General features: G+C 58.0%; 79 protein-coding genes, 1 tRNA gene and 1 pseudogene. 30 read left to right on the top strand and 51 right to left on the bottom strand.

Translation table 11 applies throughout. The features are described 5' to 3' along the window. Positions 1–140 precede the first annotated feature (140 nt). Entirely contained in the window at positions 141–992 is an 852-nt protein-coding gene (locus B5F98_RS05970) for a GDSL-type esterase/lipase family protein (RefSeq protein ID WP_158099800.1), read from the top strand. 66 nt (positions 993–1,058) lie between these two features. Here the strand turns inward: B5F98_RS05970 and gltA are convergent, their stop codons facing one another. The 21 genes from gltA to B5F98_RS05865 all read right to left on the bottom strand — a co-directional run bounded on the left by gltA (position 1,059) and on the right by B5F98_RS05865 (position 26,657). Next, the gene (gene gltA, locus B5F98_RS05965) at positions 1,059–2,459 is read right to left on the bottom strand and encodes an NADPH-dependent glutamate synthase (protein WP_087370337.1); all 1,401 of its coding nucleotides are present in this window, start codon (positions 2,457–2,459) and stop codon (positions 1,059–1,061) included. Between the two features lie 2 nt (positions 2,460–2,461). Next, complete coding sequence (locus tag B5F98_RS05960) at positions 2,462–3,304, bottom strand: sulfide/dihydroorotate dehydrogenase-like FAD/NAD-binding protein (protein ID WP_087370335.1); 843 nt, start codon at positions 3,302–3,304, stop codon at positions 2,462–2,464. Between the two features lie 83 nt (positions 3,305–3,387). Then, positions 3,388–4,596, bottom strand: a complete 1,209-nt coding sequence (locus B5F98_RS05955) for an iron-containing alcohol dehydrogenase (protein ID WP_087370333.1) — start codon at positions 4,594–4,596, stop codon at positions 3,388–3,390. A gap of 221 nt (positions 4,597–4,817) precedes the next feature. After that, entirely contained in the window at positions 4,818–5,582 is a 765-nt protein-coding gene (locus B5F98_RS05950) for an ABC transporter ATP-binding protein (protein WP_087370331.1), read from the bottom strand. After that, on the bottom strand, positions 5,579–6,544 hold the full coding sequence (locus tag B5F98_RS05945; RefSeq protein ID WP_087370330.1) for a glycosyltransferase family 2 protein: 966 nt from the start codon (positions 6,542–6,544) through the stop codon (positions 5,579–5,581). The genes B5F98_RS05950 and B5F98_RS05945 overlap by 4 nt, the downstream gene beginning before the upstream one ends. After that, positions 6,541–8,223: a glycosyltransferase family 39 protein gene (locus B5F98_RS05940; RefSeq protein WP_087370328.1), complete on the bottom strand. Its 1,683-nt coding sequence runs from the start codon at positions 8,221–8,223 to the stop codon at positions 6,541–6,543. The genes B5F98_RS05945 and B5F98_RS05940 overlap by 4 nt, the downstream gene beginning before the upstream one ends. A 31-nt stretch (positions 8,224–8,254) precedes the next feature. Further along, entirely contained in the window at positions 8,255–9,022 is a 768-nt protein-coding gene (locus B5F98_RS05935; RefSeq protein WP_087231965.1) for an ABC transporter permease, read from the bottom strand. A gap of 14 nt (positions 9,023–9,036) precedes the next feature. After that, entirely contained in the window at positions 9,037–10,269 is a 1,233-nt protein-coding gene (locus B5F98_RS05930) for a nucleotide sugar dehydrogenase (RefSeq protein ID WP_087370326.1), read from the bottom strand. Between the two features lie 5 nt (positions 10,270–10,274). Further along, positions 10,275–13,397, bottom strand: coding sequence for a glycosyltransferase (locus tag B5F98_RS05925; RefSeq protein WP_158099799.1), 3,123 nt, complete (start codon positions 13,395–13,397; stop codon positions 10,275–10,277). Between the two features lie 53 nt (positions 13,398–13,450). Continuing rightward, the gene (locus B5F98_RS05920) at positions 13,451–14,350 is read right to left on the bottom strand and encodes a class I SAM-dependent methyltransferase (RefSeq protein ID WP_143482744.1); all 900 of its coding nucleotides are present in this window, start codon (positions 14,348–14,350) and stop codon (positions 13,451–13,453) included. Between the two features lie 8 nt (positions 14,351–14,358). Continuing rightward, a complete protein-coding gene (locus B5F98_RS05915) occupies positions 14,359–15,426 on the bottom strand; it encodes a glycosyltransferase (RefSeq protein ID WP_087370321.1) in 1,068 nt (355 codons plus the stop codon). Positions 15,427–15,428: 2 nt separating this feature from the next. Next, positions 15,429–16,445, bottom strand: a complete 1,017-nt coding sequence (locus B5F98_RS05910) for a glycosyltransferase family 2 protein (RefSeq protein WP_158096762.1) — start codon at positions 16,443–16,445, stop codon at positions 15,429–15,431. Positions 16,446–16,450: 5 nt separating this feature from the next. Beyond that, a complete protein-coding gene (locus tag B5F98_RS05905; RefSeq protein ID WP_158099798.1) occupies positions 16,451–17,299 on the bottom strand; it encodes a DUF4422 domain-containing protein in 849 nt (282 codons plus the stop codon). 93 nt (positions 17,300–17,392) lie between these two features. Then, a complete protein-coding gene (locus B5F98_RS05900) occupies positions 17,393–18,856 on the bottom strand; it encodes a flippase (RefSeq protein ID WP_087231947.1) in 1,464 nt (487 codons plus the stop codon). Positions 18,857–18,858: 2 nt separating this feature from the next. After that, a complete protein-coding gene (locus B5F98_RS05895) occupies positions 18,859–20,094 on the bottom strand; it encodes a hypothetical protein (protein ID WP_087231944.1) in 1,236 nt (411 codons plus the stop codon). Next, positions 20,091–21,146: a sugar transferase gene (locus B5F98_RS05890; protein ID WP_087370319.1), complete on the bottom strand. Its 1,056-nt coding sequence runs from the start codon at positions 21,144–21,146 to the stop codon at positions 20,091–20,093. The genes B5F98_RS05895 and B5F98_RS05890 overlap by 4 nt, the downstream gene beginning before the upstream one ends. Next, a complete protein-coding gene (locus B5F98_RS05885; protein WP_087370317.1) occupies positions 21,143–22,249 on the bottom strand; it encodes a glycosyltransferase family 1 protein in 1,107 nt (368 codons plus the stop codon). The genes B5F98_RS05890 and B5F98_RS05885 overlap by 4 nt, the downstream gene beginning before the upstream one ends. A gap of 9 nt (positions 22,250–22,258) precedes the next feature. Continuing rightward, positions 22,259–23,299 carry a glycosyltransferase family 2 protein gene (locus tag B5F98_RS05880; protein ID WP_087370316.1) on the bottom strand — a complete coding sequence of 347 codons (1,041 nt, stop codon included), beginning with the start codon at positions 23,297–23,299 and terminating at the stop codon, positions 22,259–22,261. 24 nt (positions 23,300–23,323) lie between these two features. Then, complete coding sequence (locus tag B5F98_RS05875; RefSeq protein WP_087370314.1) at positions 23,324–24,097, bottom strand: DUF4422 domain-containing protein; 774 nt, start codon at positions 24,095–24,097, stop codon at positions 23,324–23,326. Then, positions 24,094–25,194, bottom strand: a complete 1,101-nt coding sequence (gene glf / locus B5F98_RS05870) for a UDP-galactopyranose mutase (RefSeq protein ID WP_087370312.1) — start codon at positions 25,192–25,194, stop codon at positions 24,094–24,096. Before glf ends, B5F98_RS05875 begins: the two co-directional genes overlap by 4 nt. Positions 25,195–25,238: 44 nt before the next feature. After that, on the bottom strand, positions 25,239–26,657 hold the full coding sequence (locus B5F98_RS05865) for a sugar transferase (protein WP_158099797.1): 1,419 nt from the start codon (positions 26,655–26,657) through the stop codon (positions 25,239–25,241). Positions 26,658–26,875: 218 nt separating this feature from the next. Here B5F98_RS05865 and B5F98_RS05860 point away from each other — a divergent pair, with 218 nt between their 5' ends. From B5F98_RS05860 to B5F98_RS05850, 3 genes are all read left to right on the top strand, one after another. Then, positions 26,876–27,982, top strand: coding sequence for a glycosyltransferase family 4 protein (locus tag B5F98_RS05860; RefSeq protein ID WP_087370308.1), 1,107 nt, complete (start codon positions 26,876–26,878; stop codon positions 27,980–27,982). Positions 27,983–27,999: 17 nt separating this feature from the next. Continuing rightward, entirely contained in the window at positions 28,000–29,382 is a 1,383-nt protein-coding gene (locus tag B5F98_RS05855; RefSeq protein WP_087370306.1) for an undecaprenyl-phosphate glucose phosphotransferase, read from the top strand. Positions 29,383–29,483: 101 nt separating this feature from the next. Then, positions 29,484–29,864, top strand: coding sequence for a metal-dependent transcriptional regulator (locus B5F98_RS05850; RefSeq protein WP_087370304.1), 381 nt, complete (start codon positions 29,484–29,486; stop codon positions 29,862–29,864). Between the two features lie 35 nt (positions 29,865–29,899). Here the strand turns inward: B5F98_RS05850 and B5F98_RS05845 are convergent, their stop codons facing one another. Together B5F98_RS05845 and B5F98_RS05840 are read right to left on the bottom strand one after the other, a co-directional pair. Further along, positions 29,900–30,493 carry a sugar O-acetyltransferase gene (locus B5F98_RS05845; RefSeq protein WP_087370303.1) on the bottom strand — a complete coding sequence of 198 codons (594 nt, stop codon included), beginning with the start codon at positions 30,491–30,493 and terminating at the stop codon, positions 29,900–29,902. A 3-nt stretch (positions 30,494–30,496) separates the two neighbouring features. Further along, positions 30,497–31,492 (bottom strand): asparaginase, encoded by a 996-nt coding sequence (locus B5F98_RS05840; RefSeq protein WP_087231909.1) that lies wholly within the window; start codon positions 31,490–31,492, stop codon positions 30,497–30,499. Positions 31,493–31,639: 147 nt separating this feature from the next. Between B5F98_RS05840 and B5F98_RS05835 the strand changes: the two genes are divergently transcribed. Continuing rightward, the gene (locus tag B5F98_RS05835; RefSeq protein WP_087370301.1) at positions 31,640–32,434 is read left to right on the top strand and encodes an FAD-dependent oxidoreductase; all 795 of its coding nucleotides are present in this window, start codon (positions 31,640–31,642) and stop codon (positions 32,432–32,434) included. A 122-nt stretch (positions 32,435–32,556) separates the two neighbouring features. After that, positions 32,557–32,967, top strand: coding sequence for a hypothetical protein (locus B5F98_RS05830; protein ID WP_087231904.1), 411 nt, complete (start codon positions 32,557–32,559; stop codon positions 32,965–32,967). Between the two features lie 106 nt (positions 32,968–33,073). Here B5F98_RS05830 and B5F98_RS05825 read toward each other — a convergent pair whose 3' ends face one another. The 4 genes from B5F98_RS05825 to B5F98_RS05810 form a co-directional block, all read right to left on the bottom strand. Beyond that, complete coding sequence (locus B5F98_RS05825; RefSeq protein ID WP_087370299.1) at positions 33,074–35,125, bottom strand: ABC transporter permease; 2,052 nt, start codon at positions 35,123–35,125, stop codon at positions 33,074–33,076. Further along, positions 35,122–35,886: an ABC transporter ATP-binding protein gene (locus B5F98_RS05820; RefSeq protein ID WP_087231898.1), complete on the bottom strand. Its 765-nt coding sequence runs from the start codon at positions 35,884–35,886 to the stop codon at positions 35,122–35,124. Before B5F98_RS05820 ends, B5F98_RS05825 begins: the two co-directional genes overlap by 4 nt. 110 nt (positions 35,887–35,996) lie before the next feature. After that, positions 35,997–36,989 (bottom strand): sensor histidine kinase, encoded by a 993-nt coding sequence (locus tag B5F98_RS05815; RefSeq protein WP_087370297.1) that lies wholly within the window; start codon positions 36,987–36,989, stop codon positions 35,997–35,999. Between the two features lie 13 nt (positions 36,990–37,002). Further along, entirely contained in the window at positions 37,003–37,674 is a 672-nt protein-coding gene (locus tag B5F98_RS05810; RefSeq protein WP_087370295.1) for a response regulator transcription factor, read from the bottom strand. A 446-nt stretch (positions 37,675–38,120) separates the two neighbouring features. On the opposite strand from B5F98_RS05810, the gene B5F98_RS05805 reads away from it, so the two are divergent. After that, positions 38,121–38,693: a hypothetical protein gene (locus B5F98_RS05805; RefSeq protein ID WP_143482743.1), complete on the top strand. Its 573-nt coding sequence runs from the start codon at positions 38,121–38,123 to the stop codon at positions 38,691–38,693. A 308-nt stretch (positions 38,694–39,001) separates the two neighbouring features. Continuing rightward, the gene (locus tag B5F98_RS05800; protein ID WP_158099796.1) at positions 39,002–47,431 is read left to right on the top strand and encodes a S8 family serine peptidase; all 8,430 of its coding nucleotides are present in this window, start codon (positions 39,002–39,004) and stop codon (positions 47,429–47,431) included. Positions 47,432–48,264: 833 nt separating this feature from the next. Here the strand turns inward: B5F98_RS05800 and rpsR are convergent. The 4 genes from rpsR to B5F98_RS05780 form a co-directional block, all read right to left on the bottom strand. Beyond that, entirely contained in the window at positions 48,265–48,507 is a 243-nt protein-coding gene (gene rpsR, locus B5F98_RS05795) for a 30S ribosomal protein S18 (protein ID WP_087231883.1), read from the bottom strand. Between the two features lie 34 nt (positions 48,508–48,541). Beyond that, complete coding sequence (ssb, locus tag B5F98_RS05790; protein ID WP_087231880.1) at positions 48,542–48,988, bottom strand: single-stranded DNA-binding protein; 447 nt, start codon at positions 48,986–48,988, stop codon at positions 48,542–48,544. A 14-nt stretch (positions 48,989–49,002) separates the two neighbouring features. After that, positions 49,003–49,299 carry a 30S ribosomal protein S6 gene (rpsF, locus tag B5F98_RS05785; protein WP_087231877.1) on the bottom strand — a complete coding sequence of 99 codons (297 nt, stop codon included), beginning with the start codon at positions 49,297–49,299 and terminating at the stop codon, positions 49,003–49,005. Between the two features lie 421 nt (positions 49,300–49,720). Then, positions 49,721–50,638, bottom strand: a complete 918-nt coding sequence (locus B5F98_RS05780) for a LacI family DNA-binding transcriptional regulator (RefSeq protein ID WP_158099795.1) — start codon at positions 50,636–50,638, stop codon at positions 49,721–49,723. 94 nt (positions 50,639–50,732) lie between these two features. Here B5F98_RS05780 and B5F98_RS05775 point away from each other — a divergent pair, with 94 nt between their 5' ends. Next, positions 50,733–52,997 (top strand): glycogen/starch/alpha-glucan phosphorylase, encoded by a 2,265-nt coding sequence (locus B5F98_RS05775; protein ID WP_087370288.1) that lies wholly within the window; start codon positions 50,733–50,735, stop codon positions 52,995–52,997. 262 nt (positions 52,998–53,259) lie between these two features. On the opposite strand, the gene B5F98_RS05770 is transcribed toward B5F98_RS05775, so the two are convergent. After that, a complete protein-coding gene (locus B5F98_RS05770; protein ID WP_087370287.1) occupies positions 53,260–54,987 on the bottom strand; it encodes a phospho-sugar mutase in 1,728 nt (575 codons plus the stop codon). Positions 54,988–55,019: 32 nt separating this feature from the next. Beyond that, the gene (locus B5F98_RS05765; RefSeq protein ID WP_087370285.1) at positions 55,020–56,261 is read right to left on the bottom strand and encodes an aminopeptidase; all 1,242 of its coding nucleotides are present in this window, start codon (positions 56,259–56,261) and stop codon (positions 55,020–55,022) included. A gap of 160 nt (positions 56,262–56,421) precedes the next feature. Between B5F98_RS05765 and asnA the strand changes: the two genes are divergently transcribed. From asnA to asnS, 5 genes are all read left to right on the top strand, one after another. Next, positions 56,422–57,435, top strand: coding sequence for an aspartate--ammonia ligase (gene asnA, locus B5F98_RS05760; protein WP_087231862.1), 1,014 nt, complete (start codon positions 56,422–56,424; stop codon positions 57,433–57,435). Between the two features lie 16 nt (positions 57,436–57,451). After that, complete coding sequence (locus tag B5F98_RS05755; protein ID WP_087370283.1) at positions 57,452–58,564, top strand: aldo/keto reductase; 1,113 nt, start codon at positions 57,452–57,454, stop codon at positions 58,562–58,564. 138 nt (positions 58,565–58,702) lie between these two features. Next, positions 58,703–59,146, top strand: coding sequence for a LytTR family DNA-binding domain-containing protein (locus B5F98_RS05750; RefSeq protein WP_087370281.1), 444 nt, complete (start codon positions 58,703–58,705; stop codon positions 59,144–59,146). Positions 59,147–59,160: 14 nt separating this feature from the next. Beyond that, positions 59,161–59,988, top strand: coding sequence for a DUF3021 family protein (locus B5F98_RS05745; RefSeq protein WP_087370279.1), 828 nt, complete (start codon positions 59,161–59,163; stop codon positions 59,986–59,988). Between the two features lie 191 nt (positions 59,989–60,179). Further along, complete coding sequence (gene asnS, locus B5F98_RS05740) at positions 60,180–61,574, top strand: asparagine--tRNA ligase (RefSeq protein ID WP_087370278.1); 1,395 nt, start codon at positions 60,180–60,182, stop codon at positions 61,572–61,574. A gap of 86 nt (positions 61,575–61,660) precedes the next feature. Here asnS and B5F98_RS05735 read toward each other — a convergent pair whose 3' ends face one another. The 5 genes from B5F98_RS05735 to B5F98_RS05715 all read right to left on the bottom strand — a co-directional run bounded on the left by B5F98_RS05735 (position 61,661) and on the right by B5F98_RS05715 (position 67,687). Further along, positions 61,661–62,905: a hypothetical protein gene (locus B5F98_RS05735; protein ID WP_087370276.1), complete on the bottom strand. Its 1,245-nt coding sequence runs from the start codon at positions 62,903–62,905 to the stop codon at positions 61,661–61,663. A gap of 411 nt (positions 62,906–63,316) precedes the next feature. Then, a complete protein-coding gene (locus tag B5F98_RS05730; protein ID WP_087370274.1) occupies positions 63,317–64,198 on the bottom strand; it encodes a radical SAM protein in 882 nt (293 codons plus the stop codon). Beyond that, complete coding sequence (mutY, locus tag B5F98_RS05725) at positions 64,195–65,232, bottom strand: A/G-specific adenine glycosylase (RefSeq protein WP_087370272.1); 1,038 nt, start codon at positions 65,230–65,232, stop codon at positions 64,195–64,197. Before mutY ends, B5F98_RS05730 begins: the two co-directional genes overlap by 4 nt. Before the next feature lie 299 nt (positions 65,233–65,531). Then, positions 65,532–66,185 carry a gamma-glutamyl-gamma-aminobutyrate hydrolase family protein gene (locus tag B5F98_RS05720; protein ID WP_158099794.1) on the bottom strand — a complete coding sequence of 218 codons (654 nt, stop codon included), beginning with the start codon at positions 66,183–66,185 and terminating at the stop codon, positions 65,532–65,534. Next, complete coding sequence (locus tag B5F98_RS05715) at positions 66,182–67,687, bottom strand: oligosaccharide flippase family protein (RefSeq protein WP_087370341.1); 1,506 nt, start codon at positions 67,685–67,687, stop codon at positions 66,182–66,184. The genes B5F98_RS05720 and B5F98_RS05715 overlap by 4 nt, the downstream gene beginning before the upstream one ends. Positions 67,688–67,803: 116 nt before the next feature. On the opposite strand from B5F98_RS05715, the gene B5F98_RS05710 reads away from it, so the two are divergent. After that, positions 67,804–68,166, top strand: a complete 363-nt coding sequence (locus tag B5F98_RS05710; RefSeq protein ID WP_087370268.1) for a hypothetical protein — start codon at positions 67,804–67,806, stop codon at positions 68,164–68,166. On the opposite strand, the gene B5F98_RS05705 is transcribed toward B5F98_RS05710, so the two are convergent. After that, a complete protein-coding gene (locus B5F98_RS05705; RefSeq protein WP_087233298.1) occupies positions 68,153–68,692 on the bottom strand; it encodes an NUDIX hydrolase in 540 nt (179 codons plus the stop codon). The two genes, B5F98_RS05710 and B5F98_RS05705, sit on opposite strands and share 14 nt — an antisense overlap. Before the next feature lie 119 nt (positions 68,693–68,811). On the opposite strand from B5F98_RS05705, the gene B5F98_RS05700 reads away from it, so the two are divergent. Then, the gene (locus B5F98_RS05700) at positions 68,812–70,005 is read left to right on the top strand and encodes an ATP-binding protein (RefSeq protein WP_087370267.1); all 1,194 of its coding nucleotides are present in this window, start codon (positions 68,812–68,814) and stop codon (positions 70,003–70,005) included. Between the two features lie 45 nt (positions 70,006–70,050). Here B5F98_RS05700 and B5F98_RS05695 read toward each other — a convergent pair whose 3' ends face one another. The 4 genes from B5F98_RS05695 to hemW all read right to left on the bottom strand — a co-directional run bounded on the left by B5F98_RS05695 (position 70,051) and on the right by hemW (position 80,842). After that, positions 70,051–72,594, bottom strand: coding sequence for a TetM/TetW/TetO/TetS family tetracycline resistance ribosomal protection protein (locus B5F98_RS05695; RefSeq protein ID WP_087370265.1), 2,544 nt, complete (start codon positions 72,592–72,594; stop codon positions 70,051–70,053). A gap of 116 nt (positions 72,595–72,710) precedes the next feature. Then, on the bottom strand, positions 72,711–78,656 hold the full coding sequence (locus tag B5F98_RS05690; RefSeq protein WP_087370263.1) for a beta-N-acetylglucosaminidase domain-containing protein: 5,946 nt from the start codon (positions 78,654–78,656) through the stop codon (positions 72,711–72,713). A 430-nt stretch (positions 78,657–79,086) separates the two neighbouring features. Continuing rightward, a complete protein-coding gene (gene spoVAC / locus B5F98_RS05685; RefSeq protein WP_087370261.1) occupies positions 79,087–79,521 on the bottom strand; it encodes a stage V sporulation protein AC in 435 nt (144 codons plus the stop codon). 97 nt (positions 79,522–79,618) lie between these two features. Next, a complete protein-coding gene (hemW, locus tag B5F98_RS05680) occupies positions 79,619–80,842 on the bottom strand; it encodes a radical SAM family heme chaperone HemW (protein ID WP_087370258.1) in 1,224 nt (407 codons plus the stop codon). Between the two features lie 170 nt (positions 80,843–81,012). Here hemW and B5F98_RS05675 point away from each other — a divergent pair, with 170 nt between their 5' ends. Then, positions 81,013–81,741, top strand: a complete 729-nt coding sequence (locus tag B5F98_RS05675; protein ID WP_087370256.1) for a hemolysin III family protein — start codon at positions 81,013–81,015, stop codon at positions 81,739–81,741. Positions 81,742–82,049: 308 nt separating this feature from the next. On the opposite strand, the gene trmB is transcribed toward B5F98_RS05675, so the two are convergent. Beyond that, positions 82,050–83,219: a tRNA (guanosine(46)-N7)-methyltransferase TrmB gene (gene trmB, locus B5F98_RS12955; protein ID WP_087391526.1), complete on the bottom strand. Its 1,170-nt coding sequence runs from the start codon at positions 83,217–83,219 to the stop codon at positions 82,050–82,052. A gap of 104 nt (positions 83,220–83,323) precedes the next feature. Here trmB and B5F98_RS05665 point away from each other — a divergent pair. The 3 genes from B5F98_RS05665 to B5F98_RS05655 all read left to right on the top strand — a co-directional run bounded on the left by B5F98_RS05665 (position 83,324) and on the right by B5F98_RS05655 (position 84,508). After that, positions 83,324–83,399, top strand: a tRNA-Pro gene (locus tag B5F98_RS05665). A 109-nt stretch (positions 83,400–83,508) separates the two neighbouring features. Continuing rightward, positions 83,509–83,868 carry a hypothetical protein gene (locus B5F98_RS05660; RefSeq protein WP_087370254.1) on the top strand — a complete coding sequence of 120 codons (360 nt, stop codon included), beginning with the start codon at positions 83,509–83,511 and terminating at the stop codon, positions 83,866–83,868. 64 nt (positions 83,869–83,932) lie between these two features. Continuing rightward, positions 83,933–84,508 carry a GNAT family N-acetyltransferase gene (locus B5F98_RS05655; RefSeq protein ID WP_087370252.1) on the top strand — a complete coding sequence of 192 codons (576 nt, stop codon included), beginning with the start codon at positions 83,933–83,935 and terminating at the stop codon, positions 84,506–84,508. Positions 84,509–84,623: 115 nt separating this feature from the next. Here B5F98_RS05655 and B5F98_RS05650 read toward each other — a convergent pair whose 3' ends face one another. Continuing rightward, positions 84,624–84,845, bottom strand: coding sequence for a helix-turn-helix transcriptional regulator (locus B5F98_RS05650; protein ID WP_087370250.1), 222 nt, complete (start codon positions 84,843–84,845; stop codon positions 84,624–84,626). Positions 84,846–84,946: 101 nt separating this feature from the next. On the opposite strand from B5F98_RS05650, the gene B5F98_RS05645 reads away from it, so the two are divergent. Together B5F98_RS05645 and B5F98_RS05640 are read left to right on the top strand one after the other, a co-directional pair. Continuing rightward, the gene (locus tag B5F98_RS05645; protein WP_087253594.1) at positions 84,947–85,198 is read left to right on the top strand and encodes a hypothetical protein; all 252 of its coding nucleotides are present in this window, start codon (positions 84,947–84,949) and stop codon (positions 85,196–85,198) included. Positions 85,199–85,329: 131 nt separating this feature from the next. Further along, complete coding sequence (locus B5F98_RS05640; protein WP_087370248.1) at positions 85,330–86,499, top strand: Fic family protein; 1,170 nt, start codon at positions 85,330–85,332, stop codon at positions 86,497–86,499. A gap of 79 nt (positions 86,500–86,578) precedes the next feature. Here B5F98_RS05640 and B5F98_RS05635 read toward each other — a convergent pair whose 3' ends face one another. Further along, on the bottom strand, positions 86,579–87,028 hold the full coding sequence (locus B5F98_RS05635) for a GNAT family N-acetyltransferase (RefSeq protein ID WP_087370246.1): 450 nt from the start codon (positions 87,026–87,028) through the stop codon (positions 86,579–86,581). Positions 87,029–87,174: 146 nt separating this feature from the next. Here B5F98_RS05635 and B5F98_RS05630 point away from each other — a divergent pair, with 146 nt between their 5' ends. The 8 genes from B5F98_RS05630 (at position 87,175) to B5F98_RS05595 (ending at position 91,898) form a co-directional block, all read left to right on the top strand. After that, positions 87,175–88,101, top strand: coding sequence for a YafY family protein (locus B5F98_RS05630; RefSeq protein WP_087370244.1), 927 nt, complete (start codon positions 87,175–87,177; stop codon positions 88,099–88,101). After that, the gene (locus tag B5F98_RS05625) at positions 88,088–88,408 is read left to right on the top strand and encodes a TfoX/Sxy family protein (protein ID WP_087370242.1); all 321 of its coding nucleotides are present in this window, start codon (positions 88,088–88,090) and stop codon (positions 88,406–88,408) included. The genes B5F98_RS05630 and B5F98_RS05625 overlap by 14 nt, the downstream gene beginning before the upstream one ends. Positions 88,409–88,410: 2 nt before the next feature. Then, on the top strand, positions 88,411–89,043 hold the full coding sequence (locus B5F98_RS05620) for a GyrI-like domain-containing protein (RefSeq protein WP_087370240.1): 633 nt from the start codon (positions 88,411–88,413) through the stop codon (positions 89,041–89,043). 17 nt (positions 89,044–89,060) lie between these two features. After that, complete coding sequence (locus tag B5F98_RS05615; protein ID WP_343219396.1) at positions 89,061–89,489, top strand: nuclear transport factor 2 family protein; 429 nt, start codon at positions 89,061–89,063, stop codon at positions 89,487–89,489. A gap of 13 nt (positions 89,490–89,502) precedes the next feature. Beyond that, the gene (locus B5F98_RS05610; protein WP_087370238.1) at positions 89,503–89,898 is read left to right on the top strand and encodes an SRPBCC family protein; all 396 of its coding nucleotides are present in this window, start codon (positions 89,503–89,505) and stop codon (positions 89,896–89,898) included. A gap of 73 nt (positions 89,899–89,971) precedes the next feature. Continuing rightward, a complete protein-coding gene (locus tag B5F98_RS05605) occupies positions 89,972–90,481 on the top strand; it encodes a helix-turn-helix transcriptional regulator (RefSeq protein WP_087370236.1) in 510 nt (169 codons plus the stop codon). Between the two features lie 127 nt (positions 90,482–90,608). Next, positions 90,609–91,466 carry an AraC family transcriptional regulator gene (locus B5F98_RS05600; protein WP_087370234.1) on the top strand — a complete coding sequence of 286 codons (858 nt, stop codon included), beginning with the start codon at positions 90,609–90,611 and terminating at the stop codon, positions 91,464–91,466. An 18-nt stretch (positions 91,467–91,484) separates the two neighbouring features. Beyond that, entirely contained in the window at positions 91,485–91,898 is a 414-nt protein-coding gene (locus B5F98_RS05595) for a DUF3788 domain-containing protein (protein WP_087370232.1), read from the top strand. Between the two features lie 42 nt (positions 91,899–91,940). Here B5F98_RS05595 and B5F98_RS05590 read toward each other — a convergent pair whose 3' ends face one another. From B5F98_RS05590 to B5F98_RS05570, 5 genes and pseudogenes are all read right to left on the bottom strand, one after another. Beyond that, entirely contained in the window at positions 91,941–92,699 is a 759-nt protein-coding gene (locus tag B5F98_RS05590) for a MerR family transcriptional regulator (RefSeq protein ID WP_087370230.1), read from the bottom strand. Between the two features lie 160 nt (positions 92,700–92,859). Further along, positions 92,860–93,063 (bottom strand): annotated as a pseudogene (locus B5F98_RS05585) (hypothetical protein); the annotation flags it as partial. Positions 93,064–93,334: 271 nt separating this feature from the next. Next, entirely contained in the window at positions 93,335–95,104 is a 1,770-nt protein-coding gene (locus B5F98_RS05580; RefSeq protein ID WP_087370228.1) for a nuclease-related domain-containing DEAD/DEAH box helicase, read from the bottom strand. A gap of 5 nt (positions 95,105–95,109) precedes the next feature. Further along, on the bottom strand, positions 95,110–100,293 hold the full coding sequence (locus tag B5F98_RS05575) for a DEAD/DEAH box helicase (RefSeq protein WP_087370226.1): 5,184 nt from the start codon (positions 100,291–100,293) through the stop codon (positions 95,110–95,112). Further along, entirely contained in the window at positions 100,290–103,253 is a 2,964-nt protein-coding gene (locus B5F98_RS05570) for a hypothetical protein (RefSeq protein WP_087370224.1), read from the bottom strand. Before B5F98_RS05570 ends, B5F98_RS05575 begins: the two co-directional genes overlap by 4 nt. Positions 103,254–103,842 lie beyond the last annotated feature (589 nt).

The following is a 103,842-nucleotide window of genomic DNA, read 5'->3' as shown; positions in this document are numbered from 1 at the left end:
GCCGCTCCACCTACTGTTTAGATTTTAAACATAAATTCGATTTTTGCCCGCTTTTAGGGGGCTTGGGTTTGTGCGCCCTTTTTCGGAATGGTACTTAGACTACAATGTTTCAACCTTTTTCAACCTTGGAGGTACCTTCTATGAGCACTCAACCCCGACGCCACCGGAGACGGCGTCACCGCGCATCTCCCCTCACCATTCTCTTCTTCCTCGTTCTGGGCCTGGCCGCTCTGGCCATTGTGGTGACGGTGGTCACCCACCTCTTCGCCCCTTCTAATGACCAGCCAGAACCCACCCCGACGCCCACAGCCACCGTCTCGCCGGAGCCCACGCCCTCTCTGGCCCCCTCGGCCAGCCCCACCCAGTCCCTGCCCTATGACTTCTCCCAGCCGGTGCCGGAGTCTAGCGCTGTGGAAAAGAGCTATCTGGACGATGCCGTGTTCATCGGCGATTCCCGCACCGAAGGACTGGTGCTGTATACTGGCCTGAGCAACGCCACAAGCTATGCCCAAAAGGGCCTCACGGTGGACACCGTCTTCACCGACCCCATTGTGGACCTAAACGGCCAGATGGTGACGGTGGTGGAGGCCATGAAACACACCCAGTTCTCCAAGGTGTATCTCATGTTTGGCATCAACGAGCTGGGCTGGGCCTATCCCAGTATTTTCATCGACAAGTTTACCCAGCTCATTGAGGAGATCCGGGCCGTCAACCCCGACGCCGTCATCTACGTGCAGGAGATTCTCCCTGTATCTCAGAAGGTGTCCGAGACCCACAGCTATATCTCCAACGAGAAGATTCAGGAGTTCAACCAGCTGATTCTCAACATGACCCAGGAGCAGAAGGTCTATTACCTCCAGGTCTCCCGTGCCCTCATGGAGGACGACAACTTCTGTCTGCCTGAGGGTGCCTCCTCCGACGGCATCCACCTCACCCCCTCCCATTGCAAAAACTGGCTGGACTATCTGCTCTGCCACACCGTGAATCCCTGAGCTCATAAAAACAGCAGCCCCTCTCCCACGTCTGGGAAAAGGGCTGCTGTTTTCTTATGCTGGATATCACTTGTTCTGGATGTACGCATGGATGGCAGCAGCGGCCTGCTTGCCCGCTCCCATGGCCAGAATTACCGTGGCGGCGCCGGTGACGGCATCGCCGCCGGCGTACACGCCCTCTCGGCTGGTGAGGCCGTCGTCCCCGTTGGTGACGATGCAGCCGTGGCGGTTGGTCTCCAGACCGGGGGTGGTGGACCGGATGAGGGGGTTGGGGCTGGTGCCGATGGACATGATCATGGTGTCCACCTCCAGCTCAAAGCGGCTGTCCGGCTTCTCCACGGGACGGCGGCGACCGGAGGCGTCGGGCTCGCCCAGCTCCATCTCGATGCACGCCATGCCACGGACACGGCCATCCTCGTCGCCCAGCACTTCCACGGGATTGGTGAGGGTCTTGAAGATGATGCCCTCCTCCTGGGCGTGCTCCACCTCTTCCTTTCGGGCGGGGAGCTCCTCCATGCCCCGGCGGTAGACGATGTACACCTCTTCGGCACCCAGGCGCTTGGCGCAGCGGGCGGCATCCATGGCCACGTTGCCGCCGCCCACCACGGCCACCTTGTGGCTGTGCATGATGGGGGTCTTGCTGCCGGGCTGATAGGCCTTCATGAGGTTGATGCGGGTGAGGTACTCGTTGGCGGAGTACACCCCCTTGAGGCTCTCGCCGGGGATGCCCATAAACCGGGGCAGGCCAGCGCCGCTGGCGATGTACACCGCCTCGAAGCCGTACTCGCCCATGAGCTCGTCAATGGTGAGCACCTTGCCGATGACCATGTTGGTCTCGATGTCCACGCCCAGGGCCTTGAGGCCGTCAATCTCCTGCTGCACAATGGCCTTGGGCAGACGGAACTCGGGGATGCCGTATACCAGCACGCCGCCGGCCAGGTGAAGGGCCTCATAGATGGTCACGGCATAGCCCAGCTTGGCCAGGTCACCCGCGGCGGTGAGGCCGGAGGGGCCAGCGCCGATGATGGCCACCTTGTAGCCGTTGGGCTGGGGCTTGACGGGGGTGTCGGTGACATGCTCCCGGTGCCAGTCGGCCACAAACCGCTCCAAGCGGCCAATGCCCACGCTCTCGCCCTTGATGCCCCGGACGCACTTGCCCTCACACTGGTTTTCCTGGGGGCAGACACGCCCACACACGGCGGGCAGGGCGCTGGAGGCGGAGAGCACCTGATAGGCCCCCTCAAAGTCCTCCTCGGCCACCTTGCCAATGAAGGCGGGGATGTCGATGCCCACAGGGCACCCGGTCTGGCAGGGCTTATTCTTACAGTTCAGGCAGCGCTTGGCCTCGCTGACCGCCATCTCGGCGGTGTAGCCCAGAGCGACCTCGTCAAAGTTGTGGTTTCTCACCTGGGGCTCCTGGCTGGGCATGGGGCACTTGCAGGGGTCCATGTTGATCTGGTGTGCCATGCTCACTGCACCTCCTTGTTGAGCAGATTACAAGAGGCCTCCCGGGCGTGGGTCTCAAACTCCCGGTAGGTGGAGCCCCGGTGCATGGCCTCGTCAAAGTCCACCTGGTGGCCGTCAAAGTCGGGGCCGTCCACACAGGCGAACTTGGTCACGCCGCCCACGGTGAGGCGGCAGCCGCCGCACATGCCGGTGCCGTCGATCATGATGGGGTTCATGGACACGGTGGTCTTGATGCCGTATTTCTCGGTGAGCTTGCAGACAAACTTCATCATGATGAGGGGTCCAATGGCGATGACCTCATCGTACTGGTTGCCCGCCTGAATGAGGGCTTCCAGAGCGTTGGTCACCAGGCCCTTCTCGCCCCAGGTGCCGTCGTCGCTCATCTTGGCCATGTGGTCAGACACCGCCTCAAACTCCTGCTCCAAAATCACCAGGTCCTTGGAGCGGAAGCCCACGATGGAGTGCACCTCGGCCCCCAGCTCGTGGAGGCGCTTGGCGGTGGGATAGGCAATGGCGCAGCCCACGCCGCCGCCCACCACGGCCACCTTCTTCAGGCCCTCCAGCTCACTGGCCCGGCCCAAAGGTCCCACAAAGTCGTGGACGGACTGGCCCGCCTCCAGCTGGTTGAGCTCCATGGTGGTGCCGCCGACGATCTGAAAAATGATGGTGATGGTACCGGCCTGGCGGTCAAAGTCGGCAATGGTCAGAGGAATCCGCTCGGAGTCCTCGAAGGGGCGTACAATGATAAACTGACCCGGCTGTGCCTTCTTGGCCACCAGAGGGGCCTCGATGACCATCTTGGTGACGGTGGGGTTCAGCGGGGTTTTTTCCGCAATTCGAAACATAACAATCTCCTTCCATGAGGGTATCGCGCAAAAGAAAATAGGGGGAGAGCCATTCCCCTCCCCCTATTTTACACGCTAAAGGATTAAAAGTCAACGTCCAGGTCGTAATAGCAAGCCCGGAGCAGCTTCTCCATGTCCGCCTGGTCGGGCTGGCGGGGGTTGGAGCCGGTGCAGGCGTCGCCCAGGGCGTTCTTGGCGATCTCCGGCAGCTTGGCCAGGAACTCCTCCTCGCCCACGAAGCCCTGCTCGGCAATGGTGCCGCCCTCGCCGTAGTGGGCGATGCACTGGGGAATGTTCAGCTCATCGTTCATGTGGCGCAGCTCGGCCACCAGAGCGGCCACCAGGGACTGGGTGTCGCTGCCCTCCAGGCCCATGAAGCGGGCGATGTAGGCGTAGCGCTGGGCGGCCTCGGGGTTCTTGGCGTTGTACTGGATGACCTTGGGCAGGTACATGGCGTTGGCCGCGCCGTGGATGATGTGGCCGCCCTCAAACACGGCTCCGGTCTTGTGGGCCATGGAGTGGACGATACCCAGCAAGGCGTTGGAGAAGGCCATGCCGGCCAAGCACTGGGCGTTGTGCATCCGGTCCCGGGCATCCATGTCACCCTCATAGGACTTCTTCAAGTCGTTGTGCACCATCTGGATGGCGTGGAGGGCCAGGGGGTCGGTGTAGTCGCAGTGGACGGTGGACACGTAGGCCTCAATGGCGTGGGTCATGGCGTCCATACCGGTGTGAGCGGTGAGCTTGGGGGGCATCTTCTCGGCCAGCTCGGGGTCCACAATGGCCACATCGGGGGTGATGTTGAAGTCGGCCAGGGGGTACTTGATGCCCTTGTCGTAGTCGGTGATGACGGAGAAGGCGGTCACCTCAGTGGCAGTGCCGGAGGTGGAGGGAATGGCACAGAAATGGGCCTTCTGCCGCAGCGTGGGGAAGTTGAAGGGGACGATGAGGTCGTCGAAGGTGACATCGGGGTACTCATAGAAGGCCCACATGGCCTTGGCTGCATCGATGGGGCTGCCGCCGCCGATGGCCACAATCCAGTCGGGCTGGAACTGGCGCATCTCCTCAGCGCCTCGCATTACGGTGGTGACGCTGGGATCGGGCTCCACGCCCTCAAAAATATGTACCTCCATGCCCGCTTCCTTCAGGGCATTCTCCACCCGGGCCAGGAAGCCAAATCGCTTCATGCTGCCACCGCCGGTGACGACGAATGCACGGGTGCCCTTCAGGTTCTTCAGCTCCTCCAGAGAGCCTTTTCCATGGTACAGATCACGGGGAAGAGTAAAACGCATACTGATTACCTCCATATGTGTGGTGTGGTCTGTCCCCACTCCGGGACAGACAGCCTATGGTGTACGAGCCTTACAGGGAGTCAGCACGGTCAACGCCCTTTGTGGGATTATACCACCTTTTCGTCCCGTTGAGTAGTGCCTTTTTTGCACTGTGACCGATGTTTTTTCAGCAAGGAAAACACCCTGCCCCCAGGGGCAGAGTGTTTCATATGAATCGGTATTTAGTCAGCGGGGACCTCGATCTTCCGCTTGCCGTCCAGCATCTCCTGATAGCGGTCGCAGATGCCCTGGACGTCGTCTCCAAACTCCACCTGGTGGCCCTTGTGCAGCCACAAAATCTTGGTGCACATCTCCCGGACCTGCTCCAGGGAGTGAGAGACCAGAATGGAGGTGGCGCCGCCGTAGATGATCTCCTTCATCTTGGCCTCGCTCTTGCGGCGGAATGCGCCGTCGCCCACGGACAGCACCTCGTCCAGGATGAGGATATCCGGCTGGACCAGGCAGGCGATGGAGAAGGCCAGACGGGACTTCATGCCTGAGGACAGCTGCTTAAAGGGGCGGTCCTCAAACTCCTTCAGGTCGGCAAACTCGATGATCTGGTCGTACATCTCGTTCATGAACTTGCGGGTATAGCCCAGCATGGCCCCACGGAGGTAGGTGTTTTCCCGCACCGTCAGGTCCCCGTCAAAGCCGCTGGCCAGCTCCAGCAGAGCGGCAATGGTGCCCTCCCGGTGTACGTACCCCTCGGTGGGCTCCATGATGCCGGAGATGGCCTTCAAGAGGGTGGATTTACCCGCACCGTTGGTGCCGATGATGCCCAGCATGTCCCCCTTCTCCAGAGAGAAGGTGACGTGCTTGTCCGCCCAGAACTTCTTCACCTCGTACTTGCCCCGCAGGCGGCGGGTGACGTACTCCTTGATGCCGATGTCTTTAAAATCTCCCGTCATATACCGGATGGAGACGTTATTCACTTCCAAAATACTCATGATTGTACCCCTTTATCCTTTTTAGTGCCATCGCTGCTCTCTTGCAGGATGTAGATGGGACGATGCTTGGTTTCCAGATAGGTCTTGGCCAGATACTGACCGATGACGCCGATGGACAGCAGCTGGATGCCCCCTAAAAAGAGCATCACGCACATCATGCTGGGCCAGCCCTCCACCGGGTCGCCAAAGAGGATGGTGCGCACCAGGATAAAGCACAGGGCCAGGGCGGCGCACAGGCAGGTGATGATGCCGAACACCGAGGCCATGGCCAGAGGGGCGGTGGAAAAAGCCACGATGCCCTCGATGGAGTAGAGAAACAGCTTCCAGAAGGACCACTTGGTCTCCCCTGCCACCCGCTGCACATTCTCATAGGGCAGCCACTTGGTGCGGAAGCCCACCCAGCCGAAAATGCCCTTGGAGAAGCGGTTATATTCCTTCATGGACAGGATGGCATCCACCATGGCCCGCTTCATCAGCCGGTAGTCTCGGGCGCCGTCCACAATGTCCGCATCGGAAATGCGGTTGATGAGCTTGTAGAAGGTGCGGGCAAAAAAGCTGCGGATGGGGGGCTCTCCCGCCCGGTCCACCCGGCGGGTGGCCACCGAGTCGTAGGGCTCGTCCCGGAGAATCTCATACATCTGGGGCAGCAGCGCCGGGGGGTCCTGCATATCTGCGTCCATGATGGCCACATAGTCCCCCTTGGCGTGTTCCAGGCCCGCATAGATGGCCGCCTCCTTGCCGAAGTTTCGGGAGAAGGAGAGGTAGCGGACATTCTGGTACTGCCCGGCGTAAGTGCGCATGAGGGACAATGTGCCGTCCTTGGAGCCGTCGTTGACCAGCAGCACCTCCAGGTCCACCTGGTACTGCGTCTCCAAGGTCTTGGCCACCTGTTGAATTTCCGGAATAAAGTAAGGCAGGGCCTGCTCCTCGTTGTAGCAGGGCACCACCACGGTAATCATCATGACGCAGCCTCCTCCAGGGTGCAGAAGTAGACGTTGCACCCGATTCTGGTCAAGAGCTCAAACTGGTCCAGGTCCAGCTGGGCCTCCACCTGTTCCTGGATCTCCTCCTGGGACATCTTGCCGAAGTCCCGGATAAACAGCAGGAACCCGCCCTCCAGGTCCTTGGACTCCACGGCATCCCTGAGAGCGGCAAAATCCTTCCCCCCGCAGCGGTAGATCTGGGAATGCTCCGGGAACTCCATGGCCTGGGCGTCGGCAAATTCCGGGGTTCCCTGGACGCTGAGGATAATGACGGGATACTCCTCGTACCCTGCCAGCTCCTGGGCTCTCTGGTTGGTCTCCAGGAAGAGGTAGTTTACCGTCTGGGTTCGATAGGACATCGCGGTAATCCCCAGGGCCACCACAGCCAGGGCGATGGTGCACCGCTGGGGGTTGCGCACCAGCAGCATCAGGGTGCGATAGCCCAGGTAGACCATGCACAGGACGATGAGCGGGTAGATGCAGAAGAAGTAGCGGTCGGTCTTATAGGGTGCTACCTTTCCCACCAGTCCCCAGTAGCCCACGGCCACCACGCCCAGCAGGGTCACGGCCACATCCACATGGGAGATGTGCAGGCGCAGCTTGCGGTCCAGGTGCACATCCATCTCCACGGCCATGCCCACCTCTTCCCCCTTGGGGAACAGACGGGGGTGCAGCACGTGCTTGACCAGGAAGTACACCACCACCACGGCCACCACCAGCAGAATGCACTCCTTGAGCCAGCCGTTGAAGAGCTGGCGGCTGATGGTACTGGCCACCTTTTTCAGGCCATCCAACGTGCCCTCCTTGGTGGCCATGCTGCCAAAGGCCTCTTTGCCCCGGTAGCCGCCAAAGATGTGGAACAGCATCTTGGGGAAGAGGACCACAGCGGCACACAGGGCCCCGCCCTCCAGCACCGTGTACACCCCCAGCAGCTTCCACCGCCGGGTGGCACACAGGTAGAGGAAGAAAATTCCGCACAGGAAGAAGCAGAGCACCAGGAAGTAGTACTGGGTCAGGATGCCCAGCAGAGTGACCACAAAGAGCAGTGCAGCGGTTCTCTTCCTCAGCTTACCCCGCCGCACATCCTCCAGGGCTTTCAGGTGCACCAGCACCAGAGCCGTGGCAATGCAGGTCAGCAGAGCGTACATGCGGATGAACACCGCCGTGGTCATACCTCCCACGCTCCAAGCCCACATGGCTGCCGCCAGCAGGGCCAGCGCCCGATTGGGGAAGAGCCGGGCCGCCACCAGGTAGAGCAGCACGGTGGTCAGCAGGCAGAAGAACATGTTGGGCAGAATGCCAATCCACTTACTCACTTCCCCGTGGAACAGGGCGGAGACGGTGTGGATGACAAAGTAGTAGACCGGCGGGTGCACGTCGTTTTCCTGGTTGTGGTAGGGGATGGAGTAGTCCAAATCCCCCAGTCCGTCCACGGACATGGAGTCCTGGAAGAAGGAGCCGTCCACCCAGGTGTCCAAAAAGCCCTCGGTCTCCGAGAAGAAGGTCCCGGGATAGTTGGACAGCTCATAGGTATAGACCTCGTCCACGTGGTACCCGGCCTTTTTCTGGCCAAAGTACCCCATCATGACGGTCTGTACCGCCAACACCAGCACCAACGCCAGCAGAATCAGATATCGTTTTTGATTTTGGGTTTTCATGCGTTATCTCCTTACCCTCCGCTCCCCTTTATCACACGTAATACAGGAACTGGGTGTTGTATTTCTTGTAGATCAGGGCTCCCACAGCCAGAGCCAGCACCACATACAGCAGCATCAGGCCATGGTGCCATGGGGTGGGGATGGTGCCGTAGATGACGATCTTACGGAAGTAGGAGATGAAGGTGTACACCGGGTTGAGGTAGAACATCTTCTGCATCAGAGGGGAGTAGATGTCCACGGTATAGAAGATGGCGGACATATACATCAAAAGCTGGGTGAAGATGGTCCACAGGTACTGCACGTCCCGGAAAAAAACAAACAGGGCGGACAGCACCATGCCCACGCCGATGTTGAACAACACCAGGCACAGCACAGGGTAAAGGAGCAGAATGAACTTCCAGGTAAAGGTGATCTGGTCCAACAGACAGAACACAAAGAACACCGCCAAGGTCAGGGCAAAGTTGATGAGGGTCTGCACGTTTTTGGACAGCAGAAACAGGTACTTGGGCACGTTGACCTTGGTAAAGATGTTGGCGTTGCCCATCAGCGAAGTCATACCCTGGCTGGTGGACTCGTTAAAGCAGGAGAAGATCAGGTTACCGCAGAACAGATAGGTGGTGTAGTGCTCCATCCCCCGTCCAAAGAACTGGGTAAACACCAGGCGCATCACCAGCAGGGTCATCAGGGGCGAGAGCACGCTCCAGGCCATGCCCAACACAGTGCGCTTGTACTTCTTCTTAAAATCTCGCTTCACCAGCTCCTCAAAGAGGAACTGGTGGCGTTTCAACTTCTCTATCATAGCAACTCCCCTAATTAATCTCGGAAGTAGAGGTCCCGGGTATACACCTTATCCATCACAGGCTCCAGGTCCTTGGTGTAGCGGTTGGCCACGATGACGTCGCTCTGGTCCACAAACTCCTGCCAGTCACGGATGACCCGGCTGCCGAAGAAGGTGTCCTCCTTCAGGGTGGGCTCGTAGATGATGACCTCCGCCCCCTTGGCCTTCATGCGCTTCATGACGCCCTGAATGCTGGACTGGCGGAAGTTGTCCGAGTTGGCCTTCATGGTCAGGCGATACACCCCCACCACGCAGGGCTTGCCGGGGGTGCCGTCTCTCCCCTCGCCGTGGGGTCCGTAGTAGCCCGCCTTCTCCAGAATCCGCTCGGCAATGAAGTCCTTGCGGGTATGGTTGGCGTCCACAATGGCGGAGATGATGTTGTTGGGCACCTGGTCATAGTTGGCCCGCAGCTGCTTGGTGTCCTTGGGCAGGCAGTAGCCGCCGTAGCCGAAGGAGGGGTTGTTGTAGTAGTTGCCGATGCGGGGGTCGTAGCCGATGCCCTCGATGATCTGGCGGGTGTTCAGACCACGCACCTCGGCGTAGGTGTCCAGCTCATTGAAGAAGGACACCCGCAGGGCCAGATAGGTGTTGGCAAACAGCTTCACCGCCTCGGCCTCGGTGGGGTTGGTGATGAGGATGGGAATGTCCTTCTTCTCCGCTCCCTCTGCCAGGAGGTTGGCGAAGGTCTCCGCCGCCGCCTTGAGCCGGGGGTCGTCCAGGGGCGCTCCCACAATGATGCGGGAGGGGTACAGGTTGTCGTAGAGCGCCTTGCCCTCCCGGAGAAACTCGGGGGAGAAAATCAGATTCTCACACCCCAGCTTCTCCCGCAGGCCCAGGGTAAAGCCCACAGGTACGGTGGATTTCACCACGATGATGGCCTCGGGGTTGACCTGCATCACCAGGCGCACCACGGACTCCACCGAAGAGGTGTCGAAGTAGTTCTTCACCGGGTCGTAGTTGGTGGGGGTGGAGACAATGACGTAGTCCGCCCCTGCATAGGCCGCCGCCCCGTCGGTGGTGGCGGTGAGGTCCAGGTCTTTGTTCTTCAGGTAGTCCTCAATCTCCGCATCCACCAGCGGAGATTTTCTGGCGTTGATGGCGTCCACCTTGTCCTGCACCAGGTCCACCGCAGTGACGTGGTGGTGCTGGGCCAACAAAATGGCATTGGCCAGTCCTACATAGCCGGTTCCGGCAATGGCAATGTTCATCTGTTTCATCTCCCAAACAAGTGTGCGAATTTTTCTTTCACCCGGTTGATGGTGTACTCCTTCCCGTTCTCCTGGTAGCAGCGGATGCCGCCCCGGATTTTCCGGGGGATGAAGGTGAAGAAGCTGCCGATGCGGTAGGTCCAGGAGGCTCGGATGAGGTTGGCCTCGTCGGCGGCAAAGCCGCCTCCGCCGCCCGCTCCCGCCATAAGGGCATTGAGCATCATGTCCTCGGCGGGGGTCAGCTTACCCCGACAGGCGCCCTTGTCCTCCACCAGAGCGTAGTCGTTCCAGGTCTGGCGGGACAGGCTTCTGATCTCGGTGGACACATGCCGCTGCAGCTCCTGGTCGTACTCCCGGCTCTGGATAAACTCATACATGCCCGTCATACAGGTGAGGTAGCCGTAGATGTGCATGAAGGTCTTCTTCATAGTCACCGTGGAGCCCTCCCGCACCCGACGGATGAGCAGCTGGTCGGTGACGTGGGCCACCCGCTGGGCCTGTACCAAGGACTGAATGCTAAACAGGTTGTCCTCGTGGACAATGCCCTCCACAAATGTCAAGTGCTTGTCCAGCAGATAGGACTTGCGGTACATGCCCAGACAGGGGGAGGCCCGGTACTTCCGGTCGTCCTTCATGCGGCAGAACAGGTCCCGGCCCGTCATCACATCGGGCAACTCGGCCAGGTACTCATAGGCCGTCTTGTAGTAGGGGTGGGCCTTCTCCAGCTCGGGGGTGTCGTAGATGGACTTGCCGTCGTAGTACAGCACGTCCAGCTCCCGCTCCACCGCCTGGGGATAGAGGGTGGCCACAGTGTTCTCCTCCAGCATATCATCCCCATCCAGGAAGATGATAAACGCACCCTTGGCCTGCTGGATGCCCACATTTCGGGCGGCGGACTGGCCCTTGTTGATCTGGTGGAGCAGGGTCACCCGGCCGTCCCGCTGGGCGATGTCCCGGACGATGTCCAGGGTGGCGTCCACCGAGCCGTCGTTGACGCACACCACTTCCACCTGCTTATCGGTCTGGCCCAGCACGCTGTCCACGGTCTGGGCGATGTACTCCTCCACATTGTACATGGGGATGATCACCGACACCTTGGGGGCCTCCACCCGGCTTTCCACCACCACCTGGGCGGGGAACACCTGGGACAGGTTGGGGCGGGTGGAATAGGTCTTACAGGTGAGCTTGAACTGCTGGATGGGGTTGGTGACCACCCGGCTCAGGTTCTCCCAGGCCTCGGGGGTAAACTCCCGGTTGTCCAGCTGGCCCTGGCGGTGGGCCTCCTGGAACTCCCGGTGCATCAGCTCCATAAAGGACCACTGGTTCTCCGCCGTCAGGCGCTCGTAGTTCCAGCGGTACTTCTCATACTTCAAAGACAGGTAGAAGGCATACAGCTCCTTCTTGTACTGGGGATTTTTATCCAGGAACTGCTCGTAGTAGTGCATCTCATCGCTGACACAGAACACCTTGCCCTTGGAGTGCACCGAGGAGCCGTCGTTGTCCTTCCGGTAGTGGTGCAAGTGGTCCTCCAGCAGATAGCAGCGCTGGGCCACGGTGCACACCATGAAGTGGAAGGAGGTGTCCTGGAAGGAGGCCCCCGGGGTCTCATGGAAGCGGATGCCGTGGCTGGTGATCATGTCCTTGCGGTAGATGCCACTCCAAATGGCGGGGGTGGTGGTAAAGATGGCGTGGTCGTCGGTGCGGGGACAGAACACCTTGCCGTACTGGCAGCGGGACAGGTTCTCAAAGGGGAGGGACTGTCTGCCCTGCCCGGTGGTGAACCAGTGGTAGTTGCACTTGACCATGTCCGCCTTCTGGGCCTTGGCGGCCTGGTACATGGTCTCAAACATGGTGGGCTCAATCCAGTCGTCGGTCTCCACAATGCCGATGTACTCGCCCCGAGCTGCATCCAGTCCCAGGTTCATCTGGTAGCCGTAGCTCTTCTTGTCGCTGCGCACTACCTGAATGCGGTGGTCCAGCTGGGCGGCGTACTCCAGCAGCTCCAGGGTGCCGTCGGTGGACCCGGCGTCCACACAGATGACCTCAATGTCCTCCAGGGTCTGCTTGCTGACACTGGCAATACACTCCCGGATAAAGCGGCCCACATTGAGGGAGGGCATAATCACCGACACCTTGGGCTGTTTCACCGGGGCCGCCACCTGCCGGGCCACCTCGCCCTGCTGGCTCAGATCCTTGAGCTCATCGTAGTGGGCAGGCATGTAGAAATAGCTGCGGTCCTTGGAGAACATATGGAACTCCTGGTCCATCTCGCTCTGAATCCAGCGAATAACCCTCTCCTTGGCCTCCACCGTCTTCATATTATAGAGGTTGGTTCGGGTGCCGCTGAGCATCACATTCAAAAAGCTCTTCTCAAACTTGTGGTACAGTCCCACCTGCTCCAGGCGGCGCTTGGTCTCTACAAAGGCCTGGGTAAACGCCATGGGGTCCCGGTGGTTGCTCTGCTGGAGGCTGCTGCCCGTCTCCACCCGGTAGTAGGCCAGATACTCGTCCAGCACCGAGATGCGCCCGGCCTGGGCCAGGGCCTGACAGACAAAGGCCATGTCGTTGGTGCGGGTGATCTCCTGGTAGGTGATGTGGTGCTGTTCCACGAAGGAGCGGCGGAACAGCTTGTTCCACGGCCAGTTCTGGAAGTTGTTGAAGAGGTAGTCCTTCACCTCGCGGGGGGGGAACACCGACTTCTGGGGGCAACGGTCCAGGCGCAGGCTCCAGGGCATGTCCGAGATGATACCGGTGCGCATGTTGTGCTGCTTGGCCCCGAACACCAGCACGTCAGATCCGTCCTGGTCCATACGGGCGGCACACTTCTCCAGCATGGTGGGGTCAAAGTGGTCGTCCGAGTCCAGGAAGGACAGGTACTCGCCCCTGGCCTGCTGGATGCCCTTGTTGCGGGCCGCTCCGGCGTTGGTGTTGGGCTGGGTGAGCACCTTCACCCGGGCATCCCGCTTCTCATACTCCCGGAGAATGTCCAGGGAGCGGTCGGTGGAGCCGTCGTCCACGCAGATGACCTCAATGTTGTTCAGAGTTTGTCCCAATATACTGTCCAGGCAGGGGCCCAGGTACTTCTCCACGTTGTATACCGGGATAATCACCGAAACCTTAGGTTCCATTTCTTTTTTCTCCATTCCTTTTCTTCATCACATGATGTGTCAGGGGCAAGCCCTCACATACTGCTCAAAAATCCCACAGACTGTGAGCAGAGCAAAACGGTATCTTTTTTCCCGTTGTATCCGCCACGCTGATAGGCAATGTCATGTTCCTGCAAGCATTTCTCCATAGCTGCCACGGTATGCCGCTCTCCCGGTCGCTCTGCGTCATCCACCATAACGACAAAGTCCCGACTCAAACATCCGGGCATCATACGCAATACGTCGATCCTGGCGTACTCCTTCATATCTCCACCCAACGGTGCGTCGATGGAGATAAAGTCAAACTGCTTTCCCGCCAAGGCCTGCTGAAAGCCCTGGAACACGCGCACCTGTTGTGCCTCTTGATAGGGCACCATTTCCCGCTCCAGCTGTACAATCTGCGTGGAGGCGGGCAGGGAGAATGCCTGGCTGAAAAATTGAATCCACGCCGGGTCATGCTCCACCACAAGATGCTCTACGCCCTCATGGGCCGCAGCATACTGGGCAATCATTCGGGTGGACTGGCCCAACCCCAGCTCTAAAATACGCTTGGGCTGGAATTCGTTGAGCACTCGATACATGGCATACAGATAGGGATATCCCACCGCCCATCTGCCCGGCGAAAATGTGGCATCGGTCAGCCACTTGCTTTCTCGAATCGTATCGTGGAAGACGTTGGCCCAAGTCCCTTCTGCCGCATTCCGGGAGGCATCCGCCGATTGTCTGCGCACATGCTCCAGTTTTGCAGCTTGGTTCTCCTGCACAACTTTGGTCAGGACATTCACCATCTTCTGGGTATCCTCCAGCTGTCGGGTCAGCGATTCCACCCCATGGCGCAACTGTTGGATCAGCTGAGCATTGCCCTCCTGAGCGGCCAAAATCCGCTCCACCTCCCGGTTGAAGGCGGAGACAGGCGGGGGCAGTACCTTCTTCAAGGAATTTTTCACCGTACCCATGTCTGTTCTCCTTTCGAGCGCAGCTTCTCCCAGGTGTAGGTCCACCCGTGGTCCCGCCAGCAGCTCACCGCCCGCACCAGGGGGTTGGGGCGCTTGGGGGCGGGCTGGCCATAGCGCAGGGAGAAATAAGAGCCGCTATAGGAGAAGGAGCGGAGGAATTTCACCCCCACCTCTTCCTCATCCAACTGCTTCAAAAACTCCGCCACCTGTCGGTCCAGGTCCTCCACGTCCGGGGCCTGGGGGCGCAGCCGCTCATACCAGCCGAACATGCCGTTGAGCTCGTTGCGCATGACGGCGCGGCGCAGCTTGTCCGGCAAATCCTTCACCATCTCCCGGACAATCTGGTAGGACTCCAGCTGACAGTGGAAATGGGCCGCCTTACGCCCCACCAGAGAGGTGCTCTGCTCCACCCGGTAGCAGGCCACCGGGGTGTGGGTCACCATGAGCCGGGGTGCGTGGATGAGGCAGGCAATCCAGAAGGAATGGTCGTTGATGCACCGGAGGCTATTGAAGTGGATGTGGTTTTGCTCCAAAAAGGCCCGGCGGTACAGGCCATTCCAGGGCACGTCGGGCACTTGCAGCAGCCGCAGAGGCAGGTCGGTGAAGCGCATCACCCGCTTGGCCTGACCCTTGCCGATGCAGCTCAAGGTGGAGTACAGGGTGGTATAGGGCTCTCCTCCCGGCTCCACATAGGAAAAGCCCGCCTTGATGACGTCCAGGTCATGCTCCTTGGCCTGGGCATACAGCCCCTCCAGGGCCCCGGGCAGGAACTTGTCGTCGGAGTCCAAAAAGGCCACGTACTCCCCCCGGGCCACCTCCAGGCCGTGGTTGCGGGCCACGCCGGCAAAGGAGTTTTTCTGGGTGAGCACCACCACCCGGGGATCACGGGCGGCGTACTCGCGGAGCACCTCCAGGCTGCGGTCGGTGGAGCCGTCGTCCACACAGATGACCTCCAGGTGGGGGATGTTCTGGCTCAGAACGCCGTCCAGGCAGGCGTTTAAGTGGGCCTCGGTGTTGTACACCGGGATAATGACGGAAATTTGCATCTTCTCCATGCTCACTGCCCCCCATGTTTGGCTTTTTTATACACCTTCACCACGGCAGCAAACACAGGATAAGGGGCATACCGGGCCAGCAGATACTTGGCGTAACAGCTCTTGCTCTCGTAGTAGCTGGCGGGATGCTCCTCAAAGTGCAGCTGGGGCAACCACTGGCGCCGCAGCGTGTGTAGGTATTGTCTCTGAATGTCCCGCTGGGACATGTTGCTGATGTGCCAGACCAAAAACTCCATGGCCCAGTTGAGGAAACTGCGGCGGTAGGTGTCCATGAGCTGGTGCTGCTCCAGATACTCCTTGACGATCTGGAAGGCCTCATAGGGGGCCTCGGGCTGGCCGCAGCGGCTGTTGGACACCGAGGCCATGCGGTTAATCCGGTGATGAATGAGCACCTGGTCCACCACGGCAATGCGTGTTGCCGCCAACAGCGTGGGATAGACAAAGGCCAGATCCTCCGAGTTTTTCAGGGCCGGGTAGCGAATGCCCGAAGAAGTGAGCAGCTCCCGGCGGTAGAACTTGTCCCATGGCATGCCATAGGTGAACTGGAACAGGTGGTCAGCCATCTCCTGGGGGGCAAAGGCCAGCTTGCCGGGGAGATACTGCTTTTTCATCATCCACTCGGAGGGCAGCTCCCGCCCGGAGTTGGTGTCAAACTCCACCGCCCGGCAAATGGCCACGTCCGCCCCTTCCCGCTGGGCGGTGTCCACCATCTGTTCCAAAAAGTCCGGCTCGAACCAGTCGTCCGAGTCCAGGAAAATCACATACTCCCCCGTTGCCGCCTCCAGTCCAGTGTTCCGGGCAGCGCCGGGTCCGGCGTTTTTCTGGCGGATGACCTGCACCCGGGGGTCTTTCTGGGCGTACTCGGCCAGGATGGCGGGGCTTTCATCGGTGGAGCCGTCGTCCACACAGATCACCTGGAGATGGGGATAGCTCTGGCCCAGCACGCTGTCCAGGCACTCCCGCAAGTGCTGCTGGATGTTGTACACCGGGATAATCACAGAAATGTCACATGCTGCCAAGCGCTTCACCCTCTTCCCTTCTTCACCCAAGCCCTCCGGCGGCTCCCCGGTGGGAGCAGGGCGTTGAGCAGCTTCCGCTGAACCCGCTTCTTGTTGTCCGGCTCAAACTGCACCCGGGGCAGCTCGTACACTTGGGTCCCAGTGGTGCGGCGCAGATGGGTGACATACACCCCCAACAGCCGCTCGGCCAGATACCCGTCCACCCGCAGCTCCTGGGTGGAGTAGCCGGTGGTGTCTGCCCGGCGGTCAAATTCCTCCAGAATGGAGAAAAGCCACCCGCAATACTGGTCAAACAGGGGCTTTTGCATGATAAAGATATTGCCAAAATAACAGTTGGTGCCGGAGAGATATTCCTCCATGGCGGGCACATAGTCCGGGTATTTCTCCCTCACAATGTCCTCCACCAGAGCCAAGTCCTCACGGTGGTGATAAGGGGCCCGGGCGTAGTGGTCCCGCACCGAGATGTGCATGTCCTCTCCCATGGGCACCACGCAGGCCTTGCCCTCCAGCCACTGCTCCAGCCGGTCGAAGCCTAGGGTCTCCAGGCCCTCCGCCGTCAACTCTCCCGCCAGACGGTAGGGACGGCGGGCGTGCTCGTCCAGATACAGGTAGCGGCGGTAGTGGAAAAATCCGTAGTAGTCCGCCTCCACGTTCTTCCACGCCCAGTAGTGGGCGGTGAGCTCACAGTAGGAGCGGTTCTTCTGGGAGATGTTCTCTCCCGCATCGTCGTGGGCAAAACCAGGGAAATGGTCTTGGGCCAGCGCCGCCCCCACCTGCACGGGGTGGAGGAGGGGGTGCGCCGGGACGCGCTGCCCCGCCTGGTGACAGCACACAAATAATTTGATTTGAGACAAGGGGTTCCCTCCCAAAAAAGAGAAGCTGGCGGGATGCGCCAGCTTCCTTTTGTCCTCGCTGGTGTTTATCCAACGAATTATACCAGATTCCATTTACTTTTTCAACACTTTTCCCACGGTCTTTTCCCACACCTGGGACCAGATCTCCCGCACCATAGGCTCTCCCAACAGCAGCAGGAGTACCCCATAGGAGGCGAAAAACAGCACCGCCGAAGCCACCAGTACCACGAGGGGGTGGAGGGAACTGCCCAACAGCCACCCCGTCGAGGCCGCCGCAGCGCTCAGGGCCATCCATACCCTGAGATAGGGCAGCTTCGCCAGAGCGGGGAGAATTTCCCGGCCCAGGGCGACGATCTGCACCACCAGCACCGCCAGCTCGGCCAGCACCGTGCCGATGGCCGCTCCGGCCGCCCCCATCTGGGGAATGAGCAGGGAGTTGGCCACCACATTCACCACAGCCCCCACAAGCTCGGAGAACAGCACCTGTTTCTCCCGCCCGGTGGGCACCAGAATTTGAATGCCCATAATGTTAGTCAGGCCGATGAACACCAGAGTGGGCATGATCAGCTGCATGGGCAAAATGGAGGCCTCAAAGGCCTTGCCCGACAGCAGGTAGATGGAGGGCCGGGCAAAGAGGATGAAGTAGAGGCACAGAGGCATGGCCAGCAGGAAGACAAACCGCAGGGCCTTCTGAGTGGCCTGGGCAAAGGCCTCCTTCTCCCCCCGCTCCACGTAGTAGGACACTCGGGGCAGCAGCACCGTGCCCAGGGAGGCCACCACGCTGACCAGGATGTTCTTGATCTTCACCGCGGCATCATAGTAGCCGTTCTCCGTGGTGCCACGGAGGAAGCCCAGCATCACATTGTCCATGTTGGTGTACACCGTGGTGGCGATGGACATAGCGAAGAACACGAAGATGGGCCGCAGGTGGCGGCGGAAGTTGTAGTGCCCCATGGGGCGCACATCCACCAGCCACTTGAGGTTGATGAGGTTTAAGAGGTTGGACCCCACGGAGGCAAAAATGGTGATGCCGCCGTAGATCACATAGTCCCCCTCCTCATGGATAAGGAGGAACATCCCCACCAGGGCGATGAACTTAAAGAGCACCGACCTTAGGGTGATATAGCGGTACTGCTCCAGGCCCTTGTACAGCCACTCCGCCCCGATGGAGTTGAACAGAATCATGGAGCTCATCACCAGGTAGAGCCCCTTCTCCTCCCGGAGCTGAGGGATGGCCTGGAGGGAGATAAAGAACAGCACATAGGACACCACGCAGGTCACCAGGTTGATAAGCAAGATCTCCTGGGTGACTCTGGACAACTCTTCCCGGTTGTCCCGCACCTTGGCGCAGGCCCGGATGCCGTAGGTGGGAATGCCCAGCTGGGCAAACATGGAGAAGTAGGTCACCACCGAGTTGGCAAAGGACACCGTGCCAATTCCCTGAGGCCCCAAAATCCCGGTCACATAGGGGTAGGTGATAATGGGGAAGATCATGGCAGACATGGTGAGGATGCTGTTCATGACGAAATTGAATTTTACCGACTGAATCTTGGCCATGGTCACTTCCTGCCTTCCAGCCACTTGGGACAGGTGTACAGGATGGGCGCGGCGGCAAAGAGCACCAGGTTCAGGTGCACTTCCAGCAGCCGAGGCTCAATAAAGCAGCATCCCAACACCATGAGATAGAGGAAGCAGTGGTTCCAATTGCCCTGTTTGTACAGCCGACGGGCCAGAAGCACCAGCCCCACCAGGACCAGGGCAGAGAAGATCACGCCGTAGTTGAACAGGGTCAGGGAATAGGAGCAGTCCACAAAGTTGTACCGCTCTCCAATGGTCGCCCAATCCACATCTCCGCCGTAGCCCACCCACTGGATGGAGTTGCCCAACAGGTGGATGCCGTAGTTGGCAGCCGCCTGGGCAGTGAGCCGGATACGGTCCGAGAGCAGACTGTTGAGCATCGCTGCCGGTTGGGCGGGATAGAGCCAGCACAGTCCCGCCAACAAAACGCACAGGAGCACGGCACAGTATTCATAGCCAAACCGCACCACCCGGCACAACACCCGGCACCAGCGCTGCTCACTCAGACGGCGGGCCAAGCCATCCCAACGGGACCGCTGGCCCAGCACCATCTCCACCAGAATCACCACACAGGAGAGCAAAAAGCCGTTGCGGGCGTCGGTGAGGTAGTAAAGGCCCACGGTGACCGCCAACAGCGCCACTCCGGAGCCCACTGAGATGCCCTTTCTGCACCGCCACATGGCCCACACCAGGATGAAAAAAAAGTAGGTCATCACCACGGTGGGATAGGTAAAGCCCAGGGAGTGGCGCACGGTGGCGTCCTCCCGCACGTACGTCAGGTCGGGGAGGGTCCCATCCAGGGTGAGAAAGAAGACAAACGCCAGCACCAGTACCTGCACAGGCAGGGCGATCCCAAAGATGTCGTCCACTTCCACCCCTTTGGAGGCCAGCAGCAGCACCAGCACAAACAGGGGCAAGGTATCCTTGGAGGTCACCACCGCCAGCAGCACAATCCCTGCCAGCAGGATATATTTCAAGGCACAGCCCACCGCCCCCCGGGTCAGGGACCACGGCCCCTCCTTTTTCAGGCCCAGCAGCGCCCAATCCCACAGGATTTTCAACCCGGCCAGCCCAAAGGAGAGGTAGCGGGCCAGGGTCAATATCTTGCCCACCATACCCACCTCGGTGGCCATGGTAAATTGCAGGGTGGTGGCCACCAAATAGAGGAGAAAAGCGCACCAGAAAAGGCATTGGCGCAGTCCATCGTGGCGTTTCATTCTGTCACCTCGTCCTTGGATGATTCATAGGCCCGGAGCACCCGGCCCAGCATGGCGCCCCGGCGCAGCCGGGCGCCCATCTCCCGGGCTCCCTGGCACAGGGTCTGGTACTCCTCCCGGCTCATGTGCTGCAGCCGGCGGGGCAGCTCTTCCAGGCTGCCCACCGCAATACCCAAATGGTGCTCCACCACGTAGTCGGCCAGGGCGGACTGGTCCCACACCATCACCGGGATGCCACAGGCCAGATAGAGGGATGCCTTGTGGGGGTTGTTGTACTTCAAATAGGTGCCGTACACTCCATCACAGCAGTCCAGTCGATCGCCGTCCCACACCAGGCCGAAGCCGCCCCGCAGAGTCTGGGGCAGCTGCTCGGGGGGGAACTGGCCGCAGTACTTCACCCCCACCTGGGGCACCCCCTCCTGATAGTTGGGGCCGTAGAGGCGGAAGCGGACCTTGGAGTCCAGCTGGCCCAGACGGTAGACATACCCCGCCTTGTCCGGACGGAGATTTCCCGCCACCACCACCTCCCAGGGGTCCTGGGTGTTGCAGGCGGTGGGCTCCTCCTCCAATAGGTAATCAAAGAGGTCCAGGGTGCGGATGGCCTTGTCCCCATATCCCCGCTCGCATAAGTATTCCGTCATCTCCTGGTTGTGGGCGATGAGCAGGTCAGCAAGCTCCAAGAACTGCCGCTCTCCGTTGCCCTCCACGCCCCGCAGGCTGTCCAGGTCGTGGATGAGGAAAATGAGCTGCACGCCCTTTTCCTTCATTCCCCGCAAAAAGGGGATGGCCAGACGGCTGACCTTGGGGTACATATCCAGGGGGTACTGCACCAGCAGGGTGTCCCCGGGGGACAACTGCTTGGCCACTCCCCGCCAGTCCATCCAGGTCACCGCCGCCATTTTCAGCTTATCCGGGGTGCCCTTGCCCTGGCTGCGGTGGATGGGCAGGGCCGTCCACCCCTGGGCGGTGAGAATCTCTCCCACATCGTTGCGGGCCTTGGAGCCTGCGTGGAACTCGTGGGAGTCCCGCTCCACAATGCAGAATTGCTTCATAGTGCCTCCTCTGTCAGCAGCGCTTGCAGACGCTGCACCTGGCTGTTGATGTCATAGGGGGAGTGGGCAAACTGGGTCTGGTCCACCCGCCCCGCCTTGAGGGCTTTGTTCACCACACACTCCGCCCACTGCTTGGGGCTATCCTGGAGGGAGAGGCGGTACAGGTTGGGGTTGACCTGAATCTCCGGTACAATGGCGTCGGACACCACACAGGGCAGGCCGTTGGCCTGGGCCTCCAGCAGGGCCATGGGCAGCCCCTCAAATTGGGAGGGGAAGACAAACACGTCCATGGCCTGGTAGAGCTGGGCGGTGTCGGACCGCACCCCCAGAAATTCCACTTGGCCCTCCAGCCCCAGAGAGCGGGCCTTCTCACGCATGGGCTCCAGGTCCTCCCCCTGGCCCACCAGCAGCGCCTTCACCGGCTGGCCCATGCGGGCCAGTTCCGAGACCACGTCCAGGAGAAAGCTCTGGTTTTTTTGAAAGTGGAACCGCCCCACGTGTCCCACCACCAGGGCGTCCTCGCACCCCAGCTGGCGGCGGTACGCCTGCCGCACCTGGGGGTCGGGGGTAAACTTTGCGGGGTCAATGGCGTTGGTGATGAGCTGATAGTGGGGGAGCTTCCCCGCCTCAGCCCCGTAAAACCAGGGGCAGGCCCCGTCGGAGCAGGACCAGAAGTCGGTGGCCACTCCACGAACCACCCGCCGATTGTACCGATGCAGAAGCCCCCGCAGAAAGCTGTCCCCGTTGGCTGCGTTGTGGCAGTGGATGATGCGCTTGGGGATACCATACTTCTTGGCCGCTTTTAAATAGTCGATGTTGGCCAGGCTGCACACGTTGACCCAGATGGCGCAGTACTCCCGGGCGTGCTGGGCCATAAAGGCGTCCAGGGCCTGGTGGAAGGCACGCCGTCCGTCCCGCCGGGCGGGAATCTTGTAGACTCTGCCGCCCAGGGCCAAAATCTCCTCCTCATAGGCCACGGTGTCCGAGTTGCACAGGAAATCCAGCTGCACCCGGCTGCGGTCCATGGCCCGGTAATAGTTCATGATGACGCTCTCCACCCCGCCGGGGTTTTCCGTCATTCCAAATACCAATACGTTTTTCATGCTTCTTCCTTACTGTCCTGCAAATTTCCGAAATTGCCAGTGCCGCACCTTGGCGATGAGATACACCCCGTAATAAAAGCGGAGTTTCACGCACAGCAGGGTCACCTTCCGGGTGGTGGAGAAGTCTCCCAGGTGTACGTGCTCCAGGGACTGGGCAAACAGCGGGGTGTGCACCAGGTCCCGGAATGCCTTCCGCTGGGCCCGTCCTCCCAGCCCGTTGTCCGAGTGGAAGGAGTCGTTGACGGCAATGAGCAGCAGGTGGTAGAGCACACAGCTGTGGTAGGCCCCCCGGCAGTACTCCCGGTCCCCCATCTGGTCCAGGTCCGCCCGAATGGCCTCCATGGAGCGGATGTACCGCTGGGCGTAGTCGGAGCGGTAACGGCGCACTGCGGAACCGGCATTGAACCAGTAGTGGTACATGGGCAGGGGCAGGTAGGCAATGCACTGGGCGGCGCAAGCAGCCCGGAACATGAATTCCGCGTCCTCTGCCGCCGACAGCTCCTCCCGGAAGAAAATCTCTCTCTCCATGAGCAGCGCCCGGCGCAGCAGCTTGGCGGTGACAAACCCCGCTCCCGTCTGGGGCTTGAGTACGTCGCACTCAAAGCGGCGCTTGTCCTCCCCCGCAAAGAGCATGGCCTGACTCTGATAGCCGCGGGGCTGGGAGCTGGCGCCGTACTCCATGACGTGCTCGGTCATGATGATATCCGCGCCCCTGGCCTCTCCCTCCTGGACCTGTCGGGCCAGCATCTCCGGGTCAATCCAGTCGTCGGCATCCACAAAGGAGATCCACTCCCCCTGGGCGTGGCGGATGCCCGCATTCCGGGCCGCCGACACACCCCCGTGGGGCAGTTCCAGCACCCGCAGGGCCATGCGCTGGGCGTAGGGGGCCACGGTGTCCCGGTATCCATCCGCCGGCTCGTCAAAGGCCAGCAGCACCTCCACCCCCTCCAGGGTCTGGGCCTCCAAGCTGTCCAGGCACCGGCGCAGCAGCTCCAGGGGCGTCTGGTACACAGGTACCACCACACTGACGGTTATCTTTTCCTCTTCCATTCCAATTTCACCTATTCCAACGTCTCAAAAGCTGGAGCCGTACTTCTTGCCGGAGAACTTGGCCTTCAAAAAGGAGGTCCCCTTCTTCCACCAGTTCACCGGCTCGGTGGACACCAGGGGCAGCTCCTGGTAGGCGTACCCGTTGGTCTCCAGCCACACATCCAGCAGCAACTCGCTGACCCGGCCAAAGAGGCGGGCCTGGAAGGGGTCCAGGCTCCGGTAGTCCACCCGGCCCTCCAGCTGCTCCAAAATGGGGAAGAGCCAGGCGCAGTAGGCGTCGCACTTCTCCCCCTTCATCACAAACATGTTGAACATGTGTCCCCAGGTCCGGCGCATCACCCGGTCAAAGGCGGGCAGGTACTGGGGGCACTGGGCCTCGATGATCTCCCGGGTCAAATCCAAGTGCTCCCCATAGTGGGTATGGGCGTAGTGGGAGTAGAGGCTCTCAATATAATAGCGGCGCTTGCGGGGCAGGAGCACGTCCTGGCCCTTCAAAAGGGCCTCCAGCTCCCCCTGGGTGAGGATGCGTTCCCAGGGGTCACGGCTCTTGCGGCTCCCCCCGAAGTGGCGGCGATAATGCACCAACCCCTTATAGTCGGAATCCACGTTGCGCCAAAGCCAGTAAAGGCCTGTTAGTTCACAGTAAAATGGGTTTTTCTGGGAGATATTCTCCCCCGTATCGTCCCCCGAAAAGCCGATATCCTCCTTCCCCGCCCTGCCCACATGGAGGGGCAGGTAGCAGGGGTCGGAGGGCATACGGTAGGGTTTATGGGTCGCTACGACAATGGTGCACGTCATCCCTGAATCCGCTCCCACAGGTTCATGGCGGACTCGATGACCTTGTCCATGTCGTAGTACTTGTACTCGCCCAGTCGGCCACCGAAGATGACGTTGGGTTCCTGGGCGGCCTTCTGGGCATACTGCTGATAGAGGGCCTGGTTGCGCTGGTCGTTGACGGGGTAGTAGGGCTCCATGCCCTCCTGCCAGTCGGTGGAGTACTCCTTGGAGATGACGGTCTTGGGCTGGGTGCCGAACTCAAAGTGCTTGTGCTCGATGACCCGGGTGTAGGGGGTCTCCCGGTCGGTGTAGTTGACCACGGCCACGCCCTGATAGTTGTCGGTGTCCAGCACCTCGGTCTCAAAGCGGACGGTGCGGTACTCCAGCTTGCCGAAGCAGTAATCATAGTAGGCGTCGATGGCGCCGGTGTAGATGATGGTGTCGCCCAGGGCCTCGTACTTTTCCCGGTTTGCCAGGAAGTCCACCCCCAGCTCCACGTCGGCCCCCTCAAAGAGCTTGTCCACCAGCACGTTGTAGCCCCCCATGGGGATGCCCTGGTAGGCGTCGTTGAAGTAGTTGTTGTCGTAGGTGAAGCGCACGGGCAGACGCTTGATGATGAAGCTGGGCAGGTCCTTGCAGTCCCGGCCCCACTGCTTCTCGGTGTAGCCCTTCACCAGCTTCTGATAGATGTCGGTGCCCACCAGGCTGATGGCCTGCTCCTCCAGGTTGCGGGGCTCGCCCTGGATGACAGCGCGCTGCTGGTCGATCTTGGCCTTGGCCTCCTGGGGAGTGCGCACGCCCCACATCTTGCTGAAGGTGTTCATGTTAAAGGGCATGTTGTAGATCTCGCCCTTATAGTTGGCGATGGGGGAGTTGGTGTAGCGGTTGAACTCCACCAGGTCGTTGACAAACTTCCACACCTTCTTGTTGCTGGTGTGGAAGATGTGGGCACCGTACTTGTGGACGTGGATGCCCTCCACATCCTCACAGTACACGTTGCCGCCCATGTGGTCCCGGCGCTCCACCACCAGGCACTTCTTGCCCTGCTGACGGGCCAGGTAGTTGATGACGCCGGAGAACAGACCGGCGCCCACCAGGATGTAATCATACTGTTTCATTTTCATTCACTCCTATTTTTGATACAACAGCTTGGGTGGGGGGCTTATCGGGCTCCCACCTTTTTGAAAATGACCACCAGGGTCTTGAGCAGGATTTTGGCATCCAGCTGGAGATTCCAATTGTCAATGTACGCCACGTCCAGGCGCACCACTTCCTCAAAGTCCTCGATGTCGCTGCGGCCGCTGACCTGCCACAGGCCGGTGAGGCCGGGCTTCATGCTCAGGCGGCGCTTGTGCCGGGGCTCGTACTGCTTGAACTCCTCCACCGTGGGGGGGCGGGTGCCCACCAGGCTCATCTCCCCCTTGAGGATGTTCCAGAACTGGGGCAGCTCGTCGATGCTGGTGGCACGGATGAACTTGCCCACTTTCGTCACCCGGGGGTCGTTGGTCATCTTGAACATCTGGCCCTTCATCTCGTTTTGCTCCATCAGGTCCGCCTTACGGGCCTCGGCATCCGCCGACATGGAGCGGAACTTGTAGATATAGAAGTAACGGCCATTCTTGCCCACCCGCTTCTGGCGGAACAGGGCCGGACCGGGGGACTCCAGCTTGATGGCGGGGACCACGAAGATGCTCACCACAGCGGTGATGAGCAGTCCCACCAGGGCGCCAATGATATCAATGGCCCGCTTCATCACCAGCTTGTTGTAGTCAAAGAACCGGGGAGCAAAGCTGACCACCGGCATGTTGCCCACCATGTCGATGCAGCGGCTGTAGCCCTCCTTGCCCTCCAGCATGTTGATGTTGAGCTGGACGGGAATGCCCATCTCCTCGAAGCCGTCAATGTACTCCTGGAGGGACTTCCCGGTGTCATAGGGCACGTTGATGTAGGCCACATCCACCACCTCCCGGCGGGGGTCCTCCATCATGTCCTCCAAGGTGGCCACCACGGGATAGCCCCCGATGGTCATGCCCCGCATGTCCTGGTCCACAATGGCGATGCGCAGGGTGTACCGCTCCAGCACCTCCTCGTGCTTGAGCTGGGAGAGGATGTAGGTCACCCGGCTCTGGGTGGTCACCAGGTACATGTGCTCCTTTTCCGCCATGGCCCGGCGCTTTTTGGCCACTTTCTTGACCAGCATGTGACTGGTGTACATCAGCACCAGGTTGCTGAGCACCGTCACCGCCCACACGGTACGGGTCAGGTACTCCAGCTTGTGAGCGGCAAAGAAAACCAGTGCAATGACTCCCGCCACAAACGCACTGACTTTGACCACATATACCAGCTCTTCATAGCCGTCCCGGCGGCTAAAGTCCTGGTTGGCATTGAAAAATACATACACACAAAAGTAGGTCACCAACACCAACCACAGGTTGGCGATGACCCCGTTCATGGTGGGGTTCACCGGGTCGGGGCGAAACTCCAGCCGCACCACGCTGCCGAAGAGGAACGCAGCCACCAGGCATACGGCATCCACCAGGACAAGCAAACTGTTTTGTAACTTCTGCTTTTGCTGATACACAGCAGAACCTCCCTTTGTATCTCGCAGGTGTAGTGTTCTTCATCATACCACATTCCCCGCCAATGTACAACCGACGAATGTTTTTTATCGTAATTCTTAAGAATCTCCATATTTTTTCCCGGAGACTTTTCAATCTCCCAAACCCGTGATATAATACACGTCGTATTTTCGCGTACCACCCCATTTTCTGGGGTTTTTGATAGTAGGAGGTATCACCCATGGGCCGCATTCTCTTTGTGGCATCCACGTTTTCTCATATTCGAAACTTCCATCTTCCCTATCTGAAGGCCCTGACGGAACAGGGCTGGGAAGTGGATGTGGCCTGCGGCGGGGCGGTGATGGAGCTGCCCCATGCCCGCAAGCTGTACCCCATCCCCCTGGAGAAGAGCATGGCCTCTCCCAAAAATGTCACCGCCACCCGGCAGCTGCGCCGCCTCATCCGGGAAAACCGGTACCAGCTCATCAGCTGCCACACCGCCTTGGCCTCGTTTTTTGTGCGTCTGGCGGTGATGGGGATGCGCCACCGCCCCAAAGTGGTGTCCATCTGCCACGGCTATCTCTTCGACCAGGACACCTCTGCCCTCAAGCGCCTGGTGCTCAGCACTGCCGAGGCCGTCACCGCCCCGGTCACCGATCTGCTGCTGACCATGAACCAGTGGGACACCCAGTACGCCGCCGCCCACAAGCTGGGCAAGAAGGTGGCGTACATCCCCGGTATGGGCATTGACCCCCAAAAGCTCCCCGCTGTCCCGCCCCAGCGGGGCGCACAGCTGCGCAACGACCTGGGGCTGCCCGAGGATGCTTTCGTCCTCCTCTTTGCCGGGGAGTTCTCCCACCGCAAGAGCCAGCCGGTGCTCCTGGAGGCTCTGGCCCAACTGCCGGAGCAGGTGTATCTGCTCCTCCCCGGCCAGGGCAGCGAGCTGGAGGCCTGCCAGCAGCTGGCCCAGCAGCTGGGGGTGGCACATCGGGTGCGCTTCCCCGGCCAGGTGTCGGACATGCCCACTTGGTACGCCGCCTGTGACGCAGTGGTATCCGCCAGCCGCATTGAGGGGTTGCCCTTCAACCTCATGGAGGCCATGTACTACGGTCGCCCCATTGTGGCCAGCAACGTGAAGGGCCACCACGACCTGCTCGCCCCCAACCAGGCGGGGCTTCTGTACCCCTACGGAGATGCGGCTGCCTGCGCCCAACAGATTCGGGACCTCTTGGCACAGCCTCAGCTGCGCCAGGCCCTGAGCACCACCGCCCGACAGGCGGTCACCCCTTATCTGCTGCCCACGGTGCTGCCCCAGGTGATGGGACAGTATCAGCAGCTACTTGACTAGGGAGGAATTCACACACAATGATCAAGGAAAATCAACGCACCCTCAACTATATCAATGTCATTCTAGACGCCCTCCTCATTTTCCTGTGCATGCCCATCGCCTATTGGGCCCGGTTCTTCCTCTTCCCCTTTGACGACCGGGGCATCACCCTGCGCTATTACCTCATCCTCACCCTGTGCATGCTCCCCATCTTCCTCATCACCCTGGGGGCCATGAACCTCTACGACTCTTTGCGCACCAAGCGGCTGCACTGGGAGGTGGGGCGGCTGTTCTGGGCCTGCTCCATCAACTTCGTGGTGCTGCAGACCATCCTCTTCCTCATCAAACAGTTCTACTTCTCCCGTTTGACCTTCGTGCTCTACTTCGTACTGGTGTTCTTCGCCCTCAGCGGCAAGCGGCTGGTGCTGCGGCTGTGTCTGCGCAAGTTCCGCAAGCGGGGCTTCAACCAAAAGCACGTGCTGCTGCTGGGCAACGGCCCCATGGCCCAGCGCTATATCCAAGCGCTGGCCGATGACCCCAACCTGGGCTTCTTTGTGGAGGGGTATCTGGCCTCCCAGGACACCATCCCCGACCTGGGCTACCTGGGCAATCTGGACGACCTGTCCTCGGTGCTCAGCGACTACCAGCCCGATGAGGTGGTGGCCGCACTGTCCGCCCAGGAGTTCTCCCTCACCCCCACCATCATTGAGATCTGTGAGAAAGAGGGCATCAAGCTGTCCATCATCCCCTTCTATGCGGAATACATGCCCTCCAATCCCCAGTTTGACAACATCAACGGCATCCCCGTGATGAACATCCGCCGGATTCCCCTGGACAACCTGGTCTACGCCGTTGTCAAGCGCACCATGGACATTGTGGGCTCCCTGCTGCTCATTCTGCTCACCTCGCCCATCATGCTCTTTGCCGCCATCGGCGTGCGCCTGTCCTCCCCCGGCCCCATCATCTTCCGCCAAGAGCGGGTGGGACTGCACAACAAGCCCTTTGACATGTACAAGTTCCGGTCCATGCGAGTCAACGCCCAGCAGGACACCGGGTGGAGCCGCAACCGGGACCCCCGGAAGACCAAGTTCGGCGCCCTCATCCGCAAGCTGTCCATTGACGAGCTGCCCCAGCTGTTCAACGTGCTCAAGGGCGACATGAGTCTGGTGGGTCCCCGTCCGGAGATTCCCCACTTTGTGGAGCAGTTCAAAGACGAGATCCCCCTGTACATGGTCAAGCATCAGGTGCGCCCGGGCATCACCGGCTGGGCCCAGATCAACGGCCTGCGGGGAGACACCTCCATTGTGGACCGCATCCGCTACGACATCTACTATATCGAGAACTGGAGCATTTTCTTCGATTTGAAAATCCTGCTCATGACCCCTCTCAAGGGAATTATCAACCAGGAAAAGCTGAAGTGATTCACCTCTGATGCGCCCTTGCCCCCTTGGGAAAATTATGCTATAATGTCACAAATCCAATTGCCGCCGAGGAGGCGGCGTGAAAAAGGCGGTGAATCCCCATGGAAATCCATGAATCTGCTGAAAACTATCTGGAGGCCATACTGGCACTGAGCGAAAAGGGCTCGGTGCGCTCCATTGACGTGGCCCAGCACCTGGGCTTTTCCAAGCCCAGCGTCAGCCGTGCCATGAGCCTGCTGCGGGACAACGGCTACGTGGTCATGGACGAGAACAGCTTTCTGGTGCTCACCCCCGCCGGGCGGGAGATCGCGGAGACCATCTATGAGCGGCACCGCCTGCTCACCCAGTGGTTGACCTGGCTGGGCGTCCCCCCGGACATCGCCGCCGAGGACGCCTGCAAAATCGAGCACGACCTGAGCGCCCAGACATTTCAGGCTTTGAAAGATCACATTGCAAAATACCCACAACTCAATCAAGACTAAAAGCTTGGCCTCGGCGAAAATGCCGAGGCCAAGCTTTATCTCTCCATGGCTTTTTTCCAGTTGTCCCGGTCGGCCTGGGTGATCTCCCGCAGCACTCGGGCGGGGTTGCCCACAGCGATGGAATTGGGGGGCACGTCCCGGGTGACCACGCTGCCAGCTCCCACCACGGCCCCATCTCCAATGGTGACCCCGGCCAGGATGACACAGCTGCCCCCAATCCACACGTCCTTGCCGATGTGGACCTCTGCGCCGAACTCCCAGCCTGTGGCCCGGTCCTCCGGGGCGATGGGGTGCCCGGCGGCGTAGATGGACACGTTGGGGCCGATGAGGGTGCGGTCCCCGATGGTGACCTGACACACGTCCAAAATGGTCAGGTTGTAGTTGGTGAACACGTCCCGGCCCACCACAATGTGCTTGCCATAGTCACAGCGCAGGGGCGGCAAGATGGTGGAGTTCTCCCCAATGCCCCCCAGCAGCTGCTCCAGCAGGCCCCGCTGCTCCTCCCACCGCTGGGGCGGCAGGTTGTTGTAGGTGTACAGCAGCTCCTGGGCCGCCATGCGGGACTCCAGCAGCCCGTCCTGGTTGGCCAGATAGGGCAAGCCCGCCAACATCCGCTCTCTGTGGTTCACGTTTTACCCTTCCTTTCGTTCCCCGGCCAAGCTGTGGGCGAAATACTCCCGCACCTGGTCCGGGTCGTCGGTCTGCCCCAGGGCCCACATCAGCTTGGTCACTGCCGCCTCGGTGGTCATATCATAGCCCTGGATAACCCCCTCCGCCAGGGCCTTCTGCCCCGCCTGGTAGAGGGCAAAATTGCTGCTCTCATAGAGGCACTGGCTGCACACCACCACAGACATGCCCGCCTGGGCCGCCTTTTGCAGCTTCTCAATGAGGTTGCGGCGGATGAAGTGGAGTCCTCCGGTGCCGAAGGCCTCGATGACCACCCCACGGTAGTGCATATCCAGCAGCATGTCGAAGATCTCCGGGTTGAGCCCCGGGGTGAGCTTGATGAGAAATACCTCCCGGCACAGCTGGTCCCGCAGACGGCAGGGCCCCTTCACCGGGGGGATGGCGCTCTCGTCAATGGTGAGCCCCGAGCCGCTGACCCGGCCCACCAGGGGCCAGTTCACGCTCTCAAAGGCGGCGAAGTCGGTGGTGTGGGTCTTCACCGACCGACAGCCCAGAATCACCTTCCGGTCAAAGGCCACAAACACCCCCGGCTTTCCCGAGGCGGCCATGGCCAGGGCGGTGCGCAGATTGTCCAGGCCGTCGGTGAGGGGGTGCTCAATGGGAAGCTGGGCTCCGGTGAGCACCACGGGAATGGGGATGTTGCGCACCATGTAGGACAGCACCGAGGCGGTGTAGGCCATGGTGTCGGTGCCGTGGGAGATGACCACCCCGTCGTACTCCTCCCGGGCCTTGTAGACATGGGAGGCGATGAGCTTCCACTCCTCGGGCTGGATGTTGGAGGAGTCCAGGTGGAGAATGTCCTTCACCGTCAGGTCATAGCTGCCCGCCAGTCCCCCCATGTAGTGGGCCAGCATATCCCCGTCCATGCCGGGGGCCAGCCCCTCTTCCGTCATACGGGAGGCGATGGTGCCACCCGTGGTCAAAAGTAAAATTCGTTTCATGTTGATCCCCCTGGGATTCTCTCTTGATATCGATTTCAAGTATAGCGAATGTCCGCTGTCTTTTCAAGGGAATCCCGCCATTCCGGCCATCTTGCCGGGAGCTGAAAAAGTTGGTATACTGAGAAAAAACAAAAGGAGGACCATCCTATGCCATACGATCTTCTGGTGGTGGGAGCCGGACCCGCCGGACTCTCGGCCGCCATTTACGCCCGGGCCCGCAACAAATCCGTGCTGGTGGTGTCCAACGACCCCACCGCCAGCCCTCTGTGCAAGGCCCACCAGATTGACAACTACCCCGGTATCGCTCACATCACTGGTTTGCAGCTGGTGGAGGATATGCTGGCTCAGGCCCGTGAGATGGGCGCGGAATTCCGCCAGGGCCGGGTGCTCACCCTCATGCCCCTGGGCGACTCCGTCATGGCCTCCATCGGCGACCAGGTGGAACAGGCCACCGCGGTGGTGCTGGCCCCCGGCGTGGCCCGGGCCACCCCCCTCCCCGGCGAGGAGAAGCTGCTGGGCCGGGGCGTGAGCTACTGCGCCACCTGCGACGGCATGTTCTACCGGGGCAAGCAGGTGGTGGTGGCAGGCGACGCCCCCGACCTGGCCGAGGAAACGGAGTACCTGCGCTCCATCGGCTGCGAGGTCACCTCGGTACGTCTGCCCGGTCTGCACATCCTGGGCGAGGACCAGGTCACCGGGGTGTGCACCGCCAAGGGAGAGGAAATTCCCTGCCAGGGCGCGTTCCTGCTGCGAGCCTCCATCGCCCCCACCCAGCTGGCTCCGGGGCTGGAATTGGATGGCAACTATGTAAAGGTCAATTCCTTTATGGCCACCAACCTGCCTGGGATTTACGCCGCCGGAGACTGCACCGGCCAGCCCCTCCAGCTGGCCAAAGCCGTGGGCGAAGGCCAGATTGCCGCCCACCACGCCCTGGGCCTTTGACTTTGACTTGTTAAATTTTTTAGAAATCTTGCACGAAGGTTATTGAAATTTCCCGCGGAAGATGGTAACATGATGTACAAGAAAAGGGGACTCCCCCTTGAAACCAATAAGGAGTGATTGTTATGGTCAAAGTAATTATGGGCCCCAAGGGTACCGGTAAGACCAAGCAGATGATCGATCTGATCAACACAGCAGTGGAAACCGAGCACGGCAACGTGGTTGCCATCGCCCACGATTCCAAGCTGACTTTTGATATTAACTACAAGATCCGACTGGTTGAAACCTCCGACTACGATATCCCCAACTATGACACCTTGAAGGGATTCCTGTACGGCCTGTACGCCAGCAACTACGACATCACCCACGTGTTCATCGACAGCTTGAACAAGCTGGTCTCCACCGAGAACAAGGCCGATGTCGAGGCGTTCCTGGATTGGTTGGAAGCGTTCTCCCAGAAGAGCGGCATCAAGTACACGGTCTCCATCAGCGAGGACGAGTCCACCGCCAGCGAGGGTGTGCGCAAGTATTTCTAATACATCAAACAATGAGGGCCGAGTGCTGATGCACTCGGCCCTTTTGTGTATCAAACTTTGGATGCAGCTGGGGCCGGATGCTGACGCATCCGGCCCCTTTTTTGTGTTATTCCTCTCTCATGCCGCTGACAATGCGGAAGTACGAACGAGAGGTCAGACGATAAATCAGAACATAGAAGAGGGCGAAGGCCACAAAGCACACCACCGTCACCCCGGCAAACAGCCACACGTTGGTCAGGCCCAACAGCAGCAGCAGCTTGCGGATGAGGGGGAAGGCGAAGGCCAAGTGGGCCCCGGCCATGAGCAGCGGCAGGAAGAACACGGTGAGCACCTGGGAATTGATGCTCTTGCGGATCTCCACCTTGGTCATGCCCACCTTTTGCATGATGTCAAACCGGGCCTGGTCCTCATATCCCTCACAGATCTGCTTGTAGTAGATGATGAGCACCGCCGCCAGGATGAACACCACGCCCAGCAGGATTCCCAAGAAGAAGAGACCGCCATACAGGCCGTAGGTGTCCGCCCGCTCCTGGGCAGCCGCCTCCAGCAAGACGTGGAAAAACTCCTCATCTCCTGCGGAAATCTCCATGTCCCGCAGCTCTTGTTGCAAGTCCTGGGCAATGCTCTTCTGGGTCTCGTCGTCACAGTTGAGGTCAAAGCCGTAGAACCAGTGGGGGCTGATGAACTGCTCGCTTCCCTCGGACATCTCCCCCAGGCGGTCCATGACGCTGGAGAAATCGGGGACGAAGAGGTAGATGGAGGGGACAATCTGCATGGAGTCCACCCCGTTGTCCGCAAAGGAGTCCACCTGTTTGGCCACCGACAGGGTGAGACCGTCCCCCAGGGTCAGAGTATCGTGGGAATAGCTCATCTCCTTGGTGGTGTACACCAGGGTCTCCCCCTTCACCAACTCCTCATGCTTGCCCATGAGTTTGTTGTAGTCCTCCAGGGGCGCCACAAACACCTGCCAGGTGTTTGCCATGTCCTCCACGTTGTAGGAGTTTTGGAAGGTGTTCTCCAGAACCAAGTGGTCCTCCCGCTGGATGCCCACAAAGCCCGCCACCCGGTAGTCCACCACGTTGCTCATGGTGGCATCGTAGCGCTCCACCGTCTCCTCCGCCAGGGCTCGCACCTGGTCCAGGCGCTCATCGGTGAGGGTGTCCACGGTATCCACCATGCCGTCCAGGTTGATGTTGCGTGGGTAGCGGTTACGGATGCTGTCCTCAATGCCGATGTACAGGCAGGAGGTGGAGGAGATCATCACCAGCACCATGGTGCACAGGATGCAGATGGAGGCCAGGCCCGCACCGTTGCGCTTCATGCGGTAGACCATGGAGGACACCGACACGAAATGGTTGGTCTTGTAGTAGTAGCGCTTATTCTTTTGCAGCAGGCGGCACAGGGTCACAGAGCCCGCCACAAACAGCAAGTAGGTGCCCACCACCACCATGGCCACCGCGATGAAGAAGCCAATCATGGCGGTAATAGGGTCTTTCACGGTGATGGCCCAGTAGTAGGCCCCGGCCAGCACCACCAGGCCCAGCAGGGCGAAGATCCAGTTGGCTTTCGGCGGCTTCTCTCCGGCGTTCTCACTGCGCAGCAGGGCGATGGGGCTGGTGAGGTGGATTTGACGCAGGGTGTTGAGGAACATGAGGCCGAAAATCACCAGAAACAGCACCACAGTGCTGACCACGGAGTTCAGCTCCACCGTCATGGTGTAGGTGACCCCACCGTTCAGAATGCGGGTGAGGGCCAGCTCGGCCACCTTGGAGAAGAGCACGCCGCAGAACAGGCCCACCACCAGGGTGATGGCCGCGATGATCACGGTCTCCCACAGCAGCACCAGAGCCAGGTGCCGTTTGCCCATACCTAGGATGTTGTACAGGCCAAACTCCTTCTTTCTTCTGCGGATGAGGAAGGAGTTGGTGTAGAAGAGGAAGATGGTGGAAAACACACACATGACCCCAAAGCCCGTGTTCAAAAAGCTCTGGGCGCTGCCTCCTCCGGGCATCTCTTTCAGCACCGGAGACAGGCCCAGGAAGGAGACGATGTAGCAGACCATCACCACGCCGATACAGGCCAGGATGTAGGGCAGGTACATCTTCTTGTTTTGACGGATACCCGTCCACGCCAGTCGGCGATAAAATCCCAGTCTCATGCCCGCTCACCACCTGTGGTCAACAGGGTGAGGGCGTCGGAAATCTTTTGATAGAACTGGTTTTCCGTGCTCTCGCCCCGGTAGATCTGGTGGAACAGCTCGCCGTCCTTGATGAAGAGCACCCGTCCGGCGTGGCTGGCCGCCTTCACCGAGTGGGTGACCATCAGGATCGTCTGTCCCTGGGCGTTGATGTCGCCAAACAGCCGCAGCAGCTCGTCGGTGGCCTTGGAGTCCAGAGCACCGGTGGGCTCGTCGGCCAGGATGAGGCGGGGGTTGGTGATGAGAGCCCGGGCCACGGCTGCCCGCTGCTTCTGGCCGCCGGACACCTCATAGGGGTACTTTTTCAGCAGGTGGGCGATGCCCAGCTGAGCCGCCAGCGGCACCAGGCGCTGCTTCATCTCGCTGGGCTGCTTACCCGAGAGCACCAGGGGCAGGTAGATGTTGTCCTCCAGGGAGAAGGTGTCCAGCAGGTTGAAGTCCTGGAACACAAAGCCCAGGTGGTCCCGGCGGAAGGCCGCCACCTCAGACTCCCGGATTTTACCCAGCTCCTGGCCGTCCAGCTTCACCAGGCCCCCGGTGGGCTTATCCAGCGCCGCCAGGATATTCAAAAGGGTGGTCTTGCCGGAGCCAGACTCTCCCATGATGGCCACATACTCCCCTTCCTCCACATGGAAGGTGACATTTTTCAGCGCCTGCACCTGGGTGCCGCCAAAGCGGGTGGTGTAGACCTTCTGTAAGCTCTGTACTTCCAAAATACTCATAGAGCGGTTCCTCCTTTGCTGTTTACACCCTTATTATAGCCGGGAGAACCCCGCCTCTCCATGGCATCTCCTTACACTTTGCCCTCCACTTCTTACACTTTTGTCACAAGTCACTCCAGCCACCGCTGTTCCCGCTCCAGATTGATGCGGATGGAGGTACCCTCCCCCGCCACAGACTGGGCGGAGATGGTGTGGCCCAGATTGGTACAGATACGGCGGCACAGGTACAGCCCCAGGCCGCTGGCCTTCTTGTCCGCCCGGCCATTGTACCCGGTGTACCCCTTTTGGAAGATGCGGGGCAGGTCCTCGGCGGCAATGCCCATGCCGTTGTCCCGGATGCACAGGGTGGCGGGCTTCTCCAGCCCCAGCCACACCTCGCCCCCGTCTGGGGTGTATTTTAGGGCGTTGGACAGCACCTGCTCCACCACAAAACTCAGCCACTTCTCATCGGTGAGCACCCGCAGCCCCGTGGGCTCATAGTGCAGGGCAATGTGGCGGCGGATGAACTGGGTGGAAAACTTGCGCACCGCTCCCCGGAGAATGCCGTCCAGCTGGTACTCCCGGAACAGGTAGTCGGTGGACTCCGAGTCCAGGCGGAGGAAGGCCAGCACCATCTCCACATACTGCTCAATGCGCTGCAGCTCCTCCAGCTGCTGCCGGGCGGTGGGGGAGTCCTGGCTCTGGAGAGTCAGGCGCATGGAGGCAATGGGGGTCTTGATCTGGTGGGCCCACACGGTGTAGTAGTCCACCATGTCCTCATAGCGGCGCTGCATCTCCCCTTCCCGCTGGGCCTGCTCGGCCCGCAGCAGCTGGATGATGTGCTGGTAGTCCCGGTGGTCCTGGTTGATGGGCAGAGGGAACTCCCCCATCACCGCCCCAGACAGCTGGGAGAGCTGCTCCAGGCGGCGGTGCCGCTCCTGGGCTCGCCGGATGTCCAGCCCCAAAAACACGCACCCCAGCACCCCGCACAGCCCCACCGGGTAGAGCACCGCGGCCATCGGCAGCCGGTACAGGGCAAACACGGTGAGAAAGATGAGGGAGAAGAGGAGGAAAATCCCCACCGCCGGGAGGCGGTCCCTCAGATAGGTTTTCAGGAACCTCATGACGTCCTCCTTATTAAGAGATGAGATAGCCCACCCCGAACTTGGTGGTAATGAAGGCCTTCAGCCCCGCCCCGTCCAACTTCTTGCGCAGGCGGTTGACGTTCACCGTCAGGGTGTTTTCGTCCACAAAGCTGTCCCCTTCCCAGAGAAGCTCCATCAGCCGCTCTCGGCTGACCACGCTGCCCTTGTTTTGCATTAGGGCCAGGAGAATGCGGTACTCATTTTTCGTCAGGTCGATGTTCTCCCCCTGATAGGTGAGGGTGCCATCTCCCGTGTTGAGCATGGCCCCCCGGTGCTCCAGCACCGGCACCGCACCGGCGTAGTCATAGGCCCGGCGGAGCATGGCCTGCACCTTGGCAATGAGTACCCCCTGGTCAAAGGGCTTGGCGATGAAGTCGTCCGCCCCCATGTTCATGGCCATCACCAGGTTCATGTTGTCCGAGGCGGAGGAGAGAAAGACAATGGGCACCTGGGAGACGGTGCGGATCTGGCTGCACCAGTGGAAGCCGTTGAAAAAGGGCAGCCCGATGTCCATAAGCACCAGATGGGGCTGGTACTGGGCAAACTCCCCCAGCACGTTGCGGAAGTCGGAGACGCATTTGGCCTCCAGCCCCCAGGCCTCCAACTGGGTCTGCACCGCCCCGGCAATGCCCCGATCATCCTCCACAATTAGAATTCGATACATGCGCTTCGCTCCTTTCCCCCTTTCTGGGGGTGGTATCCCCTCCATTTTAGGTGCTTTCCCCCGCCCTGTCAACGAAGTTCCCGGTACAGGGATTCCATCCCACTTTATGGCAGAAAACTGAAAAATTTCAACAATTTTTAATGGATAAAAAAGGAATCAACCTATATTCTTTACATTTTTGCAACATTTTTCTCTAATTTTACGAAAAAATCACAGGAATACCACAGAGAAGAAGGAGAAAAAGGTAGATTTGTGTGTTGGATTGACAAATCAAGGAACATGCCCTATAATGCAGGAGGATAAGCCAGAATTCCAGAACATACCTGGTTGATTGAGGATGCGTCCCCTCATCTGGGTGGGGGCGTTTTTTGCGCCGGGTGTTGTTTAGTGAGTTAGCGAAGCGAATTTGCCCCTGCCTGAGTGGGGCACAAGGAGGAACCGATCTCGTGAAGAGCAATAAGTTGGCTGCGCTGCTGTTGGCAGCGGCCATGTGTACCATAACTGCGGGATGCACTTCATCCCCTCAGGAGGAGAGCAGTATGCCATTGACCAGTCCGTCCGCAGCCATTTCCGAAAAGCCCAGCCAGAGCGGCTTCGCCGGCGGCGGCACCGGAGCCGTGGGCAGCCAGTCCGTCACTCTGGAAAACAGCGGCAAGCTGCGCATCGCCTATCAGCAGGGCGCGGGCAACTCCGTGACCTGCGTGTCCAGTGTGGACCAGCTCAACCGCTTCGGTCTGTACGGCAGCGACAAGCTGGCCGCATACGACAAGCACTTTTTTGACAGCAAAGCCCTGGTGCTGGTGAAATACACCGTCAGCAGCGGCTCCACCCAGCTCAGCCTGAGCAGCGCCACCCGGGTCAGCAACATGGTATCCGTGCATGTGGACGCCCAGTCTGCGGGCATGGGAACCTCGGACATGGCCACCTGGCTTTTGTGGGCTGAGGTGGACAAGTCTCTGAGCGACTGTCAATGGGTGTTGGACGGGGCCAGTGGTGCCGGGTCCGGCGTGACCAAGTAACCAGGTTGGCCGGGTACAATACAACACAGTGTGCAAAGGGGCAGATATCCACAGCGGACTGTCCCTTTGTCTTTCCCTTTATAAGTTATCAATCGAGAATTGAGAGAACACCAGTTGGATGATAACCTGTCTTCTTCGACCAAGCGTCTGGAAACCAGTTAAGGAGGGGTGGCAGTGGGTTTCCACGCAGAGAAAAGATGAGGGGTTTTCATATTTGCGAGGTCCGGCCTGTCCCCGGATGGACCGTCCCCGCCCGTTCGCTTCCGCCCTGTGGACGGAAGCGGCAAACGAAAACTAAGGAGGATAACATGAGACATCACGTGAAAGCATCACGCAGGCTCGTCAGTCTGCTGCTCTCGGTGGTCATGGTGCTCGGCTTGCTGACACCTGGCTTCGCCGCTGGCAGCGGGGCTCTCTCCCTGACAGAGGGCAACCCCCACGCAGGCTATGACGCCGACCTGCCCAGTGAAGAGTCTGGATCTACCGTCCAGGCCGAAGTGAAAGAGGACGACGGCCAGGCCAACATCGGCCTGGAGGAGAGCGGCACTCCCGCTGCTCAGAACAACGACGCCTCTGCCCCCGCTCCCGAGGACGAAGTGACCTTCATCGTCTCTCTGGACAAGGAGTCCCTTCTGGAAGCCGGCTTCAGCGGTGACGACATCGCCGCCGACACCGCCAGCGTCAGCAACTATGTTGCCGACCAGAAGGACGCCGTGGAGCTGTTCACCCAGGCTCTGGAGGACGAGCTGGGCAGCGACGCTGTGGAGGTGGGCTACACCTACACCGTGACCATGACCGGCCTGTCCGTCACCACCACCTATGAGAACAAGGCTGCCATCCAGGAGATGCCCGGCGTGGATCGGGTGTATGTGGCTCCTGTGTTCAGCATTCCCGAAGAGGACAATGTGATGCAGCCCTACACCAACAACGCCACCAATATGATTGGCTCCAACGTGGTCAATCAGAGCGGTTGGACCGGTAAGGGCATGCGCATCGCCATTGTGGACACTGGTATCGTGGCCAATCACCCCAACTTCCAAGCCATGAGCGAGGACAAGCTCACCGATACCTCCCTGACTGTGGAGGATGTGCAGAACGCTTGGAGCAACCTGAATGCTTCCGACTCCAACGTGCTCCCCGCTTCCACCTACTTCAGCAACAAGATCCCCTTCGCCTTCAACTACTACAACAAGAACATTGACGTGTCCCACGATGTCGCTGGTAGTGACCACGGCACCCACGTGGCTGGCATCGCCGCCGCCAACAAGATTTCCTCTTCTGAGGTCATCGGTGTGGCTCCCGACGCTCAGCTCATCGTCATGCAGGTGTTCAACCCCAAGGGCGCCAACTGGGATACCGTTATGGCCGCCCTGGAGGACTGTGTCTACCTGAACGTGGACACCGCCAACCTGTCCCTGGGCTCCGCCGCCGGCTTCGTGGATAACGATGCTCCCATGACCGAGTTGCTGGACCTGCTGGAGCAGGCCGGTGTGGAAGTCATCATCGCCGCCGGTAACGACACCAACAACGCTCTGAACAACAACCACGGCAACAACCTGTCCCTGACCGGAAACCCCGACACCGGCCTGGTGGGCAACCCCAGCACCTACTCTCACGTGCTGTCTGTTGCCTCTGCGGACAACGACCGCATCACCCAGCAGTACGTCACCGTGGGTGAGACCAAGATCGGCTACAACGACTCCGGCGTGTTCACCCGTCTGGAGAACCTGGCCGGCAACTCCTATGAGTATGTCATGATCGACGGCTACGGTGCCGCCGAGGACTTCGACGGCGTGGACGTCAACGGCAAGGTTGCCGTGGTGTGGCGTGGCGGCGGCGTGGCCTTCCCTGACAAGCACGCCAACGCTCAGAACGCCGGTGCTGCTGCCTGTATCGTGGTCAACAACACCGCCGGTCTGCTGAACATGGCCATCAACGATGCCGCCGGGAACATCCCCTGCGTGCTCATGTCCAAGGAGGCCTGGGACCTGCTGGCCAACGCTGAGACCAAGACCCTCACCGTCACCGGCAAGAGCGATTCCTTCCAGATCGCCAAGACCATGAGCGACTTCTCCAGCTGGGGTCCCGCTCCCGACCTGTCCCTGAAGCCTGAGATCACCGGCGTGGGCGGCAACATCTATTCCACCCGTGACACCCCCACCGGCTACGGCAACATGAGCGGTACCTCCATGGCCACTCCCCAGGTCACCGGCGCTATGACCGTGCTGATGCAGTACCTGCGCAGCAAGGGCTACAGCAATCAGGACATGTGGACCATGGCCACCAACATCCTCATGAGCACCGCCGATCCCATCGACGTGCCCGGTTCCACGGGGCTGAAGTATTCCCCCCGTCTCCAGGGCGCCGGTCTGGTGAACCTGGTGAAGGCCACCACCGTGGATGCCTACCTGTCCAGCACCTCCAACTCCATGGGCCGTGCCAAGGCCGAGCTGGGCGACAGCACCGAGGGAACCTTCTCCTTTGAGTTCTCCGTGACCAACTTCTCCGACGAGTCCAAGACTTACACCTTCGATTCTGACGTGCAGACCGAGACTGCCACCGATGGCTTCATCGCCGGCACCCCCTATCTGCTGGAGTCCAAGGTGAAGGTCAGCCAGGACAGCGTCACCGTGGCTGCTGGTGAGACCGTCACCCTCACTGCCACCATCACCCTCACCGAGGCCGACAAGGAGTACATCAACAGCCGCTTTGAAAACGGCATGTATGTGGAGGGTTACCTGTACCTGGAGGGCGCTGACAACCAGAACCTGACCATGCCCTTCCTGGGCTACTACGGCGACTGGTCCAAGCCTCCCGTCTTCGATAACCCCGACTACAACGAGGCCAGCCTGTATGGCACTGGCGTGTTCACCATGATCTCCCAGCTGGGTACCAACCCCTATCTGCGGGGCGGTGCCTCCGGCGATGAGTACAACGCCTTCTCCTATGCCAACCCCCTGATGGAGCTGGATTTCGGTATGCTGCGTAACGCCCGCAAGCTGGTGTTCCGTGTCAACAATACCGAGACCGGAGAAGAGTACTTCAACTACGTCCACGAATACGCCACTAAGAGCTACTACAACAGCAGTTACGGCCAGATCTTCCCCTTCTACATCTACAACGCCACCACCGACGAGGAGTATGTGTGGAACGGCTATGACAAGGACGGCAATCAGCTGCCTGACGGCACCACCATCACCTACACCGTAGAGGCCTATGTGGACGACGGCGACGATGTGGTGGATGATTCCTTCTCCTTCCAGGCCTCTCTGGACAACCAGAAGCCTCAGCTGCTCAACGCCGACAATCTCCAGGACTCCCTGAAGGTGGAGAACGGTCAGATCAACCTGACCCTGAAGCTGCAGGATAACGCCAACCTGGCCGCCATCCTCTTCGTCTCCCCCGACGGCTCCGTCATCAGCAAGTTCGCTCCCAAGCCCGACGATGGCAGCGAGTATGTGGCCGGCAAGAGCTTTGAGCAGACCTTCAACGTGGCTGGCTACGGCGCTGACTTCACCATCGTGCTGGGCGACTACGCCTGCAACGAGACCGAGATCAAGGTGGCCCTGGAGCTGGATGATTCCGCTCTGACTCCCAGCCTGAAGGATCTGGAGCTGGGCCGTCTGTACGGCTTCGAGCCCTACACCGACTCCACCGTTCTGGACCGCGGCTGGTTCAGCATTGACAAGGGCCAGACCGAGGCACCCCGCAACGAGACCTATGAGAACACCGCCTACTTGGCCGGCGAGTACATCAACGGCCGTGTGATTGCCCAGCGCAACGACGGCGCTCTGGTGCTGCTCTCTCCCTACTCCACCTACTGGGGCAGCCAGGTTCTGTACACCCAGAGCGGCCAGGAGGGCTCCGCCAACTTCATCACCCTGTATGACATGGCCCTGAGCCATGGCAACAACGGCGGCGGCATCCTCCAGCGCAACGGCGAGGACGCTCTGTACGCCGTGGGTTGGACCTATGACGGCACCATCACTCCCTCCAGCAGCTATGGCGGTTCCAACAACCTCTATGAGGTGTGCTTCACTCCCTGGGGCTACACCAGCATTGAGAAGGTGGCCACCATCACCGGCCTGGCTGAGGGCTACGAGATCCTCACCCTGTCCGCTGACGAGGAGGGCAACCTGTACGCCATCGGCACCGACCTGAACCTCTACTCCCTGGACAAGACCACCGGTGCTGCTACCTGGCTGATGACCATGTCCGACTTCAAGGTCAAGACCAACGGCGAGCGTCTGAGCAGCATCCAGTCCATGACCTATGACTACGAAGAGGACGTCATCTACTGGTACGCTCACGCCCAGGTGGGCAACACCCAGGTGTGCGAGACCTACAAGATTGACCCCGTGAAGAAGACCGCCGAGAGCCTGGGCAGCCGTGCCCCCAGCGGCACCTCCGCCCTGTTCATCCCCAACGACCTGGGCACCGACCTGTTCACCGTGGGCGAAGTCAACCCCACCGGCGTGCAGCTGGAGCCCTATAAGACCACCCTGGTGGTCAACCAGGGCAAGCGCATGAACCTGACTTGGGCCCCCTGGAACGCCGCTGCTCAGCAAGTGACCTGGACCAGCGACAACACCGACGTGGCCACCGTCTCTGAGACCGGCTATGTCAAGGCCATTGGCCCCGGCACTGCCACCATCACCGGCGCTACCCAGATTATGTATGCTGGACAGACCGAGTGGACCCCCTACGAGGTCACCTGCCAGGTCACCGTAGTGGAGTCTCAGGACGCCCTGTACGGCTACATCGTCACCGATGATGTCAACCAGGGCAACCAGATGAAGTGGGTCACCTACTCCGATCAGGCTCCCACTCAGGTCACCCAGCTCAACGCCCCCAAGACCACCACTCTGGACGGCACCGTTGGCTCCGCCATCTGGGCCGGCGGCACCTACTACAACGGCTATGTGTACACCGTGCAGCAGGAACAGTGGGTGGAGGACGACGTGATCTACAACGCCACCGTCCTCTATCGCACCCTGGTCACCGGCAATGAGGATCCCACCAAGACCACCTTCGGCGAGCCCGAGCGCATCGGCCACACCGAGAACATCCAAGTGGGCAACATCGGCTTCGACTACAACACCGGCCGTATGTACGGCGTGGATCTGACCAACGGCGGCCTCGTGGTCATCGACCTGGAGACCGGCGCTGTGGATCCCATCGGCGAGTTCAAGTTCCCCGAAGGCTCTGCCTCCGGCGACAACGTGATGACCGCCATGGCCGTCATCTGCGAGGGTGAGGAGACCACCATCCTGTGCGGCAGCATGAACGGCAACCTGTTCATCGTGGACCCCGACACCATGGAGGCCACCAAGGTCTACTCCAGCTCCCAGGAGTACTGGTTCTACGCTGGCATGACCTACGACTACAACACCGGCAACATCTACTGGAACCCCTCCATGGGCTCCGGCATCAATCCCCTGTTCCTGGTCACTCTGGAGGACACCGATTGGGGCTCCATTGAGGCCAACGTCATGGACCTGGGCGACGTGAGCAGCCGTTCCGGCGTGGAGCAGACTGCCATGTTCACCATCACCGAAAACGAACCCGAGACCAACTACATCCCCGTGGAAGACCTGTGGCTGACCACCGGCGAGACCTACACCGGCCTGGCTGGCGCTCAGGTGCAGCTGCAGACCTCCACCGAGCCCGCCCGTCCCACCGTGCAGAAGCGCACTTGGTCCAGCGACAACACCGATGTGGCCACCGTGGACGCCTTCGGCAAGGTGACCCTGGTGGATGTGGGTACCGCCACCATCACCGTCAGCCTCACCGACCGTGACGGCACCGTGTACTCCGACTCCATCACCTTCACCGTCCTGCCCGCTGCCGGCTCCATGGCCGCCTTCATGGCCCGGGACGACAACGGCTCCATGTACGCCAACTTCTGGATCACCGTCAACGACTATGATCCCGCCAACTCCACCGTGGGTCAGGCCACCAATGGTGCCTACACCGTCCGTGCCGGCGAGTACTTCGACGGTTACTACTATGTGGTGGACGACCTGAACAACTTCATGCGCATCGATGCGGATTCCGTGGATGCCTACACCGTGCTGGGCAACACTGAGAAGCGTGTGGTGGATCTGGCCTTCGACTACACCACCGGAACCATGTACGGCCTGACCCTCAGCTACAAGGCTTGGAACTCCGAGACCTATCAGCAGGAGCAGACCTACCCCGAGCTGGTGAAGATCGACCTGACCACCGGCGCCCTGACCACTGTGTGCACCCTGGATACCGCCGGTGCCTTCACCCTGGCCGCTGACAAGGACGGCAAGCTGTACACTGCAGGCAGCACCTCCACCAGCGCCAACGCCGTACTCTATCAGATCGACACCGCCACCGGCGCTTGCACCCAGCTGACTGAGGTGGAGGGCGCTGTGGCCTACACCGATCAGAACGGTGCCTACAACTCCCAGCTGTCCTATGACTTCGGCAGCGACCGTCTGTACTTCCACGCTGCCAACATCACCGCCAGCTGGTGCAGCGGCTCCAACCTCTACATGATCGAGAAGGAGGGCGACTCCTTCACCGCCATGAAGCTGGGCAGCACCGCTCTGAACCTGCGTGGTGAGTCCATGCAGGGCTACAACGCCGTGCTGGGTATGCTCTGCCCCATCCCCGAGGACAGCGAACTGCCCGAGATGGACGTGATCAACCTGATGCTGGACCGCACCGTGACCCGGATGCTGGTTGGCACCACCATGACCATGGACGCTCTGGTTCAGCCCGCTGTGAGCAGCGACAAGGCTCAGCTGGTCTGGTCCAGCAGCGATGAGTCCGTGGCCACTGTGGCCGAGGACGGCACCATCACCGCTGTGGCTGCCGGCGAGACCACCATCACCGTCACTGACACCGTCAGCGGCCTGTCCGCCTCCTGCCAGCTCTCCGTGCTCTCCCAGCTCAGCGGCGACGTGGCCTACACCATCTCCCAGGGCGTCGGCCTGGTGGCCTTCGATCCCGAGCTGCCCAACGAGTACGTGGTGGTCAACTCCGCCATGCCCGTGGACGGCAAGCTGGTGGGTGTGGACGTGGACGACTCCGGCCGTTACCTCTACTACGCTGTGTACGACGACGGCTCCTTCCCCCTGCTGTACCGTTACGACATCCAGGGTAACACCAATGTCTACATGGGCCAGCTCCAGACCAACACGCAGGTCTACACCCTGGCCTACGATGACGAGCACAACGTCATCTATCTGGGCGGCGGCTACTACCTGTATCAGTACTACGTGCCCAGCCTCCAGACCACCGACCTCAATCCCTACACCAGCATCGGCTTCGACAGTGACTACACCCGTGTGCACACCGTGGCCTGTGCCAACGGCAAGACCTATGTGCTGGGTAAGTGCTACGAGGATTCCCGTCTGATGGAAGTGGCTCTGAACATGCAGACCTACACCATCCTGGAGAACACCGACCTGCAGCTGAACACCGTGGAGAACAGCAGTGAGATGAGCTACAGCTCCAACACTGGCAAGTTCTACGTCACCGACGCTGCCAACAACCTGTACTCCTTCAACCTGCCCGACGAGAACGGCCTGACCAACCTGACCAAGGTTGACCTGGTGGCTGGCGGCCTGAACGTCACCGGTCTGGGCATCTACAACGATCCCGACTTCAACTGGGATCAGGAGGATTCCGGCCGCAAGTACGACGTGACCATCACTCCCACTGAGAACGGCACCGTGAAGGTGGATCCCACCAGCGCCGCTGCCGGCACTCAGGTGACCATCACCGCCACTCCCGACCAGGGCTATGAGGTGGGCTCCATCGTGGTCACCGACGCCGAGGGTAACACCATCGCTGTCACCAACAACGCCTTCACCATGCCCGCCGGTGGCGCCACCGTCACCGTGACCTTCCAGGCTGTGGCCAAGGCCGACAAGACCCTGCTGCAGAAGACCTATGACTATGCCGTGACCCTGTCCACGGAGGGTGTCACCGACTCCGCCAAGGCCGCCTTCGAGAAGGCTCTCGAGAACGCCAAGACCGTTCTTGCTGACGACAACGCCACCCAGGACGAGGTCAACGCCGCTTGGGACCAGCTGCTGGAAGGCATCTGGGGTCTGGGTCTGGTTCAGGGCAGCAAGGATGAGCTGAACAAGCTCATTGCCAAGGCCGACGAGATGATGGACAACGCCGACAAGTATGTGGCTGACCACTGGCAGGAGCTGGTGGACGCCCTGGCCAAGGCCAAGGAAGTTGCCGCTGACGGCGACGCCATGGACGAGGACATCCAGCCTGTGGCTCAGGCCCTGCTCAATGCCATCCTGGCCCAGCGCTTCAAGGCTGACAAGTCCATCCTGGAAGACCTCATCGGCCAGGCCAAGAGCATCAACCTGGAGGGCTACACCGCCGAGTCCGTGGCCACCTTCCGTTCCGCTCTGGCTGAGGCGCAGGCTGTCATGGCCGACGAGACCCTGTCCGAGGACGATCAGAAGACCGTGGAGGACGCCGTGGCTGCTCTGAATGCCGCCATCAACGGCCTCACCGCCGAGGGCGAGACTCAGCCCTCTGACAAGCCCGAGTCCACTGACGAGCCTCAGGTCTCCGACAAGCCTGAGACCACCGATCAGCCTCAGGCCACCGAGAAGCCCGCTGAGAAGCCCGCTCAGACTGGCGACAACGCTCAGCTGATGCTGTACATGGCTGTCATGTTCGCCGCTGTGTGCGCTCTGGGCGCCACCGCCGTGGTGCGCAAGCGTCGCAGCTAAGGCTCTCTCAGGTCTCTGAGACCCAACGCATGACAAAGCCCCGGAGGAAGCAAATGCTTCCTCCGGGGCTTTTGTGTTTTCCTCTCCCAGAGACAAAGCCTCCCTTGTGTAAAGGGAGGTGGCACAGCGTCAGCTGTGGCGGAGGGATTAATCGTCTAACCATCCATGTATCAGGCTTGCCAGCCTGGTGGGGACGCTCCCCGCTGGGGGTTTCTTTTGAGCGGGCAAAAGAAACCAAAACCCGCTTAGGGCGTTCCCCCCTAAGGACCTCCCTTGGGGTACGAAGCTGGAACTGCATCAATTCTATGGCCGGCCCTGGCCTTGGTGGGGTCACATGGATGCTCTGGTACATCTATAGAAAGCATTCCCTTCTCTGTGAGACTGTGCCTCTGTTTCCAGGGCCTCACCCCGGTGTGCGGCGTTCCCGCCGCCGGGAGCCGGCCACCGATCGCTGGGAACAGCGGCTCACCAGGAAAAGGCCCTGGCAGTAGAAAGACACACTAGCAGAGAAGCAAATACAAGCCCTAGAATGACACGTCATCTATGTGACCCCACCGAACTAAGGGCCGAACAGAGAACGGCGCACGTTCCCCCCAGTACCGCGGGGTGGATTCCACAAGGCGGGGGAAGGCCCCGCCTTTGGCGATTCTTTCCCCGATTTCTCATCGGGGAGAAATCGGGCCCAGCGGAGCGTCCCCGGCTGGGGCGCTGGTCTACACCTAGGACATTGAGAAACTAAGGATCCCCTGCCTGCCGGGCAAACAAGGCATAAAAAAAGCGGAAGCAACCGAAGTTGCTTCCGCTTTTGATATCGCTGGTTTCCCGTGCTGCAATTAGTCGGTGACGTAGGGCAGCAGAGCCACGTGACGGGCACGCTTGATGGCCTCGGTCAGCTGACGCTGATGCATGGCGCAGGTGCCGGTGGTGCGGCGGGGCAGGATCTTGGAGCGCTCGGACAGGAAACGCTTGAGCTTGGCAGCGTCCTTGTAGTCGATGTGCTCCACCTTGTCCACGCAGAAGGCGCAGACCTTGCGGCGCTTGCGGTTGCCGCGGGGCTTCACATTATCCATAGCCATAATGGCAGACCTCCTTACTTATGATGGGCCCTATTTAGAAGGGCAGATCGCCGTCGTCATCGGCCAGCTCAGCGAACTGGTCGGCGCCGGCAGGAATCCCGTAATCCACGGGAGCGGGGGCGGCGGGACGGCTGAAGCTGCCGCCGCTCTCGCCGTCCCGCTTGGAGTCGCCGAAATACACGTTGTCGGCAACCACCTCAGCAGAGCGGCGCTTGCCGCCGTCCCGATCCGTCCAATCACGAATCTGAAGGCGGCCCTCCACCACAGCCATACGGCCCTTGGCGAAGTACTTGGATACGAATTCAGCAGTGTTGCGCCAAGCCACGACATCAATGAAGTCGGTGGTCTTCTCGCCACTGTCACGACTCTTGAAATCACGATCCACAGCCAGAGAGAAGGACGCCACTGCGGTGCCGCTCTGGGTGTGTCTCAGCTCAGGGTCACGGGTCAGACGGCCCATGAGAATGATTCGGTTGAGCATGTGCAACCTCCTCCTCAGGCTTCCTTGCTGACGATGATGGAGCGCATGATGCCGGTGTTGATGCGCATCAGACGGTCCAGCTCAGCGGGGAATGCGGGATCGGCGGTGAAGCTCATCAGGACGTAGTAGCCCTCAGCCAGATCGTCGATCAGGTAAGCCAGCTTGCGCTTGCCCCACTCATCCACCTCAGTCACAGTACCGCGGCTCTCAGCCAGGGTCTTGAACTTAGCCACCAGAGCGGCAGTCTCCTCCTCGCCCAGGTTGGGGTTGATGATGTAGAGCACCTCGTAGTTACCAGTCACTTTTGCCATAACTTTTGCACCTCCTTACGGACATATGGCCCCCGGATTTGCCGGAGGCAAGGATGTTGCCCGTCCTCTTGGACAGACTCATTAATTATATCGTATTTCTTCCGTTTGTCAAGTCTTTTTTCTCCACATTTTCCGGTTTTCTCGCTTCTCTACTCGGTTAGCTCGTTGTTTCGGTGAAGAAATGTACTTTTTTTGGCAAATAAACACGGGTCGATTTTTGTTTTGTTCAGTCGAATTTCCGGGTGAACAATTTGTGAACAAACTTTGAACTCGTTGGGCTGCAACTGATTCACCGTCCTTTTGTTCGGTGAACATTTTTTGTTCACCTATGTTTGTTCACTTTCTATAATTTGAACTTTTTATTCTTGTGTAGTATTTTTTCACAGTTTTCTTTGACGTGTTTTTGTTTTTGTAGTAAAATTTACCCGTTCGCCGGAAAATTTCCTTTCACGAGAATGCGGTTGCCCTGGGTTGGGTCATAATCCAGTGTCAGCAAATCGGAGGCCACGGAGGCAGCCGCCTTGGCCTTGTCCGCATTGGGGGCAGGCAGCAGGGTGGTCTGGGGCGGGAATAGCCCCGGGTCATCCAGGGAGCAGATGACGGCCAAGTCCTCTGGCGGGAACTGGCCGCACACCTCCACCCCCAGCAAGTCCCCCACCACCACGCCTTTCCGGCCCTGGTGGGCCTCCAGGAAGTGGGACAGGGACTGGGTGCCGTCGTGGAAGAACACGTCCTGTGGTGCAAAGCCCTGGGAGAGCAGGGTCATGAGCTGACCGCTGCGCACCGGCTCGGCAACCAGGAACAGGTCTTCCCGGCCCAACCGGGTCTTGGCCTCCAACATGAGGGACGGATAGTCCGGCAAAATCTTATAATAGAGAGGGTCGTCGTTGTCACAGTCCACGAAGATCATGGGCGTGACACAGGGAGGATTCACATGGGCCACCGCCCGGCACCCGCCGTCCAGCACAAAGATGACGCTGGGCGACACCGCCAGAATCTTCCGCCAGTCCTCCACCAGGTCCCCCAGGCGCAAGATCACCGAGGGAATGCCCAGCTCCAACAGCTGGGCCTCCAGCTGCATGGCCAGGTCGGTGAGGTGCAGCCGCCGCCCCACCGATTCCCCGTGGAGGCGGGTGACCAAAATCGCCGCCCGGTTCTTCTTGCCCCGGGTGGTGCGGGTGGTGGGATAATTGAGCTGTTTGGCCGTATCAATGATACGCAGCCGGGTGGCACTGCTGATCTTCCCCTGCCCTGTGTGGTTGAGGGCATAGGACACCGTGGCCAGTGAACAGCCGCAGATCTTGGCAATCTGGCGCATGGACACTTTTTTCTCTCCCATAAAACTTCCCCCTCCGGTCATATCAATGACCATCATATCAGAAAACCGCTAGGTTGAAAAGCACCATACCTTTCAAAAAGGAGCGAATCTCACCATGGAATTTCAAGCAAGACTCAATGCGATCATCAAGGAGCGTTACCGCAAGCCCCTGGCCAAGTGCACCAAGGGTCAGGTCTACCACGCTCTTCTCCAGCTCACCCAAGAGCTGTCCGCCCAGCGCCCTGCCCCGGACACCGGCCGCAAGCTGTACTACTTCTCGGCTGAGTTCCTCATCGGCAAGCTGCTGAGCAACAACCTGCTGGCCCTGGGTATCTTTGACCAGGTGTCCGCTCTGCTGGAGAAAAACGGCTTTACTCTGGCCGAGATCGAGGAGCAGGAGCCCGAGCCCTCCCTGGGCAACGGCGGTCTGGGCCGTCTGGCCGCTTGCTTTTTGGACTCCCTGGCCGCTCTGGGCCTGCCCGGCGACGGCGTGGGTCTGAACTACCACTACGGCCTGTTCCACCAGTACCTGCGCAACAACAAGCAGGAAGAGCAGCCCGATCCCTGGATTGAGGAGCAGGGCTGGCTCATCCCCACCGACGTCACCTTCCCCGTCCAGTTCGGCAACCAGACCCTTAACGCCGTGATGTGGGACATCGCCGTGCCCGGCGCCAACACCGAGACCGCCAACCGTCTGCACCTGTTTGACGTGGAGAAGCCCGCCGCCGCTCCCAAGGACGGCATCGACTTTGACAAGGGCGACATTGCCCACCACCTCACCTCCTTCCTCTACCCCGACGACAGCGACGAGGCCGGACGGCTGCTGCGTGTGTATCAGCAGTACTTCATGGTGTCCGCTGGCGCTCAGCTGATTTTGAAGGAGCTGGACGAGAAGGGCATCTCCCCCTGGAACCTGTGCGAGCACGTGGCCATTCAGATCAACGACACCCACCCCTCTATGGTGCTGCCCGAGCTGACCCGCCTGCTTCTGGAGCGCGGCCTGTCCATGAACGACGCCCTCCACCAGGTGGCCCACGCCTGTGCCTACACCAACCACACCATCCTGGCCGAGGCCCTGGAGAAGTGGCCCATGAGCTACATCGAGCGGGTGGCTCCCCAGCTGGTGCCCATCATCCGGGAGATGGACCGCCGGGCCAAGTCCGTGTTCCCCGACCCCCGCATGGCTATTATCGACGACAAAGACGTGGTGCACATGGCCCACATGGACATCCACTACACCTACTCCACCAACGGCGTGGCCGCCCTGCACACCGAGATCCTCAAGACTTCGGAGCTCAAGCCCTTCGCCGACGTGTACAGCTATAAGTTCAACAACAAGACCAACGGCGTCACCTTCCGCCGTTGGCTGGAGGTGTGCAACCCCCGTCTGGCCTCCCTCATTGACGACTGCATCGGCGACGAGTGGCGCCGGGACGCCAGCCAGCTGGAGAACTTCGCCACCTTCGTCCGGGACCCCAAGGTGCTCAGCGCCATGCTGGACATCAAGGACTACAACAAGCAGCAGCTGGCCAAGGTCTTGAAGCAGCGCCAGAACGTGGAGGTGGACCCCCAGTCCATCTTTGACATCCAGGTCAAGCGTCTCCACGAGTACAAGCGCCAGCAGATGAACGCCCTGTACGTCATCAAGAAGTACCTGGACATCAAAAACGGCATCCTGCCCACCCGTCCCATCACCGTGATCTTCGGCGCCAAGGCCGCCCCCGCCTATGTCATGGCCAAGCACATCATCCACCTCATTCTCTGCCTGCGCCAGCTCATTGAGTCCGATCCCCAGGTGCGCCCCTGGCTGCGTGTGGTGATGGTGGAGAACTACAACGTCAGCTGGGCCGAGAAGCTCATCCCCGCCTGCGACATCTCCGAGCAGATCTCCCTGGCCTCCAAGGAGGCCTCCGGCACCGGCAACATGAAGTTCATGGCCAACGGCGCCGTCACCCTGGGCACCATGGACGGTGCCAACGTGGAGATCGCCCAGCTGGTGGGCCGGGAGAACATCTACACCTTCGGCGCCTCCAGCGACCGTGTCATCCAGATGTACGCCCAGCACAGCTATCACCCCCAGGAGTTCTACAACCGCCCCTGGGTCAAGGAAGTGGTGGACTTCATCGTCTCCCCCACCCTGGTGGCTCTGGGCGACGAGACCTGCCTGCGGGCTCTGTGGAATGACATAAAGACCAAGGACTGGTTCATGGCCCTGCTGGACGTGGAGGAGTACACCGCTGTGCGCAGCCGCCTGCTCAGCGACTACGAGGACCGCACCGAGTGGTCCAAGAAGATGCTCATCAACACCGCCAAGAGCGGCTTCTTCTCCAGCGACCGCACCATCGCCCAGTACAACCACGACATCTGGCACCTGAACTGAGCTGACGCTCGGCAAAGAAGTCCACGGACTTCTTTGCCAGGGGTTCGCATGACGGATGGGGCTCGATTTCTTACGAAAAAGTCACCCCATCCGCCATGAGAAGTGTCATTTCCCATGCACATGTCCTGGCACATGACGTTCTTTCAATTGATTCCGCCACCTGCGGGTGGCGGAACTCTGCGAGGCCCCTGATCAGGCAAGCTTTCTGCATAAAAAATCCCGCTCCAATTCAGGAGCGGGATTTTTTCGGTTTGGGATGTTTTTAGCCCTTGAGGCTCTCCGCCCAGGCGGCGTACCGCTCCACCTTGGCGGCGCAGTCGGCCTGGCTCTCGCCACGGGCCAGGATGTACACCTTCACCTTGGGCTCAGTGCCGGAGGGACGGACGATGACGGAGGTGCCGTCCACCAGCTCGTAGCGCAGCACGTTGGAGCCGGACAGCTCCATGGTGGTGCGGTCGCCGGTGGCGGCGTCCACCACGCTGCCGTCCTTGTAGTCCTTCCACTGGGCCACGGCGGTGCCGCCCACTTCCTTGGGGGGATTGGCACGCAGGTCGGCCATGAGCTGGGCCATCTTCTTCAGGCCGTCCAGGCCGGGCATCACCAGGTTCATGGTGCGCTCGCCGAAGTGGCCGTACTTCTCATACAGGCCCTGGAGGGCATCGTACAGGGTCATGCCCTGGCCGGCATACCAGGCGGCCATCTCGGTGAGGGCCACGGAGGCGGTGACGGCATCCTTGTCCCGGACGAAGCTGCCCAGCATGTAGCCGAAGGACTCCTCGTAGGACATGATGACATTGCCCTCGCCGGAGCTCTCCAGCTGGTCCTTCTTCTCGGCCAGGAACTTGAAGCCGGTGAAGGTGTCGAAGCACTTCAGGCCGTTGTCCTCGGCCACCTTGCGGGCCATCTCGGTGGTCACCAGGCTCTTGAGGGCCACGGGATTGGCGGGCATCTTTCCGGTACGGGTCTTGGCGCCGATGAGGTAGTCCAGCAGCAGCACACCGGTCTGGTTGCCGCTGATGACCACAAAGTCGTCGTCCTTGGTGCGCACCATAATGCCCACACGGTCGGCGTCGGGGTCAGAGCCCAGAATGAAGTCGGCGCCCTCCCGCTTGGCGATGTCCACGGCCAGGGCGAAGCCCTCGGGGTTCTCGGGGTTGGGGGAGACCACGGTGGGGAAGTCTCCGTCGATGATCATCTGCTGGGGCACGCAGATCACGTGCTTCATGCCCAGACGGCGCAGAGCCTCGGGAATGAGCTTATAGCCGGTGCCGTGGAAGGGGGTGTACACCATCTTGAAGGTGTCGGCCACTGCGTCCACTGCTCGCTGGTCGTTGACCTGCTCCATGACGTTGGAGAGGAACTTCTCGTCGGTCTCGGTGCCCATCAGGGTGATGCGGCCCTCGTCCAGAGCCTTCTTGTAGTCCATGGTCTTGACGCAGTCGAACACGTCCAGCTCCTGCATCTTGGCGGCCACCTTGTCGGCGGGGCCGGGAGGCAGCTGGGCGCCGTCAGACCAGTACACCTTGTAGCCGTTGTACTCCTTGGGGTTGTGGCTGGCGGTGATGTTGATGCCGGCGATGCAGCCGTACTCCCGGATGGCAAAGGACAGCTCGGGGGTGGGGCGCAGAGAGTCGAACAGGCGCACAGGGATGCCGTTGGCGGCCATGACGCAGGCGGCCTCATGGGCGAAGAGCTCGGAGTTGTTGCGGCAGTCGTAGCACACGGCCACACCCTTGGCGGCGGCCTCGGGGCCCTCCTCCAAAATCACCTGGGCAAACGCCTGGGTGGCGTGGCGCACCACATGTACATTCATCCGGTACAGGCCCACACCCATGGTGCCGCGGAGACCGGCGGTACCGAAGCTGAGCTGGGAGAAAAAGCGGGATTCCATTTCCTTCTCGTCCCCGGCAATGGCGGTCAGCTCCGCCTTCTCCTCCTGGGACAGGGCCGGACTCTCCATCCAGCGCTGATATTGTGCCTTGTAATCCATGGTACAGTTCCTCCTTATATTCTCAATGTTGTTTAGAATGCAAAGTTGCCATCCACAAACACGGGAATCTCCTTCCCGTCCTGAGTGGTACCCACAATGGACAGATCCTTGGTGCCCACCATGAAGTCCACGTGGTTCATGGACTGGTTGAGCCCCACGGCCTTCTGACCTGCCTCGTCCAGGTCCTCGCCGCCCTTGACGCAGTTGGGATAGGCGGAGCCAAAGGCCAGGTGGCAGGAGGCGTTCTCATCAAACAGGGTGTTGTAGAACAGGATGCCGCTGTTGCGGATGGGGGAGTCATAGGGCACCAGGGCCACCTCACCCAAATAGGAAGAGCCCTCGTCCATGCCCACGGAGTGGCGCAGGTACTCCTCGCCCTCCTCGGCGTGGACATTCACGATCTTGCCGTTTTCAAAGTCCATGTAGAAGTTCTTCACCAGGTTGCCGTTGAGAGCCAGAGGCATGGCGGCGTATACCCGGCCATTGACACCGTCCCAGCGGGGAGCGGTGAAAATCTCCTCGGTGGGCATGTTGGCCACGAACTCCACGCCACGGGGGGTATCCTCGCTGCCGCCCATCCACACGTGGTTGTCGGGGAGGGTGATGGTCAGGTCGGTGCCCAGAGAGTTGGTGTAGTGCAGGGTTTTGAAGTTGTACTCGTTGAGCAGTTTGGCTCTCCGGGCCGTGGCGTCCACATGATCCCGCCAGCGCTCCACGGCCTTGCCGTCCCCTGTGATGCGGCACACCGAGAAGATGGCCTCCCACAGAGCGTCAATGGCCTCCTCCCCCTTCTTGTCGGGGAACACCTTCTCCGCCCAGGCCTTGGTGGGGTGAGCTCCGATGGACCACTGGAACCGGTTGGCGCTGAGGGAATCGTGCCACATCCGGGTGTTCTCTCCCTGCACCCGCTGCCAGGTCTGGATTCGGGTGGAGTCCACGCCCCGGAGCATCTCAGGGTCAGAGCCGATGATGGACAGAGCGGTGCAGCCCTCCTGCACCAGCCACTCGTACTTCTCCTTGAGGTAGTGGGGGAACTCCTCAAACACCTGGCTATCTGCCTTCAGGTACCGCTCCCGGACGATGAAGTCGTCCCGCCAGTCCATGATCACGTCCTTGGCCCCACGGTCCAGGGCCACCTGGGCACACAGACGGGCCAGAGGCGCACACTCCACCGGGGCAGCCAGATTGACCATCTGGCCAGGCTGGATATTCAAGCCCACTTCTACCAAAAGATGGGCGTATTCTTCCAATTTTTCCTTAAAATTTGGAACCATAGGATAGGTTCTCCTTTCGCTGTGCATTTCCCCCAGAACGGGGATTTCAAAATACCTTAATATTATAACATCACATCAAAAAAAATACAAATCGGAAATTGCATTTTTTAGCGTGATGAAGTATAATCTTTTCTATCTTAACGTCTGGAGGAGCTGCGCCATGCTGAACACTGTGATTCCCGCAGGGTATTCCCCCTGTTTAAACCTATACGATACCCAAAAGGCCATCGGTCTTTTAAAGCGCCTGTTTGAGGACAATTTAGGCGGCGCCCTCCATCTGCGCCGGGTCTCCGCCCCCCTGTTTGTGGAGGCCTCCACCGGCCTCAACGACGACCTCAACGGCGTAGAGCGGGCGGTGTCCTTTGACATCCCCGACGCAGGCCGGGACGCCCAGGTGGTGCACTCCCTGGCCAAGTGGAAGCGTCTGGCCCTCCACCGCTATCAGTTCTCGGTGGGCGAAGGGCTGTACACCGATATGAACGCCATCCGCCGGGACGAGGACCTGGACAACATCCACTCCGTGTACGTGGACCAGTGGGACTGGGAGAAGGTGCTGGCCCCCCGGGACCGCAACGAGACGTACTTAAAGAACACCGTCACCACCATTGTGGCAGCCCTGGCGGACACCCAGTCCACCCTCCGGGCGGTCTATCCCCAGCTCACCCCCCTGCCCACCATCCAGCGGGAGGTGTCCTTTGTCACCGCCCAGGAGCTGGAGGACCTGTGGCCGGAGCTGTCCCCCAAGGAGCGGGAGAGCGCCTGGGTGAAGGACCACCCCACCACCTTCCTCATGGGCATTGGCGCCCCCCTGAAATCCGGCAAGCCCCATGACGGCCGTGCCCCGGACTACGACGACTGGAACCTAAACGGCGACCTGCTGGTTTGGAACTCGGTGCTGGAAAGCGCCTTTGAGATCTCCTCCATGGGCATCCGGGTCAGCCCCGAGTCCCTGGACCGCCAGCTCACCCTGGCCGGGTGCGACGACCGCCGGGAGCTGCCCTTCCACAAGATGCTCCTGGAGGGCAAGCTGCCCCTGACCATCGGCGGCGGCATTGGCCAGAGCCGGGTGTCCATGTACCTGCTGGGCAAGGCCCACATCGGCGAGGTCCAGGCCTCTGTGTGGGACCAGCAGACCCTGGAGGCCTGCCGGGACGCCGGGGTCATCCTGCTGTAAGAGGGAGGCACTACCCATGAAAAAACTAGGTTTTGGCTGTATGCGCTTCCCCCTTCTGGACGCCGAGGACAACACCTCCATCGACTTCCCCCAGGTGTGCCAGATGGTGGACCTGTTTCTGGAGCGGGGCTTTACCTACTTTGACACCGCCTACTTCTACCACGGGGGCACCAGTGAGGAGACGGTGAACCGCTGCTTGGTGCAGCGCCACCCCCGGGACTCCTTCACCCTGGCCACCAAGCTGCCCCTGGCCAAGCTGAAAGAGGCAACACCCCAGGAGCAGGCCGACATGTTCCAGCTCCAGCTGAGCCGCTGCGGCGTGGAGTTTTTCGACTACTATTTGCTCCACTGCATCGACGACGAGAACTACGAGATCGCCCAGCGGCTGGACAGCTTCGCCTTTGTCCAGCAGAAGAAGGCGGAAGGGTACATCCGTCAGGCGGGCTTCTCCTTCCACGGCACCCCCGAGCTGCTGGAGGAGGTGCTCACCCAGCACCCTGAGGTGGACTTTGTCCAGCTTCAAATCAACTATCTGGACTGGGAGAACCCCAAGGTGCAGTCCCGCCGCTGCTACGAGGTGGCGGTGGCCCACCACAAGCCGGTGGTGGTGATGGAGCCGGTAAAGGGTGGCAAGCTGGCCAATCCCTCCCCTGCTGTGCGGGAGATGTTCGCCGCCCTGGACCCCAACGCCTCCCCCTCCTCCTTTGCCATCCGCTTTGCCGCCTCTCTGGAGCACGTGTTTATGGTGCTCTCCGGCATGTCCTCCCTGGAGCAGGTGGCGGACAACACCGGGTATATGAGGGAGTTCCGCCCCGTCACTCCCCAGGAGGTGGCGGTGCTGGAGCAGGCCGCCCAGCAGATTCAGGCAGACGGCACCATCCCCTGCACGGCCTGTTCCTACTGCACCGACGGCTGCCCCCAGCGCATCCCCATCCCCGCCCTGTTTGCCCTGTATAACCGCACCCTGGGCCAGCCTGGGCTTCCCCACAAGAAGGAGTACCGGGAGCTGTGCGCCCAAGGCGCACCCGCCTCGGCCTGCATTTCCTGTCGCCAGTGTGAGGGGGCCTGTCCCCAGCACCTGGAAGTCATCCAGCAGCTCCAGCGGGTGGCCAACGTGTTTGAACATTGACCCCAACGGGCCGCAAGTGCTTCTTGCGGCCCGTTTGTTTTCCACCTGTCCCGAAAAACAGGCCGCCTGTTCCCAATCGGTAGACAACACCCCGGATTTTCCGTATACTCAAAGTACCAAGAGAAGGGAGGGAACACCATGAAAGTGGAAGTGCACATCGACCCCCAGCTGACCCAGACCCAGGTGGTCATCCACGCCCCCGCCCGCTCCCCCCAGGTGGAACAGCTGGTACGCCAGTTGGAAGAACTGGCCGCCCCCTCCACCTTCACCGTCTTCCGGGACGGTGAGGCCCGGCTCCTTCCCCTCTCGGACATCCTCCGCTTTTACGCCGACGGCAAGGGGGTGTCCTGCCAGACCACCACGGGGATTTATACGGTGCGGGAGCGGCTGTATGAACTGGAGGAGGCCCTGGCCGGGACCCGGCTGGTGCGGGTGTCCCACTCGGAGGTGGTGAACTTAAACCACGTCACCGCTCTGGATTTGTCCCTCACGGGCACCATCAAAATGACCCTGGCGGGCGGGACCATCGTGTATGTATCCCGGCGGTATGTGAAGAAGATCAAGCAAGCATTGGATCTATGAGAGGAGGGTAAGGTATGCTCTTTGACGACACAAAACAGGCACAGCGCCGCATTACGCTGGGCATTCTAGCTGGAATTGCCGTTCATTTTCTGTTGATGTATGTGTTGGGGACACGGGCTTTCTTGGGCCCTGAGGTTTCCGCCGTGTTTTCTTACCCCACCTGCTCTTTCCCCGCCCCCTTTGCATGCTGGGGAATCCTGCTGTCCTATCTGCTCTTTGCCCTCCTGGGGGCAGAGATCGGGGTGTCCACCCTCCCCTTTGCCGATTGTGGCCGCACCCTAGTTCTTCGCACCCTGGCCCACTTTGCCCTCATGGCCGCCACCGTGGCCCTGTGGGGCGGGCTGAACTTTGGCGGGGCGGGGGCTGCCTTCTGCCTCATCCTCCTAGCGTCCATCTATGTGCTGGTGTGGCTGGGCCGCTGGGTGGGCTGGTATGTGGAGGTGGCCGCCATCCGAGCCAAACTGGGGCTGGCCCCCGGTCCGTCTCTGCTCCACTGGCGGGAGACGCTGCCCTATCTGGTGTTCGCCCTGGGGCTATGTCTAGGGCTGCCCGCGCTCCTGCGCCTACTGGACCCCCAGGACGTGCCCGTCCTCTCTGGGGTGTATTTTCCCTTCCTGCTGCTGCCCATCGGCACCTTCTGCTCGGGGGTGTCCTTGGGCCACCGCCATGGCTTCTCCCCCCTGTATCCGGCGGCCTGCGCCCTGCTGTCTGTGGCGGCGGTGTTTCTGCTGTTCAACGGCTCCGCCCTCTTCCACGGGGGTATCTCCCTGGTGTGCGCCCTGATGGGAAACGGGGTGGGAACCCTGCTGAAAAAGCGGGCCACACGGGAAAAGAACCCCTAGCTCCCCCCTCTTTTTTCCCTCAGCCCTTGCAAAATCTTCAGAAAATGGTATAATAGCCGCACGGCGGCTGTTATCAATTGCCGTTTTTCTTGCCCCTGACGGGACAACCGAAAAACCTGGCGTGTATCATCAACGCCTTTGACACAAATCCTTGTGTTCGGATAGATCATTTGAGAATTGAGGGAAGTAGTATGGATCGCATCACCATCGCCTCCGTCTTTGCCGACAGCGAGAAGCTCTCCGGCCAGACGGTCACCGTCATGGGTTGGGCCCGCACCATCCGTGACATGAAAACCTTTGGATTTGTGGAGCTCAACGACGGCTCCTGCTTCAAGAATCTCCAGATCGTGCTGGACGCCAACGTCCTGGACAACTATAAGGAGATCACCGGCCAGAACGTGGGCGCTGCCCTCATCGTCACCGGCACCGTGGTGCTCACCCCCGAGGCCAAGCAGCCCCTGGAGATCAAGGCCGCCTCTGTGGCGGTGGAGGGCGTGTCCGCCCCCGACTACCCCCTGCAAAAGAAGCGCCACACCGTGGAGTACCTGCGCACCATCCAGCATCTGCGTCCCCGCACCAACCTGTTTTCTGCGGCCTTCCGGGTGCGCTCTGTGGCTGCCCACGCCATTCACTGCTTCTTCCAGGACCGGGGCTTCGTGTACGTCCACACCCCCATCATCACCGCCTCCGACTGTGAGGGCGCCGGTGAGATGTTCCAGGTGACCACCCTGGACGTGAACAACCCGCCCCGCCTGCCCGACGGCAGTGTGGACTGGTCCCAGGACTTCTTTGGCAAGAAGGCCAACCTCACCGTGTCCGGCCAGCTCAACGCCGAGAACTTCGCCATGGCCTTCGGCTCTGTGTACACCTTCGGCCCCACCTTCCGGGCTGAGAACTCCAACACCCAGCGCCACGCCGCCGAGTTCTGGATGATCGAGCCGGAGATCGCCTTTGCCGACCTCAACGACGACATGGACCTGGCCGAGGACATGATTCGCTATATCATCCGCACTGTGCTGGAGAAGTGCCCCGACGAGATCAACTTCTTCAACTCCTTCGTGGACAAGGGCCTGAAGGAGCGTCTGGAGCTGGTGGCCAACTCCGAGTTTGGCCGTGTGAGCTACACCGACGCCATCGAGATTTTGAAGAAGAACAACGACAAGTTCGACTTCAAGGTGGAGTGGGGCTGCGACTTGCAGACCGAGCACGAGCGGTACCTCACCGAGCAGGTGTACAAGAAGCCCGTGTTCGTCACCGACTACCCCAAGGACATCAAGGCCTTCTACATGCGCCTCAACGACGACGGCAAGACCGTGGCCGCTGCCGACTGCCTGGTGCCCGGCATCGGCGAGATCATCGGCGGCTCCCAGCGTGAGGAGCGCATCGAGGTGCTGGAGGAGCGCATGCACCAGCTGGGTCTGGACCCCAAGGACTACTGGTGGTACCTGGACCTGCGCCGTTACGGCTCCTGCCGCCACGCCGGTTTCGGCCTGGGCTTCGAGCGCATGGTGATGTACCTCACCGGCATCAGCAACATCCGAGACGTGGAGCTGCATCCCCGTACCGTGGGCAACGCTGAGTTTTAATTTTAGATATGCACAAGACACCCCCCGGACTGTGGAAGTCCGGGGGGTGGTGTATCTTTGGAACGCATCAATTCATGTGTAATACTTTATTCTTTTACCATAGACAAAGCAGCTCTTATCTTTCTAATGTACGTCGTCTGGCCACATCTTTCCATACCTTTTAATACCAATTCAATATCTTGTATTCTATTTAAAAGTCCGGGCTTATCAGTATCAGAGTCAGGTTTAAAATCATCCCATAGGCTGTTAAATCTCTCTGCATAGCACTTATAATATTTCTTTCCAAAACTACTAAATGCAGCTAAAAGTGAAATACTCTCAATAGAGAGCCCTACAGAAAACTCATTCTGTTTTTTATAATAATTATGTATTTTTTCTAGCGATGACTGTGTAAAGTGCCCATTTTCTTCTTCGTTTCCTTCATTTTCGGAAAGTTTACACATTTCCACACTGTACCTCGCATAAATTTTCAGTTCATCGTCACTAATTCCACCAATTTGATGTTCTTTTCCAATCAAGCTGCAAAAAAACAGATGTTCTTTTATAATGCTTATGGCTTCAGATAGTTCATTTCCAGAAATGTCATATTTATCACGTAACCGTTGTCTTATATCATCAAATTCTGGTTCTCTCCAACGATCACATTGTGGTAGCTCACGAGCGATTTCCTCCAAATCACTGCGTGATAAGTGTTTTGTAAAAGTACCTAACGAATATTCATCTGCAATAGTGTATATATCACTCAAATAACCATCAAAGAACTCCATAATCATTCTAAATTTTTCTTTCAGTGTAGCTATTGCTATAGAATGAATTCCATTACTAGCCAGAATCGGTGTCTGATCTAGGCTACGAGCATATCGAAACGCATCCCCTTTATCATCAAAGAAATAGTCTTGCAACAAAACAGAGATGTCCAGATACCCACTCTCCAGCCTGCTGTCTCCAATAACAGCAATGATCTCTTTTAAGACCCCATCTAGGTCTTCAATTGAATGATGCACCAAAGTCTTTTTTATCTTGTCACTTAATTCGCCAGGAAAATTCAATTTTTTGTATTTTTCTTCTCTATGTTTCTGTAATTGTAGAATGTTTTCTATGGCAATTTTAAGAGATAACTCTATACTATGTCGACAACAATATACAATTGGATAGACTAATTCATCCTCAGAACACTTTCTGTCCTTCACTACACCATCAAATAATATGTATGCAGCATCTCTAAACCCATACCGTATAGTTTCCGAGTATGTGCCGCCATTATTACCGACACACGCAATCTTGCCCCGGTATATCTTTGGTCTAAATGGATTATCCATATTCAACTCCATAGTTATATACCTCTCATCAATATTTATTATATATGACTTTGGATTATTTCATTATTTATATGGGTAAGTTCTGCTTTTCTTTTTCATATCTTACCATTATCCTTCTTCATTTTCAATAAGTTTACATTTCTTTACACCTCTATGCCACCTTGCCCCGGTAGTTCTCCCATCAACGCATAAAAAAGCCTCCCTCAGGGAGGGAGGTGGCATGGCGTAAGCCATGACGGAGGGAGCCAAAGGACTCCGCCGCACTTCTTGTGGTGCTGTGGTAGGGGCCGGGCTTGCCCGGCCCGTGGCTACCCCCGTCTTGCCCTGGGGGATTCGGGAGGGGCAAGCCCCTCCCCTACACCCAGCAACACCGGAAATCCGGCAAAGCCCTCAGGGCCTGCATTCTTCATTTTTCATTCTACATTATTCATTTTCTCTCATGTTCCAGTCCGGGATAAATTTCTCCCCCACCGCCTCCAGCTCCTGCACATAGCCCTGAATGCCCAGGGCGTCCATATAATTGCGGGCGGCTCTCAGCTCGGAGGGGCGAATGGTGCGCTGCAATTCCGGGAACTGCTCCAAATTTCCACAGGGGGTGTACTGGGCCATCAGAGAAAACAGCACCTCGCCGGGGGCGAACTGCTCCGACACCCAGTCCATCACCTGCTTGGCCTCGGCAAGGCGTCCGGGAAGAATCAAATGGCGGATGACCACCCCTTGTTTCAAAATTCCGTCCTCCAACTGCACGGGGCCCGTCTGGCGGAACATTTCCACAATGGCGGCCTTTGCGGTGGAAGGATAGTCCGGAGCGGCGGAGTACCTCCCCGCCAACTCCTCCGTCACATATTTCAGGTCAGGCAGGTATACGTCCACCTTCCCCTCCAGGCTTTTGAGTATCTCCACCCGCTCGTAGCCGCCGCAGTTCCACACCACCGGCAGGTTGCCGGGCATGGGACGGGCAAGCACCTTTTGCAGCACGTGGATGTACTGGGTGGGGGTGACCAGCTCGATGTTGTGGGCCCCCTCCCCCGCCAGCTTTTCAAAGAGGGCATACAGCTCGTCCTCTGTCACCGCTTTGCCCTGGTTTTCATGGCTGATGGGCCCGTTCTGGCAAAACACACACCCCAGGGTGCAGCCGGAGAAGAACACTGTCCCGGCACCTTTTGTGCCGGAAATACAGGGCTCCTCCCAGTGGTGCAACTCCGCCCGGGCCACCTTCACCACGCTGGGCAGGCGACACCAGCCCTTTCCCACCTCCGGGGTACGCTCCGCCCCGCACTGCCGGGGGCACAGATTGCAGATCATTCCTGAATCTCCTCCTTCACCACGTCCATCACCCCGGCAAAGGCGTTGGGCACGGCGTAAATGTCGGCAAGTTCCTGCCAGGTGCACCACACCCAGCCCGTGGGCAGCTGGTCCTCCTCCAGGCGCACCACCTGGGCGGTGAGGTGCCACTCCACATGGGTGAAGATATGCCGGGCCACCCCGCCAAAACGGCCTCGGGGCATGTCCCCCGTCCACTCCGGGGGCAGCTGAGTGCCCAACTCATTGGGGAACTCCCACAGCCCCGCCAACAGCCCCTTGGAGGGACGCTGGCGCAGGGCCACCCGGTTTTCATGAATGAGCAGCCACACCGTCCGCTCCTCAATGCGCCGGGGGCGCTTGGGTGCCTTCACCGGAATGCGGCCCCAGCTGTCCTGGGCATAGGCCACACAGAAGTCCCAGGCGGGGCACCGCTGGCACTGAGGCGCTCCGTTGGGCAGGCACACCGTGGCGCCCAGCTCCATCATGGCCTGGGTGAACTTGTCCGGGGCGTGGAGGGGGATGATGGGGCTGAGCTGGGCGGCGATAGCCCGCTTGGTGGCCTGGGCAGTGATGTCCCGCTCGTCCCCGTTGATGCGGGTGACCACCCGGAGGACGTTTCCGTCCACCGCTGGGACGGGCTGTTTGAAGGCGATGGAGCAGATGGCCCCGGCGGTGTAGTCCCCCACTCCCTTCAAGGCCCGCACCTGGTCATACTGGGAGGGGAAGACGCCGCCATATTCCTCCATGATCTGCCGGGCGGCGGTCTGGAGGTTGCGGGCCCGGCTGTAATAGCCCAGCCCCTGCCACAGCTTCATGAGCCGCCCCTCCGGCACCTGGGCCAGGGCGGCCACGTCGGGCAGCTCCGCCATAAACCGGGCGTAGTAGTCCAGCACCGCCGCCACACGGGTCTGCTGGAGCATGATCTCGGACACCCACACATGGTACGGGGTGGGGTCTTCTCTCCAGGGCAGGGTGCGGGCGTTGTCTCGGTACCACTCCAGAAGGGGGATGGGCAGTTGTTCGATGGGCAGCATGGGGTTACCTCCAGGTCAAAAAATCCCCCTTAGTATAATGCGTACTGAACAAAGCCGAAAGACTTGAAAACTACGGCTTTCAAGTCCTTTTGACTTTGTTCAAGTGCAAGGTTTTTAGACCAAATTGTCTAAAAACCTTGCACCTCCCGCTGGTGTGTCTCAACGCACCAGCGGAAATACGCATTGTACCAATGGGTGAATTCCATAAAATCGGCTCCTTTGAGCCGATTTTATGGAATTGCGCGGCTACCGCCGCGCGAATAAACCGATCTGCGGTTTATTCGATAAACATTAGTATATCACACTTCCCCGTCTCCCCTCAAGCGTCGGCACAGCTGGACAAATTGGAAAAAAATCACCGCTCCCGCCTCACCCATCCGCTCGGGGTGGAATTGCACCGTCCACAGGGGCAGGGTGCGGTGCTCCATGGCCTCCACCACCTCCCCCTCGGACCAGGCGGTGGCCACCAGCCCCCGGCCCAGCTTGCCCAGGCCCTGGTGGTGGTTGGAGTTGACGGTACCCACCGCCCCATACCAGGCGTCCATACAGGAGCCCTTCCGGGTGCGCACCGGGTGGAGGCAATCCCCCTGGGGCTGTTGGTGGAAGGGGGCCAGAGTCTTGTCCAGGTTTTGCACCAGGTTGCCCCCCGCCCACACGTTGACCACCTGGTGGCCCCGGCAGATGCCCAACACTGGACGGCGGGCGGCGGTGAAGGCGTCCAGCAGAGCCAGCTCTCGCCGGTCCCGGGGCAGGTCCATGTCCCGGGACCCCCGGTTCAACGAGTGGAAACAGGCCGGGTGCATATCGCCGCCCCCGGCCAGAATGAGGCCGTCATAGCGCAGGTCCGGCTGGGGCAGGTATACGGCGCTGCCCTGGCCCCCGGCCCGCTCCACCGCCTCCAGATAGTTGGAGGCGTCCCCGCCCCCGGTGGAAATCAAAATGGAAACCTTCACGTTTTCTTCCCCCTCCTTGCCCATAACCAACCAAACACTGAAAGCCCCTGCATGAGCAGCACGGCCACATAGAGCAGCGTGCCCACCACCACGCACACCACACAGGTGGTGCCCAGCCACACCCCGGCCCCCAGCAGCCACTGAAACAGCAGCCGACACCACAGCCCCACCAGCACCGCCGACAGCACCGGGCGGACAAACCAGGCGTACAGCCGTAGGCGGAGCCCGGTGGCGTGGAGCACTGAGGCCAGGTTCATCCCCATCCCCACCAGGGAGGAGAGGACGAAGCCCACTACAAAGCCCTGCAGACCCCAGGTGGACACCGTGCCATAGGTAAAGGCCAGCTGCACCACGTCGCTGGCAATGGCATTTCTGGCCCCCTTGCCCTGGAGTCCCAGGCCGTTGAGGGCGCCCCCCAGCACCGACTGCACACAGGTCATCAGGGTGCCCACTGCCAGGGGCAGGATGTACTCCCCCACCCGCTGCTGCTGGAACAGGAGCTGACCCACGGTGGGGCCCATCACCACCAGCAGCGCCATACAGGGGGCCATGAGCAGCATGGTCACCGACATGATTCGGTTTAAAAATCCCGCCGCCACCCGGGCGTCCCCGTGGGCGGTGCGCCGGGACAGGTCGGGCACCATGGTCAAGCACAGCGCCCCGATAAACCCGGTGGGCAGGGCCAGCAGGGGCATGGTCATGCCGCACAGGACACCGAAGGCGGACATGGCCGCCCCGGACTCCATGCCCCCCTCCACCAGCTTGGCGGGGATGAGCACCGCATTGGCCGAGCCCAAGATGGTGCCCAGCACCGAGGTGAGGCCCACAGGGATGGCGATGGACCACAGGCCCTTTGCCACCGACGGGTCCCGGGCCAGGCCCCGTGGGCGGGTGCGCTGAAAGAGCACCACCAGGGACACGGCGGAAAACACCTCGCAGATAACCATACCCAGCACAATGAGGCCCACAGTGCGCTCCTGGTTTTGGGGGAGCAGCCACACCAGCAGGCCCAGCACCGCCCCGGCCCGCACCAACTGCTCCATGGTCTCCACCGTGGCGGGGATGCGCACCCGCCCGGTGCCGTAAAAACAGTGCTTATGCAGGTTCTCCACCCCGGTGAGGAGGACGCAGGGCACCAACAGCACAATGCCCAGCCGGGTGCGGGCATCCCCCAGCAGGTACACGGAAATGGGGTCTGAGCACCATACGATCACCGCCCCCAGGGGCACCGCCAGGGCAAAGAAGCGGCGCAGGCCCGCCCCCAACACCTGGGTCACCCCCGCCTCGTCCCCCAGGGCATGGCACCGGGCGGCACGGGTGGACACCGCCACCGTCAGGCCCACCGCCGTCACCGACATAAACATGGAGTACACCGGCATCACCAATTGATACAGCCCCATGGTCTCCGCCCCAATGAGCCGGGAGAGCATCATCCGGTACAAAAAGCCCACCACCTGGGCAAACAGCCCGGTGGCGGTGAGCAGCAGCGTCCCCGACCACATGGCGCTCAAAACAAATCCCCCCTTCTCATAGCGTTTCCATTCTATGAGAAAGGGGGATTTTTCATGTGAACTTTTTTCCATTTCGCCGCATAGGATGGCAAAAAGGGGGTAGATGCATGGACCAGCCCACCAGTCCCGACCGGAGTGCCGATTCCGACTTTTCCTTTCTGATGGCGGTGCTGGTGGCCGCCCTGATGGCAGTGCACACCCTATACCGGGCGGAGGCCGGACAGACCACCGGGTTTTATCCCCTGCGCTGCGGCGAGACCGCCCTCACCCTGGGCAGCTCCGGGTTCTTTCTCACCCAGGCTCTCAAGGCTCTAAACGAGACAGACCCCGCCAACGCCGCAGAGCATTGCGCTGCCCAGTGGGAGGTGCTGGCGGCGGGGCTTATTTTGATTGCCGCCTTTATCCAATTTGAGCTGGTTCAATACCGCAGGCGCACCGGGCAGCTGCCCGACCTTTTTACAGCTTCTTGAGCCGACCCGCGGCCCGCAGAATGGAGGCCACCGTCTTGCTGTCCTCCAGGCGGCCATCAATGGCCATCTCCACCGCCTCAGACAGGGGCATCTTCACCCGCTCCAGGAACTCGTCCTCGTCGGGGTGCATCTGGCCGAAGGTGAGGCCACGGGCCAGGTACACGTGCTGGAGCTCGTCGCAGAAGCCGGGGGTGGGCAGCATCTCACCCATGGGAATCCACTCCCGGGCCTCGGCGCCGATCTCCTCGCTGAGCTCCCGCTTGGCCGCCTCAAAGTGGTCCTCGCCGTACTCCAGCTTGCCGGCGGGCACTTCCAGGAGTACCTTGGCATAGGGGTAGCGGTACTGGCGCACCAGGTAGATGTTGTCCTCATCGTCAATGGGCACCATGACCACAGCGCCGGGGTGGCGGATGACCTCCCGCCAGGAGGTACGGCCGTTGATGAGCTCCACCGTATCGTAGTGGACCTTCAGAAGGCCGCCGTCATACACCAGCTTGCTGGTGAGTGTTTTTTCCATGAGTTCCATACCACAAGACCTCCTCGTCTCATTTCCCTGAGTATAGCACACTTTTCTCCCCATTGCCATAGGAGGAAAAAACTTGTATAATGACTTTATCACACTAGAGAAACGACGAGGTGTTTTCCATGGAACTCTCCCATGTTCATATCGGTCTGTCCACCCTCTCCGTCTACCGGGACCTGCTGGACCAGCCGGTGCTGGTGGCCCTGTCCAAGCTGTCCCAGGCCCTGGAGACAGGGGACGGCCTGACCGCCGCCCAACACTACAGCCAGCTCTTCTATGAGATGCAGCGCTCCGGAAGCCCCAGCCTGGGCCACTGGCTCTATGAGGCCCTGCGCTGGTCCCAGGGGCCCTACCCCACCGCCATGGCAAAGGGGGACTGCCCGGAGCACCTGGAGTATGCCGCCAAGCTGGACATCAACACTCTTAACCAAATTGGATTGATTTCCAGCCAAACATGGCTGGATGCTATCACCGCTGCGACTCCTGCCAAACTACGCCCCTTGCTGTCCCAGATGCTTATCTGGCCCCCTGCGCCCCCCTTCGTTCTTCCTTCTCTGTCCCGGGCCTATCGCCAGGAGGGCGTGGGACCCCTGGCCCGGCACAAGGCCTTTGTGTGGGAGGACGGTACCCTCGTCCCGGTGCCCCACCCCGACTGTCCCACCAGCCAGCAGCTCATGGGCTACGAGCACCACCGCAATCAGGTGGTGCAGAACACCCGGGCGCTGCTGGCGGGGAAGTACGTCAACAACGTACTGCTCTACGGCGAGAGCGGCACCGGAAAGTCCGCCACCGTCAAGCACCTGCTCACCCTGCCCGGAATGGAGCAGCTGCGCCTCATTGAGGCGGACAAGGAGAACCTGTCCGGCCTGCCCGCCCTCATCCGCTCTCTGGAGGGTCAGCCCTTGAAGTTTATCATCTTCATCGACGACCTCACCTTTGACCGGGACGACCCCACCTACTCGGTGCTGAAAACCATTCTGGAGGGCGGCGTGGAGCGTCGGCCCCAGAACGTGGCCATCTATGCCACCTCCAACCGCCGCCACCTGGTGCGGCAGACCATTTCGGAGCGGGCAGGCGACGAGATGGACCGCAACGAGACCATCCGGGAAAAGACCTCCCTGGCCGACCGCTTCGGCCTGCGCATCCTGTACCAGGGCTTGAGCCGGAGCGAGTTCCTGGACCTGGTGGATCTATTTGCCGCCCAGCATGGGTGCCCCCTGCCCCAGGAGCAGCTCCACCAGCAGGCCATCGCCTGGGAGCGGCACCACGGGTCCACCACCCCCCGGACGGCACTGCAATTTGTGTTGTCCCTGTGAGGAAAAGACCTCCACAATCGGCTTCCCGGTTGTGGAGGTCTTTTCTCATCCGATGGTGTCCCGAATCTGGTCCATCACCTGGTCCGTCTCGTATTTCAGCTCGGCGGCGGACATACGCTGGGCCCCGTGGCCCAGAATGATCATCTGCTCCAGGCCGTCGGAGGTGGCCACCCGCACCCGGTTGTCCCGGCTGAGCTGATAGGTGGTGCGCTCAATGTACATGTCGGCGGTCTCCGCCTCCTTGGTGTACACCACGTACAGGTCCCCCAGCTGTTCCACCGCTCCTTTGCCGCCCTTGACCTTATAGGCGTCAAAGACCACGATGACCTGACATCCTCGCCAGCTCTGGTAGTTGCGCAGCAAGTCAATGAGCTTGGCTCGTGCCCCGTCCAAATCCTCTCGGGCCAGGGCGGACAGGTCCTCCCAGGCGTGGATGATGTTGTATCCATCCACCAGCAGGTAGTCCTTCCCCGTCCGCTGTTTCAGCCCCTTCCAGGGCCGCTCCTTGGGCTTGGTGGTGGCCTTCACCGAGTGGAAGGCCCGGGGCTTCACCGACCCATAGGTGCGGGCAAATATCTCCTCCAACTCCTTGTCCAGGGCCACCTGGGAGGCGTAGCCCCGCTGGAACTGGGGGGCGGGCTGGGCCTTGCGGGCCCGCTCCTCCTCTGGCAGCCAGCCGCTGTCCACATGCATGTGGGAGCGCACCTCATTCCAGGGCACGTGCACCCCCGCCCCGTGGTCACAGAACACCGAGCCCGAGGGGTTGTCCACATCCCGGTCTGGGTCGTAGCCCCGCTCCTCCACCACCTGCTGGGTGTTGTGGCAGGGGCGGTAGCCGTCCAGGCGGCAGGAGAACCGGCCCCGGCCCTGGGTATAGGCGGCCACCTGGCTCCAGTAGTCCCCCACCTCGGACACGGGCAGGGACCCGGTGAGCACCGCCATCTCCCCCCGCATCTGGGGGCCCTCAAACTCCCCGCACATGCGCTGCACGTCGGTCATGGCCCGGCCCACGCTCTCCCCCGGCACCTCCAGGCGGAAGGTGTACCAGGGCTCCAGCAGGATGGTCTCCCCCATCATCAGTCCCTGGCGGATGGCCCGGTAGGTGGCCTGGCGGAAGTCGCCCCCCTCGGTATGTTTCAAGTGGCCCTTGCCGGTCAGCAGGGTCAGCTTCAAATCGGTGATAGGGGACCCGGTGAGCACTCCCACGTGCTGGCGCTCCACCAGGTGTGTGAGAATGAGCCGCTGCCAGTTGCCGTCCAACACGTCCTCGGAGCACACGGTGTCAATTTGCAGCCCCGCCCCCCGCTCCAGAGGCTCCAGGAGCAGGTGCACCTCGGCGTAGTGGCGCAGGGGCTCGAAGTGCCCCACCCCTTCCACAGGTTTGGCTAAGGTCTCCAAGTAGACGATGCTGCCCGGGCCGAAGGTGACATCCAAATCAAAGCGGCGGCGCAGCTCCCGCTCCAGCACCTCCCGGTGCACCTGGCCCATGAGTTTCACTCGCACCTGCTCTGCGTGTGGCTCCCACTCCACTTGCAGCTGGGGGTCCTCCTCCTCCAGGCGGCGCAGCCGCTCCAGCAAGGTGGAGGCGTCCACCCCCTCCGGGGGAATCACCTGATAGGAGAGCACCGGCTCCAGCCGGGGACCGGTCCAGTTCTCCTCTGCCCCCAGGCCTTCCCCCGCCGTCGTGCGGGTGAGGCCCGTGACGGCGCACACTGTCCCGGCGGGTGCCACGTCCACCGCGGTGAATTTGGCCCCGGAGTAGAGGCGAATCTGGTTGACCTTCTCCTCCCAGTTGGGTCCGTGGAGCACCTCTCGCACCCGCAGTTGGCCTCCGGTGACTTTCAGCCAGGTAAGCCGCTCACCCCGCTCGTCCCGGGTGATTTTAAAGACCCGGGCCCCGAAGTCTTGGGGCCACTCCGGTTCCAGAGTATAGGCCTCAATGCCGTCCAGCAGCTCCTCCACCCCCTCCACTTGGAGGGCGGAGCCGAAGTACACCGGGAACAGCTGCCGCTGCACCACCAGGGCCGCCAGCTCCTCCTGGGTAAATTCCTCCCCAGATAGGTACCGCTCCATGAGCTCCTCGCTGCACAAAGCCGCGCCCTCGCCTCGGGCCTCCGGGTTTGCCATATCCACAAAGCCGTGGCCCAGCCGCCCCTCCAGCTGTTTGAGTATAGCGTCTTTTCCCTCATTGGGCTGGTCCATCTTGTTGACAAAGAGAAAGACGGGCACCCCCGCCTCCTCCAGCAGCTGCCACAGGGTCTCGGTGTGGCCCTGGACCCCGTCAGCGGCACTGACCACCAGGATGGCGCAGTCCAGCACTTGCAGAGCCCGCTCCGTCTCGGCGGAGAAGTCCACGTGCCCCGGGGTGTCCACCAGGGTCAGCTCCAAGTCTCCCCGGCGTAAGATAGCCTGTTTGGCGTAGATGGTGATGCCCCGCTCCCGCTCCAGCTCCTGGGTGTCCAGAAAGGCGTCCCCGTGGTCCACCCGGCCCAGGTGACGGATGTTGCCCGTCAAATAGAGCATGGCCTCGGTGAGGGTGGTTTTCCCGGCGTCCACGTGGGCCATGATTCCAGTTGTCAATCGTTTCATTGGGTATTCCCCCTGCGTTTGGTTCTCCATTCAGAGTACCCGATTTTTCCCCCTCTTGCAAGGAAAAAAATTGCCCTGGGCTTTGCGCCCAGGGCAATTTTTGATGCTAGGGGGAATTAGGCGTTCTTCTTGCGGAAGATAGCCAGCACAGCCAGACCGGCCGCGCACACCACAGCGGTGAACAGGTAGGCAGCCACATTCATGGTATCACCAGTCTGGGGCACCTTGCCGTCATCGGGCTGGGTGGTGGGAGCGGGAGTCTGAGAGGGCTGCTGGGTGGGCATCTCGCCCTCAGCAGTCAGGTTCTCCATGGCGGTGAGCAGGTTCATCACTGCGGTATCCACCTTGGCCTGATCGTCCTCAGTGAGGCTCTCGTCAGCCAGAACGGCCTGAGCGGCAGCCAGAGCGGAGCGGAAGGCGCCCACGCTGGCCTCGTTGTAGCCGTTGAGGTCCATGGCCTCGGCCTTGGCAATCAGCTCTTCCAGGATGGACTTGTCCGCCTTGAAGCGCTGGGCCAGGATGGCGTTGAGCAGGTCCTCAGCCACGGGCTGGATGTCCTCGTCCATGGCGTCGCCATCTTCCATGACCTTCTTGGCGGCGTCCAGAGCGTCAACCAGCATCTGCCAGTTGTCAGACACATACTTGTCCTCGTCGGGCAGCATGCTCTCAGCCTTGGCGATGAGCTGCTCCAGCATGCTCTTGTCGCCCTGGGTCAGACCCAGACCCCAGATGCCTTCCAGCAGAGCGTCCCAAGCGGCGTTGATCTCGTCCTGGGTGGCGTTGGGGTTGTCCAGAACGGTCTTGGCATTGGCCACAGCGGCCTCAAAGGCGGCCTTGGCGGAGTCGGTGACACCCTCGGTGGACAGGGTCAGAGCGTACTCATAGGTCTTCTGCAGCAGGTCCTTGTTGCCGGGCTGGGCCTCGCCAGCGGGCACCAGAGCGTCCACGGCGGCCTCATAGGCAGCCTTGGCCTCCAGGAACTTCACGGGGTCCACGCGCTGGTCGTTGCTGGTAGCGGCCAGATCCTGAGCAACCAGCTCGTCAATGGCCTGCTTGGCAGCGGTGACAGCGGCGTAGCTCTCAGCGGTGTAGTCCTCAGCCACGATGTTCTCGTAGCCAGCCACAGCCAGCTGAGCCAGCTCACGGTTCCGGGTGGAGTACACCAGACCGGCCTGAGCCTCTTCCACAGCGGCCTTCAGCTGGTCGGCCTTCTCCTGGGACAGGTTGCCGGCGTCGGCCAGAGCAGCCTCCAGGTCCTCCATGGCGGAGGAGTAGGTCATGAAGCTAAAGGTGGTGTAGACGTTGTTGTCGTTGGTGACCTTGTTGTCCACCAGACCCTGCAGCTCGTCCACGTTGCTGGCCTTGAGCACAGCATTGTTCACGGCGCTGTTCAGGGAGCCCAGAGCGGAGTCCACCATGGACTGGGTGACGTTGTCGTTTTCATACATGGCCTGAGCCACAGCCTTGGCAGCCTCGTAGGCAGCCACGCTGTCATCGGTCCAGGTGTCGGTGGGCTGAGTGGCATCCAAAGCGGCCTTCAGCTCGTCCTTATTCACCTGACCCACAGCCTGGGTGGAGGTGACGATCTCGGCAATCTCGGGGATGGTGTCGGTCCAGGACACGGTGATGCTCTCCAGAGTCTTACCGGTGTCCAGCTTGAACTCGTTGATGGCCTGGTTCAGAGTGCCCAGCTCCACAGCAGCGTCCTCGCCCACATACTGAGCGGTGACGGTGGCGTTGGAGATGGCGCCCAGCTGCACCAGACGGATGGAGGTCAGGCCGGTGGGCTCAGAGATGCGGTAGGTGAAGGAGCTGTTGGTGGCGCTGGACTTGTAGGTGGTGGTGTAATCACCGTCCAGAGCGTTGGAGGGGATCATGCCCTTCTGCTCCACGTCAGCGCTGACGATGTCACGGTTGCTCTCGGGGGAGATGTACTCGCCGCCGTTGATCTGAATCTCGCTGAAGCCCAGCCATCTGTGGCTGTAGGTGCTCAGAGGAGTGACACGGATGTAGCGGCCATCCACGTCCAGACCGGTGGCCTCGGCGTACATGTAGCCGGGGTTCTTGCTGTCGTGATACAGGGTCTTGTCCTGCATGTCCTTGGCCACGGAGTTGTCCCACACGTTCTCGAAGTCGCCGTCGCCGATGACCAGGACCTCGGTCCAGTCCTCGCCGTTGGCGGAAACCTCAAACTTCACGTGACGGGGGTAGTTGAGCTGAGTCTCCACGATGTAGTAGCGCAGAGAGGAGAAGTGGATGGTCTGGCCCAGATCGAAGGTGATGGTCTTGCCAACGTCCTGGGTGCCAGTGATCATGCCCAGAGTGGACAGGTCGCCGTCGAACACGTTCTTCACGGTACCGTTGTTTCTCATATCGGAGGAAGTGTCCTGAATGGCGAAGTTACTCTCCACGGTCTTCTCGCCCACGAACTCGTAGGAAACCACGAACTCGGTGAGGTTGAGCACCACGCCGTCAGCAGAGGAGACAGCGCGCACATAGCGGGCGTCGGTGGCGGACTTGGCGGTGTAAGCGGTCCAGGTCACACCGTTCATAGAGGTCTCCAGAGTCACGCCCTGGGGCAGCTCGGAGGTGGTCACGCCGGTGACAGCCTTGATGTTGCCCAGGTCCACACCCACATAATCGCCGGTGTTCAGGGTGGCGGTGCCGCTGGTGAGGTTCACCTGGCCCTCGGAGGCGTTGGAGAGGATGTTGGTCTCCACATTGGTGTACAGGTTCTCGGTGGAACCGGTCTGCTTGATCACCTCAGTGACGGTGAACTCACTGAACTTGCCCCAAGAGCCCTGCTGCACCAGGTTGCGGATGCGGATGTACTGAGCCTGAACGCCGTCCAGGTCGATGTCCAGCACGTCGGTGCCGCTGGCCTTGCCCTCGTAGCGCTCATAGTCAGGCACAGCGGTCCACTCCTGGCCGTCCACGGAGGTCTCGATGGCGTACACCTTCAGCTTGTCGCTGCTGCTGCCGTTGCCCACCACAATGTGAGCGCTGTCCAGCTTGGCAACCTTACCCAGGTTGTAGCCCAGGAAGTCGTCCACCATGAAGTCGTCGCCGGTGGAGTTGCCGGACCCATCGGGATCGTACCACACATAGGTGCCGTCGTTGCCGTCGTACAGGTTGGCCTCGTTGCCCTGATAGACAGTCCAGCGCTCGGTGCGCATGATGTTGTACTCAATGGGCTTGCTGGAGGTGTCGGCGGAGAATTCCACGTTGAACTCGCCCACACGCCACCAAATCTTCTTGAAGGCATCGTTCTGCACACGCACAGCGGTGGTGGTGATGTCCTCATCAGAGAAATCGAAGGTCTGAACCTTGTCGCCGTTGACCTCAGCGATGGTCTGCCACTGACCCTGAGCATCCAGGTACTGGATGGAGCCGTCGGTGATCACGTCGCCGGCAGCGGAGCCGCCCTGGGCGAAGGTGACGCTGGACAGCTTCATGGGCTCAGTGAGGGTGTACTGGATGTAGGAGCCGGCGGGCAGGCCGTCCTTGTCGGTGCCGCTGGCCACAGACAGCCACACCTCGCTGGCGCTGGCGCCGCCGTTGGCACCATCGTTGAGCACGTCCCAAGCGGTGCCGTTCATCCGATCCCGGTTGGTGGAATAGGTACCCTCAGTGACCTCAGGCTCGCTGTCCTGAGCGTTGATCTGGAACTCTCTGAGATCCAACCAGCAAGCACCGCTGTTGGCCTGAGTGGTGATCAGGCGCACGCCCATAGCCTGGAAATCCTGGGGCAGTGCATCCTCATCCAGGGAGATTTCGAAGGGCTGATTTCTCGGCACATCGAATTGATTCTCTCCCTCACGCAGCTCAATATCAACCCACTCTTTTCCATCGGTGGTATACTGGAGTTTGGAATGCTCAAAGTGATCGGCCTGACCCTGCATGGTAATGCGGATGTTGTTCACATCGATGACCTTGTTATACAGCAGTCCCACATACTCGCCCTCAGCAATGGCATTGGGAGTTTTAAACGTCATGCCGGTACTGTCGCTTCCATCAAAGATATTAGCAACGTCACCAGTGGGGGTGTCGGTACGGTTGGTGATGAAGTTGGCAATCACCTTGCTGGGATCCATGGCGGTCTCCGCAGACTGAGAGACATAGTTGGCCAGGGTCTTGATGAAGGGCACAATGTGCTGCACGCCCACCTCGGCATACTCGTTGTGGTCCAGATACCAGAAGGGGTGGTTCTTGGAGCTGTCAAAAGCGGTCTTACCCTCGGAGTTATACTTGAGGATGTTGCTGGTGTCGCCCGCCAGCACAGCCTTCACGCCGTTGAGGTAGGCGATGGCAGCGGTGGTGGTGTCGTCCCAGCAGTTGAGCCAGTAGACGATCTGATCCTTCACATCGGTGTTGCCAGCCTTGGCCCGGTAGGTCTTGGCGGCCTCCTGGAGCAGCTCAAACTCGGCCATCACAGTGTTCACATCGTCCACAGTGACGGTACCGGCAGTCAGCTTCTCCTTGAAGTCATTGAGGATGGGCTTGAGGTCCACAGACTCCTGCAGCACGCGCACACGGCTGTCCATGTTCTGGTTGATCATGTGCTTGGACAGCTCACGCAGAGCATTGGAGGCGTCATTGGGAATGACAGTGTTGTGGTCCACGCAGGCAAAGGAAGCGTCCCAAGCCTTGTCGGCCTCCTCCTGGCTCTCCCAGATGTTCCAGGAATAGCAGGCGTTGCCGAAGATGGCCACCTTGCTGGGCTCAGACTGCTGCATGGGGTTGAGCACGATGCCCTGGATGTTGTCCGGGTTGACCCCGATCTGGAGGAAGTCAGAGTAACCGCCCATAATCAGGTGCTTCTTGGAGTTGTCGGTGCAGGGCCAGTTGATCCACATATAGGGACCACGGCCCACGGTGTTGGTAAAGGAAGAGGTGAAGTTATCGGTAACCTCGCCCCACACCTTGCCGCCGGTCATGACGATCTGCACGTTCTCGGGGAACTGGGCGTAGTAGGACTGGCCCCAGCCCATGTACTCCTGGGTGCAGAAAGGCAGAGTGGTCTTCAGGTCGGGATAGGTCTTCTGCATCTCCACCAGCCAATCACTCATGTCAGTGAGGAAGCGGATGTAGTTGTCGTTGCCCACGTGAGCGGCGTCATCGGCCAGAATGGCGATCTGACGCACACCGGCCTCGATGACCTGGGTAAACTTGGCCTGAACGGCAGCCAGGTCAGCCTGGTAGTTCTCCTCGGTGTTAAAGCGCACCGCATTGTACATAAAGGGGTGCAGTGCGTACACAAAGCGGCACTTGGAGGCGTTTCCGGCCTCAGCCAGAGGCTTGATCTTGGTGTCCAGCTCCTCCTGGGTGTACAGCTCACGCCAGTTGGAGTTGTGCTTGGGGTCGTCCTTGGGAGCGTAGAAGTAAGAGTTGAGCTTGTAGTAGCCGCCCCAAGTCATCAGGTTGGCACGGTCCTCGGTGCTCCAGGGGTTGCCGTAGTAACCCTCGATGAAGCCACGGCTGGCCACGTCGGCCCAGTCCTCCATGTGGAACTCCTGGATGGTGTAGCTGTCCATCTGGGTGAACACGTGGTACAGGCTGGTCAGGCCGTAGAACGCAGCGTCGGTGTCCCGGCCCAGCACGGTGATCACGCCGTTCTGGTTGTCCAGGACATAGGAATCCAGCTCGTCAAACAGCCCGTCGGTGGTCACCTCCAGGTTCTCCTTGGCATAGCTGTCCACGTAGCCGCCGGAGCCGTTGATACCCACCAGAATGTTGGTCTTACCGTTGACCATCTCGTCCGAGGTGGTGTAGGTGATGTCCCCCTTCAGGTCCAGCACCTCGTCCAGGCGGTCCTTGGTGTACTGGTCGATGCCGTCCTCGAACACCACGTTGACTTCATTTTTAACAATGTAGTCTCCACCTGTATAGGTCATCACATGGGGATTGGGGTAAATCTCATACCCGGTACTCCCCGTGTCCTCGGCCTGGGCCTGGAAGGGGGTCATTGCCACACAACCCGCGCCCATGACCGCGGCCAAGGCGGCCGCAGTGAGTCTGCGTCCCATATGGGCCTGACTCGCTTGTCTTGTTTGCCGTCTCATTTCGCTTCCTCCTTATCTTATTTTGGATGCTGGAGCTTCCCACAAAAAACAAAAAAAGCCAGACCGCCAGGAGCAACTACTACATGGTCTTCATAGTCTTCTGGTCAATCCGGTTTTGCCCTTGCGGTAACAATCCATTCTATCCAATTATGAGTGAATCTTACCATATTAAGTTAGACAAAGTAAACAGTGTGTTTCGAAATTTTTAAATTTTTTACGATTCTCTTTTCTTTCCCAATTTAATTTACAGAAGTAATGGGTCCAATTCCATATTTTTGCGGGAATTCGTGTATTTATTCAGTAAAAAAATAAATTCCCTTTGGTTCCATATTAAAAATTTTTGTGTCTCGTTCGTCATTTTGCACAATACAAATAAAAATTGCCGTGGGGAAGCACATGTCTTTCCCACGGCGGCGGCAGGGCAATTTCCTCACCGGAGCAGCTGATAGATGCACCCGTATATCACACTGGCAAACACCCCATAGGCCAGCACGGGCCCGGCCACAGTGAACAGCTTGGCCCCGGTTCCGGTAATGCGCCCCTCACTTTGAAACTCCAGGGCCGGGGACACCATGGCGTTGGAAAATCCGGTGATGGGCACCAGGGTTCCGGCCCCCGCTTTCCGGGCGATGTCGTCAAACACGCCCAGACCTGTGAGCAGGGCGGCCACGAACACCAGGGTCAGAGACACCAGTGACAGGGCGTTCTCCCCCGCTCCCCACCTCTCATATAAGGTACTCAGCCCCTGGCCCAACGCACAGATGCCGCCCCCCACGCAAAAGGCCCACACCAGATTTTTGGCGGTGGGGGAGGATTTGGCCATGGCCATCACATACTTTTGATATTCCTCATTGCTCATGTTCATGGGTTCTCACCTCACAGAGAGTATACCCATTTTTCATGCATTCATCATAGCAGTGGGGCAGGAAGCGGTATTCGGCGCTCCCTGCCCCATGGATTTCTCAGGATTCTTTTGATTCTTTGTTCTCTTTCTGGGCCTCTCGGTTGCGGCGCACCCGCTCCAACATCCCACCCAGGGAGGCATTTTCCTGCAGTTCCAACAGCTGCCCAATGAGCTGATTGGATAAGAGGAAGCCCTCTGGGGTAAACTGCCATCGGCGTCCCCGGCGGCGGGCCCAGCCGTGCTGCTCAAACTCTGCCAGCTTGGCGGCAATGGGCTCGAAGTTCATCATATACTCCCGCCGGTACTCCCACTCCTCAATGCCGTGGACGGTGCGCATGCGGAGCATCAGGTATTCGCTGCCCCGCTCGCGCCGGGTGATCTGCTCCGACTCATCCACCACCGCGTCCCCCTGGAGCATGTGGTCAATGTACTGGTCCAGATCGGAGAGGAAGGAATACCGCCGCCCGCCGAAATCCGAGTGGGCCGCAGCGCCCAACCCCATATAGGGGTGTCCCATCCAGTATTTCATATTGTGCCGGGACTGATAGCCCCGCTTGGCAAAGTTGGAGATCTCATACTGTTCGTACCCGGCCTCGGCCAGGCGCTTCACCGTCCACAGGTACAGGGCCGCCTGTTGATCCTCGTCGGGCAGCTGCTCGCCCCGGGCCACACGCTGGGCCAGAGGAGTCCCCTCCTCCACCGTCAATCCGTAGCAAGACAGGTGCTCCGGGTTGAGAATCAGCGCCTTTTCCACCGTCTTGTGCCAGCTCTCCTCGGTCTGCCCCGGCAGGCCGTAAATCAAATCCAGGTTCAGGTTGGTAATTTTGGCCCGGCGCACCGCCGTCACCGCGTCCACCACCTGGCGATAGGTGTGAGGACGGTGCACGGCCTGCAGCTCCTGGTCACAGCCGGACTGCATCCCCATGGAAATGCGGTTCACACCCGCTCGGCGCAGGTGACGCAGCATCTTCTCATCCACGCTGTCCGGGTTGGCCTCGATGGTGATTTCCACATCCTTGGACAGGGTGAAGCGGCGTTTGATGGTGTGCAGCAACTCCACCAAGCGCTTTTCTCCGTACCAGGTGGGGGTGCCCCCTCCGATGTAGATGCTGTTGACGGAAAAACTGCGGGCCGCCTCCGCACTCTCCACAATGTGGCGCAGGAGCGCTTTTTGGTAGTCGTCCATCCGGTCTTCCCGCCCTGCCAGCGAGTAAAAATCACAGTAATCACACTTGCTGCGGCAAAATGGAATGTGTAAATACAGTCCCAGGCACTCTCCCATACGCTCTCCTCCTGCGGGTGTTCATCTAATTTTATGATTATAGCACACACCAGGTATAGATTCAATGTCACTTCTTTCAATCTAGTTTTTATTATTATATTTAGTCATATTGACCTTGATATCACAAAGCAAATATGTTATAATGAGCTCTCAGAAAGGATGGTGTCACTATGGAAGACGCACTCACACCTGACCCCTTTGACGCCCTGCCCCGTCCCCGGAGACGTCCCCAGGAGCATGGCCGCACGCCCTTCGACGGACTGCGCCCCTGGTCGGCCATCACCCACGGAATTGGTGCGGCGCTGGCCATCCTGGGCACGGTTCTGCTGCTGGTAAAGGCAGTGATCACCGGTGCTGACGCCTGGAAATTGGTCTCGTTCTCCATCTATGGAGCGTCCATGATCGGACTATATACCGCCTCCACCCTCTACCACTCGGTGCACACCACCGCCGCCAAGCGCATTGCGCTGCGGAAGTACGACCACGCCTCCATCTACTTCCTCATTGCGGGCACCTACACCCCGGTGTGTCTCACCGCCCTGCGGGGGCCCTGGGGCTGGTCCATGTTCGGCATCATCTGGGTTCTGGCCATTGCTGGGCTGGTGATGACCTTGGCCTGGATCAACTGCCCCCGTTGGCTCACCTCCACCATCTACATTGCCATGGGCTGGCTGGCATTGGTGGCCATCTACCCCCTCTACCTCACCTTGGGAATGTCCGGCGTGCTGTGGCTGCTGTCCGGCGGCATCCTCTACACCATCGGCGGCGTGCTCTACGCCCTGAAGTGGCCCGCCCGGGACAATCCCCGGTTTGGCTGTCACGAGATTTTCCACGTGTTCATTGTGCTGGGCTCCGTGGCCCACTTTATGATGATCTATCACGTGTTGCTCCCCCTCTAAGATGCAAGAAACTGGTCTTTCCCTCAAGAAAGACCAGTTTCTTGTTTGCGTGTCGAAGCAATTCGACACGCTTCTCAAAAATGCCAGCATTTTTTCGAGGAGATGCAGCCCGCTGCATGCATCATCGGGTCAAAGGACGCCCCGATTCCACACTGGCGGGCTGAGAAGTGTTTTTTCCGATGCGCATGTCCCCGGAAAAAACGGATTTCGATTTATTTTCCCGCCCCCGGGCGGGAAAACTCTGCCGAGGGCTTTTAGACCATGCAAGATGATTGTTCCTTCTTGCGTTGCTATGTGGGTTCTTGGCTTTATTCGTGTTCGGCCAGCTGTTCCATAATCCAAACGGCGCTGCCTCCCCGGACCTCGCCGTCCCGCAGGTCCTGGAAGCCCATGGCCAGCCAGAAGTCGTGGCCCTTGGTGTTGCCCTTCAGGCAGCCCAGGCGGATGCTGTCCATTCCGGCGTCGGCAGCTGCTCCGGGCAGAGCCTGGGCCACAGCCCGTCCCACGCCCTGGCGGTGCAGGTTGGCGTCCACCATAAAGAAGCCCACCCACAGGGTGCGCTCCCGGGGATAGCCCTCCACCAGGTCCAGAATTCCCACCAACTTGCCCTCCTGCCACAGGCCCAAATCATGCTTTTGCTCCTGGATGCACCGGGGCGGCAGGGTGGCCATATCCTCCCGGATGCTGTGGATGGTGGGCTGGCCCTGGTTCTGAATCTCATAATAGGCGGCGTTCCCCTCCATCAGGGCCAGAACGGCGGGCAGGTCCTCCTCCTCCCACCGACGAATCTCAAACTGGGGAAGGCGCTGGCTCAGGGCATCCACCACCGGCATATCAGGCAGGGCCACCTTGGTGCCCACACAGCGGTTGATGGGGGTGCCCAGGTTGTGGAACTTCTCCTCATAGTCGGTCATCACACCGCAAATGCCGTGCTCATGGAGATTGCGGGTGACCTGAGACAACTCAAACCCGGCCTTGGGGAACTGGAACAGGGACCACTCAAACAGGTCCCGGTTGTCCGACTTGAAGTGGATCTCGCCCCCGTCCCGCAGCACCTGGCGATACCCACGCAGGAAATTCTCGTGGGTGAGACGGCGGCGGGAGTGCTTCACGGAGGGCCAGGGGTCACAGAAGTTGATGTACAGCAGGTCCACCTCGTCGGGGGCGAAGTAATCGCTGAGGCAGGCGGCATCGCCGTCAATAAAAAAGACGTTGTGCAGCCCCTTCTCCCGGCACCGCTCCATGGCGATGACCATGGCGTCGGGCACCCGCTCCACTGCCACATACAGGTCCTGGGGGTTGGCCGCCGCTGTCTCGGCGGTGAATCGGCCCTTGCCGCAGCCCAGCTCCAGACGCACCCCCTGGGCCTGTGGCATCAGCTCCCGCCACTTGCCCCGCTGGGCGGCGGGATTTTTAATCCACAAATCGGCACAGTTCTCCATGCGCCGGTCCAAGTTCTTCTTTTTCCGCATTCTCATTGGCTTCACCTCGTACCATTCAAAGAAAGTCGAGAAAATCATATCATAAACTCTTGCCAAGGGCAAGGAAATCCGCTATAATGTAAGCCTGTAAGCGAAAATATCCGGGTGTAGCGCAGTTGGTAGCGCGCCTGCTTTGGGAGCAGGATGTCGGGAGTTCGAGTCTCTCCACTCGGACCAAAAATCCGCCAAGATCTTGTGATTTTGGCGGATTTTTTAACTTTACAGCATTATATACTCAGAATAACCGCACAATAGGCAGAGACATGATATTCAGGAGGATGGGCGCATGAAATTTAAGGGCTTGCCTTACTATTGGGGCGCAATTGCGACCACGAAATGTATCCAAGCGATCCTGTTTATGTTTCTGCCGGGGAAAACCGGAGACAAGGTGAAGCTGGACACCTGCACCGGATGGGTCAGGCATATGGGGCGCTTTTATGAAAACAGGACTTACACATTTACATTGGATGTCCAACTGGCCAAAGGCGAGGCGGAAGTCCTTCTGTTGGATCAGAAAAAGCAGCCGCTTTTGAAACTCAACAGGCAAAATCCCTCCCAGTCGATTCATCTGGATGGTGAAACCAGCCGATACTATCTGCAATGGAAGTTTCAGCACACTTCCGGAAAATGCGAATTGCACTGGTGAAAACATCGGCCTGTGGATACAGGTACCGCCGTACCACAGTTTCATTTGATGGAGGTAGCAATGTATGGTGATCGAGACAAAACGGCTGATTCTGCGCCCGTTTTTAGAGAGCGATGCAGCGGATGTCTATGAATATCTGAGAGCGCCTGCAGTCAACTGCTTCGCCAGCATGAAGTTACACTCTCTGGATGAGGCGCAGGCAGAAGTGAAAAAGCGCCTGGGCGAGACGGAGTACTACTTCGCCATTACCCTGAAGGACAGCGGCAAGGTCATTGGGGAGATCGACGCCTACCCGGAGGCGGGCGAGCCCCACGCAGACCAGGACGCCCCACGGGACACCTTCAGCCCCTGCTGGATGCTCAACGAGGCCTACCAGGGCAAGGGCTACGCCTTTGAGGCGGCATACGCTTTCTTTGACTACCTTTTTTCCCAAAAGAATGCGAGACGTATCTACGCCTATACCGAGGACTACAACCTTTCCAGTCAGCACCTGTGCGAGAAACTGGGCATGCGTCGGGAGGGCGTGTTCCTGGAATTCATCTCCTTCGTGAACCATCCCGACGGCACCCCCAAATACGAAAACACCATGCAGTACGCCATTCTGAAAAAGGAGTGGGACCGGCGGCAGACCATCATATAAAGAATACTATACCGCCCGCTAAGCATCCACAGATGCCAGCGGGCGGTATTTTTTAGAATGATCCATCTAAATGCTCCATTCTTCTGCATTTTATGATGCTTCTCATTAAGATTTTCTATTTTGCATCATATGGCTTGCTGTTGTTGGTTCGTCCCAGAATATAATCGGTAGACACCTTATAGTAGTCTGCCAATTTCAGAAGATGGATCACCGGAATGGTCTGAAATCCACGCTCATAGCGGGAATACACCGTCTGGCTGATCCCTAAAATTTCCGCCACATCCTCCTGCCGCAGATCCCTGTCCTCCCGCAAATCTCTCAGTCGTTGAAATAACATACCGCCCACCGCCTTTAGTACTGATTGATACTATTGACGATACCGCAAATTTTTATTACAATGTCGATTGTAGAACTTATAAGTACTAAGGCGGTGGTTGCATGGAGCTGTATCAGGAAATCCTCTGTCATGTGTTGGCAAACGAAAAAATCCAGGTCTCCTTTCCGGAACTCATCCATACAGACGTAACAAAGATTGTGGAGTTGGAATGCTACAAGGCCCTGGGCAAAATTAAAGCCATCCTGGAGGATGACACATTGGCAGACAGCGAATGCTTTCAGCAAATCGAGGAGATTGTCTGTGCCTTTGAGGCACTGGGTTCCAACGGCGGCAGCCGGCATGATTTTGGATGACGACGAGTAACCGCCCGCTGAATCTCAACAGATGATCCAGGGGCACCATACTTGTATAAACGCTTGCAACGGTGGATATCCTTTGTTATACTGATACTAATTGATACTATGTTATATCAGAGGTGAACACCATGGACGCCGGATTGTTTGCCAAGATGCTCTCCGACAAAAGCATCATCGACCTGAAAAAACTTGGCTACAAATACCCTCAGGCTGATCTGAAGGAATTTGTGGCACTGCTTGACAGCGGTTTTTATAAGCCTCTGCCGCTAAAGGATTTCAATGGAAAGAATCTGGTCTATCTGGATTCTGTTGCCCAGGTTCAGCTGTCGGCGGCCAAGGTGCTGCTGACACCCCAGAGCAGCAGCCAGGTCTATGGCAGAAAGGCCATGGAGGACGAAATTCTCTCCACCTTCTCCATCGAGCAGATCGACACCTCCCGGGACAGCGTCCGCAGAATTTTGTCCGGCTACGCCCCCACCAGCGAGAGTGAGAACCGCATCTACGGCATGAAGAAGGGTCTGGAGTTTATCAGTGATCCTCAGCATACGATCAGCGAGGAGAGCATCCACCAGCTCTATGAGCTTACCATTGGGGCATTTTTACCGGAGGAGGATCAGCTCCTGTCCGGCCATAAATACCGCCATGACAGCGTGTATATCGTGGGTGACAAAGTGGAACACACCGGCCTTCCCTGGCAGATGCTGCCGGAGTATATGGGGAATCTGGTGGAGTTTATCCATCAGGAATCCGCCATAAACGACCTGCTGAAAGCGGCGCTCATCCACTTCTACATCGCCTACCTGCATCCCTGGTTTGACGGCAACGGCAGAATGGCCCGACTGATACACCTGTGGTATCTGGTGCAGCAGCGGTATTCCTCCGCTCTGTTTGTCCCGCTGTCTGAGTATGTGGAGAAGAGCCGCCGGGGTTACTACAACGCCTACACGTTGGCAGAGCAGAATGCGAAGATCAGCGGGGTCATGGATGTGACGCCTTTCCTCACCTATTTCATTGAACATGTGTACCACAAGCTGGTCTCGGCTTTGCCCGATCCCAACACCACAGAAACCTTCCAGAACGCTTTGTCCCGGGGCGATGTCACAGAAAAAGAACAGGCCCTGTGGCAGTTTGTCCTCACCGCTTATGGGGAGTGCCAGTTCTCCACCAAGCAGCTGGAAAAGGACTTTGGCAATGCGGCCTATGCTACCATCCGTGGATTTGTACTCAAGTTTGAAAAACTTGGGTTGCTGCGCTCTGCAAAATACGGCAATCGCATCAAGTATCAAATTGCAAAATAAGCCCAAGAAGCGCCTTCCGAAACCCGCAGATTCCGGAAGGCGCTATTCTTTGATTATAGCTTGTTAAATACTGATACGCTTACAGGCTCAGCTCCCTTTGCAGGTACAGCATGTCTACCAGCTGCACCCCATACTCGTAGATGGGGTGGTCGTAGTGGTCAGTAAAAAAGTTCTTGACCAGATGGTGCCTACGAAATCCGCAGAATTCATAAAACGGGATGGTGGACGGGCTGTCTCCGGTGCCAACCTGCAGCACCGTATACTGCTCCTTGTAAGTTCGGACAAGGAAGTCCACCATGTTCTTTCCGTAGCCCCTGCCCTGAAAGGCAGGCTCCACGGCGAGGTTTTTCATCTCCAGGATGCCGTCTCCCTCATCTGTCACCACACATTCGGCCTTGACGCCGTCGTCCTCCAACACATACATGGTTCCCCGCTCCAGATAGCGGTCGATCATGTTCTCCTGCTCGTCGGCCAGCAGCAGCAAATCCAGGTATCTCTTTTTGTCGGTTTCCACTTTTCTGATTTTCATGGCATGATCCATCCTCTTCCCGACGGTCTTAGTGGGACTATGATACCATACGATATGAGCCGCTGCAATTCTTTGAGAAACATGACACACAGTTGTCGTGTTCTTGTGCTATAATGCAGTCAGAACCAGGAAAGGCGGTGGATCCCATGAAAATGGAGCGGCTTATCGGCATCCTGTCCATTTTGCTCCAGCGGGAGAAGGTCACCGCCCCGGAGCTGGCGGAGCAGTTCGAGGTGTCCCGCCGGACCATCCAGCGTGACATCGAGTCCCTGTGCCGGGCAGGCATCCCCATCGCTACTACTCAGGGTTCTGGGGGCGGCATCTCCATCATGGAGGGCTACCGGGTGGACCGCACGGTACTCACTGCCCCGGAAATGCAGGCCATTCTGGCGGGACTGCGGAGTTTGGACAGCGTCAGTGGCACCCGGCGTTACGCCCAGCTGATGGAAAAGCTGTCCGCCGGGACAGGTGGACTGGTTCCCGGTGGAGCACATATGCTCATTGACCTGGCTTCCTGGTACAAGACCAGTCTGCCGCCCAAAATCGAGCGAATCCAAGGGGCCATGGAGCAGCACCGCACCATCCGTTTCACCTACTTCTCTCCCAAAGAGGAATCGGTGCGCATCGTGGAGCCCTATTATCTGGTGTTCCATTGGTCCACCTGGTATGTGTGGGGCTGGTGCCAAATGCGGGAGGATTTCCGCCTGTTTAAGCTCAACCGTATGACGGAGCTTACCAGCGGTGAAGCCTTTGCTCCTCGCTGCGCCCCCCTGCCCAACCTGGAACCGGAACAGGTCTTTCCGGTAAAATACCAGGTCACCGTTCTCTTTGAGCCATCCTGCCGCTGGCGGCTGGTGGAGGAATACGGGGCGGACTGTTTCATCGTGGAACCGGACGGACAGTTGCGCTTCACCGGCGGCTTTCCCGATGGGAACAGCGTGCTCAGCTGGGTTTTGACCTTTGGAGACAAGGCGGAGCTGCTGGAGCCGGCAGAATTACGAGAGCAGCTACGGGAACTGACCGAAACACTGGTCCATCGTTACCGAAAGGGGGATCATCATGGCCTCTCATAAGAATTTTGTGGACTATGTGGCCGAGCAGCTACGGGAAGCCGGAGCCATCCGCAGCCGGAAGATGTTCGGGGAATACGGTCTCTACTGCGACGAGGTGTTCTTCGCCGTCATCTGTGACGACCAGCTTTTTGTCAAGGTCACCCCGGCGGGGGAGGCGGCATTTCCCCATCTGCCCAAGGCTCCACCCTATGAGGGGGCTAATGACTACATCTGGGTGGAGGATGTGGACGACCGGGACACCATGACCGCTCTTACCCGCCTCACCTGTCTGGCCCTTCAGGCCCAGCCAAAGAAAAGGAGGAAGTAACCGTGGCTTTTGACTACAAGAAAGAGTACAAGGAATTTTATCTGCCCCCCAGGACACCGAGCATCGTCACGGTACCGGCCATGAACTTTCTGGCCGTGCGGGGGCAAGGCGACCCCAACGAGGAGAACGGCGCTTACAAGCAGGCTTTGGAGTTGCTCTATGCCGTGGCCTATACCATCAAAATGAGCAAGATGGGCAAGCATCAGCTGGAGGGTTACTTCGACTATGTGGTGCCGCCACTGGAGGGCCTTTGGTGGCAGGAGGATACTCAGGGCGTGGACTACTCCCGCAAGGCTGATTTCCGGTGGATCTCCCTGATCCGCCTGCCGGAGTTTGTGACAAAAGAGGCCTTTGACTGGGCCGTCCGGGAGGCCGCGGAGAAAAAGCAGCGGGATTTTTCCAAGGTGGAATTCTTCTCCTGGGAGGAGGGGCTTTGTGTCCAGTGTATGCACATCGGCCCCTATGACGACGAGCCCGCCACTGTGGCGGCCATGGAGGCGTACGCCACGGAACAGGGCTATACGTTGGATTTCAGTCAGGGTCGGTTCCACCATGAGATCTATTTGAGTGATGTACGGCGGTGCAAGCCGAAAAAGCTGAAAACCGTCATCCGGCAGCCGGTGAAATGCGTGTAATGGAGTTGGAGGCAGCTATGGATATGCAGGAACAGAGGGAAGCACAGGTCCGCCGCTGGTTTTCCATGTGGCTGGACAAGCAGGACACAGGGATTGAGGAACTCTTTGCCCCCGACGCCGTCTACATCGAGAGCTGGGGGCCGGAGTACCACGGCAGCAGAAAAATTAAACTATGGTTTGACGAGTGGAACACCCGGGGCACCGTGGAACACTGGGATATCCGAGAGTATTTCCACAAGGGAGACCAGACCGTGGTGGAGTGGGCTTTCCGTTGCGCCATGACGGACGGCACCATCCAGAGCTTTGACGGCCTTTCCCTCATCCGCTGGAACGAGGCGGGACAGATCTGCTTTCTCCAGGAATTCGGCTGCAACGAGAACCGCTACGACCCCTACGCCCAAGGGGATACCCCGGTGTTCCGGAGAGAGCAGGCATTGTGGTTTTGAAAGGAGCATTGGTATGGCAACTTCCAGGGTAACAGAGTATTTTCTCTGCCCGGTGGAACAGGTGTGGCAGACGATAACCGACCTCACAAATACCGCCTGGCGCAGCGACTTGGCCCAGGTGGAAATCTTGGACGAAACCCATTTCGTGGAGCACACCAAAAGCGGCTACGCCACAGACTTTACCGTCACGGCCTGCCAGCCCCTGTGCCGATGGGCCTTCACCATGGAAAACGGTAATATGTCCGGCTCCTGGGAGGGGATCTTTGAGGTGGCAGAGGGCGGCACCCGGCTCCATTGCACCGAGACGGTCAACGCCAAGCACTGGTGGATGCGCCCCTTTGTCCCCAGCTATCTAAAGCGTCAGCAGAAGCTGTATCTGGACGATTTGCGGCGAGAACTGCAAAAATAAGCCGTGTTACTCTGCGTTGCTTGCGGCAACGGGCCGCTTTGCCTACAATGGGGAGCGAAAGGAGTGAGCCCATATGCTCAATGAAAACATCAAAGCCATCCGGAAATCTAAGGGTCTTTCCCAGCAGGAGCTGGCGGTCAAGGTGAATGTAGTGCGGCAGACCATCTCAAAATGGGAGCAGGGGCTGTCCGTCCCGGACTCCGATCTGCTCATTGCCCTGTCGGAGGCCCTGGAGACACCCGTGAGCACGCTGCTTGGAGGGAATGTGGTGGAGTCGGAGGCAGATGCCGTCAAAGCCCTCTCGGAAAAGCTGGAGATCATCAATTTGCAGTTTGCCCGGAGAAAGGCCATGCGGCGCTCGGCCGTCCACTGGCTGTTCATCGCGGTGTGCGTGGGCATCCTGACCGTCGCCGCAGTTCTGGCCGTGGTGAACAGCCCTTACCTGGGCTGGGATTACAGTGCCCCAGAAACTGCCGTCATGGGCGTGGCCATCCACGTCTTTGAATGGGGCTTTGTCCGTCTGGCGCCCTTGGCCCTGATTGTGGCACTGGTCGGCGTTTTCTTGACGAGGAAAAAAGCATAAGGTTTTTCCCGGAAGATCGGTCCCAAGAGCCGTGCTGTGACAACGCCGCCGGACAAATATGAGCACGGAAAATCGGGCAAAGTCCGTTCCTTTCCGATATGCTGAATCCAGAAGGACGGTGTGACCAATGGATTGGGTAACAAGCATTCATCAGGCGATCCAGTATATCGAGGAACATCTCCGGGAGGATCTGACCATCCGGGAGATCGCACATCAGGCGGCCTTGTCCCCCTTCTACTTTCAGAAGGGATTTGCTATGTTGTGCGGCATGACGGTGGGCGACTACATCCGACAGCGCAGGCTCTCCGCCGCCGGGCTGGAGATCCTCACGACGGACCAGAAAATCATCGACATCGCGCTGGAGTTCGGCTATGACTCGCCGGACAGCTTCACCAAAGCCTTTACCCGATTCCATGGCCTCACACCTGCCGCACTGCGAAAAAGCGGAGGCGCGGTCCGTTCCTTTGCTCCGCTTCGGATCAAAGTGACATTGGAAGGTGGTCAAAACATGGATTGTAAGATTATGAAAAAAGAGTCGTTTACGGTGCTCTGCCGGGCAAAGACCTTCAAGTATGAGGATGCCGTGGTCCAGGTTCCCCAGTTCTGGGCGGAGCACTTCGGTACAGGAGGCGGCAAGGCAGTGTGCGGCATGTACGGCATCAACTTGGATGAGAGTATGGGCGGAAATGAATTTGAATATCTCATCGCCGACAACTACGATCCCGCCAAGGAGATCCCGGACGGCTTCACCACCCGCACCATTCCGGCTCATACTTGGGCGGTATTCCCCTGCACTGGTCAGATGCCTCAGGCGCTTCAGGGACTAAACCAGAAGATCTTTTCCCAGTGGCTGCCCACGAACCCTGACTACAAGATCGCTGCGGGTATCAATGTGGAGCTGTACAGCGACACCAGCAAGTTTGAGGATGGAACCCAGGATCGGGACTACTACTGCGAGGTCTGGATCCCGGTGGAAAAGAAGTAAATCGAGGAGGCGGCTGTCATGCCTGAGATCGCGCCAAGCACGGAGCAGATGACAACTTTAGTGGGGAAACCCTTATATGAAATCTGGACGCAACTATGCGCCCTGATTGACGAGAAATATGATATGGAGCGCCTGTGGGGCAGCGGTGGGAAGGCATGGACCTATGAGTACAAATACCGCCGGGGCGGCAAAACCCTGTGCGCACTCTATGCCAGAGAAAACTGCATCGGGTTTATGGTCATCTTGGGCAAGGATGAGCGCTTGAAATTCGAGAACGACAAAGAGCATTACGTTCCGGAAGTTCAAAACACTTATGATGAAACGCCAACTTACCACGATGGAAAATGGCTGATGTTTGAGCCAGTGGACACTTCATTGTTTGAGGATTTCATTCGGTTGCTGGCCATTAAACGAAAACCGAACAGGAAATAGGAGCAGGCCCCCGGTGAAAAAAAGCCGGGGCCTGCTTCATTCTTATTTTACCCAGTGGACCACGGCGTTCCGCAGGAAGCGGGCGCAGCCGGGTACCTGTTTGTCATAGTAGGCGGTAAATCGCTCATCCATCACATAGAGCTCCGCAATTCCCCGGTGTCTGACCGGGTCGTACCGGTTTCCGGTGGTGGTGAGCCACCGGCGGTGGAGAGTACAGATTTCCTTGCCCTCCTGGCTCTCCGGAGACACCCCGGCCTGAACAGCGGCCTCCAGCCGCTCCTGAATCTCCCGGCCCAGGTCCGTCCACTCCTGGTACTGTTCCCGGGTCAGGTTCATCACTGTGGCGTTGGCCTCATCCACCTCTTGGTCGCCATACTTGGCGCGGATCTCCGCCCCGTAAGTTTCCTCGTTATGGGCTACCGTGCGCTGCTTGAACGCCTCAAATTTCTGCTCGTCGCTCATGATCTCGTTCCTTTCTTCCGCTCCGACGGTGTCTTTCACCGACCGGATGAGCTGTTCCAGCCGCTCCCGCTCCGCCTCCAAAGCGGCCAGGTGGTTTCGCAGGACAGCCAGACGGTCAAAGGAGGGATCGTCCAGACATTCCTTGATCCGGGCCAGCTCCACCCCGAGGGCCCGGTAATAGAGAATGTCCTGCAGCCGGTCTACCTCTGCCCTACCGTAATAGCGGTAGCCGCTCTCCGCTACCCGGCTGGGCTTCAGCAGGCCAATCTGGTCGTACCAGCGCAGGGTGCGGGTGGTCACCCCGGACAGGCGCGACAGTTCCTGAATGGAATACTCCATAGATATCCCTCCTTGGAAATATAGTACCAGTTGACGGAGCGTCAGAGTCAAGAGGAAATTCTAAAGTTTTTTAATTTCTCGTAGCAACCGCTCCCCATATTCCAAGCATCGATGAAGGACGGAGGTGTGGCCTCCGCCCCTCATCTGTTTTGACGGCAGATTACCGCCGTCCCTTCTTCTGCCGCTTGCGGAAGTCCTCCTCGATGGCGTCCTTCCAATGCGCATCCAGGGGCGCACTGCACCGGACAGCGGCCACAGCCTGGCCCACCACCTCGTAGTTGAGGCGGGTCCCCTCACTGTCGCAGTGGTAGTTCACCGCCCGGTCGGGGGTAATACCAAGATGGCCCGATGTCTGCACTGCATCATAGATACTCCCACACTGTGCTCCTTGGAACAGAACACAGTATGGGAGAAATCTGCTTTAATGGACCGGTCACCGTGGGTGAGAGCAGCCTGCATTTACTTCATCCAGTGTACAATGACGCCCCGCAGACAGCGAGCACAGCCGGGCATCTGTTTGTCATAGCATAGAGAAACATTCCGCTGCATCTATTCACTGGTACCCAACACCCAAAACTTTTCAGATTATTATCCGGTTTCACACAAGAAAACCATAATAATGCATATATTAATGCTTAAAGGTCATTTTCGGAGGCCATTTTTACTCTTAAAGAATCTCGTATAGCCTTAATTGCTTGCGGGCGCTTATGATAGCTGTCGTTACCGGTAATAGTTGCAGCAAGTTCTTCTGGCGAGGTAGTCGTAATCAAGTCGAGATACGACATAGCCCGAGAGGTCCCTACATAAAAAACATTGCGGTTTCTATCATTTTCAAAAGTTTCGCTATCAATATCAATACATATGACTGCCATTGCTTCAAGACCTTTGAATTTGCGAACTGTCGTGAACAATATACCGTTGTTATTCTGACTCTTTGTCAGTATGCAGTTCCCAGGTAATTGAAAATCCCCTTCTGTGAGTATGGATTTTCCCTCGGGCTTCATGGACAAAACAACAATATCTGTCCCAGCTAATCCAGCCGCAATATACTTGCGGATAAGTCTGCCAAGATATTCTTTGAGAGTCGACTTGTCTTCGACAAAGAACAAATTTGGTTTTATCACACCATCAACTGTGCTTTCACGCCTCATTCTAATTCGATTTTCATCAATTCCAATGGGCCTTGTGGATGTAATAGCAATTTCTTTTGTATTACGACAATTTCTTGATAAAACCAGTCTGCAGTCCATCTTATCAAGCCACTCTGGGTATCGTAATCCTTGTACAAACTGGTTTCTATCATAAAAAACATAGAAGTTACCATGATGTGCCTGCGCAATATCATGCAGCAATTGCAGGTGTATATCCGCAAAATCCTGTCCTTCATCGACAACAATATGTTTGAATGGCAACTCATATTCATCCCAATCCATCAGAAACTCCGAAATTGCATCCGTACGTTCATCAGGAGATTGGCTAAATGCGCCTGTAAAGGCACCGACAAGGCCATCCAGAGTAAAGAACGAAATACTGGTCGAATCGGGACAAGTTTCTTCGAGATGAGTCTTCAAAAAACGATTAAAACATAGGAATAGGACACGATCCGTTTGGGCCAAACTCTTAGCTTTTTGTACCGCCAAAACTGTTTTTCCCGTTCCAGCGACACCATGAATTGCCGCCTCTTCTTGCTCCTCAAGATAATCCAGCAAGTACATTTGCTCTGTAGTCATTCTTCGGAACAATGCTTTTACAGCCAGAGTCCTGCTACGCATTGTTTGAACTACCCCAAATTCCGGAGTCAATGTATCAAGCACTTTAGAAGTCATTTCTTCAGACGGCTCAACTTTTCGCACATCATAGAAACGATATATTCGTCGGATTGCCATTTCTGCAGCTGCTACTGACTGCAAGTCGTTACTCCAAAGGACAATCTCCTCTTTATAATTCAAAGGCAAGTTGCCTTCAATATTTGCACGATCACCGGCAGTAAACCACACGGCAGAACAGAATGTATACGGAGACTGGCCACCAAACCGGGCTTTAATCCGATCCAAAAAATAATATTTGCTGCGTTCAGCCTGATCCATCGGGTCTATTGTTTTGTCCGTCCCATTACTGCGGTTAGTCTGAATCCACCCCCTTTCTCGGCTAAAGGAAATCAAACCGTCTTTCACCTCAAAAACAATAAAGCCATAGGACGGATGAAATATGGTAAAATCCGCCTCCCCCCACTGAACATACTTTCTTGCGGAGTATTCGTTCCTTCGGCGTTGTTCATTCCAGTGTGTTGAATGAAAAACATAGTAATCATCGGGAAGTTGCTGCAAAAGTTCATAGAGGAGAAGTTCTCCTCCACTGAAATTGAAGTCCTCTTTTGTTTCCATTCCAGGAATCATGATTGCCATAGCCGTTAGTCCCTTTCTCTCAACAACTCCTTCAATTCATATACGGAGATTGATGTATCCACTATGTGCCAGCCTTGGTCTTGCAACAGCTTTAAGTACTGATTGGGGAGTTCGTCAAAAATGGCGACTTTCGCTTGCTCCCAAACCAGGTAAGGCTCCAATGCCTCTGCGCCACAACGCATTGTTGGCATAATTAAACAATCCTTGTCAACCTCCTCTGCGTCCCATTTTGACGGGGCCGCGAAATCAAATCCGCATACAGTAAAAGCATCACTCCAAGAGGTATAGTCATTCCAAACATAACTGTCACCCAGGATTTCAATTATCTCATCTTCGTTATTCGTACAGCCGGCAATATCCGTGACTTCGTCTTCAATTTCTACAACAGAAGGATCTCCCAACCAGTGGCTTAAAAACACTTTTGCGGCGTTTCTATTCAGTAGGTCATGTATGCGCTGATTATAATAATTGCGCAGGCACCGGTAACAAGAGGGCTCGCAATCACAGTCTGCAACCACCTTGTAAGCAGAGTGAAGCACCCGGGAAAAAACCTTTCCATCATCTGTTACTAATCTGCGAACATGCCCAGCACCACCGGCCACAGCGTCATAAAGAATGATGGAAAACAGAAGTCGACCGTTACAATTTTTTAGATGCAAGCACCCCTTTAAATCCGTTCTTTCAATATCAAGTTCTCTGGAAAGGCCCTCCAACAATGCATACATTACAGAGAGGATCTTTTCATATTCCGCTGCCTCGGATATGAAAAAGGTGATTTGGACAACATCCGTTTTAAACACATGGGATAAATGATACGGGCTCCCAGGCCCTTCATAGCTGCATTCTGCCCCCCACGATGTCTTATGTTTCAGTTTCAACGGAGCTTTTGCATCGCTTGTCCAACCGCAAAGCGGGCAAACTGTGTGTTCTTCAGAGCCTATTACCACGAGCGAATCGTTAGCCGTAGACTGAAGCTCCACTTCCATACCATCGAAGGAGAAACGCCTTCTCTTAATAATATCGTGCTGAGGATCTCCAACATAGTAATCATCCGTTCTGTAATCTCTTTCAGGACGTTTGAGAGGAGCATCTGGCGCATCCGCCTTTTCAGTTATGAATCCGAGACGAGGTTCAAAAGTAGGCCACCAGCGTTTTACGGGAATCTTTTCACCACATGAAATACAATCCTTTACTTTTCGGCGGGCCAATGGATCATCTGTATAATTTATTTGATCACAATGGGGACATTTGGCAAAATATCCTCTCGAAGCCGCTTTTCTGGTTTTTGACTCCATCCGAATATATCGACTGGTATACAGCTTTCCGTCCGCAATCACACCAGAGCCAGGGGCATATTCCGCAATCGCCATCTGAAGGTCTCTGGCCAAGGTAAGGTCTTCGTTGCTGGTACCTGTTCTTTTACCGGCAATTTGCAGCTCGACCGTATCTACGGGGAAACCATATTTAGGCAGTACATTATTTCTTGTCCAAAAATCGATCAGACTCCGTTTAAATCGATCATCACGACCGCAGCGGATACGCCGCAATTCAAAATCGAGGCTCTTATACTCCGTTGGATTTGTCCTTTGAATCTTCTTTAACTCATTTTCAAGTTTTTTTACCTCTTCACGGTGCAATTCAACCGCTTCGGACAAAATACCCCTGTTTTCACCGATTAACTCTTCAACCCATGTGCCGTCATTAATGCCCATTGTCTCATGCATCGCGGCTGGAACAGACTTTTTTATTAATTCCTTCAACCTCTCATTCGGTTTACTGAGGAACGCAACAAGTCTCTCATAACCGTCTTCATTCAAGAATATGTTTGCATTATCTCCGTCGTATACATCGCTGTTTTGAGCAAGAAACTCACTTAAAGCGATTGCGAAAATATGACGATAGATGACCTTCTTATTTTCCAAAGAAAAATGCGGTGCTTTAATCTTTCCCGAAATAATGGTTGATGGATTCTCATAATAGGTAAAATCATGGGAAGAGAGTTTCGCATAAGTCATTACAAAAGCGGCCGTGTGAGAGGCTCGGCCTGCCCGACCTGCCCGCTGTACATAGTTGGATGGGCTGGGCGGAATATCTCTCATGCAGACTGTTTCCAGTCCACCCACATCAACGCCCATCTCAAAGGTGGTGGAGCAGCTGAGCGCATTGATTTTTCCGTTTACAAAGGCATCCTGGTATACCGATTGACGATTGCGTGAGAGCTGCGCCGTATGTTCTTTCATTTGAAGAGGAAGCATCTTTTCACTATCATAGAGCGCCATGTAATGGTTGCCTGCGTAAAATTGCTCGGGGTCAATCTCTTCTAATTGGCCGTCGCAGCGAACCATGGAACACTTTCCATTAACATTGTGAACCGTAATACGGCCGCACTTTTTGCACCGATAGGTATGAACTTCTGGATCACAATTTAAACGGATGCGGAAATCCTCAATATTGATACTGATTTCCGAACTGTTTCCACCTCCCAAAATTAACCAGTATCCCATTAAAAACTCATTGGCCTCTTCTTCCGACATCCCTGTGGCTTGGCAAAGCCTGGAAAGACGGGTGTTTGGATAATACTTGCTTTTCCCGCTTTCCCGCGTCCTCGCCGCCCATCCCACCAAATGGCTTTTTGCAGTATCATTGGTTTTGCACTTTACCAGTTTTTTCTCATACTCCGTATAGAAAATATACTCCCTTTCATTGGCATTAAGAGTCACCGATTTTCCCCCATCGATGGCACCCGTATAACAGGCATCCAAAATAAGCAACTCCAGCAAGTGCCGCCCTTCTTCTATGGACAAGCCATATCTTCGGTTCAGATGGGCAGGCAGATCCGGTGTTGAGATCTCATCGCCACTCCATCCGGGATCGTTGCGCATATATTCGAAGCTTATAATCCCCATGGAACTCAGGCTTGTGGATCTCCTCCCATTAAATAGTTCATCAAACAGTGCGATCCAAGCATTCTGCTTGGAGTTAGCATGCAAGATATCCTTATCCGGTTTTTGATCTGGATCCCAAAAATCAAAGGAATGCTCTGCCTCAAACACTCTGGTCAATCGGTCAGCAAATGCCCTGACTGACAAGCAATATTCGCCGTTTTCCCGCATTTCTTTCACAACGCGGAAAATCCCGCGACGACGGAGAAACGCCTGATAGGACTTTTCCATGTAGTTTGCAAAGAATGCCGCTTCGCTTCTGCTGTCAGAAAAGCACAGAAATTGCTTGGCCTTCCGCTTGATTTCTGGAGATTTTTTCTTTCTCAGCTGGGCAAAGGGGTCATCCGCCAATTGGGCTGATTCTTCTGATGGGTACTCTTTGGGAGCCACTACTTCTCCCTCCGGCAACTGCTCAAACAGCTCTGTGCAAAGGACTGCCGTGGCTGCATCCGAGCCAAGATAAAAGCTGCGGAAGTTACCATATCCACAAGCTGGACATTTTGCAATCTTTTTTTCTTTTGTCCGATTGACACGCTTAAGAGGAATATACTCTGCATTCTCGCAATCGCAAATCTTAAACAAAGATGCATCTGCTTTGGTACCCATGGCACCACAACGCGTGCAAATTACAAAATCATTTTCACCCTGATCTTCCAATGCATCGCCTTCTGCGTCTTCAATACTCATATCTTTTAATGACGCATCATCCCACAAGAGAAAGAAGTCGCAGTCATTGGGATCTTGCTCTGTTTTTCTTGATACTTGCTGATATTGGCCATGTTCCATCTTGCCAACAAGCGCGATCCGGCCGCAATCCTGGCAAACTGCGATTTCAAACACGCCCTGTCCTTGCTCGTTGCGCTCTCTGCGTTTCAAATAGAGTTTTTTAGGGCTTCCCAAGGTGATATAGGCGCCCTCTAATGCCCGGACAAAGAAATGATACTTTGCCTTGATGAGACTGGTGCCATTTTTCTCCGCTGCAGTACAGACTGCCACAAAATCAATCAGTTCTTCTTTGGATATACCCAACAGCTTCCGGATCGCATCAATCGTCCTCGGCGCCTCTGTTGCCACACGAAAACGATAAAAAAGATCGCAGTGAAGCAAGAACTCATAGATTTTTTCATCTTCATCTCCATTCGGAACATAATCTGCTATCCCGTATTTTGAAAATATCTCATGCAGCGGCAACTGCTTCTCCGCGATTTCTCTAAAAATAGAAACAGGGACCTCCAACCGCTCTTTCATGGCAGGGCTGGCATCTTGAGATCGGATAATGTTTCCAGAAGAAAATTCCACGCCGCAAAGATTTTTTCCGAAATTGACGATATCCGCGTTGGCATCTTGTCCTCCCAGGGTGGCGCTTGTCAAAATATATTGAACGCTGCCGCTGCCGATCCTGGCCCGCAGACGACGCATGAGCATGGATGTTTCCATGCCTGTTGTTCCTTTGTAAATATGGGCTTCGTCCAAAACGACAAAGTGAAGTTTGGCGCTGGAAAATACCGCATCATCTTTAGGGCGAAGGAGCATATATTCCAGCATCGAATAGTTTGTAATCAGGATGTGCGGCGGTGTTTCCTGCATCTCTTCCCGGGAAAGGATCTCGTTGGCAAGAGGTTCTGGAAATTCTGCATTGATACTATTTTTGCAATACTGCTCATGAGCTTTGCCTTTCTTATATTCTGTGTTGCCGTTATAAAGCCCAAAAGTGATATCTTTATAACTCCGCAACAGCCTACGCATTCGCTTAATCTGGTCGTTTGCCAGCGCATTCATCGGGTAAATAATAATCGCCCGAACTCCTTTTGCGGTCAATGTCCCGGCTTCTTTCTCCTTTAGAAGGGAATGAACAATGGGAAGCAGAAAACACTCGGTCTTACCAGAACCCGTTCCCGTAGTAACAACCAGATTATTTCCTGCTGCGGCTTTTTTCAGCGCCTCCACCTGGTGCAGATATAGAGGACGCTCCAGCTTCAGTTCCCGTCTCTTTTCTTCCACAGGTTCCAGTCCTGCAAATAATTTGCTTGCAACACCGTCTTCCATTAACTGAGACAGGCTTTCACCGGTCTTATAAGAACCACTCACATCCAGGTACGGCCCTTTGGCGATAAAACCTTCTTGTACTAATTGCGCCCGCAGTTCTTTAGCATAATCTTTATCTGCCAAATCAAAGCTGGTGGTAATATAGTCTACATAGCTCTGCTTAATATTGTCAGACGCCAAAATAGGATCGAATCGATTCATGCATCATCTTCCTCTCTAAATGCAAACTCATCGGCAATGGGAAAACGGCTGCGTTCTTCTTCTACTGTGCAGTCCCATTTCCTGTTTTTGATTCGCACATAACCCGTTTCCGTATATACCATTGCATCCAGCTGCAATAGATCTCCATCGGCGTTAAATACTTTCACGCGGTTCCCATGTACGATGCAGAAAGAAACTGGATTAACATTTTCATACTGCTCATTTTCTGGGTCATTGTTCATATAATTCCACTTTTGGTCGGGACTGCGGAAGCAGAGTATTCCCTCGTATGCAGGAACAGGAGAATCAAATTCTCCGTCAAAGTCACTCGTTCCAATGTAATCAATATCAAAGATGACCGCATCGTTATAGTGGATCTTCGCCACTTCAACCTTCCGCGTTTCATATGACCAAAACCATGTTTTTAATAGGCGAACGCATTCCCCTTCGAACCTTTTTTCTGGTGCTTCTGCAATTTCAAAGTTCTCTTCCCATACCAGCTGACGGCGATTCCCTATGGCAAAGGGATTGTCATCATCCGGTTCCAGAAACACTCGGCATTCATAACGGCCCGGCCTGCATGAAAAGTTTCTTTCAAATGCCTTCCCTGCAGAAAGCTGTTTGTAAGTCCACGGATCATCCGTCAAATCATTGTCCAATTCAACCGCAAAAACCGGCCTGTCCGGTCCGATGAATCGATCTTCCGGCTGCCATATGATCTGCGTATCTTCCCGAACCAAGGGCGAGGACAAGAAAGTTGGAAGAAAATAGATCTCCGCAATTTTCAATTCATCGACCACACCCTCATGTCGGATCAATGCACCAAAGGGGATGGAAGCGGTCTCTCGCTCAATGGCACAGATTAAATTTCCAATTTCATACGCGTTGCCCCGGCGGGTTTTGGGGATAAATTTGTCTCCCAAAACAAGATCGATTTGCAGATCTGCGGGCCGGCTCACTTTGATAAAAGTATCCTGCGAGATATCCTCATGCCATTTTTTCTCAGGCCAATACAGCACATTTTCTCCATTTGCCGTTATATTGATCTTGGGCACATCCACGGATATGTCAAGGCCATTTCCAAGCAAAGGGAATTGTACCATATCCTGATCCTCCAATAGCGCAAATGAATATGTATATGTTCCACCGCTGTATTTAACCGTGACATCTCCCGTACAAGCCTGGTTAAAGTAGTACGGGTTAGCAAAACAGACAGAAAACTGACGCAAAATAATGTAGGTAGTTTCAAACATTACTTCGCCCGTATGGAATTCTACAATTTGTATCCGATGGCAAAAGCGTGCTGCCGCAGGTAAATCGATCTCTCCAGTATGTTTCTCGCCAATATACTCGTAGAGGGAATGCGGTGTTGAGTCAATGAAAATACGAAAGTTTTTAGCAGAAGTGTTTTCCCCAAGCACCACGTGAAGCGTAGGAACTCTATCGTAGATTTGATACCTTTTTTCGCCGGAAATGATTACCGCTCCTTTTACCGATTCAGGGATGCAGTATCCATGTACTGATAGCTCCTTAGAATCCTCTTGTGCAAGAATATCTACATCATTTACCCAGATTTCCTGCGCCGACAGCAGAGATACTTGAAATATTTGAAAATCAGCCGACTCATCAAGGTAGTTGTCATCTGCGTCGATTATCCTTACTACCGCATTAGCAGGAGCTACAATTCGTGCCTTTCCATTCTGGCATTTGAATGGGAGGCTCTCATATCCATTTTCATTAAAGACAAAATATTGTCTGAATAACAGCGTTTTAGAATCATAGAGCACACTACCGCCGCAAATAATCTCTACTTGAAAATCAAAGCGGTCGTTGAAACTGATTCCTTGGAGTTGGTCAAGTTCAAAAGTAAATTCTTGCGTTGTATAACACATAGGGTCGCCGTAAACAGACATCCTTAATTGTGCAACAACACGGCCATTTTGATATAGGCGGGCAACAGGTGGATGTGTAATTTCAGGCAGACGAATATGTGGCAAACGGATTGTCAATTCTTCGTCTTGCATTAAATACTGAGGCCGTATAGCTTCTTTTGTTGTGATAATTTTCTGGCGAACACGTCTGGCGCGCACTCGCTGCATATTATCCCATTCTTCTTTTGTCTTCGATTGGAACCATTTTTGTAGTAAAACATCCCACCGGTTACAATCACAAAATCCAGGGTCATCTCCCCGCAAATATAGATCAATCTTTTTGGCAATAGCGTCGCAAACTGCGGCCATATACTCTGGATGGTACTGAAACAGAACTTTCAGACTCGATTTTAGCGCCCAGACGCTTGATCCAAGATTGATCTGATCTGAACCATCTGCTCTTATGATTTTCTTTTGTATATTCTGCGATAAAATCTGAAAGGCATTTTCTGCCTCGTCATATTGGCACTCCAGGTTTTTCTTATAAAACTGGTAAATGATATTGAAGAGTTCAGAGATTGAAGACGCTGGAGCCAAAGCCTGCATTTTTATGGTGTTATAGTATTTTTTCCCATGGTCTGTTGAAATCCGGAGAGTTCCCTGAACCAGATCACGCAGCATATGATATGCTTTTGACCTGTTGACACCGCAAAACCCTTCCGAAAACTCCAGCTTTTTTAAAATATAATCCCAAAGGTGATCGCTGTTTTCATCGTCCTCTGATTTTTCATCATCGGCCTGCTGCACATGAAAAACCACAGCTGCGGATAGGATTTGTCTTTCCAATAACGGAAGGGCCTGCTCTGTGTTTTGCAGCAGCTTTGCGAAAAGTTCGCGCCCCTTTTTAGAAAACTCCTCATATTGTTCTTGAGGAAGACATACTTCACCAATCAAGGGAGTAAGCGAGAAGAGTAAATAGCATAACTTCTCCGCAGAATCCCATTCCTCATATTCGCAAGAAGATGTCCAAAAAGATTTATCTAAATCATAGAGCTGCTGAACATCCTGCGTAACACCTGAAAACTTCATAGGCCGATCCCTTCTTTGCAAAACGTAGATTGCTAATCGCCATATTGCAATTTTCGACAGTATAATTTTATCATGTCATCCAATATTGTGCAATCTTCCTGCGCAATAGCTCTTGCATTCTTGTTGCTATAGGGGCACTTTTTTGACTGCTCTGAAATATAAATCGCCGCCTTTTGTTTTAATAAACTGATGTCGGAGCGATTTTAATTTGTAATTTCTTTTTCTCTGCCCTCCTGTATGTCTGCGCCGCCCCGCCGCAACTGTGCGTTACATAGCACAAAGCATAGGCGGGGACTGATCCATCAGATAGCGGTTTCGTGCCGCAATGGTGGCCTTGAAATGGTACTTTTCAAAGCTCTCTGTATAGATTATATCGTCAAAGTATTTCGGCTCTAATCCCCGGAAGGTGAGATACAGGATAATCAGGCCAGTGGATACTTATGAAGATATCGCAGAATATCTACCGAAATCAAGGATGTGTCGCAAAACGTAAGTTTTGTGGCACATCCTTTTTTACTCTCAACAGCAAAAACGAATCCAGTATGTGGAACTTCCGCAGCGTTTTGGGCATGCAAAAGCCAGCCCACAC

The sequence above is a fragment of the Pseudoflavonifractor sp. An44 genome, assembly GCF_002161675.1.
Classification (GTDB): domain Bacteria; phylum Bacillota; class Clostridia; order Oscillospirales; family Oscillospiraceae; genus Enterenecus; species Enterenecus faecium.
Note: the sequence above shows the minus strand (reverse complement) of the source record. Positions and strands in the feature narration are given on the sequence as shown.

What these genes read in the sequence shown, in the direction of transcription:
- B5F98_RS05810 (WP_087370295.1), bottom strand. Translation starts at nt 37,674, where the DNA reads ATGTATCGAATTCTAATTGTGGAGGATGATCGGGGCATTGCCGGGGCG.
- B5F98_RS05955 (WP_087370333.1), bottom strand. Translation starts at nt 4,596, where the DNA reads ATGCGTTTTACTCTTCCCCGTGATCTGTACCATGGAAAAGGCTCTCTG.
- B5F98_RS05655 (WP_087370252.1), top strand. Translation starts at nt 83,933, where the DNA reads ATGGTGATCGAGACAAAACGGCTGATTCTGCGCCCGTTTTTAGAGAGC.
- hemW (WP_087370258.1), bottom strand. Translation starts at nt 80,842, where the DNA reads ATGGGAGAGTGCCTGGGACTGTATTTACACATTCCATTTTGCCGCAGC.
- B5F98_RS05650 (WP_087370250.1), bottom strand. Translation starts at nt 84,845, where the DNA reads ATGTTATTTCAACGACTGAGAGATTTGCGGGAGGACAGGGATCTGCGG.
- B5F98_RS05635 (WP_087370246.1), bottom strand. Translation starts at nt 87,028, where the DNA reads ATGAAAATCAGAAAAGTGGAAACCGACAAAAAGAGATACCTGGATTTG.
- B5F98_RS05855 (WP_087370306.1), top strand. Translation starts at nt 28,000, where the DNA reads ATGATCAAGGAAAATCAACGCACCCTCAACTATATCAATGTCATTCTA.
- B5F98_RS05710 (WP_087370268.1), top strand. Translation starts at nt 67,804, where the DNA reads ATGGACCAGCCCACCAGTCCCGACCGGAGTGCCGATTCCGACTTTTCC.
- B5F98_RS05590 (WP_087370230.1), bottom strand. Translation starts at nt 92,699, where the DNA reads ATGGAGTATTCCATTCAGGAACTGTCGCGCCTGTCCGGGGTGACCACC.
- B5F98_RS05875 (WP_087370314.1), bottom strand. Translation starts at nt 24,097, where the DNA reads ATGACGTGCACCATTGTCGTAGCGACCCATAAACCCTACCGTATGCCC.
- B5F98_RS05645 (WP_087253594.1), top strand. Translation starts at nt 84,947, where the DNA reads ATGGAGCTGTATCAGGAAATCCTCTGTCATGTGTTGGCAAACGAAAAA.
- B5F98_RS05660 (WP_087370254.1), top strand. Translation starts at nt 83,509, where the DNA reads ATGAAATTTAAGGGCTTGCCTTACTATTGGGGCGCAATTGCGACCACG.
- rpsR (WP_087231883.1), bottom strand. Translation starts at nt 48,507, where the DNA reads ATGGCTATGGATAATGTGAAGCCCCGCGGCAACCGCAAGCGCCGCAAG.
- B5F98_RS05825 (WP_087370299.1), bottom strand. Translation starts at nt 35,125, where the DNA reads ATGAGACTGGGATTTTATCGCCGACTGGCGTGGACGGGTATCCGTCAA.
- B5F98_RS05640 (WP_087370248.1), top strand. Translation starts at nt 85,330, where the DNA reads ATGGACGCCGGATTGTTTGCCAAGATGCTCTCCGACAAAAGCATCATC.
- asnS (WP_087370278.1), top strand. Translation starts at nt 60,180, where the DNA reads ATGGATCGCATCACCATCGCCTCCGTCTTTGCCGACAGCGAGAAGCTC.
- B5F98_RS05915 (WP_087370321.1), bottom strand. Translation starts at nt 15,426, where the DNA reads ATGGAGAAGATGCAAATTTCCGTCATTATCCCGGTGTACAACACCGAG.
- B5F98_RS05600 (WP_087370234.1), top strand. Translation starts at nt 90,609, where the DNA reads ATGGATTGGGTAACAAGCATTCATCAGGCGATCCAGTATATCGAGGAA.
- B5F98_RS05950 (WP_087370331.1), bottom strand. Translation starts at nt 5,582, where the DNA reads ATGAGTATTTTGGAAGTGAATAACGTCTCCATCCGGTATATGACGGGA.
- mutY (WP_087370272.1), bottom strand. Translation starts at nt 65,232, where the DNA reads ATGCTGCCCATCGAACAACTGCCCATCCCCCTTCTGGAGTGGTACCGA.
- B5F98_RS05690 (WP_087370263.1), bottom strand. Translation starts at nt 78,656, where the DNA reads ATGAGACGGCAAACAAGACAAGCGAGTCAGGCCCATATGGGACGCAGA.
- B5F98_RS05575 (WP_087370226.1), bottom strand. Translation starts at nt 100,293, where the DNA reads ATGAATCGATTCGATCCTATTTTGGCGTCTGACAATATTAAGCAGAGC.
- B5F98_RS05880 (WP_087370316.1), bottom strand. Translation starts at nt 23,299, where the DNA reads ATGGAAGAGGAAAAGATAACCGTCAGTGTGGTGGTACCTGTGTACCAG.
- B5F98_RS05970 (WP_158099800.1), top strand. Translation starts at nt 141, where the DNA reads ATGAGCACTCAACCCCGACGCCACCGGAGACGGCGTCACCGCGCATCT.
- B5F98_RS05835 (WP_087370301.1), top strand. Translation starts at nt 31,640, where the DNA reads ATGCCATACGATCTTCTGGTGGTGGGAGCCGGACCCGCCGGACTCTCG.
- trmB (WP_087391526.1), bottom strand. Translation starts at nt 83,219, where the DNA reads ATGAGAATGCGGAAAAAGAAGAACTTGGACCGGCGCATGGAGAACTGT.
- B5F98_RS05605 (WP_087370236.1), top strand. Translation starts at nt 89,972, where the DNA reads ATGCTCAATGAAAACATCAAAGCCATCCGGAAATCTAAGGGTCTTTCC.
- B5F98_RS05570 (WP_087370224.1), bottom strand. Translation starts at nt 103,253, where the DNA reads ATGAAGTTTTCAGGTGTTACGCAGGATGTTCAGCAGCTCTATGATTTA.
- B5F98_RS05750 (WP_087370281.1), top strand. Translation starts at nt 58,703, where the DNA reads ATGAAAGTGGAAGTGCACATCGACCCCCAGCTGACCCAGACCCAGGTG.
- B5F98_RS05755 (WP_087370283.1), top strand. Translation starts at nt 57,452, where the DNA reads ATGAAAAAACTAGGTTTTGGCTGTATGCGCTTCCCCCTTCTGGACGCC.
- B5F98_RS05925 (WP_158099799.1), bottom strand. Translation starts at nt 13,397, where the DNA reads ATGGAACCTAAGGTTTCGGTGATTATCCCGGTATACAACGTGGAGAAG.
- B5F98_RS05935 (WP_087231965.1), bottom strand. Translation starts at nt 9,022, where the DNA reads ATGATAGAGAAGTTGAAACGCCACCAGTTCCTCTTTGAGGAGCTGGTG.
- rpsF (WP_087231877.1), bottom strand. Translation starts at nt 49,299, where the DNA reads ATGGCAAAAGTGACTGGTAACTACGAGGTGCTCTACATCATCAACCCC.
- B5F98_RS05840 (WP_087231909.1), bottom strand. Translation starts at nt 31,492, where the DNA reads ATGAAACGAATTTTACTTTTGACCACGGGTGGCACCATCGCCTCCCGT.
- B5F98_RS05890 (WP_087370319.1), bottom strand. Translation starts at nt 21,146, where the DNA reads ATGAAGCAATTCTGCATTGTGGAGCGGGACTCCCACGAGTTCCACGCA.
- B5F98_RS05715 (WP_087370341.1), bottom strand. Translation starts at nt 67,687, where the DNA reads ATGTGGTCGGGGACGCTGCTGCTCACCGCCACCGGGCTGTTTGCCCAG.
- B5F98_RS05745 (WP_087370279.1), top strand. Translation starts at nt 59,161, where the DNA reads ATGCTCTTTGACGACACAAAACAGGCACAGCGCCGCATTACGCTGGGC.
- B5F98_RS05930 (WP_087370326.1), bottom strand. Translation starts at nt 10,269, where the DNA reads ATGAACATTGCCATTGCCGGAACCGGCTATGTAGGACTGGCCAATGCC.
- B5F98_RS05615 (WP_343219396.1), top strand. Translation starts at nt 89,061, where the DNA reads ATGGATATGCAGGAACAGAGGGAAGCACAGGTCCGCCGCTGGTTTTCC.
- asnA (WP_087231862.1), top strand. Translation starts at nt 56,422, where the DNA reads ATGCTGAACACTGTGATTCCCGCAGGGTATTCCCCCTGTTTAAACCTA.
- B5F98_RS05625 (WP_087370242.1), top strand. Translation starts at nt 88,088, where the DNA reads ATGGCCTCTCATAAGAATTTTGTGGACTATGTGGCCGAGCAGCTACGG.
- B5F98_RS05695 (WP_087370265.1), bottom strand. Translation starts at nt 72,594, where the DNA reads ATGAAACGATTGACAACTGGAATCATGGCCCACGTGGACGCCGGGAAA.
- B5F98_RS05900 (WP_087231947.1), bottom strand. Translation starts at nt 18,856, where the DNA reads ATGGCCAAGATTCAGTCGGTAAAATTCAATTTCGTCATGAACAGCATC.
- ssb (WP_087231880.1), bottom strand. Translation starts at nt 48,988, where the DNA reads ATGCTCAACCGAATCATTCTCATGGGCCGTCTGACCCGTGACCCTGAG.
- B5F98_RS05850 (WP_087370304.1), top strand. Translation starts at nt 29,484, where the DNA reads ATGGAAATCCATGAATCTGCTGAAAACTATCTGGAGGCCATACTGGCA.
- B5F98_RS05705 (WP_087233298.1), bottom strand. Translation starts at nt 68,692, where the DNA reads ATGGAACTCATGGAAAAAACACTCACCAGCAAGCTGGTGTATGACGGC.
- B5F98_RS05860 (WP_087370308.1), top strand. Translation starts at nt 26,876, where the DNA reads ATGGGCCGCATTCTCTTTGTGGCATCCACGTTTTCTCATATTCGAAAC.
- B5F98_RS05800 (WP_158099796.1), top strand. Translation starts at nt 39,002, where the DNA reads ATGAGACATCACGTGAAAGCATCACGCAGGCTCGTCAGTCTGCTGCTC.
- B5F98_RS05815 (WP_087370297.1), bottom strand. Translation starts at nt 36,989, where the DNA reads ATGAGGTTCCTGAAAACCTATCTGAGGGACCGCCTCCCGGCGGTGGGG.
- B5F98_RS05820 (WP_087231898.1), bottom strand. Translation starts at nt 35,886, where the DNA reads ATGAGTATTTTGGAAGTACAGAGCTTACAGAAGGTCTACACCACCCGC.
- B5F98_RS05770 (WP_087370287.1), bottom strand. Translation starts at nt 54,987, where the DNA reads ATGGATTACAAGGCACAATATCAGCGCTGGATGGAGAGTCCGGCCCTG.
- B5F98_RS05885 (WP_087370317.1), bottom strand. Translation starts at nt 22,249, where the DNA reads ATGAAAAACGTATTGGTATTTGGAATGACGGAAAACCCCGGCGGGGTG.
- B5F98_RS05630 (WP_087370244.1), top strand. Translation starts at nt 87,175, where the DNA reads ATGAAAATGGAGCGGCTTATCGGCATCCTGTCCATTTTGCTCCAGCGG.
- B5F98_RS05775 (WP_087370288.1), top strand. Translation starts at nt 50,733, where the DNA reads ATGGAATTTCAAGCAAGACTCAATGCGATCATCAAGGAGCGTTACCGC.
- B5F98_RS05580 (WP_087370228.1), bottom strand. Translation starts at nt 95,104, where the DNA reads ATGGCAATCATGATTCCTGGAATGGAAACAAAAGAGGACTTCAATTTC.
- glf (WP_087370312.1), bottom strand. Translation starts at nt 25,194, where the DNA reads ATGAAACAGTATGATTACATCCTGGTGGGCGCCGGTCTGTTCTCCGGC.
- spoVAC (WP_087370261.1), bottom strand. Translation starts at nt 79,521, where the DNA reads ATGAACATGAGCAATGAGGAATATCAAAAGTATGTGATGGCCATGGCC.
- B5F98_RS05700 (WP_087370267.1), top strand. Translation starts at nt 68,812, where the DNA reads ATGGAACTCTCCCATGTTCATATCGGTCTGTCCACCCTCTCCGTCTAC.
- B5F98_RS05895 (WP_087231944.1), bottom strand. Translation starts at nt 20,094, where the DNA reads ATGAAACGCCACGATGGACTGCGCCAATGCCTTTTCTGGTGCGCTTTT.
- B5F98_RS05610 (WP_087370238.1), top strand. Translation starts at nt 89,503, where the DNA reads ATGGCAACTTCCAGGGTAACAGAGTATTTTCTCTGCCCGGTGGAACAG.
- B5F98_RS05730 (WP_087370274.1), bottom strand. Translation starts at nt 64,198, where the DNA reads ATGATCTGCAATCTGTGCCCCCGGCAGTGCGGGGCGGAGCGTACCCCG.
- B5F98_RS05675 (WP_087370256.1), top strand. Translation starts at nt 81,013, where the DNA reads ATGGAAGACGCACTCACACCTGACCCCTTTGACGCCCTGCCCCGTCCC.
- B5F98_RS05940 (WP_087370328.1), bottom strand. Translation starts at nt 8,223, where the DNA reads ATGAAAACCCAAAATCAAAAACGATATCTGATTCTGCTGGCGTTGGTG.
- B5F98_RS05960 (WP_087370335.1), bottom strand. Translation starts at nt 3,304, where the DNA reads ATGTTTCGAATTGCGGAAAAAACCCCGCTGAACCCCACCGTCACCAAG.
- B5F98_RS05780 (WP_158099795.1), bottom strand. Translation starts at nt 50,638, where the DNA reads ATGGGAGAGAAAAAAGTGTCCATGCGCCAGATTGCCAAGATCTGCGGC.
- gltA (WP_087370337.1), bottom strand. Translation starts at nt 2,459, where the DNA reads ATGGCACACCAGATCAACATGGACCCCTGCAAGTGCCCCATGCCCAGC.
- B5F98_RS05735 (WP_087370276.1), bottom strand. Translation starts at nt 62,905, where the DNA reads ATGGAGTTGAATATGGATAATCCATTTAGACCAAAGATATACCGGGGC.
- B5F98_RS05830 (WP_087231904.1), top strand. Translation starts at nt 32,557, where the DNA reads ATGGTCAAAGTAATTATGGGCCCCAAGGGTACCGGTAAGACCAAGCAG.
- B5F98_RS05765 (WP_087370285.1), bottom strand. Translation starts at nt 56,261, where the DNA reads ATGGTTCCAAATTTTAAGGAAAAATTGGAAGAATACGCCCATCTTTTG.
- B5F98_RS05595 (WP_087370232.1), top strand. Translation starts at nt 91,485, where the DNA reads ATGCCTGAGATCGCGCCAAGCACGGAGCAGATGACAACTTTAGTGGGG.
- B5F98_RS05945 (WP_087370330.1), bottom strand. Translation starts at nt 6,544, where the DNA reads ATGATGATTACCGTGGTGGTGCCCTGCTACAACGAGGAGCAGGCCCTG.